The sequence below is a fragment of the Rhodoferax fermentans genome, assembly GCF_002017865.1.
Taxonomy (GTDB): Bacteria; Pseudomonadota; Gammaproteobacteria; order Burkholderiales; family Burkholderiaceae_C; genus Rhodoferax; species Rhodoferax fermentans.
Genome location: NZ_MTJN01000002.1, coordinates 230,686 through 343,523 on the forward strand (window position 1 = coordinate 230,686; position 112,838 = coordinate 343,523).

Annotated in this window: 107 protein-coding genes, 3 tRNA genes and 2 pseudogenes (2 of these 112 only partly in view); 53 read left to right on the forward strand and 59 right to left on the reverse strand. The window is 60.4% G+C overall.

Features of this window, described 5'->3' with window-relative positions; genetic code table 11:
• Positions 1–91, forward strand: the 3' end of a protein-coding gene (locus tag RF819_RS01115; protein WP_078363268.1) for a beta-ketoacyl-ACP synthase III. It extends 1,028 nt beyond the left edge of the window; only the last 91 of its 1,119 coding nucleotides appear in the window; its start codon lies off the left edge, out of view; its stop codon occupies positions 89–91.
• 3 nt (positions 92–94) lie between these two features.
• Here the strand turns inward: RF819_RS01115 and RF819_RS01120 are convergent, their stop codons facing one another.
• The 11 genes from RF819_RS01120 to RF819_RS01170 all read right to left on the reverse strand — a co-directional run bounded on the left by RF819_RS01120 (position 95) and on the right by RF819_RS01170 (position 8,405).
• Positions 95–625, reverse strand: coding sequence for a GNAT family N-acetyltransferase (locus tag RF819_RS01120; RefSeq protein ID WP_078363269.1), 531 nt, complete (start codon positions 623–625; stop codon positions 95–97).
• Between the two features lie 232 nt (positions 626–857).
• Complete coding sequence (locus RF819_RS01125) at positions 858–1,595, reverse strand: alpha/beta hydrolase (protein WP_078363270.1); 738 nt, start codon at positions 1,593–1,595, stop codon at positions 858–860.
• 165 nt (positions 1,596–1,760) lie between these two features.
• On the reverse strand, positions 1,761–2,375 hold the full coding sequence (locus RF819_RS01130; protein WP_078363271.1) for a LysE family translocator: 615 nt from the start codon (positions 2,373–2,375) through the stop codon (positions 1,761–1,763).
• Positions 2,376–2,444: 69 nt separating this feature from the next.
• A complete protein-coding gene (locus RF819_RS01135) occupies positions 2,445–3,032 on the reverse strand; it encodes a hypothetical protein (RefSeq protein ID WP_078363272.1) in 588 nt (195 codons plus the stop codon).
• 350 nt (positions 3,033–3,382) lie between these two features.
• Positions 3,383–3,817: a hypothetical protein gene (locus RF819_RS01140; RefSeq protein WP_143541543.1), complete on the reverse strand. Its 435-nt coding sequence runs from the start codon at positions 3,815–3,817 to the stop codon at positions 3,383–3,385.
• 29 nt (positions 3,818–3,846) lie between these two features.
• Positions 3,847–4,266 (reverse strand): arsenate reductase (glutaredoxin), encoded by a 420-nt coding sequence (gene arsC, locus RF819_RS01145; protein WP_078363274.1) that lies wholly within the window; start codon positions 4,264–4,266, stop codon positions 3,847–3,849.
• Between the two features lie 2 nt (positions 4,267–4,268).
• Entirely contained in the window at positions 4,269–5,354 is a 1,086-nt protein-coding gene (arsB, locus tag RF819_RS01150; protein WP_078363275.1) for an ACR3 family arsenite efflux transporter, read from the reverse strand.
• A gap of 1 nt (position 5,355) precedes the next feature.
• A complete protein-coding gene (locus tag RF819_RS01155) occupies positions 5,356–5,859 on the reverse strand; it encodes an arsenate reductase ArsC (protein WP_078363276.1) in 504 nt (167 codons plus the stop codon).
• A gap of 19 nt (positions 5,860–5,878) precedes the next feature.
• Positions 5,879–7,654 carry an arsenical pump-driving ATPase gene (gene arsA, locus RF819_RS01160; protein WP_078366710.1) on the reverse strand — a complete coding sequence of 592 codons (1,776 nt, stop codon included), beginning with the start codon at positions 7,652–7,654 and terminating at the stop codon, positions 5,879–5,881.
• Between the two features lie 6 nt (positions 7,655–7,660).
• Positions 7,661–8,044, reverse strand: a complete 384-nt coding sequence (gene arsD, locus RF819_RS01165) for an arsenite efflux transporter metallochaperone ArsD (protein ID WP_078363277.1) — start codon at positions 8,042–8,044, stop codon at positions 7,661–7,663.
• 13 nt (positions 8,045–8,057) lie between these two features.
• Positions 8,058–8,405, reverse strand: a complete 348-nt coding sequence (locus tag RF819_RS01170) for an ArsR/SmtB family transcription factor (RefSeq protein ID WP_078363278.1) — start codon at positions 8,403–8,405, stop codon at positions 8,058–8,060.
• Positions 8,406–8,623: 218 nt separating this feature from the next.
• On the opposite strand from RF819_RS01170, the gene RF819_RS01175 reads away from it, so the two are divergent.
• From RF819_RS01175 to RF819_RS01185, 3 genes are all read left to right on the forward strand, one after another.
• Positions 8,624–9,397, forward strand: coding sequence for a sulfite exporter TauE/SafE family protein (locus tag RF819_RS01175; protein WP_078363279.1), 774 nt, complete (start codon positions 8,624–8,626; stop codon positions 9,395–9,397).
• Between the two features lie 168 nt (positions 9,398–9,565).
• Positions 9,566–10,198 (forward strand): glutathione S-transferase family protein, encoded by a 633-nt coding sequence (locus tag RF819_RS01180; RefSeq protein WP_078363280.1) that lies wholly within the window; start codon positions 9,566–9,568, stop codon positions 10,196–10,198.
• Positions 10,199–10,293: 95 nt separating this feature from the next.
• Positions 10,294–12,156, forward strand: a complete 1,863-nt coding sequence (locus RF819_RS01185) for a response regulator (RefSeq protein WP_158081213.1) — start codon at positions 10,294–10,296, stop codon at positions 12,154–12,156.
• 43 nt (positions 12,157–12,199) lie between these two features.
• Here RF819_RS01185 and RF819_RS01190 read toward each other — a convergent pair whose 3' ends face one another.
• Positions 12,200–12,955 (reverse strand): SDR family oxidoreductase, encoded by a 756-nt coding sequence (locus RF819_RS01190; RefSeq protein WP_078363282.1) that lies wholly within the window; start codon positions 12,953–12,955, stop codon positions 12,200–12,202.
• A gap of 37 nt (positions 12,956–12,992) precedes the next feature.
• Positions 12,993–15,254 (reverse strand): ribonuclease R, encoded by a 2,262-nt coding sequence (gene rnr, locus RF819_RS01195; RefSeq protein WP_207160773.1) that lies wholly within the window; start codon positions 15,252–15,254, stop codon positions 12,993–12,995.
• A 49-nt stretch (positions 15,255–15,303) separates the two neighbouring features.
• On the opposite strand from rnr, the gene RF819_RS01200 reads away from it, so the two are divergent.
• Positions 15,304–15,388 (forward strand) — tRNA-Leu (locus tag RF819_RS01200).
• Between the two features lie 112 nt (positions 15,389–15,500).
• Here the strand turns inward: RF819_RS01200 and rimO are convergent.
• From rimO to RF819_RS01215, 3 genes are all read right to left on the reverse strand, one after another.
• Complete coding sequence (gene rimO, locus RF819_RS01205) at positions 15,501–16,895, reverse strand: 30S ribosomal protein S12 methylthiotransferase RimO (RefSeq protein ID WP_078366711.1); 1,395 nt, start codon at positions 16,893–16,895, stop codon at positions 15,501–15,503.
• A 24-nt stretch (positions 16,896–16,919) separates the two neighbouring features.
• Positions 16,920–17,453: a polyhydroxyalkanoate synthesis repressor PhaR gene (phaR, locus tag RF819_RS01210; protein ID WP_078363284.1), complete on the reverse strand. Its 534-nt coding sequence runs from the start codon at positions 17,451–17,453 to the stop codon at positions 16,920–16,922.
• A gap of 219 nt (positions 17,454–17,672) precedes the next feature.
• A tRNA-Val gene (locus RF819_RS01215) sits at positions 17,673–17,749 on the reverse strand.
• Positions 17,750–17,879: 130 nt separating this feature from the next.
• Between RF819_RS01215 and RF819_RS01220 the strand changes: the two genes are divergently transcribed.
• The 3 genes from RF819_RS01220 to rpoD all read left to right on the forward strand — a co-directional run bounded on the left by RF819_RS01220 (position 17,880) and on the right by rpoD (position 23,105).
• Positions 17,880–18,638 (forward strand): 3-hydroxyacyl-CoA dehydrogenase, encoded by a 759-nt coding sequence (locus RF819_RS01220; protein WP_078363285.1) that lies wholly within the window; start codon positions 17,880–17,882, stop codon positions 18,636–18,638.
• A gap of 29 nt (positions 18,639–18,667) precedes the next feature.
• Entirely contained in the window at positions 18,668–20,533 is a 1,866-nt protein-coding gene (gene dnaG / locus RF819_RS01225) for a DNA primase (RefSeq protein WP_078363286.1), read from the forward strand.
• A gap of 259 nt (positions 20,534–20,792) precedes the next feature.
• A complete protein-coding gene (gene rpoD, locus RF819_RS01230; protein ID WP_078363287.1) occupies positions 20,793–23,105 on the forward strand; it encodes an RNA polymerase sigma factor RpoD in 2,313 nt (770 codons plus the stop codon).
• A gap of 411 nt (positions 23,106–23,516) precedes the next feature.
• On the opposite strand, the pseudogene RF819_RS20810 reads toward rpoD, so the two are convergent.
• A pseudogene (locus RF819_RS20810) lies at positions 23,517–23,968 on the reverse strand (methyl-accepting chemotaxis protein); the annotation flags it as partial.
• Between RF819_RS20810 and RF819_RS20815 the strand changes: the two are divergent.
• Positions 23,925–24,125: pseudogene (locus tag RF819_RS20815) on the forward strand (IS256 family transposase); the annotation flags it as partial. The pseudogenes RF819_RS20810 and RF819_RS20815 sit on opposite strands and share 44 nt — an antisense overlap.
• An 80-nt stretch (positions 24,126–24,205) precedes the next feature.
• On the opposite strand, the gene RF819_RS01245 reads toward RF819_RS20815, so the two are convergent.
• Positions 24,206–25,963: an ABC transporter ATP-binding protein gene (locus RF819_RS01245; RefSeq protein WP_078363289.1), complete on the reverse strand. Its 1,758-nt coding sequence runs from the start codon at positions 25,961–25,963 to the stop codon at positions 24,206–24,208.
• Positions 25,953–27,704 (reverse strand): ABC transporter ATP-binding protein, encoded by a 1,752-nt coding sequence (locus RF819_RS01250; protein ID WP_078363290.1) that lies wholly within the window; start codon positions 27,702–27,704, stop codon positions 25,953–25,955. Before RF819_RS01250 ends, RF819_RS01245 begins: the two co-directional genes overlap by 11 nt.
• Before the next feature lie 495 nt (positions 27,705–28,199).
• Between RF819_RS01250 and RF819_RS01255 the strand changes: the two genes are divergently transcribed.
• The 3 genes from RF819_RS01255 to RF819_RS01265 all read left to right on the forward strand — a co-directional run bounded on the left by RF819_RS01255 (position 28,200) and on the right by RF819_RS01265 (position 30,045).
• Positions 28,200–28,601, forward strand: coding sequence for a GreA/GreB family elongation factor (locus RF819_RS01255; protein ID WP_078363291.1), 402 nt, complete (start codon positions 28,200–28,202; stop codon positions 28,599–28,601).
• A 145-nt stretch (positions 28,602–28,746) separates the two neighbouring features.
• Entirely contained in the window at positions 28,747–29,055 is a 309-nt protein-coding gene (locus RF819_RS01260; RefSeq protein ID WP_078363292.1) for a hypothetical protein, read from the forward strand.
• A gap of 105 nt (positions 29,056–29,160) precedes the next feature.
• Positions 29,161–30,045, forward strand: coding sequence for a universal stress protein (locus tag RF819_RS01265; RefSeq protein ID WP_078366712.1), 885 nt, complete (start codon positions 29,161–29,163; stop codon positions 30,043–30,045).
• 193 nt (positions 30,046–30,238) lie between these two features.
• On the opposite strand, the gene RF819_RS21225 is transcribed toward RF819_RS01265, so the two are convergent.
• Positions 30,239–30,415 (reverse strand): hypothetical protein, encoded by a 177-nt coding sequence (locus RF819_RS21225; protein ID WP_158081214.1) that lies wholly within the window; start codon positions 30,413–30,415, stop codon positions 30,239–30,241.
• A gap of 118 nt (positions 30,416–30,533) precedes the next feature.
• The gene (locus RF819_RS01270; protein ID WP_078363293.1) at positions 30,534–31,058 is read right to left on the reverse strand and encodes an Rrf2 family transcriptional regulator; all 525 of its coding nucleotides are present in this window, start codon (positions 31,056–31,058) and stop codon (positions 30,534–30,536) included.
• Positions 31,059–31,248: 190 nt separating this feature from the next.
• Between RF819_RS01270 and RF819_RS01275 the strand changes: the two genes are divergently transcribed.
• The 4 genes from RF819_RS01275 to RF819_RS01290 all read left to right on the forward strand — a co-directional run bounded on the left by RF819_RS01275 (position 31,249) and on the right by RF819_RS01290 (position 34,703).
• Positions 31,249–32,385 (forward strand): alpha/beta fold hydrolase, encoded by a 1,137-nt coding sequence (locus RF819_RS01275; RefSeq protein WP_242473128.1) that lies wholly within the window; start codon positions 31,249–31,251, stop codon positions 32,383–32,385.
• A 143-nt stretch (positions 32,386–32,528) separates the two neighbouring features.
• Entirely contained in the window at positions 32,529–33,098 is a 570-nt protein-coding gene (locus RF819_RS01280) for an isochorismatase family protein (RefSeq protein WP_078363294.1), read from the forward strand.
• Positions 33,095–33,718, forward strand: coding sequence for a DJ-1/PfpI family protein (locus tag RF819_RS01285; protein WP_078363295.1), 624 nt, complete (start codon positions 33,095–33,097; stop codon positions 33,716–33,718). Before RF819_RS01280 ends, RF819_RS01285 begins: the two co-directional genes overlap by 4 nt.
• Positions 33,705–34,703, forward strand: a complete 999-nt coding sequence (locus RF819_RS01290) for a GlxA family transcriptional regulator (protein ID WP_078363296.1) — start codon at positions 33,705–33,707, stop codon at positions 34,701–34,703. Before RF819_RS01285 ends, RF819_RS01290 begins: the two co-directional genes overlap by 14 nt.
• Before the next feature lie 51 nt (positions 34,704–34,754).
• On the opposite strand, the gene RF819_RS01295 is transcribed toward RF819_RS01290, so the two are convergent.
• Complete coding sequence (locus tag RF819_RS01295; protein WP_078363297.1) at positions 34,755–35,606, reverse strand: SirB1 family protein; 852 nt, start codon at positions 35,604–35,606, stop codon at positions 34,755–34,757.
• 12 nt (positions 35,607–35,618) lie between these two features.
• Positions 35,619–37,184: a murein biosynthesis integral membrane protein MurJ gene (gene murJ, locus RF819_RS01300; protein ID WP_078363298.1), complete on the reverse strand. Its 1,566-nt coding sequence runs from the start codon at positions 37,182–37,184 to the stop codon at positions 35,619–35,621.
• A 105-nt stretch (positions 37,185–37,289) separates the two neighbouring features.
• Between murJ and rpsT the strand changes: the two genes are divergently transcribed.
• The 3 genes from rpsT (at position 37,290) to RF819_RS01315 (ending at position 38,925) form a co-directional block, all read left to right on the forward strand.
• A complete protein-coding gene (gene rpsT, locus RF819_RS01305) occupies positions 37,290–37,589 on the forward strand; it encodes a 30S ribosomal protein S20 (protein ID WP_078363299.1) in 300 nt (99 codons plus the stop codon).
• 255 nt (positions 37,590–37,844) lie between these two features.
• Entirely contained in the window at positions 37,845–38,360 is a 516-nt protein-coding gene (locus RF819_RS01310) for a YgjV family protein (RefSeq protein ID WP_078363300.1), read from the forward strand.
• 13 nt (positions 38,361–38,373) lie between these two features.
• A complete protein-coding gene (locus tag RF819_RS01315; protein ID WP_158081215.1) occupies positions 38,374–38,925 on the forward strand; it encodes a YgjV family protein in 552 nt (183 codons plus the stop codon).
• 20 nt (positions 38,926–38,945) lie between these two features.
• Here the strand turns inward: RF819_RS01315 and RF819_RS01320 are convergent, their stop codons facing one another.
• Positions 38,946–39,281, reverse strand: a complete 336-nt coding sequence (locus RF819_RS01320; protein ID WP_078366714.1) for a DUF3579 domain-containing protein — start codon at positions 39,279–39,281, stop codon at positions 38,946–38,948.
• Between the two features lie 226 nt (positions 39,282–39,507).
• On the opposite strand from RF819_RS01320, the gene RF819_RS01325 reads away from it, so the two are divergent.
• The 5 genes from RF819_RS01325 to RF819_RS01345 are packed head-to-tail and all read left to right on the forward strand — an operon-like array spanning position 39,508 to position 43,165.
• On the forward strand, positions 39,508–40,728 hold the full coding sequence (locus RF819_RS01325; RefSeq protein ID WP_078363302.1) for an aspartate aminotransferase family protein: 1,221 nt from the start codon (positions 39,508–39,510) through the stop codon (positions 40,726–40,728).
• Entirely contained in the window at positions 40,725–41,699 is a 975-nt protein-coding gene (argF, locus tag RF819_RS01330; RefSeq protein ID WP_078363303.1) for an ornithine carbamoyltransferase, read from the forward strand. The genes RF819_RS01325 and argF overlap by 4 nt, the downstream gene beginning before the upstream one ends.
• Before the next feature lie 40 nt (positions 41,700–41,739).
• The gene (locus RF819_RS01335; RefSeq protein WP_078363304.1) at positions 41,740–42,066 is read left to right on the forward strand and encodes a hypothetical protein; all 327 of its coding nucleotides are present in this window, start codon (positions 41,740–41,742) and stop codon (positions 42,064–42,066) included.
• The gene (locus tag RF819_RS01340) at positions 42,063–42,932 is read left to right on the forward strand and encodes an HDOD domain-containing protein (RefSeq protein WP_078363305.1); all 870 of its coding nucleotides are present in this window, start codon (positions 42,063–42,065) and stop codon (positions 42,930–42,932) included. The genes RF819_RS01335 and RF819_RS01340 overlap by 4 nt, the downstream gene beginning before the upstream one ends.
• Positions 42,933–42,976: 44 nt before the next feature.
• Positions 42,977–43,165: a hypothetical protein gene (locus tag RF819_RS01345; protein WP_078363306.1), complete on the forward strand. Its 189-nt coding sequence runs from the start codon at positions 42,977–42,979 to the stop codon at positions 43,163–43,165.
• Positions 43,166–43,204: 39 nt separating this feature from the next.
• Here RF819_RS01345 and RF819_RS01350 read toward each other — a convergent pair whose 3' ends face one another.
• The 4 genes from RF819_RS01350 to RF819_RS01365 all read right to left on the reverse strand — a co-directional run bounded on the left by RF819_RS01350 (position 43,205) and on the right by RF819_RS01365 (position 46,919).
• Complete coding sequence (locus RF819_RS01350; protein WP_078363307.1) at positions 43,205–43,432, reverse strand: hypothetical protein; 228 nt, start codon at positions 43,430–43,432, stop codon at positions 43,205–43,207.
• Position 43,433: 1 nt separating this feature from the next.
• Positions 43,434–45,323: a ferrous iron transporter B gene (gene feoB / locus RF819_RS01355; protein ID WP_078363308.1), complete on the reverse strand. Its 1,890-nt coding sequence runs from the start codon at positions 45,321–45,323 to the stop codon at positions 43,434–43,436.
• A 15-nt stretch (positions 45,324–45,338) separates the two neighbouring features.
• A complete protein-coding gene (locus RF819_RS01360; protein WP_143541545.1) occupies positions 45,339–45,623 on the reverse strand; it encodes a FeoA family protein in 285 nt (94 codons plus the stop codon).
• A gap of 81 nt (positions 45,624–45,704) precedes the next feature.
• A complete protein-coding gene (locus RF819_RS01365) occupies positions 45,705–46,919 on the reverse strand; it encodes an FAD-dependent monooxygenase (protein ID WP_078363310.1) in 1,215 nt (404 codons plus the stop codon).
• 113 nt (positions 46,920–47,032) lie between these two features.
• Here RF819_RS01365 and RF819_RS01370 point away from each other — a divergent pair, with 113 nt between their 5' ends.
• Positions 47,033–47,479 (forward strand): BLUF domain-containing protein, encoded by a 447-nt coding sequence (locus RF819_RS01370; RefSeq protein ID WP_078363311.1) that lies wholly within the window; start codon positions 47,033–47,035, stop codon positions 47,477–47,479.
• 74 nt (positions 47,480–47,553) lie between these two features.
• Here RF819_RS01370 and hrpA read toward each other — a convergent pair whose 3' ends face one another.
• Together hrpA and RF819_RS01380 are read right to left on the reverse strand one after the other, a co-directional pair.
• On the reverse strand, positions 47,554–51,483 hold the full coding sequence (hrpA, locus tag RF819_RS01375; RefSeq protein ID WP_078363312.1) for an ATP-dependent RNA helicase HrpA: 3,930 nt from the start codon (positions 51,481–51,483) through the stop codon (positions 47,554–47,556).
• Between the two features lie 219 nt (positions 51,484–51,702).
• The gene (locus tag RF819_RS01380) at positions 51,703–52,689 is read right to left on the reverse strand and encodes a LysR family transcriptional regulator (protein WP_078363313.1); all 987 of its coding nucleotides are present in this window, start codon (positions 52,687–52,689) and stop codon (positions 51,703–51,705) included.
• Positions 52,690–52,814: 125 nt separating this feature from the next.
• Here RF819_RS01380 and RF819_RS01385 point away from each other — a divergent pair, with 125 nt between their 5' ends.
• The 7 genes from RF819_RS01385 (at position 52,815) to RF819_RS01415 (ending at position 60,623) form a co-directional block, all read left to right on the forward strand.
• Positions 52,815–53,666 (forward strand): aldo/keto reductase, encoded by an 852-nt coding sequence (locus RF819_RS01385; RefSeq protein ID WP_078363314.1) that lies wholly within the window; start codon positions 52,815–52,817, stop codon positions 53,664–53,666.
• A gap of 7 nt (positions 53,667–53,673) precedes the next feature.
• Positions 53,674–55,074 (forward strand): MFS transporter, encoded by a 1,401-nt coding sequence (locus RF819_RS01390; RefSeq protein ID WP_078363315.1) that lies wholly within the window; start codon positions 53,674–53,676, stop codon positions 55,072–55,074.
• A gap of 38 nt (positions 55,075–55,112) precedes the next feature.
• Positions 55,113–56,333, forward strand: a complete 1,221-nt coding sequence (locus RF819_RS01395) for an aldo/keto reductase (RefSeq protein WP_078363316.1) — start codon at positions 55,113–55,115, stop codon at positions 56,331–56,333.
• Between the two features lie 47 nt (positions 56,334–56,380).
• Positions 56,381–57,205, forward strand: coding sequence for a (R)-mandelonitrile lyase (locus RF819_RS01400; protein ID WP_078363317.1), 825 nt, complete (start codon positions 56,381–56,383; stop codon positions 57,203–57,205).
• 56 nt (positions 57,206–57,261) lie between these two features.
• Positions 57,262–58,293 (forward strand): alpha/beta hydrolase, encoded by a 1,032-nt coding sequence (locus tag RF819_RS01405; RefSeq protein ID WP_078363318.1) that lies wholly within the window; start codon positions 57,262–57,264, stop codon positions 58,291–58,293.
• Positions 58,294–58,479: 186 nt separating this feature from the next.
• A complete protein-coding gene (gene argA / locus RF819_RS01410) occupies positions 58,480–59,829 on the forward strand; it encodes an amino-acid N-acetyltransferase (protein WP_078363319.1) in 1,350 nt (449 codons plus the stop codon).
• A gap of 89 nt (positions 59,830–59,918) precedes the next feature.
• Positions 59,919–60,623, forward strand: a complete 705-nt coding sequence (locus RF819_RS01415; RefSeq protein WP_078363320.1) for a P-loop NTPase family protein — start codon at positions 59,919–59,921, stop codon at positions 60,621–60,623.
• 136 nt (positions 60,624–60,759) lie between these two features.
• Here RF819_RS01415 and RF819_RS01420 read toward each other — a convergent pair whose 3' ends face one another.
• On the reverse strand, positions 60,760–61,017 hold the full coding sequence (locus RF819_RS01420; RefSeq protein WP_078363321.1) for a hypothetical protein: 258 nt from the start codon (positions 61,015–61,017) through the stop codon (positions 60,760–60,762).
• Positions 61,018–61,101: 84 nt separating this feature from the next.
• On the opposite strand from RF819_RS01420, the gene RF819_RS01425 reads away from it, so the two are divergent.
• Both RF819_RS01425 and mnmC1 read left to right on the forward strand, forming a co-directional pair.
• Entirely contained in the window at positions 61,102–61,374 is a 273-nt protein-coding gene (locus RF819_RS01425; RefSeq protein ID WP_078363322.1) for an oxidative damage protection protein, read from the forward strand.
• 49 nt (positions 61,375–61,423) lie between these two features.
• Entirely contained in the window at positions 61,424–63,187 is a 1,764-nt protein-coding gene (gene mnmC1, locus RF819_RS01430; protein ID WP_078363323.1) for an FAD-dependent 5-carboxymethylaminomethyl-2-thiouridine(34) oxidoreductase MnmC1, read from the forward strand.
• A 17-nt stretch (positions 63,188–63,204) separates the two neighbouring features.
• Here mnmC1 and RF819_RS01435 read toward each other — a convergent pair whose 3' ends face one another.
• The 4 genes from RF819_RS01435 to RF819_RS01450 form a co-directional block, all read right to left on the reverse strand.
• Positions 63,205–64,173 carry an ABC transporter permease gene (locus RF819_RS01435; RefSeq protein ID WP_078363324.1) on the reverse strand — a complete coding sequence of 323 codons (969 nt, stop codon included), beginning with the start codon at positions 64,171–64,173 and terminating at the stop codon, positions 63,205–63,207.
• Positions 64,166–65,293: an ABC transporter permease gene (locus tag RF819_RS01440; protein ID WP_078363325.1), complete on the reverse strand. Its 1,128-nt coding sequence runs from the start codon at positions 65,291–65,293 to the stop codon at positions 64,166–64,168. The genes RF819_RS01435 and RF819_RS01440 overlap by 8 nt, the downstream gene beginning before the upstream one ends.
• On the reverse strand, positions 65,290–66,822 hold the full coding sequence (locus RF819_RS01445; protein ID WP_078363326.1) for an ABC transporter ATP-binding protein: 1,533 nt from the start codon (positions 66,820–66,822) through the stop codon (positions 65,290–65,292). The genes RF819_RS01440 and RF819_RS01445 overlap by 4 nt, the downstream gene beginning before the upstream one ends.
• A 214-nt stretch (positions 66,823–67,036) precedes the next feature.
• Positions 67,037–68,017: a BMP family lipoprotein gene (locus RF819_RS01450; protein ID WP_078363327.1), complete on the reverse strand. Its 981-nt coding sequence runs from the start codon at positions 68,015–68,017 to the stop codon at positions 67,037–67,039.
• A gap of 181 nt (positions 68,018–68,198) precedes the next feature.
• Between RF819_RS01450 and RF819_RS01455 the strand changes: the two genes are divergently transcribed.
• Positions 68,199–69,224, forward strand: a complete 1,026-nt coding sequence (locus RF819_RS01455) for a nucleoside hydrolase (protein WP_200224307.1) — start codon at positions 68,199–68,201, stop codon at positions 69,222–69,224.
• A gap of 27 nt (positions 69,225–69,251) precedes the next feature.
• Here the strand turns inward: RF819_RS01455 and rpiA are convergent, their stop codons facing one another.
• Positions 69,252–69,956, reverse strand: a complete 705-nt coding sequence (gene rpiA / locus RF819_RS01460; RefSeq protein ID WP_078363328.1) for a ribose-5-phosphate isomerase RpiA — start codon at positions 69,954–69,956, stop codon at positions 69,252–69,254.
• 47 nt (positions 69,957–70,003) lie between these two features.
• On the opposite strand from rpiA, the gene RF819_RS01465 reads away from it, so the two are divergent.
• From RF819_RS01465 to RF819_RS01475, 3 genes are all read left to right on the forward strand, one after another.
• The gene (locus RF819_RS01465; RefSeq protein ID WP_078363329.1) at positions 70,004–71,104 is read left to right on the forward strand and encodes a quinone-dependent dihydroorotate dehydrogenase; all 1,101 of its coding nucleotides are present in this window, start codon (positions 70,004–70,006) and stop codon (positions 71,102–71,104) included.
• 64 nt (positions 71,105–71,168) lie between these two features.
• Complete coding sequence (gene trhA / locus RF819_RS01470; protein WP_078363330.1) at positions 71,169–71,813, forward strand: PAQR family membrane homeostasis protein TrhA; 645 nt, start codon at positions 71,169–71,171, stop codon at positions 71,811–71,813.
• Between the two features lie 174 nt (positions 71,814–71,987).
• Positions 71,988–72,063 (forward strand) — tRNA-Lys (locus RF819_RS01475).
• A 79-nt stretch (positions 72,064–72,142) separates the two neighbouring features.
• On the opposite strand, the gene RF819_RS01480 is transcribed toward RF819_RS01475, so the two are convergent.
• From RF819_RS01480 to RF819_RS01525, 10 genes are all read right to left on the reverse strand, one after another.
• Positions 72,143–73,147 carry an aldo/keto reductase gene (locus tag RF819_RS01480; protein ID WP_078363331.1) on the reverse strand — a complete coding sequence of 335 codons (1,005 nt, stop codon included), beginning with the start codon at positions 73,145–73,147 and terminating at the stop codon, positions 72,143–72,145.
• Between the two features lie 41 nt (positions 73,148–73,188).
• Positions 73,189–74,142: a Gfo/Idh/MocA family oxidoreductase gene (locus RF819_RS01485; RefSeq protein WP_078363332.1), complete on the reverse strand. Its 954-nt coding sequence runs from the start codon at positions 74,140–74,142 to the stop codon at positions 73,189–73,191.
• 18 nt (positions 74,143–74,160) lie between these two features.
• A complete protein-coding gene (locus RF819_RS01490; RefSeq protein ID WP_078363333.1) occupies positions 74,161–75,018 on the reverse strand; it encodes a class III extradiol dioxygenase subunit beta in 858 nt (285 codons plus the stop codon).
• A gap of 3 nt (positions 75,019–75,021) precedes the next feature.
• The gene (gene ligA, locus RF819_RS01495) at positions 75,022–75,462 is read right to left on the reverse strand and encodes a protocatechuate 4,5-dioxygenase subunit alpha (protein ID WP_078363334.1); all 441 of its coding nucleotides are present in this window, start codon (positions 75,460–75,462) and stop codon (positions 75,022–75,024) included.
• A gap of 74 nt (positions 75,463–75,536) precedes the next feature.
• Complete coding sequence (locus RF819_RS01500; protein WP_078363335.1) at positions 75,537–76,460, reverse strand: amidohydrolase family protein; 924 nt, start codon at positions 76,458–76,460, stop codon at positions 75,537–75,539.
• A gap of 7 nt (positions 76,461–76,467) precedes the next feature.
• On the reverse strand, positions 76,468–77,412 hold the full coding sequence (locus tag RF819_RS01505) for an NAD(P)-dependent oxidoreductase (RefSeq protein ID WP_078363336.1): 945 nt from the start codon (positions 77,410–77,412) through the stop codon (positions 76,468–76,470).
• Between the two features lie 43 nt (positions 77,413–77,455).
• Positions 77,456–78,139, reverse strand: a complete 684-nt coding sequence (gene ligK / locus RF819_RS01510) for a 4-carboxy-4-hydroxy-2-oxoadipate aldolase/oxaloacetate decarboxylase (RefSeq protein WP_078363337.1) — start codon at positions 78,137–78,139, stop codon at positions 77,456–77,458.
• Between the two features lie 32 nt (positions 78,140–78,171).
• The gene (locus RF819_RS01515) at positions 78,172–79,200 is read right to left on the reverse strand and encodes an amidohydrolase family protein (RefSeq protein WP_078363338.1); all 1,029 of its coding nucleotides are present in this window, start codon (positions 79,198–79,200) and stop codon (positions 78,172–78,174) included.
• 74 nt (positions 79,201–79,274) lie between these two features.
• Positions 79,275–80,480 (reverse strand): 4-hydroxybenzoate 3-monooxygenase, encoded by a 1,206-nt coding sequence (gene pobA / locus RF819_RS01520; RefSeq protein ID WP_078363339.1) that lies wholly within the window; start codon positions 80,478–80,480, stop codon positions 79,275–79,277.
• Between the two features lie 74 nt (positions 80,481–80,554).
• On the reverse strand, positions 80,555–81,262 hold the full coding sequence (locus RF819_RS01525; RefSeq protein ID WP_242473130.1) for a substrate-binding domain-containing protein: 708 nt from the start codon (positions 81,260–81,262) through the stop codon (positions 80,555–80,557).
• Positions 81,263–81,366: 104 nt separating this feature from the next.
• Between RF819_RS01525 and RF819_RS01530 the strand changes: the two genes are divergently transcribed.
• The 8 genes from RF819_RS01530 (at position 81,367) to RF819_RS01565 (ending at position 88,832) form a co-directional block, all read left to right on the forward strand.
• Positions 81,367–82,278: a LysR substrate-binding domain-containing protein gene (locus RF819_RS01530; RefSeq protein WP_078363340.1), complete on the forward strand. Its 912-nt coding sequence runs from the start codon at positions 81,367–81,369 to the stop codon at positions 82,276–82,278.
• 37 nt (positions 82,279–82,315) lie between these two features.
• Positions 82,316–83,095, forward strand: a complete 780-nt coding sequence (locus tag RF819_RS01535) for a GntR family transcriptional regulator (RefSeq protein ID WP_078366717.1) — start codon at positions 82,316–82,318, stop codon at positions 83,093–83,095.
• 255 nt (positions 83,096–83,350) lie between these two features.
• Entirely contained in the window at positions 83,351–84,523 is a 1,173-nt protein-coding gene (locus tag RF819_RS01540; protein ID WP_078363341.1) for an ABC transporter substrate-binding protein, read from the forward strand.
• Between the two features lie 284 nt (positions 84,524–84,807).
• Positions 84,808–85,680 (forward strand): branched-chain amino acid ABC transporter permease, encoded by an 873-nt coding sequence (locus RF819_RS01545; RefSeq protein WP_078363342.1) that lies wholly within the window; start codon positions 84,808–84,810, stop codon positions 85,678–85,680.
• A 2-nt stretch (positions 85,681–85,682) separates the two neighbouring features.
• Entirely contained in the window at positions 85,683–86,657 is a 975-nt protein-coding gene (locus RF819_RS01550) for a branched-chain amino acid ABC transporter permease (RefSeq protein ID WP_078363343.1), read from the forward strand.
• Positions 86,654–87,439 (forward strand): ABC transporter ATP-binding protein, encoded by a 786-nt coding sequence (locus RF819_RS01555; RefSeq protein ID WP_078363344.1) that lies wholly within the window; start codon positions 86,654–86,656, stop codon positions 87,437–87,439. Before RF819_RS01550 ends, RF819_RS01555 begins: the two co-directional genes overlap by 4 nt.
• Positions 87,432–88,157 carry an ABC transporter ATP-binding protein gene (locus RF819_RS01560; RefSeq protein WP_078363345.1) on the forward strand — a complete coding sequence of 242 codons (726 nt, stop codon included), beginning with the start codon at positions 87,432–87,434 and terminating at the stop codon, positions 88,155–88,157. The genes RF819_RS01555 and RF819_RS01560 overlap by 8 nt, the downstream gene beginning before the upstream one ends.
• Before the next feature lie 90 nt (positions 88,158–88,247).
• Complete coding sequence (locus RF819_RS01565; protein WP_078363346.1) at positions 88,248–88,832, forward strand: hemerythrin domain-containing protein; 585 nt, start codon at positions 88,248–88,250, stop codon at positions 88,830–88,832.
• An 80-nt stretch (positions 88,833–88,912) separates the two neighbouring features.
• Here the strand turns inward: RF819_RS01565 and RF819_RS01570 are convergent, their stop codons facing one another.
• From RF819_RS01570 to RF819_RS01595, 5 genes are all read right to left on the reverse strand, one after another.
• Positions 88,913–89,878 (reverse strand): PDR/VanB family oxidoreductase, encoded by a 966-nt coding sequence (locus RF819_RS01570; protein ID WP_078363347.1) that lies wholly within the window; start codon positions 89,876–89,878, stop codon positions 88,913–88,915.
• Positions 89,879–89,897: 19 nt separating this feature from the next.
• Entirely contained in the window at positions 89,898–90,950 is a 1,053-nt protein-coding gene (locus RF819_RS01575; protein ID WP_078363348.1) for an aromatic ring-hydroxylating dioxygenase subunit alpha, read from the reverse strand.
• A 366-nt stretch (positions 90,951–91,316) separates the two neighbouring features.
• On the reverse strand, positions 91,317–92,027 hold the full coding sequence (locus RF819_RS01580; protein WP_078363349.1) for an alpha/beta fold hydrolase: 711 nt from the start codon (positions 92,025–92,027) through the stop codon (positions 91,317–91,319).
• 182 nt (positions 92,028–92,209) lie between these two features.
• Positions 92,210–94,603: a DNA topoisomerase IV subunit A gene (gene parC / locus RF819_RS01585; RefSeq protein ID WP_078363350.1), complete on the reverse strand. Its 2,394-nt coding sequence runs from the start codon at positions 94,601–94,603 to the stop codon at positions 92,210–92,212.
• Between the two features lie 486 nt (positions 94,604–95,089).
• Positions 95,090–97,060 carry a DNA topoisomerase IV subunit B gene (locus tag RF819_RS01595; RefSeq protein WP_078363352.1) on the reverse strand — a complete coding sequence of 657 codons (1,971 nt, stop codon included), beginning with the start codon at positions 97,058–97,060 and terminating at the stop codon, positions 95,090–95,092.
• 122 nt (positions 97,061–97,182) lie between these two features.
• Between RF819_RS01595 and RF819_RS01600 the strand changes: the two genes are divergently transcribed.
• The 4 genes from RF819_RS01600 to bamC all read left to right on the forward strand — a co-directional run bounded on the left by RF819_RS01600 (position 97,183) and on the right by bamC (position 100,676).
• A complete protein-coding gene (locus RF819_RS01600) occupies positions 97,183–98,403 on the forward strand; it encodes an MFS transporter (protein WP_078363353.1) in 1,221 nt (406 codons plus the stop codon).
• Positions 98,404–98,407: 4 nt separating this feature from the next.
• Entirely contained in the window at positions 98,408–98,533 is a 126-nt protein-coding gene (locus tag RF819_RS21855; RefSeq protein ID WP_274610615.1) for a hypothetical protein, read from the forward strand.
• 117 nt (positions 98,534–98,650) lie between these two features.
• Complete coding sequence (dapA, locus tag RF819_RS01605; RefSeq protein ID WP_078363354.1) at positions 98,651–99,544, forward strand: 4-hydroxy-tetrahydrodipicolinate synthase; 894 nt, start codon at positions 98,651–98,653, stop codon at positions 99,542–99,544.
• A 37-nt stretch (positions 99,545–99,581) separates the two neighbouring features.
• The gene (bamC, locus tag RF819_RS01610; RefSeq protein WP_078363355.1) at positions 99,582–100,676 is read left to right on the forward strand and encodes an outer membrane protein assembly factor BamC; all 1,095 of its coding nucleotides are present in this window, start codon (positions 99,582–99,584) and stop codon (positions 100,674–100,676) included.
• Positions 100,677–100,766: 90 nt separating this feature from the next.
• On the opposite strand, the gene RF819_RS01615 is transcribed toward bamC, so the two are convergent.
• The 3 genes from RF819_RS01615 to uvrC are packed head-to-tail and all read right to left on the reverse strand — an operon-like array spanning position 100,767 to position 104,608.
• Positions 100,767–101,861: a tartrate dehydrogenase gene (locus tag RF819_RS01615; RefSeq protein ID WP_078363356.1), complete on the reverse strand. Its 1,095-nt coding sequence runs from the start codon at positions 101,859–101,861 to the stop codon at positions 100,767–100,769.
• Positions 101,862–101,870: 9 nt separating this feature from the next.
• Positions 101,871–102,437: a CDP-diacylglycerol--glycerol-3-phosphate 3-phosphatidyltransferase gene (gene pgsA / locus RF819_RS01620; RefSeq protein WP_078363357.1), complete on the reverse strand. Its 567-nt coding sequence runs from the start codon at positions 102,435–102,437 to the stop codon at positions 101,871–101,873.
• 41 nt (positions 102,438–102,478) lie between these two features.
• Positions 102,479–104,608 (reverse strand): excinuclease ABC subunit UvrC, encoded by a 2,130-nt coding sequence (gene uvrC, locus RF819_RS01625; protein ID WP_078363358.1) that lies wholly within the window; start codon positions 104,606–104,608, stop codon positions 102,479–102,481.
• A gap of 27 nt (positions 104,609–104,635) precedes the next feature.
• Between uvrC and earP the strand changes: the two genes are divergently transcribed.
• From earP to RF819_RS01640, 3 genes are all read left to right on the forward strand, one after another.
• Positions 104,636–105,769 (forward strand): elongation factor P maturation arginine rhamnosyltransferase EarP, encoded by a 1,134-nt coding sequence (gene earP / locus RF819_RS01630; RefSeq protein ID WP_078363359.1) that lies wholly within the window; start codon positions 104,636–104,638, stop codon positions 105,767–105,769.
• 92 nt (positions 105,770–105,861) lie between these two features.
• Entirely contained in the window at positions 105,862–106,416 is a 555-nt protein-coding gene (efp, locus tag RF819_RS01635; RefSeq protein WP_078363360.1) for an elongation factor P, read from the forward strand.
• Positions 106,417–106,497: 81 nt separating this feature from the next.
• Positions 106,498–107,373, forward strand: a complete 876-nt coding sequence (locus tag RF819_RS01640; RefSeq protein WP_078363361.1) for an LOG family protein — start codon at positions 106,498–106,500, stop codon at positions 107,371–107,373.
• Positions 107,374–107,377: 4 nt separating this feature from the next.
• Here RF819_RS01640 and RF819_RS01645 read toward each other — a convergent pair whose 3' ends face one another.
• The 5 genes from RF819_RS01645 to RF819_RS01665 all read right to left on the reverse strand — a co-directional run.
• A complete protein-coding gene (locus RF819_RS01645; RefSeq protein ID WP_078363362.1) occupies positions 107,378–108,535 on the reverse strand; it encodes an MFS transporter in 1,158 nt (385 codons plus the stop codon).
• Between the two features lie 50 nt (positions 108,536–108,585).
• A complete protein-coding gene (locus RF819_RS01650) occupies positions 108,586–109,992 on the reverse strand; it encodes a DNA recombination protein RmuC (protein WP_078363363.1) in 1,407 nt (468 codons plus the stop codon).
• Between the two features lie 228 nt (positions 109,993–110,220).
• Positions 110,221–111,201, reverse strand: a complete 981-nt coding sequence (locus tag RF819_RS01655) for a 2-hydroxyacid dehydrogenase (RefSeq protein ID WP_078363364.1) — start codon at positions 111,199–111,201, stop codon at positions 110,221–110,223.
• 7 nt (positions 111,202–111,208) lie between these two features.
• Positions 111,209–112,495 carry a sodium:proton antiporter NhaD gene (gene nhaD, locus RF819_RS01660; protein ID WP_078363365.1) on the reverse strand — a complete coding sequence of 429 codons (1,287 nt, stop codon included), beginning with the start codon at positions 112,493–112,495 and terminating at the stop codon, positions 111,209–111,211.
• A gap of 163 nt (positions 112,496–112,658) precedes the next feature.
• Positions 112,659–112,838, reverse strand: partial view of a hypothetical protein gene (locus RF819_RS01665; protein WP_078363366.1) — the 3' portion only. The gene runs 42 nt beyond the window's last position; only the last 180 of its 222 coding nucleotides appear in the window; its start codon lies off the right edge, out of view; it ends in the stop codon at positions 112,659–112,661.

Consider the following 112,838-nt stretch of genomic DNA (forward strand, 5'->3'; position numbering starts at 1 on the left):
CCACAACGACATCGCCGCTGGTGAGGTGGGTGTGATCTGCTCGTTTGGCGCGGGGTACTCGATTGGCAGCGTAGTGCTACGCCGCCTCTGAGTTTTACTTCAGGTCGCGCTTGAAACGGATCTCTTCGATCCGCGTCAGACCCACCAGCACAGTTTTGATGCTGGTCATCTCGCGCTTGAAGCCGGCCATGTCGAAGAAGCGCAGTGCGCGCTCGTAACCCAGCGGCACCCAGGCGGTGACCTTGGTGCAGCCTTCGTCGATCAGGCCGTCGCGCGCGGCGTCCCAAAGCGCCAAGCCGACACCCTTGTCCCAGTGGCTGGGGCGGGCGTAGAGGGCCCAGATTTCTCCCATGGTGGCCGGGGTTTTGGGGTCGCGTGAGCGATCAAACCCCACAAAACCCACCACCTCACCGTCGGCCACCGCCACCAGCACCTGCGGGTCGGCAAACTCGATGGCTTCGCGCCAGTAGGCCTGGCTCTTTTTCAGGGAATCAAACTCCGGCATTGGCTCGCCGGGAAACTGCGCCTTGAACGCGGCCTGGGCGGCAGCAGCCTGGATTTCGGCAATCACTTTGGCGTCGCGCTCTTTGGCGGGACGGACTTCAACTTCAATAGGTTCAGACATGCAAAAAAAGGCCGGGCAACAACCCGGCAAAGTATCAAAAAGGAGCTGGATTGTCGCTGTTCGCGCAACCGGTGTCTGCCAACCCTCTGGCACGGGGCGCGATGGGCGTACCAGATGGCTGCGTCAGGCGAATAGCGAGCCGGTAAATGCTACATATTGAGTAGTGCTTAACCCTTTATTTCAAAGGGCTAAAAACAAAAAAGTGCCAAAACCCCAATCCACGAGTCGACGCTCACACGCGCAAGGTTTGGGCACCACCACACTGGCACAGCGCGGCGATGGCGGTGTAAGCGTCTTCCCGGGCCTGTGGCTCACGCGCATAGTGTTCACTGAGCTTGTGGCCAGCGCGGAGGATGATGTGATGCTGGCGGCTGGCGCTGCGTTTGGCGCAGGTCAGGTAGGTGTGCGGAATCTCCGACGGCACCACGCTGTCTTCTTCAGCCGACAAAACCAGCAGGTGCCCGGTGTAATCAGCCACCAGATCAAACGCATCAGAGTCCACCCAGCTGTCGGGCGTGCGCAGGATCTCGCTGAACTCCGGCCCAAACGGCACCTGGTAAGCCTGGGTGGCGTAAGCCGCCGGAATGGCCAGACACAGGCGCGGTACACCCAGTTGGGCAGCAGCCTTGACCGCCACATACGCCCCCATGCTGAACCCCACCAGCGCCAACGATTCTGGCGCCAGGTCTTGTGCTTGAACAACGGTGATCACCTGCTGGACACGTTCCTCCAGCGTGGTGCCCAGCTGCGCACCGCCCGTGCGGCCATGCCCCACCGCATCAAAAGCGATGGTCTCGATGTGGCGGGCATGTAAAAAGCGGCGCAGTTCGCCAAACCCTTCGGCGGCCGAGGTGCCACCACCATGCAGGATCAGCGCCGTCTGGCTGGCACCTGGCGGTGTGTAGCGGCTACCATGCAGCAACGCGCCCTGGAACGGCACCTGAAAGTCAAGAAAGTCCCCGCTCAGCATGACGGGTTTGGGATTGAATGGCGACGCAAACCACCGATGAAACAGGCAAACTCACTATCTAAAACATAGCTCATGGTGCTGATTGGATAAGGTCTACAGGCAAAAATGCCATCTTTTGGTCTTGCCCCGACTTTACACGGACAGGATGTCCCGGCGGCACAACCCTCACTGCTCGCTGGTCGCCAGCCTGGCGCCCAGGGCGGCAAACACCGCCGCAAAGCTGTAACGCATCCAGCGCTGCACACGCTGCGACTCAATCACAAGCTTTCGAAACACATGCGCGATCAAGCCGTAGAGCACAAACACGCCAAACGTCATGGCCATGAACACCGCGCTGAGCACGAGCATCTGCACCAGAGGTGCAGGCCCGGTGGCTTGCACAAACTGCGGCAAAAAGGCCAGAAAGAAAATCGTCAACTTCGGGTTCAATATGTTGAGCAAAAAGGCCTTGGTGACCAGCCCCGTGGCCGAGGTTTTGGCCATGCTGCCGTCCACCGCAAACGCCGCCTTGTCCCGCCAGGTGGCATAAGCCACATACAGCAAATAAGCCACCCCGGCGTACTTCAGCACCTGGAACGCCAGCGCACTGGTGTGCATCACAGCGGCCAAACCCAGGATGGTGGCCAACAGGTGCGGCACGATCCCGGCAGTGCACCCCAAAGCCGCATACACGCTGGCCTTGCGCCCCTGGACCAGGCCGGTGGATACTGTGTAAACCACACCGGTGCCGGGGATCAGCACAACGATCAGGGAGGTGATCAGAAACTCAATGGAGATCATGATGGGGCGCCTCAGGTTAAAAAGACAAGGTCACACTGAACTGCTCGGCTGCCGCCTGGATTGGGCATATCAGTTGATGGCGGTGGAGGAGTTGACCAGCGTCGCACTGAGGGCGGCCTGCACCTGGGCGATGCGTCGCTCGGCCTCTTCTGCGGTTAGGGCGCGCTGTTCTGCCAGCCAGCGGAACTTGCCCACCTCCCGGTCAAGGCCATTGTCCAGGTTGATATCGCCGTACAAAGCCAGCAGCTGGCTTTTTTTGCGTGACTGGATTTCGTCAATGATCTGATCATGGCTTTTGGCATCCTGGATGACCCAGACACTGCCACGTTCAGCGGAAAAAACGGTGTAGGTGACCTTGCTCAAGTGGGCCCACAACAGACAAGCCAAACCCAGCAGCAGCCAAAACCCGGTGCCGCTCAAAGACCTGGCGCTGACCAGTGCATAGCCCACCTGCACCAGACCCAGGACCGCCCATAAAAACCCAACATTTCTGAGCCACATATTCTGCTCAATACGCGTTGAGGATTTGAGGGGAAAGTCGGCGTAGACCATGTCGACATCACCGGATCCGGACTTGTCACGGTAGGCGAAATTGAAGCTGTCTGCACCAAAGGTGAAGGTATGCCGATTGGAGAGCTTCTTTTGTTCTATCTTCATGGCCGGTCACTCATGGGTAGGAAATGGAAGGGATGATGCCAGACGCCAGCTTGTACCACCACCCTCTGAGCACCCAACAAGAGAGTAACCTCAAAAAGTGACTCCAGCCCTTATTCCAAAAGGGCTAGGCGCTCCATAAACAGAAGCAGACCCTGACAATCTCAAGCATTGATTGGCGCACAGCCCGGCATATTCTCAGCGGTGCAGCCCGGTTTGTGTATCCCCCGTTTGGGGGAGATTGGCAAAAACTACTTTCGCGTCCACCAGACTTCTGCATCCAACCAGCGGCCTAAGGCACGAGGGGTTTCACAAGATCATGTCTGACAACAGCCTTAAAGAGGCATCGTCAATCAAGGCTGAACTTTCCTTAAGACTGCGTTGGATTGAGATGAACTATTGGGCCGCGTGTAGCTGGCTTTCAGGCTGCCGTCCGCTTGCAGTTCGTACCATGCTTTCTTCCCTTCTGACAGAGGAACCCGCAAGATATTGCCGTCTATGGTGGCGGTGAATCGAGCCCACCCGGCGTTCCACGCGTTCGCAGCAGGCGGTGCCTGCCATGCATACAACACCGTTGCTTCGGTAGCGGACTTGATTTCCTCGACAACCAGCACATGCGGCATCCGTTCGTCCCACTTGCCTTCCCAGCGGCCAGAAAAAGCCTTGACAGCAGCGGGAATCACCTCAGCAGGTTCGTGCACCGCCGTATCCGACGGCAACACAACACCTTGTGCATGGACTCCGAAAACAGCAAAAACCATGGCTACGCAAAAAACAAGTGATTTCACGATCCATCCTCCGTTTGAATAAGGGGTTGTCAGACGCGGTTGCCCTTGTCATCAATCACTTTCTCACCGTCTTCTTTGGCAAACGCGCCTTTCTGCGGATTGGGCAGAATGTCCAGCACCACTTCGCTGGGGCGGCACAGCCGGGTTCCCAAAGGTGTCACAACCACCGGGCGGTTGATCAAGATCGGATGTGCCAGCATGAAGTCCACCAGTTGGTCACCGGTCCACTTGGGATCGGCCAGGCCCAGCTCGTCGTAGGGCGTGCCTTTTTCTCGGAGCAATGCACGGGGGTTGATGCCCATGGATGACATCAAGGCCTGCAGGGTTGCCTTGTCAGGCGGGGTTTTCAGGTACTCGATGACTTCGGGCTCCACGCCAGAATTGCGGATCAAGGACAGGGTGTTGCGGGAGGTGCCGCAGGCAGGGTTGTGGTAGATGGTGATGGTCATATTCAGTTCCTTGGCACAGCGGTGCCGCGCTCGTACCACCCCTTTGATCGGTTGACCACATTCACCACCAGCAGCATCACCGGCACCTCAATCAACACGCCCACCACGGTGGCCAGGGCGGCGCCGGAGTTGAAGCCAAACAGGCTGATGGCGGCGGCCACGGCCAGTTCGAAGAAGTTGCTGGCGCCAATCAAGGCTGACGGACAAGCAATGGCGTGTTTTTCACCCACGGCGCGGTTCAGCCAGTACGCCAGGCCGGAGTTGAACACCACCTGGATCAGGATCGGCACCGCCAGCAGGGCAATGATGAGAGGTTGCTTCAGAATCGCCTCGCCCTGGAACGCAAACAGCAGCACCAGCGTGGCCAGCAGTGCGGTGATGGACCAGGGGCCGATCTTCTCCATGGCGGCATCAAAAGCGGCCTGACCTTGTTTGAGCAGGGTTTTGCGCAGCCCCTGCGCCAAGATCACCGGAATCACGATGTACAGCGCCACCGAGATCAGCAGCGTGTCCCAGGGCACGGTGATGCTCGACAAACCCAGCAAAAACGCCACCAGCGGAGCAAAGGCGATGACCATGATGCTGTCGTTGAGCGCCACCTGGCTCAGGGTGAACAACGGGTCGCCCCCGGTGAGGCGGCTCCAGACAAACACCATGGCGGTACAGGGCGCCGCGGCCAGCAGGATCAACCCGGCCACATAACTGTCGATCTGGTCGGGCGGCAGCCACGGCGCAAACAGCGTGCGGATGAACAACCAGGCCAGAAACGCCATGCTGAACGGTTTGACCAGCCAGTTGACAAAGAGCGTGACACCAATGCCTTTGAGGTGCTGGCGCACCTCGTGCAGCGCACCGAAATCAACTTTCACCAACATCGGGATGATCATCACCCAGATCAGAGCGCCCACCGGCAGGTTAACCTGAGCCACTTCCATCCGGCCAACGGCCTGAAACAGCGCCGGAAAGAGCTGACCCAGCGCAATGCCCACCACGATGCACAGCGCCACCCAGACCGAGAGAAAACGCTCAAACACACTCATGGGCGCACCCGCGGCGCGTTTGCCGGTGACTTCACACTGGGCACTCATCTCAGTCGGCTTTCGACAGCTCGCGCGCCGTGTTTTGCAGCATGGTTTTGGCCAGCTTGTCGGTCGGCAGGCTGATCAGCAACTCCAGCCGACGCTTGAGCAGGTGCAGGGTCTGGCGGAAGGCTTCGAGCTTTTGTGCGTCGGTGCCGTCCCCGGCGGACGGGTCGGGGTAGCCCCAATGCGCAGTGGCAGGCTGGCCGGGCCAGTAGGGGCAGACTTCACCGGCGGCGTTGTCGCACACGGTGATGACCAAATCCATGTGCGGCGCGTCGGGCTGGCCAAACTCGTCCCAACTTTTGCTGTGCAAACCCTCGATGCTGATGCCAGCCTGCTGCAAGACCTGCAGGCCCAGCGGGTTGGGTTGCTGGTTGGCACGCGGGCTGCTGCCGGCAGAGAAGCCTTTGAAACGACCCCGGCCAATGTGGTTCAGGATGGCTTCGGCCAAGATGCTGCGGGCAGAGTTGTGGGTGCACAAAAACAGGACGTTCAAGGGTTTATCGGACATATCAAGTTCCAGAGGTGGGTTAAACGAATTCAGTGAAGTTAGCAGCCATGTGTGACAGTCGTTCAACCCCCACCGGCTCTTCTGTGAGGAGCGGCACCAGCGCGTAACGGCGGGCGTGGTGGTGGGCAACGGCCTCGATCTCGCGCAACTCGTTGTGCGCGCGCTGCTTTAACAAGGGTGAACTGACCTGGGCCGCAGCCACGCTGTTGTTGATGACCCAGGCCCAAGGCTCGATCCCGGCGCGGCGCAGGTCGGCCTGCAAATTGGCGGCTTCCAGCACCGGTGTGGTCTCGGCCAGGGTGACGACCAGCACCTTGGTTTGTGTTGGGTCTTGCAGCTGCATCATCGGTGTGGTGAAGTGGCCTTGGCTACCCATCTGGCGCACCACATCGCGGTGGTAGGCGCCGGTGGCGTCCAGCAGCAGCAAGGTGTGGCCGGTGGGTGCGGTGTCCATCACCACAAACTTCTGGCCCGCCTCGCGGATCACGCGCGAAAAGGCCTGGAACACCGCAATTTCTTCGGTGCATGGGGAGCGCAGGTCTTCTTCGAGCACCGCGCGGCCAGCAGCATCTAACTTGGCGCCTTTGCTGGCCAGCACCTGGGCGCGGTAGGCTTCGGTGACTTCGTGTGGGTCGATGCGGCTGACCGTCAAATGTTCCAGCGTGCCGTGTAACGTGTCCATCAGGTGGGCTGCGGGGTCCGAGGTGGTCAGGTGCACCGGGTACCCCCGTTTAGCCAACTCCACCGCCACTGCGGCAGCCAGGGTGGTTTTGCCGACGCCGCCCTTGCCCATCAGCATCACCAGGCCATGGCCTTCGACCGCGATGTTGTCCACCAAAGACGACAGGCTGGGGGCTTGGACCACCGGGTCTTGGGTCGGTGCAACGGTTGCGCTGGGCGGATCATCACTGGAGACCTCCAACAACTGGCGCAAGGCAGGCAAACCCACCAGGTTGAAGGCTTTGAGGCCAATCTGGTCGGTTGGCAAGCTGGCCAAGGCGCCGGGCAGCTTGGCCAGAGCCGCCTGCTCACGGTCCACAATGGCCTGGGCCAGCGGATCGTGGGCGGCTTGTGCTGCCGGGAACACGCCGTTGATCACCAAATACTGTTTGGACAGGCCAATAGCCGCCAGTTCGTCATGGGTGCGTGCTGCTTCTTTTAGCGTAGCTAACTGTGCCCGTGCGACAAGGACCAGACGGGTTTTTGAGGCATCAGACAGGGCCTCCACCGCGGCCTTGTACTGGCTGCGCTGCTTTTCCAGCCCGGCCAAGGAGCCCAGGCATGAGGCGTCACCTTTGCCCGCTTCCAGAAAACCGCTCCAGGCGCCAGGCAGCTGCAACATGCGAATGGTGTGGCCGGTGGGCGCGGTGTCAAACACGATGTGGTCAAAAACCTGGGTGAGCACGCTGCTGACCAGCAAGCCGGTGAACTCGTCAAACGCGGCAATTTCGGTGGTGCAGGCGCCTGAGAGCTGTTCTTCAATACCTTTGACGATAGCCTCAGGCAACACACCACGCACCGGTCCCACAATGCGGTCGCGGTAGGCCTGGGCAGCAGCTTGCGGGTCGATTTCCAGGGCGCTGAGCCTGGGCACGTTGGCTACGGTGGTGATCTGGTTGCCAATGGTCATGCCAAACACCTGGCCCACGTTGGACGCCGGGTCGGTGCTGACCAGCAGCACATGCCTGCCTGCAGCCGCCAGTTGCATGGCAGTAGCACAGGCGATGGAGGTTTTGCCCACCCCGCCCTTGCCGGTGAAGAACAAGAAGCGAGGGGGGTGATCAAGGAAATGCATGACCATTCAGCAGCAAGCGCCGCCCGAGCAACAGCCGCCCGATTTGGCCGCTGCTGGTTCAGCAACAACAGCCACCTCGGTCGGGGCCGGATTGCCGAGCCAACGGACCAAGTCAGCCCGTGTCGGGTAACGCCCGGCAAAAGCCAGCTCACCGTCGACCAGGGTGATCGGCAAGGCAGCCTCACCCGAACGCTCCAGCAGGCCTTTGACGGCGGCATTTGCAACAAACACCATCGGCTGCTGGGCCAGGTTAAACCGCTCAATCAGCAGGCCCTGCTGTTTGGCCCAGTCCACATCAGCTGAAAAAGTGACCAGCGCCTGGTCGACATCGGTGCCACACACGCCGCTGCTGCAACACAGGGCGGGATCAAAAACTTGTACATTGGGCATGGTGGTGTGTCCTTCAGGGTTGGGGCAAAACATGGGGGGCGGTGATGGGGGCACAGAGTTCCTGGCACAACTCCGGGTGACCCGCGCAGCACTCGGCGGTCAGGTAAGCAATCAGCTCGTGCATCAAACCCATGTTGGCGCGGTAACGCTGAAAGCGCCCTTCTTGCACCACGTTCACCAGTTGCGCATGGGCCAGCGCCTTGAGGTGAAACGACAGGTTGGTGGGCGGGATGTCCAGCGCCGCACCGATCTCGCCAGCAACCAGGCCGGCTGGCCCGGCCTTGACCAGCAAACGGTAGGCATCCAGACGCACGGCTGATGACAGCGACTCAAAAACAGAGGTGGCGAGTGATGTATCCATGACTTCAATAATACAACAATAGTTGAACTATTGAAATCATAAGCCACACCCGACCACTTCAAGCTCAAAACTTGGCCACAGCCAAGTGAAGCCAGCAGCAAGTCATCAGGGACAATACGTCTTTGTAATTATTTTTTAACTCAGTTGGTGATGGTGTTCGTGTTGCTGTCCTGTGGGATCAGCCCGGTCATTGCTCTGGGCCTGAAGCAACACACAAGATGATCACCGAACTCTATTTCCTGCTGCCATTGACCTTTGTCGCTGCGATGCTCAACGCGGCGATTGGCGGCGGCGGCCTGGTGCTGATACCGGGCATGCTGACGCTGTTCCCTGCGGCGGCGCCCGCCACCTTGTTTGCCACAGAAAAATGTGCCTCGGTGGCTGGCATGGCCACAGCGGCTACGCAGTACGCCCGGCGCATCAAGCTACCCTGGGGACTGTTGCTGCTGACGGCATCGACCGCGTTTTGTGGCGCCCACTTTGGCGCCCGTGCCATTGCCACCCTGCCCAGCACCTGGATCAAACCCTTTGTGGTGGTGTTGCTGGTGGTGATGCTGCTCTACACCTGGTTTCGGCCAGACTTTGGCAAACAGGACGCGGACATCCCGGTCACGCGCAACGACAAGGTGCGTGGTGTGCTGATTGGCACTGCCATCGGTTTTTACGAAGGTTTTTTTGGCCCCGGCGCGGGCAGCTTCCTGATCTTCCTGTTTGTACGGGTGTTTCACTTTGACTTCATGCGCGCCACAGCCTGTGCCAAGGTGGTCAACATGGCGACCAATCTGGGGGCGCTGGCGTTTTTCATTCCGAACGGGTTTGTCAGCTTCCAACTCGCCATCCCGATGGCCGTGGCCATGATCGCGGGCTCTTTTGCTGGCAGTCACTTGGCCATGAAAGGCGGCAACCTCTGGCTGCGCCGGATTTTCCTGGTGCTGGTAATTGGTTTGCTCGCCAAACTGGTCACAGACCTGCTGCGTACCCAATTCCTGTAGCCGCACCTGCCTGCGTCGGGCGGCCTGGCAAAAGCCAGGCTCCACCACCGACTGGTGGTGGATTGGGGGTGCATGCACCCAACGGATTCGTCGGCACATGCCGAATGCCATAATTCTCGAAGCTGACCCAACACAAAGCTGTTTCAAATCTACCAATCAAGGGGTTTCATGAAGCTTTACCAATTTCCAGTCAGTCACTACAGCGCCAAGGTCCACATCACAATGCTTGAGAAAGGGCTGAAGTTTGAGGCGCCCGAACTGAGCTGGGCGTACTTGAAATCACCGGAATTTCTGGCCATCAACCCGATGGGCAAAGTGCCTTTTTTGCAGGACGGGGATTTTGGCATTGGCGAGTCAGAGGTGATTGTGGAGTACCTCGAAGAGCGTTACCCCCAACCCGCTTTGTTGCCAGCCGGAATTGAGGCTCGTGCACGCTGCCGCTGGTTGTCGCGCTTTCACGATATGTACCTGGGCCCGCAGCTGAGCACCTTGTACTTTGCACTGTCTGATGGTCGCGCCGCACAGCCCGCATTCCAGGTCGAGGTGGATCGTTTGCACCAGCTGATCGCCATTCTGGAGGGGCAGATTGCGCCCGCGCCGTTTTTTCTGGGTCAACAGTTCACGCTGGCCGATGCGTCTTACGCGGTGTCTTACCTCTACATTGGCAAACTCTCCAGCGCCCATGGCAAACCGGTGGCGCCTTCCGCCATGCCGCGCCTGGCCGCCTGGTTTGATGCGGTCAAGTCGCGCCCATCTGTCGCCCCGGTGCTGGCCGCCACCGAGGCCGCTTTGGCCCAGTGAGGCCACACTGGCACAGTCGCAGACTCTGACTCCAGACGATGGCCGCCCTCCTGCCCTACAGTGCACTTGAAAGCTTTCACTGGTCAGACACCCCCATGTGGGTGTTTGACATGCTGCACCAGCGCATGTTGTGGGCCAACCCGGCTGGTGTGGCGTTCTGGAAAGCCGATTCACTCGAAGAGTTTCTGGCCCGGGATTTTGCCGACCTGTCTGAGGCGACCGTCACACGCAACCAGGTGGTGATGGCCGAACATGCTGCGGGCCGCACCGCACGCGCGCAGTGGACGGTTTACCCCAAGGGCCACCCGGTGACCTTCAATGCCCACAGCATCGGCATTGAACTTGCCGACGGCAGCGTCGCCATCCTGTACGAAGCCCATTCGCCCTCCCTGAGTCTGGACCCGGCGGTGCTGCGTGGTGTGGAGGCCATGCAGCACACCTCGGTGCTGATTGCGCTGTTCAGCCGCAGCGGAAGCGCGGTGATGCGCAATCCGGCTGCGGTGCGCGCCTTCGGCGCGGTGGACCCCAGCGCCGAGCAGGACGATTTTCAGGCCATGTTCGCCGAACCGGAGACCGCACAGACCATTCACAAGCAGCTGAACCAGGGCAAGAGCTACAGCTGCGAAATCCAGCTGACCACCTTGAACGGCATCCGCTGGTATGGCATGGATACGCGTTTGGTGCCCGACCCGGTGACCGGCGCGCCCCTGGTCCTGATCAATGCCCGTGACATCAACGAACTCAAAACGATGCAGGTTGAGCTGCAACGTGCCACGCAGGCGGCCATGGCGGCCAACGTGGCCAAGTCCCAGTTCCTGGCCAACATGTCGCATGAGATACGCACACCCATGAACGGCGTCATGGGCATGACACGGCTGCTGATGGAGACCCCACTCAGCACCGAGCAGCAGGACTATGCACGTGACATTGCCCAGTCGGGTGAATCGCTGCTGGCCATCATCAACGACATCCTGGACTTGTCGAAGATCGAGGCAGGACACATGACCTTTGAACAGCATCCGTTCAAGGTCACTGAGATGGTGGATGCGGTGCTCTCGGTCCTCAAAGAACGGGCGCGCGAAAAAGGCATCGGGCTGGCGGTTGACATCACACCAGCGGCCCATGTCAGCTTTGTGGGTGACAGCCTGCGTATCCATCAGGTGCTGCTCAATCTGGCCGGCAACGCCGTCAAGTTCACCGAACAGGGGGAAGTCCGTCTGTGTGTCTCGCGGCTGGACCATGGCCTGCGTTTTGAGATCAGTGACACCGGCATTGGCATTGCGCCCTCTGAGCGTGGTCGGCTTTTCTCGAATTTCAGCCAGATTGACGCGTCCACCTCTCGCAAATATGGTGGTACCGGCCTGGGCCTGGTGATCTGCAAACGCCTGGTCGAGGGCATGCAGGGGCGTATTGGTTTGGCAGAGGACCGTCCCACAGGCAGCCTGTTCTGGTTTGAACTGCCTGTTCTGCCCCTGTCAACAGCACCCACAGAGGTCAGCATGACACCAGAAATAGCCGTATCGGTTCAGTCTGCAGCCAAACCCGTCACCGAACCCACGGGCGCTTCAAACCCAGTGCCAGAACCGACCCGCAGCGGGTGCATCTTGTTGGTTGAAGACAACAAAATCAACCAGAAGCTGGTGTTGACGCTGCTTCAGCGCATGGGTTACACGGTTGACCTGGCAGAAAACGGCCTTCAGGGGGTGGACGCCGCTGGCAAACAGCCTTACGCCCTGATCCTGATGGACATGCAGATGCCGGAAATGGATGGCCTGGAAGCGACCCGTCACATCCGCCGTGGCAAGGGTGTCAACAGCCACAGCCCCATCGTTGCACTGACCGCCAACGCCATGCTGGCCGACCAGAATGCTTGCCGCGAAGCGGGCATGAACGACTTCCTGAGCAAACCCTTCAACCGCGCAACACTGGTCGCCTGTCTGGAACGCTGGATCATTTAACTGGCCCAGCAGACCAGGCCAGCAGCAAGCGACTTACCCTGGCTCAGCCACGGCCCACAAAGGGCATGTTGGTGGCCATCACGGTGTGGAACAACACATTGGCCCCCACAGGCAGATTGGCCATGTACACCACCGACTGGCCAGCGATGGCCACATCCATGACCGGCTCCACCGCAGTCTGGCCATTGGCCTGCAAGATGCCTGCCTGCATGCGCTGGGCCATCTCGGTGGCGGCGTTGCCGATGTCGATCTGACCCACGGCAATGTTGTACTTGCGCCCATCGAGCGCGGCGGACTTGGTCAGCCCACTCACCGCATGTTTGGTGGCGCTGTAAGCCACCGAATTGGGCCGCGGTGTGGTCGCGGCGATTGAGCCGTTGTTGATGATGCGCCCACCCTGTGGGCTTTGTGACTTCATCACCCGAAAGGCCTGGCGCAGGCACAAAAACATGCCAGTCAGATTCACATCGACCACACCCTGCCACTGGTCCAGCGTGAGGTCTTCCAGCAACACCGCCGGGGCGCTGATCCCGGCGTTGTTGAACAACACATCCACCCGGCCAAACTGGCGCACCGTGGTGTCAAACAGGGCCAACACAGAGGCCTCATCCGTCACATCCGTCGGCACCACCAGGCAACGCTCTGGCGCGCCACCCTGCTGCGCCACTTCAGTCAACAACGACTCACGCCGCCCCGCCAGCACCACGCGGTAACCGTCTTGCAACAAAGCCAACGCTGCCGCCCGGCCAATGCCGGAGCCGGCCCCCGTGACCACAGCTACTCTAGAGTTCTCAGTCATAATATTTATATAGCAAACTATTCTTGATGGATAAGGGCTAGCGCCTATTTTTACGACTTTTATCCCGAGACTTGCTGGCCACCGGTGCACGCCGCGTCGTTTTGGCCGCTGCGGAAGGCTTGGGTGACCTAGCCAGAGGTTCCGAGATTTTGCGGCTGCGTCGACCCATCGGGGCGCTGTCCAGGTCCTGCTCAAACGGGGCACGTTCGTTGCTCTCACCTTTGTCCTTGAGTGCGCGCGCCACCAGCGCCTCACCTTCCTGCACCAGGCGGAAATCAATCCGCCGACCGTCCAGATCCACCCGGCTGACCTGCACACGAACACGGGTTCCGAGTGCATATCGCAAACCGGTGCGTTCACCGCGCAACTCCTGGCGTGCCTCGTCAAAGCGGTAGTACTCACCACCGAGTTCGGTGATGTGCACCAGGCCTTCGACATACATGGCGTCGAGCGTGATGAACAGGCCAAAACTCGTCACCGAGCTGACCACACCCGAGAACTCCTCACCCAGGTGTTCACGCATGTACTTGCACTTGAGCCAGGCTTCCACATCGCGGCTGGCCTCGTCGGCGCGGCGCTCGTTGGCGCTGCAATGCAGGCCGGCAGATTGCCAGGCCAGCATGTCGGCACTGAGTTTGCGCGGCTTCTGGCCGGGTTCGGCCACCTTGGAGGCCAGGTTTTTCTCCAAGCGCTTGGACAACTTGGCGTGCGCCTCACCCGGCGTTGGCAGGGTCGGCAACACGTACTTGGTTTTGGCCAGAATCGACTTGATGACACGATGCACCAGCAGATCGGGGTAACGCCGGATCGGGCTGGTGAAGTGGGTGTAGGCCTCAAACGCCAGACCGAAGTGGCCGCTGTTGATCGGGGTGTAGATCGCCTGCTGCATCGAGCGCAGCAGCATCGAATGGATCTGCGCCGCATCAGGCCGGTCTTTGGTGGCATTGGCAATCGCTTGGAACTCACCGGGCGATGGGTCGTCGCTGATGGTCAGGCCGACACCGGTCACCTTCAGGTAATTGCGTAACACCTCTTTTTTCTCGGGCGTGGGACCTTCGTGCACACGGAACAGGCCAGCCTGTTTGCCTTGGGCAATGAAGTCGGCACTGCAGACATTGGCAGCCAGCATGGCCTCTTCGATCAGCTTGTGGGCATCGTTGCGGGTGCGCGGCACGATCTTTTCGATGCGCCCCACTTCGTCACAAACGATCTGGGTTTCCACCGTCTCAAAGTCCACCGCACCGCGGCGCACGCGCGACTTGAGCAAGGCACGGTACACATCGTGCAGATGGATCAGGTCATCAATCCTGTCCTTGCGTTTGAGGGCTTCCGGGCCACGGGTGTTGGCCAGAATAGCCGCCACCTCGTTGTAGGTGAAACGTGCATGGCTCCACATCACGGCTGGGTAAAACTGGTAGGCGGTGACCTCGCCATCTTCGGAGACCACCATGTCGCAGACCATACACAGGCGTTCCACCTCGGGGTTGAGGGAACACAGGCCGTTGGAGAGCTTCTCGGGCAGCATCGGGATGACACGGCGCGGGAAATACACGCTGGTGGCACGGTCGTAGGCATCGATGTCGATGGCCGAGCCGTTTTCCACGTAGTGGCTCACGTCTGCAATCGCCACCAGCAAGCGCCAACCAGAGGTGGCCGCCCTGCCCTTGCCGATCTTGGTGGGTTCGCAGTAGACGGCATCGTCAAAGTCACGGGCGTCTTCACCGTCGATGGTGACCAGCGGCACATCGGTCAGGTCGACCCGCTTGAGCTTGTCCTGCGGTCGCACCTTGTCGGGCAAGGCACGGGCCAAGGCCATACAGGCCTCGGAAAACTCATGCGGCACGCTGTACTTGCGCACGGCGATCTCGATCTCCATGCCGGGGTCGTCAATTTCACCCAACACTTCTTTGACACGGCCAACCGGCTGCCCAAACAGCGCGGGCGGCTCGGTGAGCTCCACCACCACCACCTGCCCGGCACGCGCGGCACCGGTGGCGGCCTTGGGGATCATGATGTCCTGGCCGTAACGTTTGTCCTCGGGGGCGACGATCCAGATGCCGCTCTCATGCAACAAGCGGCCAATGATGACCTGGTTGCTGCGTTCGACAATCTCGACCACCCGACCCTCGGGGCGACCTTTGCGGTCACTGCGCACGATGCGGACCTTGACACGGTCCTTGTGCAGCACCGCACGCATCTCGTTGGGCGGCAGATAGATGTCTGCCTCTCCATCGTCGCGGGTCACAAAACCATGGCCATCACGATGACCTTGAACAATTCCTTCAACTTCTTCCAGCAATGTGCTGGTTTGCTTAATATTTTTGATATACTTCTCTCTTTCCTGAAATGCCCAGGTGGCGGAATTGGTAGACGCACTAGTTTCAGGTACTAGCGAGTAACTTCGTGGGGGTTCGAGTCCCTTCCTGGGCACCAAATGTAAATGAAATCTGGTTGGTTTCGATGACACCAACCAGATGTTTTAAACTGAAAGCCGCTGTTAAACCAGCGGCTTTTTTGTTGTTGGAATAAATGCCAGCAACTGGCATCAAATGGGCTGCGCCAGCAGATCGTGGCCTTGTGCACCCACAATACGTGCACGTGTGAATTCACCGACCTTGAGCGTCTTGCTGATTTTTTCGGGTGGCAACAATTTCACCAGACCGTCGATCTCGGGCGCATCGGCATAAGAGCGACCCAGACCACCCTTTTTACCCAGACCCGGCGCATGATCCACCAGCACCTGCATGGTGGCACCGATTCGGCGCTGCAATTTGGTGGCTGATACATCTTCAGCCACAGCCATGAACGCGGCGCGACGTTCCTCGCGCACAGACTCGGGCAACATACCCGGCAAATCATTGGCCGTTGCTCCTGCAACCGGGCTGTAGGCAAAACAACCGGCACGATCAATGTTGGCTTCACGCATGAAGTCCAGCAGATGGGCAAACTCTTCCTCGGTCTCACCAGGGAACCCCGCGATGAAGGTGCTGCGGATCACGATGTCGGGGCACACCTCACGCCAACGCTGGATACGCTCCAAATTTTTCTCACCACTGGCCGGGCGTTTCATGCGTTTGAGCACGTCAGGGTGGCTGTGTTGGAACGGCACATCCAGATACGGCAGCACCAGCCCGGACGCCATCAGCGGCAGGATGGTGTCCACACTCGGGTACGGGTACACATAGTGCAAACGCAACCAGGCACCGTAACGTTGCGCCATTTCACCGAGCGCCTGAACCAGTTCCAGTAAACGTGTCTTGATCGGTGTACCGTTCCAGAAGCCAGTCCGGTAACTCACATCGACACCATAAGCCGAGGTGTCCTGACTGATCACCAGCAGTTCTTTCACACCACCTTCAAACAAGGCTTGCGCTTCTTTGAGCACATCACCAATCGGGCGTGACACCAAGTCACCCCGCATAGACGGAATGATGCAGAAGCTGCAACGGTGGTTGCAGCCTTCACTGATCTTGATATAGGCATAGTGACGTGGCGTCAGCTTGATGCCCGCCACACCAAAACCATTGGGCACCAAATCCACAAACGGGTCATGCGGTCTGGGCAAGTGCGTATGCACCGCATCCATCACCTGCTGGGTCGCTTGGGGGCCGGTCACCGCCAGCACGCTGGGGTGCATCTGGCGCACCAGGTTGTTGCCTCCCTCACCCGCCTTGGCACCCAGGCAGCCGGTCACGATCACTTTGCCGTTTTCGGCCAGCGCCTCACCAATGGTGTCCAGGCTTTCCTTGACCGCGTCATCGATGAAACCACAGGTGTTGACGATCACCAGATCGGCACCCTGAAAGGTCTTGACGGTTTGGTAACCCTCGGCATTGAGTTGCGTCAGGATCAGTTCGGAGTCGGTCAGGGCCTTGGCACAGCCCAGGCTGACAAAACCAACTTTGGGCGCTTGGGCGGCTTGTGAGATAACACTATTCATGCTCAACTTTGTTGAAATTCAGGATTAACTTTTGAGACCAAAAACACCCAGCATCTGCTCTGTCTGCTTTTGCATCTGCTCCTGCATCTGAGCCAGGATATGTTTGGACTGCTCCAAACTGCCGCCCATCATGGCTTGTAATGCCGGAGGCTGCAATGTCACAAACTGCGACCACATCTCAGGCGTGAAACCCTTGGACTGCTCGGCAAAGCGCGTTTGCACATCAATGAGCGATTGGATGTTTTTTTCCAGATAACCACCCAACATGCCTTGCATCGCATGGCCATAAAAACGGATCAAACTCTCGAGCACCGGTGCGGTGAACATCGGTGAACCACTGGCTTCCTCTTCCAGAATGATCTGCAACAGGATACTGCGGGTGATGTTGTCACCTGTCTTGACATCAATCACCTCAAAAGCCTCACGCTTCATCACCAGGGCCTTCACCTCCATCAGGGTGATGTAACTGGAGGTGATGGTGTCGTAGAGCCGACGATTAGGGTACTTCTTGATGATGCGCTGCTGACTCGGCGCTGGTGTTTGGGTGGCGTTATTCATAGGTCATCCAGAGGTCCATCATGAGCGCGTTGTAATCAGGTTGCGGCCGATTGTAGAAACCGGCACAAGCTGCATTTGCCAGCAGAGGCCCTTGCGGGCGTGCCAAGATCCATCTTGCCATAGCAAAAGTGGACGAGGCAGAGAAACAAACAAGGAATAAAACAGGACTTGTGTCTACAAGGTTTTTGCGATCTGAATCTGGCAACATTCAGAAAACCTTGGTAGGCGCGATTGGACTCGAACCAACGACCCCCACCATGTCAAGGTGGTGCTCTAACCAGCTGAGCTACGCGCCTGGGTATTTAGTAAAAACGTAAGTATAGCGTGAATATTCAGCTGTTCCGACATACACCTGATCTTTTTGCGCAAAAACTTGTCTGATAATTGACGTTTACGTCAACGTCAATTTGTTATCTGGAGGTACTCATGGAAATCAAAGGCAAGGTGTTTATCGTGACCGGCGGCGCATCGGGCCTGGGGGAAGGCACGGCACGCCTGCTCAGTGCTGCCGGAGGCACCGTGGTCATTGCCGACCAACAGGTCGACAAGGGTCAAGCGGTTGCCAAAGAAATCGGTGGCGCTTTTGTGGCCTGCGACGTCAGCAGCGATTTCGATGGACAAGCCGTGGTCGCACAAGCCACGGCACTGGGCAAACTGATGGGGCTGATCAATTGCGCTGGCATCGCACCTGCCGAAAAAACCGTGGGCAAAAACGGCCCCCACGCGCTGGCACTCTTCACCAAATGCATCACCGTCAACCTGATTGGCAGCTTCAATATGATCCGGCTGTGCGCCGACGCCATGAGCCAAAACGCGCCGGAAGCCACCGGTGAGCGTGGTGTGTTGATCTCCACCGCCTCGGTGGCCGCCTATGACGGCCAGATCGGACAAGCCGCCTACAGCGCCTCCAAAGGCGGCATTGTGGGCATGACCCTGCCCATTGCACGCGACCTGGCACGCAACGGCATCCGCAACATGACGATTGCACCAGGCATCTTTGGCACACCGATGATGTTCAGCTTTCCGCAGGAAGTGCAGGATGCCCTGGCGGCTAGCGTGCCTTTCCCCTCCCGACTGGGCACACCGCAGGACTACGCCAAACTGGTGCAACACATTATTGAAAACGACATGCTCAACGGCGAAGTGATCCGCCTGGACGGCGCCATCCGCCTGGCACCGCGCTGACGCCATGGGGCGGTTTCTACAATCGCCCCATGTCCATCCCCCAAAGCTTCGTACAGGAACTGCTGGCCCGCGCCGACGTGGTCGAGATCGTCGGGCGTTATGTGCCACTCAAGAAGGGCGGCGCCAATTTCATGGGGCTATGCCCGTTTCACAGCGAAAAATCGCCGTCTTTCTCGGTCAGCCCGACCAAACAGTTCTACCACTGCTTTGGCTGCGGCAAAACCGGCAACGCCATCGGTTTTCTGATGGAGCACGCGGGCATGAGTTTTGTGGAAGCCGTGCAGGACCTGGCCCAGCAATTTGGCATGCAGGTGCCCGAAGACGACGCCAGCCCGCAGGACCGCGCCCGCGCTGCCGAACAACGGCAAAAACAGCACACCTTGAACGATGTGCTCGAGAAAGCCTGCAAGGCCTACCAAAAACACCTCAAGGCGTCACCGCGCGCGATCAGCTATTTCAAAGGTCGTGGTCTGTCAGGCACCGTGGCCAAACAGTTTGGCCTGGGGTATGCCCCTGAGGGCTGGCGCAGCCTGGCCAGCGTGTTCCCGAACTACGACGACCCGCTGCTGGTGGAAAGCGGCTTGGTGATCCTCAACGAAGAAGACGGTGGTGAAGCCAAACGTTACGACCGCTTTCGTGACCGGGTCATGTTCCCGATCCGCAACATCAAAGGAGAATGCATCGGTTTTGGCGGACGGGTGCTGGGTGACGACAAACCCAAGTACCTCAACTCGCCGGAAACCCCGGTGTTCAGCAAAGGCCGCGAACTCTACGGCCTGTTTGAAGCCCGCGCCGCCTTGCGGGAACACGGCTACGCGCTGGTCACCGAAGGTTACATGGACGTGGTGGCGCTGGCGCAGCTCGGTTTTCCCAATGCGGTGGCGACACTGGGCACCGCCTGCACCCCCGAGCATGTGCACAAACTGTTTCGTTTCACCGAGTCGGTGGTGTTCAGCTTTGATGGCGACAGCGCCGGCCGCCGCGCGGCACGCAAGGCGCTGGACGCCGCTCTGCCGCTGGCGACCGATGTGCGCAGTGTCAAGTTTCTCTTTTTGCCGCCCGAGCACGATCCCGACAGCTTTATCCGCGCCCACGGCAAAGAAGCCTTTGCGCGTTATGTCAGCGAAGCGGTGCCACTGAGCCGTTTTTTGCTCGACGCTGCCCGTGACGGCTGCGACCTGCACACCGCCGAAGGCCGCTCACACCTGTCGAGCAACGCCAAACCGCTGTGGGAACTATTGCCCGCTGGCGCCCTGAAACAACAACTGCTGTCAGAGATCGCCGATCTGGTGCAACTCTCCAGCCGGGAGTTAACCGAGGTCTGGTATCCGACGCAGGCCAAGCCCAAACGGGTGCGCAAGGAAAACTATCAAAGTGATAGTGATTACCGCAGCAAGGACGGGGGCTACAGCCCAAAATCTTATAAATCCAAGAACAACCCTCGCCCGATGCCCAGCAACAGCCGCCTGCCGGCCAGCCGGGCCGACCATGCCGCACGTATCCTGCTCGACAACATGGCCGCACTCGAGGCTCTGTCGGTCGAAGACCATGGCTTGCTGTGTGGCCTGGAGCCACCCTACGGGCCGCTGTTTGCCTGGCTGGAAGCGCAGTTCCATGAACATGGCCCACAGCCATGGATCGCTCTGCGCGAGGGCCTACAAGGCCACGAGAGTGAAGCCTTTGCCACCAAACTGATGAGCAGCCACGAGCTGGGTGTGGATGAGGATGCGGCCGAAGCCGCCAGCGAGCTGCGCCGCCTACTCAATCTGATGCTGATCGACCAGCTCATGGCAGCGGAAACCCAGGCGCTCGAAGAGGCCAAAACCGACCCCTCAGCACTGCAACGCTACCGTGAACTGCAGGACCGTCGCAAGGCCTTGAAACCCGCCATCTAGGCACCATCTGGGACGCTCAAGCTCGCAAAAAAGGTATAATCCGCTGTTTTTCGCCCAGGCAAGCGCGACAGCAGCACCTCCGGACCCGGCCAACACGATGCATTTGAGCGCATCCGGCCACCTTGCCGCAAGGACTGCACACCAAATGTTCGCCCACCCGTCTTGCCGGACCCTGCCCGTTTTTGCGATGTTTTTCCAAAACGCTGGTCTGCCCGCAGCGCTCCACATGCTTCGTTTGTCGTCGTTTTGAGGTTCATACATGCCTGCTTCCAAGTCAAAGACTTCCGCCGCCCCCGCAGCCAAGACCAGCGCTGTAAAAAAAACAGCCAGCAAACCCACTGAACCGAAAGTACCCGTCGTGCCCGCATCCAAATCCAAAGTCAAAGCTGCTGTAGAAGAAACCCAGGTCGATGCCGTAGCAGAACCTGTTGCCAAGAAAAAGGCTGCAAAAACCGTCAAGAAATCTGGCGATACCGCCACTGGCGCCAAACGCGGTCGCAAACCAAAGGCCGGCAAGGCGGATTCGGATGTGGATGATCTGGACCTGTCCGACATCGAGGACGATCTGGCGGGTGAACCGGTTGCAGAAACCAGCGAAACCACCGAGACCACCGAAAAGGTCAAACCGCTTCGCATGAAGATCAGCAAGGCCAAAGAACGTGCCTTGATGAAAGAGTTTGGTCTGGATGAAACGGTTCTGTCCGAAGAAGACCTGGCCAAGCGCCGCCTGCGCCTGAAAGCGCTGATCAAGCTCGGCAAAACCCGTGGTTATTTGACCCACGGCGAAATCTCCGACCACTTGCCCGACAAACTGGTCGATGCCGAAACGCTCGAGGTGGTGATTTCGATGCTCAACGACATGGGTGTTGCCGTCTACGAGCACACCCCTGATGCCGAAACCCTGCTCTTGAACCAGAACGGCCCCACCGCCGCCACCGAAGAAGAAGCCGAGGAAGAAGCCGAAGCCGCCTTGAGCACGGTGGACAGCGAATTTGGCCGCACCACCGACCCGGTGCGCATGTACATGCGCGAAATGGGTACGGTCGAGCTGCTCACCCGCGAAGGCGAAATCGAAATCGCCAAGCGCATCGAAGGTGGGCTGATGGCCATGATGGAGGCGATTTCCGCCTCCCCCGCCACCATCGACGTGATCCTGCAACTGGGAGAAGACATCCGCAACGACAAGGTGGTCATTACCACCATCGTCGACGGTTTCACCAACCCGAACGAGGCCGACGACTATGTGGCCGAAGAAGACTTTGACGAATTCGACGCAGATGATGACGATGACGGCAAGGGAGGCTCCAAGGCGCTGACCAAAAAGCTCGAAGAGCTCAAAAAAGAAGCGATGAGCCGCTTTGACCGGATGCGTGCCCACTTCGAGCAGATCCATGTGATCTACGACAAGGAAGGTTACGGCAGCGCCAACTACCAGAAGACACAGCGCGCTCTGTCCGACGAGCTGATGTCGATCCGCTTCACCGCCAAAACCATCGAAAAACTCTGCGACATGGTGCGTGCCCAAGTCGACGACGTGCGCAAGAAAGAACGTGAGTTGCGCCGCATCATCGTTGACAAGTGCGGCTACCCACAGCCCCAGTTCATTGCCGAGTTCAGCGGCCGTGACAAACACCACAACAAGGTAGCCAGCCATCTGCTCGACCTGAAATGGATCGAAAAACAGGCCGCCGCCGGCAAGCCCTGGAGCGCGACCATGGGCCGCAACATCCCGCCGGTGCAGGAGTTGCAACAACGACTGATCGACCTGCAGGCCAAGGTTGTGGTGCCGCTGGACCAGCTCAAGGACATCAACAAACGCATGAACGAGGGTGAATACGCCTCGCGTGCGGCCAAGAAAGAGATGATCGAGGCCAACTTGCGCCTGGTGATCTCGATTGCCAAGAAGTACACCAACCGTGGCCTGCAGTTCCTCGACCTGATCCAGGAAGGCAACATCGGCCTGATGAAGGCGGTCGACAAGTTCGAATACCGCCGTGGTTACAAGTTCTCAACCTACGCCACTTGGTGGATTCGCCAGGCCATCACCCGCTCCATTGCAGACCAAGCGCGCACCATCCGGATTCCGGTGCACATGATCGAAACCATCAACAAGATGAACCGCATCAGCCGCCAGCATCTGCAAGAGTTTGGTTACGAGCCCGATGCATCGGTGTTGGCTGAGCGCATGGAAATCCCGGAAGACAAGATCCGCAAAATCATGAAGATCGCCAAAGAGCCGATCTCCATGGAAACGCCGATCGGTGACGATGACGATAGCCACCTGGGTGATTTCATCGAAGACGGCGCCAACACCGCCCCGATGGAAGCCGCGATGCAAGCCGGTCTGCGCGACGTGGTCAAGGACATTCTGGACAGCCTGACGCCACGCGAAGCCAAGGTGCTGCGCATGCGTTTTGGTATCGAGATGACCAACGACCACACCCTCGAAGAAGTCGGCAAGCAGTTTGACGTGACCCGTGAACGCATCCGCCAGATCGAAGCCAAGGCGCTGCGCAAGCTCAAGCACCCCAGCCGCTCGGACAAGCTGCGCAGTTTCACCGACAACCTGTAGACACCGACCCAGCGTTTACATAAGAAAAGCGCCTCAGGCCCTGATAAAACGGGCGTGAGGCGCTATTTTTTTGATATCTAACAAGCCGAGGGACGCTGGAACTTCGCCCGGGCCAAATCGACCTGCGCCCGGGTAACACACGCCTGTGCATGGTCGTTGATCAGCCCCCTGCCCACAAGGAGGCGTGTTCGCCATGATGGGCCTGCACCAAGCGTATGGCGTTCGCGCACCTTCGGAGAAAAATGGTTTGATTTCTTGCTTGTGGCTGCATCTTCTCAAAGTAGGGAGCATCCTCAAAACCGGTGCAAATCAGTCATGACCACACCTTTCTTGCTGAAGGCCAGCGGCCTTGTGGGTGCTGTGACTGCCCGGTTTGGTCAAACGTGCTGCGGGAGTTGAAAGCTCAACTCATTACCCGGCGGCCAGCTTAAACACGGCCACCGTGCTCACCAACTCCTGCGATTGTGACTTGAGGCTACTGGCAGCAGCAGCCATCTCTTCCACCAGGGCTGCGTTTTGCTGGTGACCTGGTCCATCTGCTGGATAGCTTCCCCTATCTGGCCCACACCCTGGCTTTGTTCGACGCTGGCCGCACTGATCTCGCCCATGATGTCGTTGACCCGGCGAATGGAGGCCACCACCTCGGTCATGGTGGTACCGGCCTGGTCGACCAGGGCTGTACCTTGTTCGACCCGCTCGACACTGTTGCTGATCAGGGTCTTGATTTCTTTGGCGGCTTCAGCACTGCGGCCTGCCAAGCTGCGCACTTCACTGGCCACCACCGCAAAACCACGACCCTGTTCACCCGCACCGGCGGCTTCCTCCGCTGCGTTGAGTGCCAGGATACTGGTCTGGAAACTGACCAAGAACCGGGGTTCCTTCCCCAGTGATGAGGCGCTGACCAAACTGTTCTATCTGGCCCTGCGCAACATCAGCCCCAAATGGACGATGCCAATCAGAGACTGGAAGGCTGCCCTGACCCGTTTTGCCATTCAGTTTGCCGATCACTTCTCCTCAACTGATCTCCGCCCCGTTTACACAAAAATTCGGACACCCGTCTTGTTCAGCGTTGCCGTAACCCGTAAGACTGTGCTCTCGCCCTAGCTTTCCAGTTGTTGCAACAGGTATAGCCGCTGGTAGACACCTTGAGGGATCGCCATCAACGCCTCATGGTTGCCCTGCTCTTGAATGTGGCCATGGTTAAGCACCACGATGCAGTCAGCGGCGCGGATCGTCGACAAGCGGTGGGCAATGGCGATCACGGTCACACGACCGCGCAGTTCGGTCAGGGCCAGTTGCACAATTTGCTCGGTTTCTGAGTCAATATGGGCGGTCGCTTCATCCAGAAACAAGATGCGTGGTTGGCCTGCCAAGGCTCGCGCGATGGCAATGAGCTGTTTTTGCCCGACCGACAAGCGTGCCCCGCCTTCACCCAGCAGGGTGTCATAGCCCTGCTCTAGCTGCATGATGAAGTCGTGGCAATGTGCTGCCCGTGCTGCCGATTGCAGGTCGTGCTCGGCAATATCGCGGCCCATCGCAATGTTCTCACGCACACTCGCGGCCAGCAAAAAAGGATCCTGCGGCACCAGGCCCACATCGGCACGAAAATGCGCGTCGCTGAACTGAGCCAGAGGTATGCCATCAATGCTGATGTCACCTGATTGCGCTTGGTAAAAGCGCAATAACAGGCTGAGCAAGGTGGACTTGCCACTGCCGGTGTGCCCGACCAATCCGTAAAAAGCACCCGCAGGAATCTGTAGGCTCAGATCGTGCAGGATCACCGTATCAGGGTTGTACCCAAACCGAAGTCGCTGGATGCTCACCGCGCCTTGGGAAATCCGCTCTGGGCCTGTCACCGCCATCGGGCGGTGTTCTTGTAGCAATGTGTCCACCCGCGCGGCAGCAACGATGGCTTGTTGCAGCTGCCCAAACTGCAGCGTGATCTGAATCAGTGGGTCCACCACGCGGCCAAGGTAGCTCACAAAGGCATACAACACGCCGATTTGCAGCCCGCTGAAGGCACTCAGGCCAAAACTGTAAATTACAGCGACAAGCAGCAACACATTGATCAAGTCCAGCATCGGACGCAGCAGCCAGGCATTCACACGCATCTCAGCAATGCGGGCACCCAGATGCTGCTGGTTGATGCGGTCAAACCTTTGACGAAAACGCACTTGTGCGTTGCTGGCCTGTAGTACCGGCATACCGGCAATGGACTCGGACATCAGGGCATTGATGTCGCTGCGTTTCTGCCGTGCACGTGACACAGCGGGTGCACTCCAGCGCTGGTAGAACCAGACAATCACCACCACCGTTGGCACCAGCGTGAGCACAATCAGCATCAAGCGCCAATCCAGCCAGGCCATTGCAGCAAAAGCACCGAGCACAACAATGCTGTTGTCAAGAATCACAAACAGCACTTGGACATAGAGGTTCTTGACCTGCTCGGTGTCATTGGTCACCCGGCTGACCAACTGCCCGGTGATTGCCTTGTCAAAAAAAGCCATGGGCAGACGCAACACGTGGCCATAGACCTCTTCGCGCAATCGCCGAACCGAACGCATGGCCACCCCGGCCAGACGCGCCAATTGGGTGTAGCGAATGGCGCAAGCGATGGCACCTGCAAGCAAAATGCCACCCAGCAGCAAACCCACCTCCATCGGGTCAAAACGCCGCGGTATCAGCGTGTGGTCAATGAAATACTTACCCAGCAAGGGGCCAGCGGCTTCGAGCAGCGCCGCCACAATCAGCCAAAAACCGCCCTTCCAGACGTGGTGTTTCTCGGATCGGGCCGCATGCAGCAACAGGGCAATGGCTTGGCGCGTGTTGCGTGGCTGGGGAGTGGCTTCAGTCTGCATCCAGACTCGCTTGTAACTGTTGGTAGCGCCATTGGGATGTGTACCAGGCATCAAGCGCCAGCAGACTGGCATGGTCGCCCTGCTCAACAATGCACCCATCCTTGAGCACCAGTATGTGTTCAGCATCCATCACGGCGCTCAAGCGGTGGCTGACGATGATGGTTGTCCTACCTGGGCTGGATTTGCGCAGCTCTTGCAGGTGCTGCAGGATGCTGGTTTCGGTTTGCGTGTCAACGGCAGACAAGGCATCGTCCAGCAGCAACAGCGTTGCATCAGCCAGCATCGCGCGTGCAATGGCCACCCGCTGACGCTGCCCGCCCGAGAGCGAAATGCCTTTTTCCCCCACTGGGGTGTCATAACCCTGTGGCATCCGCGCAATGTCTTCGTCGATGCAGGCCAGGCGAGCCGCGTTTTCGATCTCAGCCCTAGTGGCATCTGGCTTGACCAGCCCAATGTTCTCGGCAATCGTTGCAGAAAACAGAAACGGCTCCTGAGGCACCCAGCTCATTGACTGGTGCAAGGTCTCCAGGGTGTAGTCAGCCAGTCCGTGGGCTCCCCAACTGATGTTGCCCTGGTTGGCTGCGTACTGGCGCAAGATCAAACGAACCAGACTGGATTTCCCCGCACCGGTGGCACCGACAATGCCCAACGTGTGCCCGGCCAACACAGAAAAACTGATTCCCGACAGGGCCAGTGCCTGGTGCCCTGGATATGAAAACGAGACGTCTTTGAACGCCAACGCGCCCACAGGTGTTTGTGTCCTTGTGCCACTGTCATCGATGGACAGTGGCGCCGCCAAGGTCGGCTGCAATCGCTCCCAGGCAGCACGTCCGCGCTGGATCAAAGACAACACCCAGCCAGCAGCAAACATGGGCCAGATCAATTGGCCCAGGTACATGCTGAACGCCGTCAACGCACCAAGGGTCAGCACCCCGTGCCAGACCAGCGTACCGCCCAGCCCCAGGGTCAGTACCGTGGCACAGATCAAGGTGATCCCTACCGTGGGTTCGAGCGCGGCCTCCCATCTCTGGGCTTGCAGGCTGGCACTGGCTGCGTTTTCAGCCAGTTCGGAAAAGCGTGCGGCACTGCGCTCCTCCAGACCCAGCGCACGCAATGTGCGCACACCGGTGAGCGTCTCCTGCACGTGGTCATTGAGTTTGCCAAATCGCTCAAGTGAATCTTTGGAGGCCAGGTGAATGTGCGTTGAGATGCGCCAAAACGCGAATGCCATGAAGGGAAACGGCAGCAGAGCGACCAGTGCCAGTCGCCAGTCAATGCCAAGCGTCATCATGGCAACGACCAGGATCAACGTCAATGTGCCATCAAAGCCTGCCAGCATGGCTTCCCCTGAGGCCATTTCTACAGCGTCAATGTCGTTGGTGGCCTGCGCCATCAGGTCACCCGTGCCACGCTGGTGAAAGAAGTGAGGCCCTTGTAAACACAAGCGAGCGTAGAGGCGTGTGCGCAGCTCGGCCCCAAGACGGTAGCTGGCCGCAAACAGCTGCAAACGCCACGCCACCCGCAGGAAATAAATCAACACGCCCGCCAACACCAGCCAACCCAACTGCGCCAACAGCGCCGTGTTGTCCAGTTGCCCAGCAGCCAGACCGTCCACGATGCGACCAACATGTCGTGGAATGAAGACTGTGAGAGCGCTTACCGCCGCCAGCATCAGTGCCGCAAGCAAATAGGGGCGCCAGTTCTGGCGCACGTAAAGTGCGATCAGGCTGGTCAGGGTCATGGGAGTGCGCCGCAATGGCGTGAATGACGGTTGGGGGGAGACGAATTCTAGGGTTGATTCGGTTAAGCCAACAAAGTCAATGATCCTCATCACTTTGATCATCAGTGGTCTTAAAGATATCGAAAACTGCGGCGCGGGTTGCCACCCCGTTACCCGCAGACGTTGAAAGCCGTGCCCTGACTGCACCGCTATCCTCATGGTTGTTGGGTGGATAACTCAGCTTGCTATCATCCAGCCATGCAGCAACAGTTATGGCATCGTCTGATGGCCACGCTCCAACTACCCATGACCACCGGCCTATTCGATAGCCGGTGTGTTCGGGAGTACGTGGGTGTGCGCGATATCTGGCCATACAAGCCGGTCGCACATTCCCCCGCCCGGCGATAAACCTTTTTCCCTATCTTGCGCAAGCACCTATCGCCGGGCACCAGCTCAGCGCGATAGCGGCCATTCTTCTGCATAACGATGTCTGGCCGCGCTTGATGGAGAAACCTCATGCACAAGACCCTTTCCGGTCAGCGCTTGCTGACCGAGCTCGATTTCACCCGGCTTTCCAAACTGAATCGAGGCCAACTTCCAGAAGACCTGGCCGAGGATTTGAACTCGGCAGACCTGGTGGTCTCACAGGACATTGCCCCCGATATTGTCACGATGAACTCGCAGGTCGAGATCGTCCATGACGGCTCGGCACTGCGCCAGAAGTTCACCCTGTGTTACCCCGCCAACGCTGACGCAGGCCGGGGGCTGATCTCGGTTCTGTCGCCGGTCGGGGCCGCCTTGCTGGGCCGACGCGTTGGCGACACCGCGTGTTGGACCATGCCTCAGGGTGAGGCCCGTTCCGCCAAGGTGGCGGCCATTTTGTTTCAGCCAGAAGCCTCTGGTGACTACACCACCTGAGCAAGGTGCAGGCAAGAGTGAGCGCCCCAGCACCAGTTGGGCCAAAAAGACCATTTCCTGCCTTTTTGAATGCTTCACTTCGACCTCGAACCCCGCTTGAGGGCAGGGATTCGAGCGTCAGATTTTCAAAAGTCTTCAAACCATCATGAGTATTCGTTTCAACACGCAAGTCAGCGCCATTTTGGAAGAGGCCGCCATGAAGTTGGGTGAGCTGGGTTACTACGCCCGCATCGAGCCAGGCCTGGTGCCAGCCAGCGGGGAAGGTGTGATCACCCTGAATGTCGCCAGCAGTCTGATCGGCTTGGCACGGGTGGAGGAGCTGTTTCTGTCTGGGCAGGCGAACATCCAATCCCAGACCTCCAAGCTGGGCCTGCTGAAGTTCATCGCCCGCAGCCAAGACCGAAGCCAGGACCCCGACTTTGTCGCCGGTGTGGTGGGCCCCCGGGACACATGAACGTGCGCGGCCACCCCGGACGACCAGACGCCCGCGCCGATGCGAAGTCTCAGCCATGGCCTGAAGACCCACTGTGTCAACAACGTCAAATTGGAGGTGGACACCATGTATCAACTCAATCACATTCTGGCGGCGACCGATCTGTCAGCACCGGCTCGCCATGCTGCTGAACGTGCGGCACTGGTCAGCAAGGAGACCGCGGCGACGCTTGATCTGTTGCACGTGACCAACCTGGCTCCGCTGGAGCGGCTTGGCCAACTGATGGGCACCACAGCGGGCGACTTGGAACACAAGGTCCTGCAAGCGGAACAGACCAGGCTGATGGCGCTCGCCACTGAACTGCAGCACCGCGTTGGCATCACACCTGACACACAGGTCGTTGCCGGCGACTTGCTCACCGAACTGGCCAAGTCAGCCGATGCCTTGGCAACAGACCTGCTGGTTTGTGGTGCCAAGGGCGACAGTGTTTTTCGCCGCTTCGCGCTGGGAACAACGGCCTTGCGTGTGCTGGGCAAAACAAAGTGCCCCGTTCTGGTGGTGAAACAGCCACCCCGTGGCGCCTACAAGCGGCTGTTGGTACCGGTCGATTTTTCAAGCGCGTCACTTCGGGCCCTGCACCACGCACGCTGCCTGGCGCCCCAGGCCGACATGGTGTTGATGCATGCGTTTGAAGTGCCTTTCGAGGGGCTCTTGCGTTATGCCAGAGTGAACGAAGACACGATCCAGCAGCATCGGGTGACTGCCCGGAAGGAAGCGCTGCACAAGCTCCAGACCTTGCGGGACAAAGCCGGGCTCAACAACATGAACACCAGCCTGCTGGTCCTGCACGGCAACCCAGCCCTGCGCATCCTTGAGCAGGAACAAGCGCTTGATTGCGACTTGACCGTGATGGGCAGACACGGCGACAGCCTGCTGGAAGAGATGCTTCTCGGCAGTGTCACCAAACACGTGCTGGCCGAGTTGCAGGGCGACCTGCTGGTATCGGTGTGAGCCACATACGGGCCAGATCAAACCGCCAGAGATCGCCAGAACACCACGGCGCCACACAGACGCCAGGTCCGCAAGGCGGCCATTGCAGTGCCCGGAGGTTGCATGCAGATGATGCACAAAATATGCTTCAAGCCCTTTTCCTTAAAGGGCTGACAGCTACAAATTAGATACTACATCTGCAAGATCAGCGCATTCACAGCTTCATCGGCTGCGGCGTGGGCATGGGACCAGGCACTTCGGACGGCAGCGGTGCTGGCGACGGAGGTGTCGGCATGGGGGGCGTTGGCATAGGTGGCATGGGTGTCGGTGTGGTTGGCATCGGTTCTGGCGCCGGTATGTCGACGGTCATGGTGAAGTTGGGTTGTTTCATGCGTCTATTTTTGGTGTGGGCAAGGCAGCCGTCTGTGCGTTGCCCCACCACAGAAACACAGGGTGGCTGGTCTGCAAACCTGGCTTGGCCTGCGATCACTCGGGTGCCTTGACCAGGTTCAAACCTGCGCCCGAAAAGTCTGGCCCAGCGCAAACACGGAGTTGGGGCCTTGGGGATGGAAGGCGGCTGGCAAGGGCTGTTTAAACACCCCGCGGTTGGGCGGTGATTTGTGTGCCAGTTCCACACCCTGGGCCAGTTGGTCGAGCACCAGACTCTTCAAGGTGACCGACTGGGTGAACTTCAGCACCTTGGCGTTCATGGCGTCCCACAGGTCTTGTGTCATGTGTTGCACGGGTGAAGCGTCTGCCTGTTTGGTCGAGGGCGGGTCGTCCTCCACCGCGCAAATGATGTCAGCCACGGTGATGACGTCTGTCTGACTGCCCAGCGAGTAGCCGCCGCCCGGCCCACGGATGCTGGTAACCAGCCCTTGCATGCGCAGCTTGCTGAACAACTGCTCGAGGTAAGACAGTGAGATGTGTTGGCGCTGCGCGATCTCGTTGAGCGGAACGGGCCCAAATTTTTCACGCAAAGCCACATCAATCATGGCGGTCAGGGCAAAACGGCCTTTGGTACTTAAACGCATGGTGATTCCTCCAGTTCAGGCGTCCCATTGCACAACGGCCAATCGGTGTTGTCGGTCTGCCAACGAACACAAGCACAGGCCCAGCAAGCGTGCGCTGTCGCACTGACGGGCTCGTTGTCGGGGTCTAAGGTGGGCCTAGCGCACTTTTTAACGGCGCTTTCCCCCCATGCCACTGAACCAGGAGTAACCCATGAACCCATTGCCTCCCGTGCCACCTGCAAGCGACACCACCGACAGCGACATGGCCGAACAAGCCAATCCAGGCCACGGTGTGCCCTCGCAGGACCCCAATGCTGGGGCGCAGACGCCACTGAACCCCAAAGACGCTGAACGCGAAGCCAACTCGGTGCTGGTCGGTGGCGGCGTGATGGCGGGTGCAACCACGGGTGCAGTCATTGGTGTGGCAGTGGCCGGACCGGTGGGGGTGCTGGTGGGAGCCTCGCTCGGTGCGATGGCGGGTGCGCTGGGTGGTGCTGCCGCAGGCGCCGCAGCAAGTGCACAAGATGTGGCCACCCTGCCCGCAGGCTCGGTGCGCTTGCACATCGAAGACAGCGGTGGTGACGGCCGACCCGTGGTGCTGATCCATGGCTGGCCGCTGTCAGCCATGGCCTGGGAGCAGCAGGTGCTGGTGTTACAAGGCGCCGGTTACCGGGTGGTCACGTACGACCGGCGCGGCTTCGGGCGCTCAGACAAACCAGAATCAGGTTACAGCTACGACGATCTGGCCGACGACCTGCAACGTGTTCTGGACCACTGCCAACTGCAGGACGTGACGCTGGTGGGGTTCTCCATGGGGGGTGGCGAAGTGGCACGGTATGTGGCGCGGTACGGCGAATCACTGTTGCACAGCGTGGTGTTTGCGGCGGCCGTGCCGCCGTTCCTGATGAAGTCGGTCGACAACCCCGACGGACCACTCACCCCCGAAGCAGCGCAAAAATCTCGGCGTGCGCTGGAACTGGACCGCAATGCGTTTTTTGAGCAGTTCACCGAAGACTTCTATTCGGCCAATGGGGTATTCCTGGTGACCGAGTCGCAGCGCCGTGAGGCTGTCGCGCTGTGCCAGCAGTCGGCACAAGCTGCGGCACTGGCGTGTATGGACGCGTTTGGCACCACCGACTTCCGTGAAGACCTGAAGCGGCTGACCGTGCCCACCCTGGTGATCCACGGTGACGCCGATGCCATCGTACCGATCGAAGGCTCGGGCCTACGCACCCACCACGCGGTGCGCCACAGCCAGCTGGTGACGGTGAGCGGTGCACCACACGGCCTGAATGTGTCGCACGCGCAGGCCTTCAACGATGCGCTGCTGACCTTCTTGCGCACTTGAGCGCGCTGTCTGCCCAGGGCCACGGTGTGGGCGGATCAGGCACAGACATGAATGTCCGAATATGATTGGTATCTGTCTCTTTCAAAGTGGCTAGGCCCTCATAGATAATGGATCATCAGGGTTTTAATACCGGAGAAATCTTGATGAAAACATGTCTGATAGTGATTGATGCACAAGAGTCCTTCCGCCACCGCCCATTTTTTACCACCACCGACCTGCCCGCCTACGCCCAGGCGCAAAACGCGCTGATCGACGGCTGCCAAGCGGCCGGGGTGCCCATCGTGCGGGTGTTCCATGTGGATGGCCCGGCATCCAGCGACAACCCGTTTGCCCAGGCATCGGGCCACATCAAGCCGCTGGGCGAGTTGCGTGAATTTGAGCCCGCCGCCACCTTTGTCAAAAGCCGCCACAGCGCGCTGGTGGGCACCGGGCTTGATGTGTGGCTCACCGAGAGCGGCATCGGGCGGCTGATCATCAGCGGCATCCGCACCGAACAGTGTTGCGAGACCACCACCCGCCACGCGTCTGACCTGGGCTGGCAGGTGGACTTCTGCCTGGACGCCACGCTGACCTGGGACATGCAACAGCCCGATGGCCAGACCTTGAGCGCGACTGACATCAAAACCCGCACCGCCACCGTGCTGGCTGGCCGTTTTGCCACCCTGTGTGACCCGGCTCAGTCCCTACAACGTGCGCTGGAGCAAGCGGCATGAGCGCGCCCTTACCGATACAGGTGGCCATCCTGGTGTTTGACGCGGTCGAGGTGCTGGACTTTGCCGGGCCGTACGAGGTGTTCACCACCGCCAGCCGGGTGTTTAGCAGGCGCAATCCCGGTACGGGTGCCTTGTTTGAGGTGACCTGTGTCTCGCGGGATGGCGGCCAAATCCAGGCGCGGGCCGGTTTGCGCGTACAAGCCGATCGCAGCTTTGCTGACGAGGCCGCGTGTGACCTGCTGCTGGTGCCCGGTGGTGTGGTGACTGCGCCTCAAGCCTGCCCGGCCACGCTGGATTGGATAAGCCGAACTGCTGCTGGGGCACAGATCAGCGCCTCGGTCTGCACCGGTGCCTTTTTGCTGGCGGCCAGTGGGGTGTTAAACCAGGGCCGTGTCACCACCCATTGGGAGGATGTGGCTGACCTGCGCCAGGCCTTCCCCAAGCTGGAGGTGTGTGAGGGTCCGCGCTGGATCGACAACGGCGCGCTGGTCACCTCGGCGGGCATCAGCGCGGGCATCGACATGTGCCTGCATCTGGTGGCGCGGCTGGCCGGGCCGGAGCTGGCGCGCCTGACCGCCCGCCAGATGGACTACCCCTGGAGTGACGATGCCACTGGCTGACACACCCGCCAATCCGATTGAGCTGTTTTTTGTGCTGCTGCCAGACACCCTGGCGCTGGACTGGGCCGGCCCGGCTGAGGCGATGCGCATCGCCAACCAGGTGCTGGTGGCCAAAGGCTTGGCGCCACGTTTTGTGCTGCGTTTTGTCGGACCCTGTGCGGATCAAGTCAGCTCGGTCGGCCTGCGTTTGAGCGGCATTGAGGCCTTGCCAACGGTCTTGCCACAGCCAAGCTGGGTGGTGCTGCTGGGTTTACCCGGGCAAACCATCGCGGTGGATTCGGAACCGGCCCGCGCCCTGCTGCACTGGCTGCGTGGCCTGCGGCTGGCCAGGCATCAGCTGGAGCTGGTGACCGTGTGTGCCGGGGCCGTGTTGGCGGCCCATGCCGGGCTGCTGGCGCGCCACCATGTCACCACGCACCACCAGCATCTGGCGGAGTTGCAAAAGGTGGCGCCAAGCTGCCAGGTGGTGGCCAACCGGGTGTTTGTGGAAGACGCGCCGGTGTACAGCAGCGCTGGCGTGACCACCGGCATCGACCTGATGCTGCACCGCATTGCCAACCTGTGTGGCGAAGCCGTGGCCGCCCAGGTGGCACAAACCATGGTGGTGGCATTGCGCCGGGGCCCACAAGACCCCGAGTTGTCACCGTTTCTGAGCTACCGCAACCACTTGCACCCAGCCCTGCACCGGGTACAGGACGCGATCAGCAGCGCACCCGCCGACAGCTGGAGTCTGAACCACATGGCCGAGCTGGCCTGCACCTCACCCCGACACTTGACCCGACTGTTTGTAGAGCACGCAGGTATTGCGCCGCTGGCCTATTTGCGCCGCATCCGCCTGGCGCTGGCGCAGACCGCGCTGCAGTCGGGCCGCAATGTGACCCAGGCGGCAGAGTTGGCGGGCTTCAGCTCAGACACCCAGCTGCGCCGCGCCTGGCACCAGTTTGCCGACGGTGGCACCCCATCCAGCTCCAAAATGCCAAATTAATAGCTGAAGGCGCTTTATGGGTAAGGGCTAGCGCCCCATTTGACGTCTAAATCAATGTGTTGCCCGGCGCAGCTCGGCGGCGCGGGCGGTGATGGCCGGGCGGTCGCTGGCGGCACCGGCATTGGCCAGGTAGGTTTCCAAGTCTTCCAGCGCATGGCCGGGATGGCGGGCTTGGGCATGGGCCAGGCCTCGATCACGGTACTCGGACCAGGCCTGAGGCAGCAGCACAATCAACCGGTCCAGCACAGCAATCAGGCGGTGCCAGTCTTCCTGCGCGGCGTGGATCTCTTTGAGGTTGCGCAGCATGCGGGCAATGATCTCGCGCGGGCTGGCAGCCTGCAGGTACAGGCCCAGTGGCAGCTCTTGTTCGTCGACCAGGCTGGAGTGGTTACGGTAGGGCTCCAGCCGCTCGGCCAGTTCTTCGCGGCTGAGTGACTGGCCATTCAAGGGATCAATCACCACCTGCCCTTCACTGAGGTTGACCTTGACCAGGAAATGCCCCGGAAACGCCACACCCCGTGCCTTCAGGCCAATGCCCTGGGCCAGCTCCAACCAGATCACCGCCATCGAGATCGGGATCGCCAGCCGGGTGCGCAGCACCACATGCACAAAGCTGTTGTCGGGGTCGGTGAAGTTGTTGAAGTTGCCGGCAAAGTTCAGGTCGCGAAAGACAAACTGGTTGAGCGTGCGTAACTTTTGCAGCGGCCCGGCGTCGGTCGGCAGGCGCCGTTGCAGGCGCGCCAGCAGCTGGTCCACCTCACCGAGCACCTGCTGCACGCTGATGTCGGGGTACTCGTCCTGGGCCAGGCTGACAGCAGCCTCCAGCAGGGCAAAGTCGGCGTCGGTGTGCACCAGAGAGGCAAAGTACTCCAGCGGCGTCGGGACATTCAGGGAAAAATTCATAGGGGCCATTGTCTACCGGCGCAGGAGTTGGCGCAATTGCAGGCCTGCCACACGGACAGTTCCCAAATATATAGCAGCAGACCCAATCAATACAAGGGCTAGAAGCCAAATTCTCTTGAAACTCTCGGCACGCAAAGCGGTCCAGTCCCAGTGGCCATTGGCCCACACCAGGAAAACCCCTAGCAAGACACAACCCGCCAGCACCTGCAGCAAAAACGCCCCCCAGCCCGGCTCGGGCTTGTAGCTACCCCGTTTGATCAACCCCATCAGCAGCCACAGTGCATTGACCAAGGCGCCAATACCAATCGACAAAGTCAGCGCCGCATGCGCAAACAACGGCACCAATACCAGGTTGAGCAACTGGGTGAACACCAGCACACCCACCGCAATACGCACCGGGGTTTTGGTGTCCTGGTTGGCGTAATAACCGGGTGCCAGCACCTTGATCGCCACAATACCAATCAAGCCGGTGCCCCAACCCATCAGCGCGTAGGTGACCTGCTGCACATCAAAGGCGGTCATGGCGCCGTAGTGGTAGAGCACCGCCACCAGCGGCTTCGGAAACACCAACAGCGCGACCGCACACGGCACCGCCAGCAAGGCCACCAGGCGCAGGCCCCAGTCCAGCATGCTGGAATACCGGGCGGTGTCACCGCTGGCGCGTGCACCGGCCAACTGCGGCATCAACACCACGCCCATGGCCACGCCGAGCAAGGCGGTCGGAAACTCCATCAAGCGGTCGGCATAGGTGATCCAGCTCACGCTGCCCGGTCGCAGATGCGAGGCAATCTGGGTGTTGATCAGCATCGAGATGTGGGCCACACTCACCCCCAGCAGCGCCGGGCCCATCAGGCGCAGCACACTCTGGGTCTCGGTGCAGGCCCAGGCCTCACGCAGGGCAGACAGGCGCCAGCGCAGTCGCGGCTGCAAGGCCAAGCGCTTCAAGGCCCACCACTGAACACCCAACTGCGAGGCACCGCCCAGCAACACCCCCCCTGCCAGCGCATAAATCGGCTCAATACCCAGGCTTTTGAACCAGGGCGCGCCCAGCGCGGTGGCGGCAATCATGCAGACATTGAGCAGCACCGGTGTGGCCGCAGGCACCGCAAAGTGTTTCCAGGTGTTGAGCACGCCAGCGCCCAAGGCCACCAGCGACATGAAGGCGATGTAGGGAAACATCCAGCGCGTCATCACCACCGCCACATCAAAACCGCGCGGGTTTTGTTGCAAACCACTGGCCATGATCCAGACCAGCCCGCCGGCACTGAGCACACCAACAACGCTCAGAACCAACAGCGCCCAGACCAGCACCGTGGCCACCCGGTCAATCACCAGGCGCGTGGCCTCATCCCCCTGCTGCGCTTTGGAGGCCGCCAGCACCGGCACAAAAGCCTGGCTGAACGCGCCTTCACCAAAAAAACGCCGGAACAAGTTGGGAATACGAAATGCCACATTGAAGGCATCGGTCATGGCGGACGCGCCAAAGGTGGACGCCATGAGCAACTCACGCATCAGGCCTGTGATACGTGAAACCAGGGTCAGCAGAGAAACGATAGAGGCGGATTTGAAGAGGCTCACGCGCCAAAGTGTAGCCGGGCAAACAGGACGGATTCCCTGTCGGCAAGTAACTGTTAGAATCGCAGGCTTTGCTGACAACATCCACAGACTCAAGGAACATCAATCATGGCATCTGGAAAACCCAAGAAAAAGAACCCGCGCCTGGCGTCGGGCCGTAAACGCGTCCGTCAGGACATCAAGATCAACGCCGCGAACACCTCGCTGCGTTCCCAATACCGCACCGCTGTCAAGAACGTTGAAAAAGCCGTTCTCGCTGGCGACAAGGCCAAAGCAACCGAGTTGTTTGGCAAGATGCAAGCCGTGGTGGACACCGTGGCTGACAAGGGCATCTTCCACAAGAACAAGGCTGCACGCGACAAGAGCCGCCTGTCTACCAAGGTGAAAGCCTTGGCCCTCGCCGCCTGATTTTCAGGCAAATCGCACGTTGTCCTGAGGGATCAAGACAACGCCGTTTGTAACGGGTGCGCTGTCAGCAAAAGCAAAAAAGCCGTCTTTGGACGGCTTTTTTGCGTCTGACGCCTGTGACTTGTCTGGCACCGCTTGGGCAACAAACGCCAACGCGCACATGCTGGCAAACAGAAACTAGGGTTAACCCTTACAATAGCTTACACATAACTTTCAACACGACCCAGCGCCGCATCCTGGCCAAGCGCACCACCCATGACCCCAACTCTTGTCGATATCACTGGCCTGGCAGCTTTGTCCCTGAATATCGCCGGTCTGGTGCGCACCTCGGACCGATCACTGCGCCATTCCACCGGCTGGGCTTCGGCCTTGTGGGCCGCGAACAACCTGCTGATGGGCGCCCAAAGTGCCGCCGCCTTGAGTGCCCTGAGTGTGGGTCGCCAGGTGTCTGCCTCCAATGCGCAGGGGCGTAGCGCACGCACCAAGCTGTGGTCTTGTCTGGCATTTTTGCTGGTCACTCTGTTGCTTGGGGCACTCACCTGGAACGGCGTGACCACCGTGTTCTCGATGGCCGGGTCAATGCTGGCCACCTATGCCATGTTCTACATGCGTGGTGTGGCCTTGCGCTTGGCAATGATTGGTGTGGCCAGTCTGTGGATGTACAACGCCTGGGCCTACGACTCGTGGTGGCAGATGCTGGGCAACACCCTTAACGGCGTGGCCGCCGCCTACGGTGCCTGGCGCGCAGCCAAAACACAAACCACCGTCTGAGAAAGATTTATTTGTGTTTGACCACTGGCTCGATACCGCACAACTGTTTGGCTACGCTGCATTTTTTCTGGGCGTGGCCTCGTTCCTGCAAAAAAACGACATCCGTTTCAAGCTCTACATGGCCGCAGAATGTGTGGCCTATGTGGTGCACTTCACACTCCTGGGCAACCCGGCAGCGGGCGCCAGCTCCCTGGTGTCAATGACCCGCTCGCTGGTGTCGATCTATTCCAAGTCACTGTGGATTGCCTTGATTTTTGTGGCCATCAACATCGGGCTGGGGTTCAAGTTGGCCACCGTGTGGTGGAACTGGATCCCGCTGATTGCCTCCTGTGTGGGCACACTGGCGCTGTTTCTTCTGGAAGGCATCCAGATGCGCATGGTGATGCTGCTTGGCACCGCGCTGTGGATTGTCAACAACGTGCTCTCGGGCTCCATTGGTGGCACAGCACTCGAAGTGGTGATTGCGATCACCAACAGCTACACCATCTACAAAATGCGGGTCAAAGCACGTGAAGCCGCCCCTCTACCATCCAGCAACCCGGCCCTACCCGCCCAAGAAAGCTGAGCCGCCAGCGGCCAAATCCTTCAACTGCGTGGCGCTGTGGGCTTGAGACCGTGCCCCACCGGTGGCGGGCCCTGAAAGGTCTGCAACTCGTTGTCCTTGGCAAAGTTCATGCAGAAGTCCCAAGCCATCACATCGTGGGTGCGCAAGGCTTCGTCCAGGATCACACAGCGGGTGCCTTCCACACTGGTGGGTACACACCACGGTGAATACGTGTAATGGCGCCCCGGCAGGGCCTGGCCCGGACGAAACTGGCTCATGACACCGGCCAACCGTTCTGCCCAGTCACTGGGGCGAAAAGCGCGACCGCTGTGGGTCACACCCAGGATGTAGAATTTTGGTGGAACAGGTGAAACCATCTTGTGGCGGCCAATCTTGGGGGTGTTGACGAGATGTTGCAACGCAGCGGGCATTGTAGTGCGCTTCCCAAGTCTTATACAAGACCTAGGGTTTTCAGCCCCACCTCACTGACACCAGCCAGAACACGTCACCCGCTGACCAGACCATCGATTTGATCGGTCTAAAATCGTGCTTCAACGGCCCAACCTGCGTTGGGCCGCTTTGTTTTCCCACGGAGATCAACGCATGAACGCACCCCATCCCTTCATTGAAGCCGCCTCGCCCCACGTGATGAACACCTACGGGCGCTTGCCTATCGCTATGTCACATGGCCAGGGCTGCCGAGTCTGGGATGTCAACGGCAAGGTCTACCTGGATGCGCTCGGCGGTATTGCGGTCAACACCCTGGGCCACAACCACCCGAAACTGGTGCCCGCGCTGCAGGACCAGATCAGCAAGATCATCCACAGCTGCAATTACTACCATGTGCCCAACCAGGAAGCGCTGGCCAAAAAGCTGGTCGAACTCTCGGGCATGAGCAATGTGTTTTTCTGCTCGACCGGTTTGGAGGCCAACGAGGCCGCGCTGAAACTGGCGCGCAAGTATGGCCATGACAAGGGCATCGAGCGCCCGGAGATTGTGGTGTATGAAAAAGCCTTCCACGGCCGCTCGATCGCCACCTTGAGTGCCACCGGCAACCCCAAGGTCCAGGCCGGATTTGGCCCGCTGGTAGAAGGTTTCATCCGTGTGCCGATCAACAACATCGAGGCTCTCAAGGCCGCCACCGAAGGCAACCCGAATGTCGTGGCAGTGTTTTTTGAGGCCATCCAGGGTGAAGGTGGCATCAACCCGATGCACCTGGACTACCTGCGTGATTTGCGCAAACTCTGTGATGAACGTGACTGGTTGATGATGATTGATGAGGTGCAATGTGGCATGGGCCGCACTGGCAAATGGTTCGCCCACCAGTGGGCGGGCATCGTGCCCGACGTGATGCCGCTGGCCAAGGGCCTGGGTTCCGGCGTGCCGGTGGGTGCGGTGGTGGCGGGTCCCAAAGCCGCCCAGATTTTCCAGCCCGGCAACCACGGCACCACCTTTGGTGGCAACCCGCTGGCCATGCGGGCCGGGGTGGAGACCATCCGCATCATGGAAGAAGACGGTCTGCTGGCCCATGCCGCAGCGGTTGGCGCCCACCTGAAAGCGGGTCTGGAAACCGCGTTGGCCGCCGAACTGGCAGCCGGCACGGTGAAAGAGATTCGTGGCCAAGGCCTGATGCTGGGCATTGACCTGGCCAAACCCTGCGGTGTGCTGACCCAACGTGCCGCTGATGCGGGCCTGCTGATCAGCGTGACCGCCGACAGTGTGGTGCGCCTGGTGCCGCCACTGATTCTGAGCCGGGCCGAGGCTGACGAGATCGTTGCCCGCTTGTGCCCCCTGATTTCCGCTCTGTTGAAAGAAGCCCCATGAACCCGGTCAACTTCGGTATTCCCAGCACCATCCCCAAAGGCGCACCACCGGTGCGGCATTACCTGCAGTTCTCGGATCTGCGGGCCGACGAATACGCCTACCTGCTCGAGCGCGCAGCCTTCATCAAGGCCAAGTTCAAGACCTTCACCCGGCACCAGCCGCTGGTGGACCGCACGCTGGCGATGATTTTCGAAAAAGCCTCGACCCGTACCCGTGTCAGCTTTGAAGCCGGTATGTACCAGCTGGGTGGCAGTGTGGTGCACCTGACCACCGGCGACAGCCAGTTGGGCCGCTCCGAGCCGATCGAAGACAGCGCGCGTGTCATCAGCCGCATGGCCGACCTGGTGATGATTCGCACCTACGAGCAAACCAAGATCGAACGTTTTGCCGAGTACTCCCGCGTGCCAGTGATCAACGGTCTGACCAACGAGTTCCACCCCTGCCAGATCCTGGCCGACATCTTCACTTTCATTGAACACCGTGGCCCGATCCAGGGCAAGACGGTGGCCTGGGTCGGTGACGGCAACAACATGGCCAACACCTGGCTGCAGGCTGCCACGCTGCTGGACTTCAAGGTCAACGTGAGCACCCCGAGCGGTTACGAGGTCAATGAAAAAATAGCCTCTGGCCCTGATGGCATAAGGGCAGGCAGCTATGAAAACTTTAGCAACCCGCTGGATGCCTGCCGCGGCGCTGACCTGGTCACCACCGACGTCTGGACCAGCATGGGCTATGAGGCCGAGAACGAGGTACGTAAACAGGCCTTTGCTACCTGGCGTGTCAGCAGCGAGATGATGGCTGTGGCCCAGCCGGGCGCCCTGTTCATGCACTGCCTGCCCGCCCACCGCGGTGAAGAGGTCGATGCCGAGGTGATCGACGGGCCACAAAGTGTGGTCTGGGACGAGGCCGAAAACCGCATGCATGTGCAAAAGGCGCTGATGGAATACCTGCTGCTGGGTCGCCAAGCGTGATGGCGCTGCGCTGCCAGACAGAGGTTTTTCGAGAAACCGCATGAAAACGCGTCGCCAGTACATACCGGTCACGGACATCGAACCCGGCATGGTGCTGGGTGAAACCGTCCAGGTGGTGGAACGTGGTTTGCTGAGCATGGTGTTGCCACCCGGGCACCTGCTCACCGCCGACAACCTCAACCAGCTCCACGCCCACCACGCCGAGTACATCTGTATCGACCAGCCCGATGAACGCAGCGATGAACAGATCGCTCTGGACACCGAGCGGGCAGCGCGCCGGGTGCAGGAGATTTTCAGGGACTGCAAGCTGGACGACCCCACCCTGCTGTCGCTGTTTGACCAGGTGATGGCTTACCGTACCGCATGATGGGCCACCCACCGATCACCCGCGACACGGTCATCCAGCTCAGTCGGCGGATGCCGAGTTTCCCCATCGTGGTGCAAGAGATTCTGGCCACGCTGGACAATCCCGACACCAACCTCAACACCCTGGCACGCTACATCAACCTGGACCCGGTGATCACAGCCCGCGTGCTGTCGGTGGCCAATGCCGCCGCCTCAGGCAGGCAACGGGATGCCGACGTCAACAACATCTTTGCTGCCACCTCGCTGATTGGTCTGGCCAAGGTGCGCAGCATCACCCTGATCAGCAGCCTGGGTGGTTTCATTCACAAGGCGGCCGCACACACCCTGCCCACCCCATTCTGGGAACACAGCGTGGCCATCAGCATCTGTGCCCAGGAACTCACCCGCCATGTGGCCCAGCCAGTGAGTCCAGACGCCGCGCTGATCGCGGGCATGCTGCACGACATCGGCCAACTCTGGCTCTTTGCGCTGGATGCCGATACCGCACGTGCTTGCTGGCAACAGGCCATCCATTCCCATTTGGGCATTGAGGCGCTGGAGCGCGAGGCCTTTGGCCTGGACCACGCCACCATCGGTGCCTGGCTGGCTGAGCACTGGAAGCTGCCCCCCACCATCGTGCAGGCCATCCAGCACCACCACAACCCGGACAGCGCGCTGGACAACCCGCTGGCACCCCTGCTCCATGTGGCCGAGGTGCTGGGCAATGCGCTGGACTTGGGGCATCGCGACCAGAACCGCGTCACCCATATCTCCAGCGCCGCCTGTCAGACGCTGGAGCTGGTATGGGATGAGAATATCCGCCCGCTGTTTGGCCAGATCGAGGCCCGCAGCCGACATGCCAACCAATTTTTTAACCAGGCCCGTTGACCTGTGCGCCAACAATCTGCTCTCGTTGTTTCAGAAACCACGCCATGAATGACAAAGACAAAAAATTCTGGTTACTGGTGCTCAAGCTGGCACTGGGTGCCATTGCTTTGATCGGTTTTTTTGGTGTGGGTCTGTACTACACCGCCAAATACAACACCTATGCGCCACCGGACAGCCCACCGGCGACCGACTGGGGCATTGCCAAAGATTCCCCGATTCGCAACAAACGCTGACAAGCCGCCGCCCGAGCCGCTGGCACCAGAAGGTGATGCTCAGCGCTTGGGGTGAAAATGCACCGGCTGCTCCGGCTGGGTGTGCGTTGGCGTGGCCGAGCCTGGGCATTGGCCACAGCGGCCACAGTCGGAACGGCAGCTGGGGGCACGCCCCAAAACGCGGTGCATACGCCCCAGCCGCTGGCGCAGTGGGTTGGGCAGCACATACCACAGGCAGTACAGCGCCGCCAAGCCCACCAGCACGACCACGCCCCAGGTCTGGTCCATCTCAGCCCGCCCCCCACATCAGGGCCAGCCGGTAGGTGCCCCAGCTGGCAAGGTAGGCCAGCGCAAACAGGTACAGCGTCACCAGCAAGGGGTAACGCCAGGAGTTGGTTTCACGGCGTACCGCCACCAGGGTCGAGATACATTGCGGCGCAAAAATGAACCACACCAACAGCGACAAGGCGGTGGCCAGCGACCAGCTGTGTGCAATCAGCGGGCTCAGCTGGGCCGCCACATCCTCACCGGTGGCCGACAACGCGTAGACCGTGCCCAGGGCACCCACCACCACCTCACGCGCCGCCATGCCAGGCACCAGGGCCACCGCAATCTGCCAGTTGAAACCAATCGGTGCCACCAGCACCTCCAGCCAGTGCCCCAACATGCCGGCAAAGCTGTGGTTGATGGCCGCATCGGTTGCCCCTGCAGGCGCTGCCGGAAAAGTCGCCAAAAACCAGAGCAGGATGGTCAGCGCCAGGATGATGCCGCCCACCCGTTTGACAAAAATCGCCGCTCGCTCGTACAGGCCATGTGCCAGGTTACGCACATTGGGCAGGCGGTAGGCCGGCAACTCCATCACCAGCGGCGTCGGCCGTACCTGGGACCGCCACACCATCGCCACCGCCGCCACCGCCATGGCCGAGACAATGCCCCCCACATACAGGCCAAACATCACCAGCCCCTGCAGGTTAAACACCCCCCAGACCGAGCGACTTGGGATAAAGGCACCAATCAGCAAAGCGTAGACCGGCAAGCGGGCCGAGCAGGTCATCAGTGGCGCAATCATGATGGTGACGAGCCGATCACGCCAATGGGTGATGCTGCGCGTGGCCATGATGCCCGGCACCGCACAGGCAAAACTCGACAACAGTGGAATGAAGGAGCGCCCAGACAAGCCCACCGTGCCCATCACCCGGTCCAGCAAAAACGCGGCCCGTGGCAAATAACCAGAGTCCTCCAGCACCAGGATGAAAAAAAACAGGATCAGGATCTGCGGCAAAAACACCAACACGCCCCCCGCCCCGGCCAGCACACCGTCCACCAGCAGGCTGCTCAGCGGCCCGTCAGACATCAGGCCACGCACCCCATCAGACAAGCCCTCGACCAGTGCCTTGATTTGATCCATGGGCCACACGGCCCAGCTGAACACCGCCTGGAACATCAGAAACAGCGTGGCGGCCAGCACCAACATGCCCCACAGCGGGTGCAACACCACCGCGTCAATCGCATCGTCGGTATGCAGGCTGCCTTCAGGCTCCTGCACCGCCAGCTTGATCACACGGCGCACCTCCTGCTGGGTAGCCATCACCTCATCCACCTGTGGTGCATGCCAGGTCATCTGCTGTTTGAGGCGTTTTTTCGACTTGGCCAGATCCACCTTGGCCAGGTAGGTCAGCAGCTCCTGGGCGCCGTCATGGCGGATACCGACCGTCTCAATCACCGGCATGGCCAGCTCACGCGCCAGCAGCGCACGGTCTACCGTGATGCCACTGTGGCGCGCGGCGTCGCTCATGTTCAACGCCAGCACCAGCGGCAAATTCAGCGCGCGTGCTTCGAGCACCAGGCGCAAGTTCAGACGCAGGTTGGTGGCATCGACCACACACACCACCAGGTCCGGCAGCGGCTCGTTGGGGCGCTGCCCGGTGACGATGTCGCAGGTGATCTGTTCGTCAGCGCTCAGCGCGTTGAGACTGTAGGCACCGGGCAAGTCCAGCACCACTACTTGGCGGCCCGAGGCGGTCTCCAGGTGCCCCTCCTTGCGCTCCACGGTGACACCCGCGTAGTTGGCCACCTTCTGGCGGCTGCCGGTGAGCAGGTTGAACAAGGCGGTTTTGCCACAGTTGGGGTTGCCCAGCAGCGCCACGCGCAGCGGAGGAAGGTGGGTGTGATCCGTCATGCAGGGCGATCTGGGTCAAAGCGGACGAACCTGAACCAGCGCTGCCTCGTGGCTGCGCAAGGCAAAGGTGGTGTGCCCCACACGCACTGCCAGCGGATCGTGCCCCGGATAACCGTGGGCGATCACCCGCACCACCTCACCAGGCAAAAAGCCGATTTCGAGCAAACGCAGCGCAATGCCGCGTTCTTCCTCATCGTGGGTGCTGGCCATGCCCACCACCACGGCGCTCGCCTGTTTGGCCAGTTGGTCCAGACCGATGCTTGGTTGCTCGGGTGGTGTGGGTGGGTGCGGGGAGGTCATGAGAACATGTGAAGCGAGAACTGTGCCGAGTTTAGTCATCTTCAAAACGGCGCCATCGCGCGCCCGGCACACAAGTGGCCGTTAAGCCGGCCCACCCCCATACAACCAGGGCTGATCCAGCAAGCGCTGGCCCAGCACACGCATGGCTAGGTCACGGCCCAGGCGCATCGGCCCGGTCAGGTGGTAAATCTGGCCATTCTGCAGGGCCCGTGACTGCACCTTGGCATTGCGCTGCCAACGCTGGTTGGCGTAATCCTGGATCAATGCCGGTACCCGGCCCAGCACAGCCTGGTTGCCCGGCTCTGCGCTGAACACGCCTGCGGCCCCCAACAGCTTGGCCAGTGTGCCAGCGTCTTCAATCGCCATCGCCGCGCCCTGAGCCAGGTACGGCACCATCGGGTGGGCGGCATCCCCCAGCAGAGCCACCCGACCCAGCGCATGTTCGTGTGCACCGCGCATCGGCAGGCGGATGCTCAGTGGCCACAGCCGCCAGGCCTCGATGGCATGGATCAGGTCACGCAAGGGGGCGCAACTGCCCGCCACCACCCGCTGCAAATCGGCCGCATTGGCGCTGTGATCCCAGCTGGAGATGTCCCCCTGGACCTGACCGTGCACGATACCGACCACGTTCATCCAGCCCCCCCCACGCACCGGGTACTGCACCACATGCATACGCGGCCCGAACCAGGCGGTGACCTGCTGGGTTTGCAGATGTTTGGGCAAGTCACTTTGCTTGACCATGGTGCGGTAGGCCAGATGCCCGGTGGGCTGGGGCTTGCCGTCGTGCAACAGTTGCTGGCGCAGGTTGCTCCAGGCGCCATCGGCGGCCACCAACACATCAGCCTGCGGCTGCTGGCCGTCTTGCAATTGCGCGGTGACATGGGCCTTGGTCTGCGCCACGCTGGTGACCGCGTTGGCCAGATGCAGCGCCACATCACCCCGCTGCTGGAGCACCCGCACCAACAAAGCATGCAAATCTGCCCGGTGGATGGTGATATACGGTGCGCCATAACGCCGAACCATGTCCGCGCCCAACGTCAGTTCACCCAGTACTGTGCCCGAAGTGGCGCTGCGAAATTGCAAGCGGTGTGGAAACGCGGCCAAACCGGTCAGGTCATCTTTCAAACCCCAGCCGTGCAACACCCGCACCGCATTGGGTCCGAGCTGGATGCCCGCGCCAAACTCGGAAAACTCGGCAGCACGCTCGTACAAAGACACTTTGGCGCCGGCCTGGGCACAGGCCAGCGCCGCAGACAAACCACCAATCCCCCCACCCGCAACAAGAACCTCAGCCATGACAACTCTTTCGTCGACCAACCATTGATCGTGGCGATTGTCGGCAAAGTCAGACCTCACTTATCAACCCGAGCACTTATTTTTTTATAGCTTGGCGGGCGTACACTTTGACCATGGACGAAACACGACAACGCATTCAGCTGGTTCGACTTTTGTATGTGAGTCGGGCTGTGGGACCACAAACAACGGCGGTAACGGACTCGATCCTGTCGGTCGCACAAAGTGCCAACCGACAGCGCGGCATCACCGGCGTGTTGTGCCAGGGCCAGGGCCTGTACTTGCAGGTGCTCGAAGGTGAGCGGGGTGTCATCAACGCCCTCTACAACCGCATCACGCAGGACCGGCGCCATCAGGATGTGCAGTTGTTATTGCTCGAAGAAATCAGCCAGCGCCGTTATGCCGACTGGGCCATGGCCCATGTGCTGCTGGCCGACGATGACCCGATGGTCCAGCTCCACCACCCTGAATTCGACCCCTACTCGGCACCTGGCGCATCGGTGCTGAAGATGGTGGCGGACCTGGTGGCCAAAGGCGAACGCATTCGCAAGACCTCGGTGTAAACCAAACAGGCTCACGGTTGCTATGAATACAAAAGCAACCAGCCCTTATAGCTGGGCCAGTCAGGCGAGCAAGCTCAGCCCAACTGCGCCCAAGCCTTCTCCAGCCGCTTGACACTCACCGGCTGCGGGGTGCGCAACTCCTGGGCGAAGAAGCTCACGCGAAGTTCTTCGAGCAGCCAGCGGAACTCTTGCAGGCGCTCGTCGACCACGCCTTTGCGCTCGGCCACCAGGCGCCAGTAACGCTGCTCTAGCGGCAACAACTCTTTGAGGCGGGCGCTGTCGCGGGCCGGGTCGGCGCGGTATTTTTCCAGGCGGGCGGTGATGGCTTTGAGGTAACGGGCAAAGTGCTGCAGGCTGCCCCAAGGGGTGACACTCAAGAACTTCTTGGGCATCAATTTTGATAGCTGTTGGGCCGCATCCGTCGAGGCCTCGGGCGCATTTTTGCTGTCCTTGATCTTGCGCGCGGCCACGGCGTATTCAACCAGGATGACGGCGCTCAGGCGGGCGACTTCGGTGCAGATCAGGGTCAAGCGCCCTCGCCCCTCGTCCACCCGTTTTTTGAAGGCAAATTCGTCGGTGGGCAGCGGGTCGAGCAAAAAGGCGCGGTCCAGCGCGACCTGGATGATCTGTTCACGTAATTCTTCCAGCGTGCCACCGGTGCCGCTGCCGTCAGCGTTTTTGCCAACCTGCATGTAGGTCACCGCCATTTTTTGCAGTTCCGGCACGTTCTTCTCCAAGTACTTGAGCGCGTCTTTGATCTGCAGCGCAAACAGACGACGCAGACCAGCGCGGTGTTTGGCGGCGGCCACCTCGGGTTCATCAAACACCTCGATGGTGACCGCATCACCGCCGTCGAGCAGCGCCGGGTAACCAATCAGGGTCTGGCCGCCTTTCTGGATTTCGAGCAGCTCAGGTAGCTCACCAAAGGTCCAGGCCGTGTGTTTGACACCGGCTGGTGTGGCCTTGGCGGTGGGTTCACTCACTGCTTTTTTTGTAGCCGCTTGCCCTTGATTCATAAGGGCTTGAGGCTGATTTGGCTTAGAGGCTTCTGGCGAGGTCGTTTTGGCCAGCTTGAGCCCGGCCAGCGCCTGAAACGCACCACGTGCCTGGGCGCCGAGTTCGGACTTCAGCGCGCCCAGGTTACGACCCTGACCGAGTTGGCGGCCATGCTCGTCCACCACGCGGAAGTTCATGAAGAAGTGCGGCGGCAACATGTCGACCTTGATGTCGGCGCGCACCACGTCCACCGTGGTGGCCAGGCGCACCAGTTTGAGCACCGCCTCGATCAGCGAGCCGTGGCCAAACAGCGCAGGCTCGTTGAGCTGTGTCGCCATCTTGCTGGCCGACTCGGGCAGCGGCACCAGGCGCGAGCGCGGGCGCTGGTGCAGGGTTTTGATCAGTGCCTGGATCTTGTCCTTGAGCATGCCGGGCACCAGCCATTCGCAGCGCTCTTCGTTGACCTGGTTCAACACAAAAATCGGCACGGTCACCGTCAGCCCGTCTTTGGGGTCGCCGGGCTCGTGCAGGTAAGTGGCGGCGCAATCGACGCCGCCCAGGCGCACGGTTTTCGGGAAGGCTTGGGTGGTGATGCCCGCCGCCTCGTGGCGCATCAGCTCCTCGCGCGTGAGCAGCAAGAGCTTGGGGTTGATCTTCACCGCATCGCGGTACCAGGCCTCAAAGGTGAAACCACTGCACACTTCGGCAGGCAACTGCTGGTCGTAAAAAGCGTAGATCAGCTCGTCGTCCACCAGCACGTCCTGGCGGCGAGCCTTGTGTTCCAGGTCTTCCACCTGTTTGATCAGCTTCTGGTTGGCGGCCAGGAACGGCAGCTTGGTCTCCCACTGGCCACCGACCAGTGCCTCACGGATGAAGATCTCACGCGCACCGGGCAAATCGACCCGGCTGTAGTTCACGCGTCGGCCGCTGTAGATGACGATGCCGTAGAGCGTGGCACGCTCCAGCGCGTTGACCTCGGCCACCTTTTTTTCCCAATGCGGGTCGAGCAGCTGTTTTTTGAGCAAATGCGCGCCGACCTGCTCCAGCCACTGCGGCTCAATCGCCGCGATGCCCCGGCCAAACAGGCGCGTGGTTTCGACCAGCTCAGCCGCCACAATCCAGCGCCCCGGCTTTTTGACCAGATGCGCGCCGGGGTGCGGGTAAAACTTGATGCTGCGTGCACCCAGGTATTCGCCGCCCGAGCCTTCGGTCTCCAGCTTGCAGCCGATGTTGCCGAGCAAACCCGACAGCATCGACAAATGCAGCTGCTCGTAACTGGCAGGTGTGGTGTTGATGCGCCATTTGTGCTCGGCCACCACGGTGTGCAGCTGGCTGTAGATGTCGCGCCACTCACGCACGCGGCGCATGCTGACAAAGTTCTGCCGCAGCAGTTGCTCGTACTGGCGGTTGCTCAGTTTGTGCTCCGCGCCCTGCCCGCCACGCGCGGTGTCCAGCCATTTCCACAGCTTGAGGTAACCAGAAAACTCGCTTTTTTCATCGTCAAACTTGGTATGGGCCTGATCGGCCTGCTGCTGCGCCTCCATCGGTCGGTCACGCACATCCTGCACGCTCAGCGCCGAAGCAATCACCAACACCTCGTCGAGCGCCTGGCGGCTGCGTGCCTCCAGAATCATGCGGCCCACACGCGGGTCCAGCGGCAATTTGGCCAGCTCACCACCCATGGCGGTGAGTTCGTTGGCGTCGTCCACCGCACCGAGTTCGTTGAGCAACTGGTAACCATCGGCAATCGCGCGGCCCGAGGGCTTTTCGATGAAAGGGAAGTCTTCGACGATGCCCAGATGCAGCGACTTCATGCGCAGAATCACCCCGGCCAGAGAGCTGCGCAAGATTTCGGGGTCGGTGAACTTGGGGCGGCCTACAAAATCTTTCTCGTCATAGAGCCGGATACAAATGCCATTGGCCACCCGGCCGCAACGACCGGCACGCTGGTTGGCCGAGCTCTGGCTGATCGGCTCCACCAGCAGCTGCTCCACCTTGCTTCTGAAACTGTAGCGCTTCATGCGCGCCGTGCCTGCGTCAATGACGTATCGGATGCCCGGCACGGTGAGCGAGGTCTCAGCCACATTGGTAGCCAGCACAATGCGCCGCCCGTTGTGACCGTCAAAAATACGGTCCTGCTCGGCCTGGCTCAGCCGGGCAAACAGCGGCAGCACCTCGGCCCCGCGAAACACCGGCTGGTGGCTCAGGTGGCCACGCAGGTGGTCGGCCGCTTCGCGGATTTCGCGCTCGCCGGGCAAAAACACCAGGATGTCGCCACTGTTGTGCACATCGCGCCAAAGCTCGTCCACCGCGTCGGCAATCGCGTTGTTCAGATCGTAGTCACGCGCTTCCTCAAACGGGCGGTAACGCTGTTCCACCGGGAACATGCGCCCGCTGACCATGATGATTGGGGCTGGACCGTTTCTGCTGGCAAAGTGATCCGCAAAACGCTGTGCATCAATCGTGGCCGAGGTCACCACCACCTTCAGGTCCGGGCGGCGCGGCAGGATCTGCTTCAAATAACCTAGCAAGAAGTCGATGTTCAGACTACGCTCGTGCGCCTCGTCGATGATGATCGTGTCGTAGGCTTTGAGCAGCGGGTCGGTTTGTGTCTCGGCCAGCAAAATGCCGTCGGTCATCAGCTTGACCGAGGCGTCGCGCCCCAGCCGGTCCTGAAAACGCACTTTAAAACCGACCACCTCACCGGGCGTGGTGTTGAGTTCCTCGGCAATGCGCTTGGCCACGCTGCTGGCAGCAATCCGCCGCGGCTGGGTGTGGCCAATCAGCTTGCCGCGCGGCGCCGGTCGGCCATCAGCCAGGGTTTTGGGGTAATTACACAGCCCACGCCCCATCGCCAGGGCGATTTTGGGAAGTTGGGTGGTTTTGCCCGAGCCGGTTTCACCACAGACGATGATGACCTGGTGCGCAGCCATCGCCGCCATGATTTCTTCGCGGCGCGCCGAGACCGGCAGGGATTCGGGGAATTCGATGTTCAGAGGTACAGACATTGGGGCGCCATTATCGATGGCTGTGTCAGGCGGCGGTTGGTGGGTAGCTGCTCACACCAGCAAAATTGGCATCTAGCCCTTTTAAAATAAGGACAAGCCGCTACTGAATATGCAGCAATTCACAGGTGTTGGGTGGCGTGAGTTGGATGTGGCTGGTTGGGGCAGGATTGGCGTTGTATGGAAGGTGGAACGGTGCTCAGGCCGGACAGCTGTTGGCCGCTAGCTGGTCTGGTTCTTGTGTGGATAAATCAAGATTGAAAGCTGACTCTTGGCATCAGCAAGCTCTTGGCTGGTCAGCACGTACTGTGGACAGTCCGTAAGACGCTTCACCGCCAGATCAATGAACGCCCGGGCACGCGCTGGCTGCGAGGTGCGGCTGCCGAAGTACACAAAGTAGCTGGCAATGTCCGGCATCTGCTCCAGCAGAATCGGCACCAGCTGACCAGAGCGGATATAGGGCGCCGCTGTGGCACCGGCCAACTGTCCCAGCACTTTGCCAGATAGCACCGCGTTCAACTCCAGATCCACATCGTTGCTGATGATGGCCGGTACCACGGGTTGCTCGACCAGTTGCCCGTCCAGCACCACGTGCCAGGGGGCGAGTCGCCCGGTGGCCGGATGGCGAAACACACTGCAGCGATGTGACGACAGGGCCGCCAGCGAGTCCGGCAGACCGTAGCGCTCAAAATAAATCGGCGCACCACAGATCACCAACTGAAGCGAAAACAATCGGCGTGCAATCACACCCTCGTCCGGCGAAGGCCCCAGGCGAAAACCCACATCAATCCGGTCTTCGACCCAATTGCCGACGCGATCCTCCAGCAACACATCTGGCTGGATGCCCGGATAGAGGTCACAGAACTCCTCGATCAACGGCCAAAGGATGGGCTGGAACGTGGTGCGCGGGCCGGCAATACGCAGTGGGCCGACGAACTCATCCTTGGTGACCCTGGCCTTGGTCAGAGCGCGCTGCACCCCGAGCAAGGCAGGTTGAACCTCTTCAAGCAGCCGCTGCCCCGCGTCCGTCAACGACATGACGCGTGTGGTGCGGTGAAACAGCCGCACGGCCAGATGCTTCTCCAGTTGCGCCAGCGCCTTGCTCGCGGCCTGGGGGCTTATCCCTAAGTCGAGTGCGGCCTTGCGCAAGCTGCCCAACTCGGCGGCCTTGATGAAGGTGGACACAGACCGTAGCTCATTGATGGCCATGACAGTAAATCTCCTGACCAACATTATCCCTTTTTGGATGTCAATCTAACAAAGGTTTTGCAGCTATTCAGATGTGAATTGTCTGTCTACAGTCCGACCCCATACACACACAACAGAGGACGATCATGGAAACAGTGACTTTGAACAACGGCACCAAGATGCCTATCCTGGGATTTGGTGTCTTTCAGATTCCGGACGCCCAGGAATGCGAACGCAGCGTGGTTGATGCCATCCAGACCGGCTACCGGTTGATCGACACCGCTGCCTCGTACATGAACGAAGAGGCGGTCGGCAAAGGCATCCGCCAAAGCGGTGTGGCACGTGAAGAGCTGTTTGTCACAACCAAACTGTGGGTGCAGGATGCTGGTTTTGAACGCACCCAGCAGGCCATAGACAAGTCGCTGCGCCGCCTGCAACTCGACTACCTGGATCTGTACCTGATCCACCAGCCCTTTGGTGATGTACACGGCTCCTGGCGTGCCATGGAAGAGGCCTACCGTCAGGGCAAGCTGCGCGCCATTGGTGTCAGCAACTTCCACCCGGACCGACTGATGGACATCAAAGTCTTCAACGAGATTGCCCCGGCGGTCAACCAGGTGGAGGTGAACCCATTCCAGCAGCAACTGGAGAGCGCGCCTTTCATGAAAACCATCGATGTGCAAGCGCAGGCCTGGGCACCGTTTGCCGAAGGTCGCAACAACCTGTTTCAGAACGATGTGCTGGTGGCTATAGGCGCGCGCCATGGCAAGTCGGTCGGTCAGGTGGTGCTGCGCTGGCTGATCCAGCGTGGTATTGCCACACTGGCCAAGACGGTGCGCAAGGAACGCATGGCAGAGAACCTGGCCGTGTTTGACTTTGCACTCGACGACGCCGAAATGGCACACATCGCCACACTGGACACCGCCACCAGCAGCTTCTTCTCGCACCGCGACCCAGCCATGGTGAAGTGGATGAGCGAGCGACGCATCGCCACCTGAGTTGTGCATGAAGACAACACACGCATCACATCAGGCCGCTGTGCTGGCCATCATCGTGACAAGCTACCTCATGCTGGTGGTGGACATCTCGATCGTGTTGACGGGCTTGCCCAACATCCAGGCCGAGCTGGGTTTCTCCCACGCGGCCCTGTCCTGGGTTCAGAACGCCTACACCCTGACCTTCGGCGGGTTCCTGTTGCTGGGCGCGCGCGCCGGTGACATCCTGGAGCGCAGGCGCATGTTCATCGTTGGTTTGGCGCTTTTTACCGCCGCGTCGATGGCCATCGGTCTGGCGCCGTCACCAACCTGGCTGCTGCTGGGGCGCGCCATCCAGGGCATCGGTGCGGCGATTCTTGCGCCATCCACCCTGGCACTAATTTCCATCCATTTTGCGGAAGGCCATGCGCGCACCCGTGCGCTGGCGCTGTACGCCGCAGCGGCAGGCGTGGGTGCAAGTCTGGGGCTGGTGCTGGGTGGTCTGGTCGCCGAACTGATCTCCTGGCGGGTAGGCTTCTTCATCAATCTGCCCATTGGCATCGCGCTGATCGTGGGCGCCAAGCGCTACCTGGTCGAAACGCCGTTGAAGTCGGGGCGACTCGATTTGGCAGGTGCGGTGAGTTCGACGCTGGGGATGGGCGCACTGGTGTTTGGCATTGTTCGTTCGGCAGAATCCGGTTGGGCCGACACCACCACGGGGCTGTCTGTTGTGTCCGGGTTGGTGCTGCTGGTGTTCTTTGTGGCCCATGAATCGCGGGCGTTGCAACCCATTCTGCCGCTGCATCTGTTCACCAACCGCGAACGCAATGCAGCGTATGCGGCCCGTATGCTGTTTCTGGGCGGCATGGTGGGTTTCTGGTTTTTCACCACGCAATTTCTGCAGGGGGTCTTGTTATACAAGCCCTTGCACGCTGGCCTGGCGTTTCTGCCAACAACGATTCCCCACTTCATTGCCGCCATGTCGGTGCCCCGCCTGACGCGCAGGTTTGGCAACGCCAGGCTGTTGGCCTTCGGCCTGAGCTTTTGTATTGCGGGCCTGGTCTGGATGGCCGGACTGTCTGAGCTTTCTTCTTACGTCACGGGGATTGCATTGCCCATGGTCCTGATTGGTATCGGTCAGGGATTTGCATTGGGACCTTTGACAGTTTCAGCTGTTCAGGGTGTTGCCAGTGAAGACGCTGGTGCAGTCTCCGGAATCGTCAATGTTGCGCACCAGGTGGGTGGGTCACTGGGGCTCAGCATTCTGGTTGTGGTGTTTGCTGCGGGTGGCGCCGCCGATCTGGGTGCTGCGGCATCCTTGGCGCATCACATTGCCAGCACCTTCACGGCGAGCGCTCTCATGCTGGCCATCGCATTGGCGCTGGTACTTTTCTTCATCGTCCGTCCGCGAGCGCGCTACCTCCCCGCCTAACGCGGGGCCATCCACTTCCCAAACCAGGAGTTTTTACCATGTCCATCTTCCACAGCCCCACCTCTTCTGACCAAGAACCGCGCGGCCTGCAGCGCCGTCAGTTGCTGGCAACAGCCGCCACTCTGGGTATTGCGCCGTGGCTGCTGTCCGCCTGTGCCAGTCAAACTGCATCCATCGCCAATGGAGCTGACGATGCAGCGATGCGTCGACTAACCGCAGGACAACGGCGCAAACTGGGCACGCTTGAGGTTTTCCCTGTCGGCCTGGGTTGCCAGTGGCGCCCAGGCGCCACACCCGGTGTGGTCGCTGATTCCTACAGCAGCACATTTGACCGCCCGGCGGCTGTCCGGCTCATCCAACGCGCCGTAGACCTGGGTGTCAATTTCATCGACACCGCCGAGGTGTACGGACCGTTTCTCTCGGAGGAGATCGTTGGCGAGGCGCTGCAAGGCATACGTAACAAGATCGTCCTGGAAACCAAATTCGGCATGGATCTCGATCAGAAGACGGGCAAGCGTTTGGGTGGCCTGAACAGTCGACCCGAACACATCAAGCAGGTAGTCGAAGCGCAATTGCGCCGCCTCAGAACTGACCGCATCGACGTGCTGGTGCAGCATCGGGTCGATCCGGCTGTGCCGATTGAAGACGTGGCTGGTGCCGTGAAAGATCTGATCGCCGAGGGCAAGGTGCTGCACTTCGGTCTCTCAGAACCTGGCGTGCAGACGATTCGCCGTGCGCATGCGGTCCAGCCGCTGACCGTGATCCAGAACGAGTACTCGATGCTGTGGCGAGGGCCGGAGGCACAAGTGCTCCCCGTCTGCGAGGAGCTGGGCATTGGTTTTGTTTGCTGGAGCCCGCTGGCCATGGGCTTTCTCACCGGCTCGGTCAAGGCCGATTCGCGCTTTGCGTCGGCACCTGTGATGGACTTCCGTGCCGTAGTGCCGCGCTTTGCACCCGAGGCTCTGCCTGCCAACATGGCCTTGGTCCAAGTGGTTCGGGACTGGGCAGAGCGCAAGAACGCCACACCCGCGCAGCTGGCCCTGGCCTGGTTGCTGGCACAAAAGCCGTGGATTGTGCCGATACCCGGCACCACCAAGGTGGCGCACATGGAAGAAAACCTGGGTGCGGCAGCGATCTCGTTCACGGTCGATGAACTCCGGCAAGTCAATGCCGATGTGGTGGCCGTCAACATCCAGGGCGCGCGCCTGCCACCGGCGGTGATGTTGATGTCGGGGGTGGAGGCGCCTGTCAAGCGCTGACCCGTTTCACCATCACCTGCAAACAGCCAACCCCACCCGGAGATCTCATGAAGAAATTTGCCCTGCCTTTGATACTGACTGCCATGGCCACTTCGTTGTGGGCAACCCCTCCTCAGGCCACCGGCGCAGTCCCTTTGGCGAGCATTTCACGGGAAGCCTCCCGCTCCGCCAGCAAAGGGCCTGAGGACAGGTTCACCGGCAATGTTCGTATCGTGTACTTGTTCCCGGCTAACGCCCCATCAAAAGCGACCGGTGGACAAGTGACATTTGATGCTGGTGCGCGCACCGCCTGGCACACCCATCCGGTGGGGCAAACGTTGATCGTCACAGCTGGGACGGGTCGTGTCCAGTTCTGGGGTGGTCCCATTCAGGAGATCACGCCCGGTGATGTGGTGTGGATTCCGCCAGGGCAGAAGCATTGGCATGGGGCTTCCCCGTCAAGCCCCATGACCCATATCTCGGTCCAGGAACAGCTTGATGGCCAGTCAGCCGAGTGGTTTGAAAAAGTCACTGACGAACAGTACGGTGTTTCCGCTGCCGCTGCGCCAATGGCGGCCAACAAGAACTCGCGTGCGCAACAGCTGTTTGGCGACTTCGCTCAGAAATTTGCCGAACTCACCGACAAGGTCTTGTACGCTGACATCTGGGAACGCCCGGGCCTGTCCAAGCGGGACCGGAGCCTGGTGACGGTCAGTGCCCTGATCGCGATGAACCGACCTGATCAACTTCGCTCGCACTTGACACTGGCACGTCAGAACGGCCTGACGACTGAAGAACTGTCCGAGACCATCACCCACCTGGCTTTTTATTCAGGTTGGCCGAGCAGCGTTTCAGCAGCAACGGTCGCCAAAGACGTGCTCCTGCCGAAGTGATTGGCCTGAGGTAACAGCTTGACAGGCGCCTGGACCAGCCAGCATGGGAGATCTGAATGAATGCGCTTCAATTGGCCGGGATATCGATTTGTCTGGCCTCGACGACCTCTTTTGCAGAGGCTGGCGAAAGTGATTCACAACCGCGCGTCCGCATAACAGCAGGTTCAGCAACCCACCTGGGGCCTGTCGCCCAAGACTATCCGCTCCATACGAGCAGCAGTATCGCGGACATCCTGAACCATCCAGCCTTTGCTGGTTTTGCTCGCCATATCCTGCCTTGGGATGGCCGTCCCTACGATGATCAGATGCGCTTGTGCAACATCAGCACATTGTTGCCCTATCACAGCCATGTTGTGCCAGAGGCGGTGGTGGGCGCATTGAACCGGATGATTGACGATGTCAGCCAAGGCAAAACCGTGTTTTACGAGATTTACACCGAGGCTGAAAAACGACTGGACCCCTCGAAAAGGCATACCGGCTTGTTCTTTTTGCGAGGAAAACCGGGGGCGCCGTTTGCCATCATTGCCCCAGGTGGCGGTTTTGCCTATGTCGGTTCAATTCACGAAGGATTTCCCCACGCAGTTGACATCAACAAGCAGGGCTACAACGCGTTTGTTCTGAAATATCGAACTGGCTTTGGCGGCGCGGTGGCCACACAGGATCTCGCCACCGCCATCTCTTACATCTTCGACCACGCCGAGGCACTGGGTGTTGGCACGCAGGATTATTCGGTGTGGGGCAGTTCTGCTGGCGCCAGGATGGTCGCGGCCATCGGTTCGTACGGAACAGCCGCTTTTGGGTCCAAGAAACTCCCCAAACCCTCCACCGTGGTAATGGCCTACACCGGCCACGCCGACTATTCGTCGCATGAACCGCCCACTTTTGTAGTTGTTGGTGAACATGATGGCATTGCCCCACCGGTCATCATGGAACAGCGCGTTGCCGCCCTGCGCAAGGCGGGTGCGCCAGTTGAATATCACATCTATCCCGACCTGGGTCATGGTTTTGGGACTGGCTTCGGCACCTCAGCCGAAGGATGGGTTTTGGAGGCCACCCGATTTTGGAAAGGTTTCATCATGAAGCGATGAGGTGATGGGTGGTTGGCAAACACTTGCACTTGCGAAACCTCAACTTGAAACAAAAGGGTGAGAGATCGTCGTATTTGTCGACCAACCCGGCAATGTATCGATAGCCGCCAAAACCTTCACGCACGTGCTGCAAAATAGGGTGGTGTTGCCCCCTATTGACTGCCGCCCTCCTTGCCCACCTACCCCATGAGTCTGCCCTTTAACTTCACCTTTGTCCCCTGGTTCCGGTCCGTCGCGCCCTACATCCACAAGTTCCGCAACCAGACGTTCGTGGTCGGTGTTTGTGGTGAAGCCATTGCTGCGGGCAAGCTGCCGAATCTGGCGCAGGATCTGGCACTGATCCAGAGCATGGGCGTCAAGATCGTGCTGGTGCACGGCTTCCGCCCGCAGGTGAACGAGCAGCTCAAGGCCAAAAACCATTCGCCCAAATACTTCAAGGGCATCCGCATCACCGACGAGGTGTCGCTGGACTGCGCGCAGGAGGCCGCGGGTCAGCTGCGTTACGAGATTGAGGCCGCGTTCAGCCAGGGCCTGCCCAACACACCCATGGCGGGGGCCACGGTGCGGGTCATTTCCGGCAACTTTTTGACGGCACGCCCCGTCGGCATTGTGGATGGCGTGGACTTCCAGCATTCGGGCGTGGTGCGCAAGATCGACACCGCGGGCATCATGCGTTCGCTCGACATGGGTGCGCTGGTGCTGATGTCGCCGTTCGGCTTTTCGCCCACCGGCGAGGCGTTCAACCTGGCCATGGAAGAGGTGGCCACCTCGGTCGCCACCGCACTGCAAGCCGACAAGCTGATTTTTGTCACCGAGGTGCCCGGCATTGCCACCGACATCACGCTGCCGGTGAGTGAAGACAACCCGATCGACACCGAACTGCCGCTGGACTCCGCCGAAAAAATGCTGCTGGAACTGCCGGAAGCCAACCAACCCGGCGACACCGCGTTTTACCTGCAGCATTGCGTCAAGGCCTGCAAGGGCGGCGTGGAGCGCAGCCACATCATTCCGTATGCGGTCGATGGCTCGATCCTGCTCGAAGTCTATGTGCACGACGGCATCGGCACCATGGTGGTGGACGAAAAGCTGGAAAGCCTACGTGAAGCCAGCGTGGACGATGTAGGCGGCATCCTGCAACTGATTGAGCCGTTCGAGAAAGATGGCACCCTGGTCAAACGCAGCCGCACCGAAATCGAGCGTGATGTCGGCCTGTACACAGTGATCGAACACGACGGCGTGATCTTTGCCTGTGCCGCCCTGTACACCTACCCAGAGGCGCGCACCGCTGAGCTGGCGGCGCTCACCGTGTCACCCGATGTGCAGGGCCAGGGTGATGGTGACCGGGTGCTCAAGCGCATCGAACAACGCGCCAAACTGGCAGGGCTGGACAGCATTTTTGTGCTGACCACCCGCACCATGCATTGGTTCATCAAACGCGGCTTTGTGCAGGTCGACCCCGACTGGCTGCCCGATGCCCGCAAACGCAAGTACAACTGGGACCGCAAAAGCCAGGTGCTGGTGAAAAACATCCTTTAAAGCACGACCTGCCGCCACCCAGCACAGATTTTGCTTCTGCCACCCTAGCCGCCTGCGGGCACCCGTTTCCAACACAACAGAAAGCAAACATGAGTTCTCTCAATTTCATCGGCGGCGAAAAAGGTGGCGTCGGCAAGTCGGTGCTAGCGCGTCTGCTGGCGCAGTATTTCATCGACAAGGAGCAGGCTTTTGTCGGCTTCGACACCGACCGTTCCCACACCTCGTTCACACGTTTTTACGCCGACTACGCCAGCCCGGTGGTGGTTGACAGTTATGAAGGGCTGGACGCGATTGCCAGCGCGTTTGAAAGTGCTGACCCCACAGGTGCGCCACCCCGTGTGGTGGTGGATCTGGCTGCGCAGACCGCTGCGCCCCTGGCACGCTGGATCAAGGACTCGGACGTGTTTGCGGTGCTGGCCGACATGGGCATCACCGTCAATTTCTGGCATGTGTCCGATGCGGGCAAGGATTCGGTGGACTTGCTGGGCCGCCTGCTCAGCACATATGAGACGGGGCCCAACTACATCGTGGTGAAAAACCACGGGCGCGGCAGCGACTTCTCGCAGCTGGATGCGTCACCCGCACTGGAAACCGCGCTGTCGCGTGGCGCCAAAGTCATCAGCCTGCCCGCGCTGCATGAAGCCAGCATGCGCAAGATTGACCGCCAGAACGCCAGTTTTTGGGCTGCCATCCACAGCAAGCCTGAGGCAGATGCACTGGGCCTGCTGGAGCGCCAGCGCGTCAAATCCTGGCTCAAAAAAACTTACGAAGGTTTTGACAGCCTGAGTTTGTGAGACAGCTGCTGCCAAGTGGCCGCGCAGCTTTAGAGGCATTTAGACCTCTAGCCCTTGTCAATAAACGGGGAGTAGCTACAAATCAGGTAGCAAACCATTCACCGAAACACACGGGCTGCTGGGCAGCCCGGCGGTTTCACTCGGCAGATGGCTTTTTGTTGGCTTCTTCCAGAGCCTGGTCAAGCGCCTTGCAAGACGGTGAACACACCGCCTGAGACTTGCCGAGGATCTTCTTGGAAACCATCTGGGAACGGGCGCGGTGTTTGCCACATAAAAAACACGACATCGTGGCAGCGCCAAAGGAAGTGGCCGCCGTGAACGGGGAGCCCGACACTTTGGATTTGTAACGCAGGCCATCGGCCACGATTTTGGTTTTGGTATCTGCTTTTGCCATAGGGCTGGATTTTACTTCAGTGTGCGGCCCAAGCCAAAACCTTGCTAAAGTTGACACTTTTGACAGTACACACAAAGGTAAACCATGGCGCGCACGGTGAAATGCATCAAATTGGGGATCGAGGCCGAAGGGCTTGACTTTGCACCTTATCCCGGTGAACTGGGCAAACGGCTTTGGGAAAACGTCAGCAAACAAGCCTGGGCCGACTGGCTCAAACACCAGACCATGCTGGTCAACGAAAACCGCCTGAACCTGGCCGACGCCCGCGCCCGCCAATACCTGGCGCGACAAATGGAGAACCACTTTTTTGGTGAAGGCGCCGACGCCGCACAAGGTTTCGTTCCCCCCAAGGCGTGACCCCACGCCACACACAGCGGCCTGAAGACGCTGCTGTGTCCCCCAGCCCATGACACCTGATTGGTTGGGTTTGCCACGCTGGCAAATCCTGGACACCTGCTTCAAGGATGGGCTGGGTTTTCTGAGAACCTGGCACACCTGGCAACACACCACAGACCGGCCCCGGGTGCTGCATGTGGTGGCCCTGTGCCCTCGTGCCCCCACCCCCGAAACACTGGTACAGGCCTGCGGCGACGATGTCGCCCTGCTGCCGCTGGCCAACGAGTTGGTGGCGCACTGGTTTGGCCTTTTGCCGGGTTTTCACCGTTTTTTGCTGGTGAAGGGGCAAGTGACTTTGACACTGTGTGTCGGTGATGCCTTGCAGGCCCTGCGCCAGCACACGTTTTTGGCGGATGAGGTGTGTGTCGCGCTGGATGCGCCTGAGCAGCCCGGTGCGTTCGACGCCCACAATCCCTGGGCCATCAAGGCCCTGGCACGCTGCTGCCGACGCGGAACCCTGCTGCGTGGCCATCTGCCCGCAGATGTCGATTCATCTGCACTGAACCAACTGCTGCGCTCCAGCGGCTTCGCCATCAGCGACACAAGCGCAGATACAGAGGGGCAACTTCTGGCACGTTTTGACCCACCCTGGACCCTCAAAACCAGTCGACAAAACCACCTCACCGCCCTGCCCGTTCAGCGCTGCGCGGTGGTGGGTGCTGGCCTGGCTGGCGCCAGTGTGGCGGCGGCGTTGGCCCGACGCGGCTGGCAGGTGTTGGTGCTGGATGCCGCGCCAGCCCCGGCAGCAGGCGCGTCGGGTTTGCCAGTAGGCCTGGTGGTGCCACACACCTCCAGCGACGACTGCCCACTGTCGCGTCTGTCGCGCGCCGGTGTGCGCCTCACCCTGCAACAAGCCCGGCAGCATTTGCAGCCAGGCACACCGTGGGCAGCAACCGGTGTGCTGGAGCGGCAGGTGGGTGGCACACCGCAGTTGCCTGCCCACTGGCCACCCGAGGGGCAGGACTGGTCGGTGTCTGCCCCCGACAAGCTGGCCGATGGCCCGGGCTTGTGGCACCCACGGGCGGCCTGGATCCAACCCGCCGCGCTGGTGTCGGCTTGGCTCAAGCAGCCGGGTGTGAGGTTTCAGGGTGGCGCCAAGGTATGCCATGTGCAACACAACAACGGTGTCTGGCAGTTGCTGGATGAGTCGCAGCGTGTGTTGTGTTGTGCCGAACGTGTGGTGTTTGCCAATGCCGGTGCGGCGCGCCCGCTGCTGGACAACTTGGCCCAAAGCCACCCCGCTCTGTCATCACAACTGCAGCACCTGCCGACCACCCAGGGCATGCGGGGTCTGCTGAGCTGGGCGCTGCACAGCGATTCGACTGCACACCCGGCGGTTTTTCCGCCGTTTCCGGTCAATGGCTTCAGCGGCCTGGTGCCACACGTGCCCACAGATGCCGGTCCAGCCTGGTTCATGGGGTCGAGCTACCAGCCAGAGCAGCAGGTGGAACGCCCGGATGACAACAACCATGTGCGCAATTGGGAGCATCTGAATGAACTGTTGCCAAGTCTGGCAGGGCCCCTGGCCGCCAGCTTTGCCTCGGACAAGCTGCAAACCTGGAAAGGCACACGGTGTATCAGCGCCGACCGCCTGCCGCTGGTCGGTCCACTGGAGGCAAGGGAGCAACCCAGCCTGTGGCTCTGCGCCGCGCTGGGGTCACGCGGCCTGAGTTTTTCGGTGCTCTGCGCCGAGCTGCTGGCCGCCCAGATGGGCGCCGAGCCGCTACCGATAGAGGCCAAGCTGGCCAAAGCGCTTCACGCTTTGCGCGCCTAAGCGCCGCTGTCAACGGCTCAACGTTCCTTGCTGTAGGGAATGCCCAGCGCCTTGGGCGGAATGGACTTGCCAATGAAGCCCGCCAGCAACACCACCGTCATCAGATAAGGCAAGGCCTGAATCGCCTGCACCGGCACCTCACCCATGCCCGGCAGATGCACGCCCTGCAAGCGGATGGCGGCCGCGTCCAGAAAACCAAACAACAGGCAGGCCCAGAGCGCCTTCACCGGATGCCAGCGCCCGAAAATCAGCGCGGCCAGCGCCATAAAACCACGCCCGGCGCTCATGTTTTGTGAAAAGCTGGCACTTTGCGCCAGCACCAGGTAACTGCCGGCCAGGCCACACAGGATGCCGTTCAACGTGAGTGCGGTGTAACGCAGGCGCATCACAGAAACTCCGGCGGCGTCCACCATCTGCGGGTTTTCACCCACGGCACGCAGGCGCAAACCAAACCGGGTGCGAAACAGCCCCCACCACAACACCGGCACCAGCAACAAGGCCAGGTACACCAGCGCGTTGTGACCCAGCAAGCCATCACCGAGCACCTGGCCCACCAGCGGCAGTCCACGCGCAGCCTCGGCCAGACCCGGCCACAACGCCTGGATACGCACCGCGTCACTCACCGGCGGCGTCTGTCCACCCTGATGAAACCAGGCTGTACCCAGCACAGCGCTGAGGCCTGCAGCAATGATGTTGATAGCAACACCGGACACCACCTGGTCCCCCTTGTGGCTGACACAGGCCAAGCCGTGCACCCAGGACAAGGCCACCGCCACACCCATGGCGGCCAAAATAGCCAAGGGCATCGAGCCATAGGCTGCACCACAAGCCCCCGCCGCAAAAGCAGAGAGCAGCATCTTGCCTTCCAGGCCGATGTCCACCACGCCCGAGCGTTCCGACAACAGGCCCGCCAGCGCGCAAAAAATCAGCGGGGTCGAGACCCGCAATGTGGACGCCAGCATGGCGCTGATCAGAGCTTCATCCATGGCTGGCTCCAGTGTTGGTTTTGCTGGCTCCGGCTTGGCCGAACCAGCCCAGCAATCGCGCCAGGATCGGCGCAATCACATAGGTCATGGCGCCCGAAAACAGCACGATGAAACCCTGCAACATCACCACCATGTCACGGCTGAAGTCCTGCACCTCAAACGCCACCTCGGCACCACCTTGGAACAAGGCACCAAACAGCAGGCTGGCCAACACAATGCCCAGCGGGTGGTTGCGCCCCATCAGCGCCACCGCAATGCCGGTGAAACCCGCACCACTGACAAATTCAAGAATCAGCTTGCCGCTGACACCGGCCACCTCGTTCATCCCCACCAGCCCAGCCAGCGCACCCGAGATCGCCATGGCCATCACCACCTGGTGGCGGGATTTGATACCCGCATACTCCGCCGCACCCGGGCTCGACCCAACCGCACGCAGCCGGTAGCCAGCGCGGGTGCGCCACAAAAACAGGTAGACGGCCACAGCCGCGAGTGCCGCCAGCAGCACACTCAGGTTCAGCGGAGAGGACGGCCAGTCGATGCCGATATGGCGCAGCACCTCGTGCATCGCCGGCAACTTGGCCGAGGGTGAAAACGCCACACTCTCGGGCGACATCTCACCCTTGGGCCGCAAATGGTTCACCAACACATACACCAGCACCGTGCTGGCGATGAAGTTGAACATGATGGTGGTGATCACCACATGGCTGCCCCGGTAGGCCTGCAAGTACCCCGGCACCGCCGCCCAGGCCATACCGAACAAGGCGCCTGAGAGCATCATGATCGGCAGCATCAGCCAGGCTGGCAAAAATGCCGACCACCACAGCGCCACCAGACCGGTGCCCAGCCCGCCCATGATGGCCTGGCCTTCGCCACCGATGTTGAACAGCCCGCCATGGAAAGCCACCGCCACAGCCAGCCCGGTGAAGACAAAGGTGGTGGCGTAGTAGAAGGTGTAACTGATGCCGCGTGCGGTGCCAAAAGCACCGTACACCAGCACCTGGATCACCTCCCACGGGTCCTGGCCCACCAGCGCCACCACGGCACCGGCAGCCAACAGCGCCACCAGCAAACTCACCAGCGGCAACAGCACCAAATCTGCCCAACGCGGCAACGTATTCATACCTGGCACCCCGTCATCAACAAGCCCAACGCAGCTTCGGTGCAGTCCGCAATCGGCAGCTCACCAGCGATCCGTCCTTGGTTCATCACCAGCACCCGGTCCGACAGCGCCAAAATTTCATCGAGTTCACTCGACACCACCAGCACCGCACAACCGGCTTGGCGCAGCGCGCGCAGCTGGGTGTAGATGAACTCAATGGCGCCAATGTCCACACCACGGGTGGGTTGCCCCACCAGCAGCACCTTGGGCGCACGGCCCAGCTCACGCGCGAGCACCAGCTTTTGCTGGTTGCCGCCCGAGAACTTGCTGCTAGGCAGCAGCGGGTCGCGCGGGCGCACATCAAAACGTTCCATCATGTCCACGGTAGCGTGTTGCATGTGGGCATGGTTCATCCAACCACCATGTGAATACTCGGGCAGATCGTCGTAACCCAACACCGCCGACTCCCAGGCGGCAAAAGCCATCACCAGCGCACGGGCGTGCCGGTCTTCGGGCACATGGGCCAGGCCCAGGGCACGTGCTTGGCTCGGGTTGAGCCAGTTTGGGGCCTCAAAAGCGCTGCCCAGCACCTGCAGTTGGCCTTGGTCAGGCGTCAGCAGGCCGGTCAACACATCCATCAGTTCACTCTGGCCGTTGCCTGAAACACCGGCTACCCCCACCATTTCACCGGCACGCAGGCTCAAGGAAACATCTTTGAGGCGGAACACACCCAGGCTGTCGGTGACAGACAGGTGCTCGGCCTGCAACAACACCTCACCGGCCTGGTGGGCGCCGTCAGCGGAGCGGCCCATGTGCACCTTGCGCCCGACCATGGCCTGCGCCAGGCCCTCGACCGAGGCCTCGGCGATTGGCAGCTCAGCCACCACCTGGCCAGCGCGCATCACGGTGACCACATCACACAACGCCATCACTTCCTTGAGTTTGTGGGTGATCAGGATCAGCGTGGTGCCCTGCTCACGCAGGCGCTTGAGCACACCAAACAACTGCGTGGTTTCCTGTGGCGTGAGCACCGCTGTGGGCTCGTCCAAAATCAGAATCTTGGCGCCACGGTACAGGGTTTTGAGGATCTCCAAACGCTGGCGGTCACCCACTGGCAAGTCCGCCACCAGGCTGTCGAGCGGGATTTGTAAACCGGTGGAAACCATCAAGTCGTTGAGCTTGCTGCGCACCTGGGCGTCAGAGCGCTGCAGCAGCCAGTGCGGCTCAGCGCCAAGCATCACGTTCTCCAACGCGGTCAGGGTATCGACCAGCATGAAGTGCTGGTGCACCATGCCAATGCCTCGCGCGATAGCGTCATCGGCGTTGCGGATATCGGCGCTCTGGCCAAACACCTCGATCTGTCCGCTGTCGGCCTGGTAAAAGCCGTACAGGATCGACATCAGCGTGCTTTTGCCGGCACCGTTTTCACCCACGATGCCATGCACCGTGCCAGTGCGCACCGTCAAATCGACGTTGGCATTGGCCGCCACGGCGCCAAAATGTTTGTGGATGGCGGTCATACGGACCGCCACTGGGGTTGGTTCAAGCATCTTGCAAAGCCCGGTGGTTGGCCGGGTGGCCTGAAGAGGTGTGTGTCCAGACTTTATACATCTTTTGGGGCTCTAGCCCTTATTCTGCTTGGGTGATTAGCTATATCTATGAGAGTCATTCAGGGCTGTTGACACACGCACGCCACCTGGACGGGGCGCAGCGGCATCAACAGCCGCATGGACCTGGCTCGGCACGCGCCGAGCCGCCACAACATCAATATTTACAAGCGTTGTCCGCCATGTAATCAGCCACCTTGATCTTGCCGCTGATGATGTCGGCCTTGGCGGCCTCTACCTTTTTCTTCATCTCAGGGGTCACCAGTTTGGCGTTGTACTGGTCCATGGCATAACTCACGCCATTGCCTTTGAGACCGAGCACCAAAACGCCGGGTTTGAACGACTTGGCCACGTCGTACACCGCCACATCAATGCCCTTGACCATCGAGGTCAGCATGGTGCCGGGTTGCACATGGTTCTGGTTGCTGTCCACACCAATGGCGAGTTTGCCGCTGTCCTTGGCGGCTTGGTAAACACCCATGCCGGTGCCGCCCGCTGCGGCAAACACCACATCGGCGCCCTTGGCGAACTGGGCCTTGGCCAACTCACCACCACGTGCCGGGTCGGCCCAGGCTGCACCGGTGGTGCCGGTCATGTTGGAAAACACCTCAGCCTTGGGGTTGATGTATTTGGCGCCCTGTTCATAGCCGCACTGGAACTTGCGGATCAACGGGATGTCCATGCCACCAATAAAACCGACCTTGCCGGTCTTGCTGGCAATCGCCGCCATGGCGCCCACCAGGAAGCTGCCTTCATGCTCTTTGAACACCACCGACTGCACATTGGGCAGATCCACCACGCTGTCAATGATGGCGAACTGCAACTTGGGGAACTCTTTGGCCAACTTTTCGATGGCAGAAGCCTGGCTGAAACCAACACCAATGATCGGTGTGGCGCCACGTTCGGCCATACGGCGCAGGGCCTGTTCACGCTGGGACTCGTTGGAGATTTCAAACTCCAGGTATTTTTTGCCCGTTTCCTTCTTCCACATCTCCATGCCGTTGTAAGCCGCCTCGTTGAACGACTTGTCAAACTTGCCACCCATGTCGTACACCACCGAAGGTTCGGCCCACACAGCCGTTGCCACCAGGGCAGCAGCGGCGACAACACTCAGACGCAAAACAGATTTCAGAGCCATGACAAATCACTTTCAAAAGTTGAACAAACCCCGGCCAAAACCGGGTCGACAAAGACAAGCAGGCACTATGCCACGATTTGGGCGCTGCCAGCCCGCGCGACATAATGGCGGCCCCCTACTGACTCAAAAAATAGGCTCCTGATGCGGCTTGGCGGCGCTGCCAACTGCTTGCCCCACCCCCATGACCCACACCGCGATGTCCCACCTACCCAGAAAAGTCATTTACGACACCGACCCCGGCGTGGACGACGCCATGGCGTTGTATTACGCGCTGGCCCACCCCGACATCGAGGTGGTCGGCATCACCACCACTTTTGGCAATGTGTATGTGGAACAGGCCGCCACCAATGCGCTGTACCTCAGCGCGCTGGCGGGCCGCTTGATCCCGGTGACACAGGGCGTGGCGCAACCCCTGGTGAAAACCGCAGAGCCGCCCCCCGACTACATCCATGGTGCCGATGGTCTGGGCAACCTGCCCCATCGCCTGGCCACCCAGGGCAAGCTGGACCCACGTTCATCGGCCGAGTTCATTGTTGACATGGCACGCCAATACCCGGGTGAGATCACACTGGTGGCGGTCGGCCCGCTGGGCAACCTGGCCACCGCGCTGCAACTGGCGCCCGAGTTGCCCACCCTGGTGCGCGAGGTGATTCTGATGGGCGGTGCGGTGCTGGAGTCTGGCAATGTGTCACCGGTGGCCGAGGCCAACATCTGGAACGACCCGCATGCTGCCGACGCGGTGTTCACCGCGGGCTGGCCGCTGACCATGGTTGGGCTGGATGTGACGCACCAGGTGATCCTGCCTTTGAGCCTGTTCCAGCAGATAGCAGAACACCATCAACACATCGCCACCGACACCCTGCACCACGCGGTGGCGTTTTACAGCGCGTTTTACAGTGAGCGCGACCCGGTGGTGGGCCAGGTCACCGGTTGTTACGGCCACGATGTGCTGGCCTTTGTGGTGCTGACCAACCCCGAACTCTTCACCCTGCAGGCTGGCAGGGTGCGGGTGGCGGTGGACGGCCTGGCGCAGGGCCAGACCATGATGCAGCGCAAGGCGGTGACTTACCCGCAGCATGGCTGGCACGAGGAGATTCCGCACACCCAGGTGTGTATGCAGGTGCAGGCCGAAGCCTGCCGGGCTGTGGTGCAAACCACCTTGCAACGGGATTGGTTGAAAAATCCGCTTCTAACCCTTTCGAAATAAGGGCAGATAGCTACTCTTTGAGGAGCATCAGAACGTCAGCGTCTTCACCCCGCTGGCCGTGCCCACCAGGCACACCTGGGCTTTCTGGAAAGCAAACACCCCCACGGTGACCACACCGGGCCACTGGTTGACCTGCGACTCAAAAGCCAGCGGGTCGCTGATCTGCAGGCCGGTGACGTCCAGAATGTGCTGGCCGTTGTCGGTGACCAGCGGCGCACCGTCCTTGAGCCGCAGCACCACGGTGCCGCCCATCGCCTGAAACTGGCGCGTGATGCGATTGACCGCCATCGGAATCACCTCGACGGGCAGCGGAAACTTGCCCAAGTTCTGCACCAGCTTGGACTCGTCGGCAATACAGACAAAACGGCGCGACTCTGCGGCCACAATCTTCTCGCGCGTCAAGGCCGCGCCACCGCCTTTGATCAGGTAACCGTTCGGGTCAACTTCATCGGCACCGTCGATGTAGACCGACAGCTCGGTCACCTCGTTGCAGTCAAACACGGTGATGCCGAGCGCCTGCAGCCGCTCGGTGCTGGCCACCGAACTCGACACCGCACCGGTGATCTGGTCTTTCATGCTTGCCAGCGCATCGATGAACTTGTTGACCGTGGAGCCGGTGCCCACACCCACAATCTCACCCGGCACCACATACTTCAAGGCGGCCTGACCCACCAGGGTTTTCAGGTCATCCTGGGACAAAACAGCGGCGGTCGGGTTGGGGGTGGACGTCATCGGGGAAAATCCTTGTGATTGATCGGTTTATCTTGAGGAATTATCCAATGGCTCTTCTCCCTTACGCGCTGGCGCGCCCCTTTTTGTTTGGTTTGGACCCCGAGGCCGCGCACGAGCTGACCATTGCGTCGCTGACACACACCCAAGGCTCGGCGCTGCGGTGGGCTTACGCCAGCAGACCCGTGAGTGACCCGATCACCCTGGCGGGCCTGAGGTTTCCGAACCGCGTTGGCCTAGCCGCCGGGCTGGACAAAAACGCCCGCTGCATCGACGGCCTGGGTGCCATGGGTTTCGGCTTTGTCGAAGTCGGCACGGTGACACCGTTGGCGCAACCCGGCAACCCCAAGCCGCGCCTGTTTCGCCTGCCCGAGGCCAAGGCTTTGATCAACCGATTGGGTTTCAACAACGACGGCTTGCAAAGCTTCATCACCAACGTCAAACAGTCAGCGCTGTACCAAGGCCGTGGCACCGGGTGTTGTGGCCCGAACCCGATGTTGCTGGGCCTGAACATCGGCAAAAACGCCGTCACCCCGATCGAGCGCGCCACCGACGACTACCTGACCTGCTTGGACGGTGTCTACCCTTATGCCGACTACGTCACCGTCAATATCTCCAGCCCTAACACCAAAAACCTGCGCAGCCTGCAGAGTGACGAGGCGCTGGATGCCCTGCTGGGCGCGATCTCCGAACGACGCGAACAGCTGGCGCAGCAACACGGCAAACACATCCCCATCTTCCTGAAAATTGCCCCCGATCTGGATGCGGATCAGGTCAGCGTGATCGCCCAGACGCTCAAACGCTATGGCACCAACGGCAGCGGCCAGGTCAACAACGCCTGGGGCGTGATCGCCACCAACACCACGCTGAGCCGCGACGCGGTCAAAGGTCTGGCCCACGCCGAGGAGACCGGCGGCCTCTCAGGCGCGCCGGTGCTGGCCAAAAGCAACCAGGTGGTGAGCCAATTGCGCGCCGCGCTGGGCAAAAGCTTTCCCATCATCGGTGCAGGCGGCATCATGAGCGCCGAGGACGCGGTGAGCAAAATCAAGGCTGGCGCCGACGCCGTGCAAATCTACACCGGCTTGATCTACAGCGGCCCGGGGCTGGTCAAGGAAGCGGCGGCCCTGATCAAAACCCGCTGCGCGTCCTGATCAGGCCGCAGGTTCACAGGGCTTTCACCCTGTTGACATCGGTATGACTTGTCGGCCATGCACAATGGCAGGCATGACAAAACGTCCACAAACTTTGGGCGAGGAAATCGCCAACAGTGTGAGCCATGGCGTGGCGCTTTTGGCCGCGTTGCTCAGCATGCCCTTTTTGCTGGCCTCAGCGGGTCAACAAAGCGCAGCCAGTTTTGTCGGCACCCTTGTTTTTGCGATCACCATGGTGCTGCTGTATTTAGCGTCAACGCTGTACCACGCCATGCCGGAGGGGCGTGCCAAACAGGTTTTCTGCAAACTCGACCACGGTGCCATTTATCTCTTTATCGCGGGCACCTACACACCGTTTGCGCTGGGCGCCCTCAACGGCGCCTGGGGCTGGAGCCTGTTCACGGTGGTCTGGGTGCTGGCGGCCATCGGCATCACGCTCAAGGCGTTGAACTGCCTGACCCACCCCTGGTGGTCAACCGGCCTGTATCTGGCAATGGGTTGGCTGGTGGTGGTTGCGGCGGTGCCTTTATTGGAACGTGTGCCGATGCCGGGCATCTTGTGGTTAGTGGCTGGCGGCCTGGCCTACACCGTGGGGGTCATCTTTTTTGTGCTGGACTCGCGGATTCGTTACTCACACGCGGTCTGGCACGGCTTTGTGGTCACCGGCACGGCCTGCCACTTTGTGGCGGTGCAAAACTTCTCGACCTAAAGCGGTGTTGGCTAGCAAGCGGCCAAGCGGCGACACCCATCGAACCACATCACACGCTGTTTTTGAGGCCATTTTTTGAATTTGTATCTTCCAAAGCTAAAGATCTGCGTATAGCCATAAAATTATGGCTATAATTTAGGGCTTGTCTGATCTTGAGTCATTCAAGAAGAATCAGGGATGTTAGCTCAGTTGGTAGAGCAGCGGACTTTTAATCCGTTTGTCGTGGGTTCGACCCCCGCACATCCCACCAAATTCAGAATAAACCGCACTATCACCTTGGTAGTGCGGTTTTTTTCTTTGTGGCGCTGGCTGGCAGCGCCAAGCCTGGCTCAGAACTGCTCTGTCTGCGCGTCCAGATTGCCCTGCGCGTTGTAGCGGCTGCCTGCCACGGTGTGCTGGTTGATCAAGGCATCCAATTTCACCAAAACATCGGCACTCAGAGTCACATCCAGGGCGCCCAGGTTGTCCTGCAGGTGATCCACACGGGTGGTGCCGGGGATCGGGATGATGTGCTCGGCACGCTGCAACAGCCAGGCCAGCGCCAGTTGCGCCGGGCTGCAACCGACCTCGTTCGCTAGTCTCCGGTAGGCCGGCAACAAACGGGCGTTGGCCTCCCAGTTGGATCCCTCAAAACGCGGCATGCTGCGGCGCAGGTCATTGGCCTCAAAGCTCTCCGGTTGCAGCGGCTCACCAGCCAGAAAACCGCGCCCCACCGGACTGAAAGCGACAAACGCCACGCCCAATTCTTTGCAGGCCTGCAACACCGCAATCTCGGGGTTGCGCGTCCACAGCGAATACTCGGTCTGCATCGCGGCAATCGGGTGCACCGCATGGGCGCGACGCAGGGTGGTGGCAGACATTTCAGACAGGCCGATGGTTCGGATATACCCCTTGCGCACCAAATCGCTCAAGGCACCCACACTGTCTTCAATCGGCACAGTCTTGTCGAGCCGGTGGATGTAATAGAGGTCGATCACATCGGTCTGCAGGCGGCGCAGGCTGGCCTCACAGGTGCGGCGCAAGGTGTCGGGGCGACCGTCGATCACCCGCACGAGCTTGCCGTCGCCCTTGACATCCACCCCGGTCATGCCACATTTGCTGGCCAAGGTGAAACGCTGACGGTGTGTCTTCAACACCCGGCCAATCAAGGTTTCGTTGGCGCCAAAGCCGTAGAGCGAGGCGGTGTCAAACAAGGTGACGCCAGCGTCCAGCGCAGTCAACAAAACAGACTCACCCTGTTTGTCAGTGATCGGGGGGCCATACCCCTGGCTGAGGTTCATGCAGCCCAGGCCGATGGCAGAGACGGAGAAAGGGCCGAGTTGTCGTGTTTGCATGTCAAAAAAAGATCGGTTGGTTGGCAACCGATTGTGCCGCCTCAACTGGACAGTTGCCGCTCCAACCCATGCAGCACCTGGTAACAAGGCAACACGCTGGCCACCGAGCTGTTGGGTGCCCTGCCCTCGCGGATCGCGGAGAAAAATTCGCGGTCTTGTAACTCGATGCCGTTCATGCTCACGGCCACCTGTGAGACGTCGATCTTTTCTTCCTTGCCAGTGAACAGATCGTCATAACGTGCGATGTAGGTTGCGCTGTCGCCGATGTAGCGGAAGAAGGTGCCCAGCGGGCCGTCGTTGTTGAAGCTCAAGCTCAGCGTACAGATCGCGCCGTTGGCGGCCTTGAGCTGGATGCTCATGTCCATGGCGATGCCCAAGGTGGGGTGGATCGGGCCCTGGATGGCGTTGGCCTGCACGATGGGGCTGCCACACTGGTAGGCAAACAGATCCACCGTATGCGCGGCGTGGTGCCACAGCAGGTGGTCGGTCCAGCTGCGCGGTTGGCCCAGCGCGTTCATGTTGGAGCGGCGGAAAAAGTAGGTTTGCACATCCATCTGCTGGATGTTGAATTGACCCGCCGTGATTTTGTTGTGCACGTACTGGTGGCTGGGGTTGAAGCGCCTGGTGTGGCCACACATGGCGACCAGGCCGGACTTGGCGGCGAGCTGGGCCACTTCCTCCCCATCGGTCAACACATCACACAGCGGGATTTCCACCTGCACATGTTTGCCTGCCTTCAAACAAGCCAGGGTTTGTGAGGCGTGCATCTGGGTCGGTGTGCACAGGATGACCGCGTCCACCTCTTTGAGCGCCAGGCTGTCTGCCAGCTCGGTGCTCACGTGGGGGATGCCGTATTTGGCAGCAACTTCCTTGGTTTTGTCCAACTCGCGGCTGATCAGGGAGACGACTTCCACGCCGTCGATGTTCTGGATACCGTCCAGATGTTTGATGCCAAAAGCTCCGGCGCCAGCCAGCGCCACTTTGATGGGTTTCATGGGTGTTTCCTTATCAACTCACACATCCTGCAAAATCAAATGCCCCACCGCCGTGTTGCTGGCGGGAACATGGTAAAAGCGGTTCTTGACCCTTATGCTACCTGGGTCACCAGCTATATCTTGCATAGCACCTCGGGCGATCAGCCACATCACCAGTTCCACCCCTTCACTGCCCGCCTCGCGCACATAGTCGATGTGCGGCGTCTTGGCGCACGTGGCCGGGTCGGCGATCAGCTGGTCCAGCCAGGCGTTGTCCCAGGCGCGGTTGATCAGCCCGGCGCGGGCGCCTTGTAACTGGTGGCTCATGCCGCCGGTGCCCCAGATGTGCACATTGAGGTCTTCGTCATAGCTCTCGACGGCCTTGCGGATCGCTTGGCCCAGGTTAAAACAACGCTGGCCGCTGGGCACCGGGTACTGCACCACATTCACCGCAAACGGAATCACCGGGCATGGCCAGGCATCCGGCTGGCCACACATCAGGCTCAGCGGCACGGTCAGGCCGTGGTCCACCTCCATCTTGTTGACGATGGTCAGATCGAAATCCTGCTGGATCACCGAGTGTGCGATGTGGCTGGCCAGGTCCGGGTGGCCAATCACCTTGGGCACCGGGCGTGGGCCAAAACCTTCGTCGGCGGGGATAAATTCCGCTGCGGTACCGATGGCAAAGGTGGGGATCATGTCCAGGCTGAACGCGGTGGCGTGGTCGTTGTAGACCAGAAAGATCACGTCCGGCTTGTTGTCCTTCATCCATTGTTTGGAGTAGTCATACCCCTGAAACATCGGCTGCCAATACGGTTCGGTGGTTTTGCCCAGATCGATGGCCGCGCCAATGGCGGGCACGTGGCTGGTGTAAACAGAAGCGGTGATACGTGCCATGGCTCAAATTCCTTTGCGGCCAGCCTGGCCTTGGGGTTGGTGCTGCGGTTGGGCGGTGCCGTCTTCGCCCAGGTAACGGTTGCCATCGATGCTGCGGCCACCGGCCATCATCATGGCGCGGTATTCCTCTTCACTCATGCCGGTCATGCTGCCCGCCATCTGCTGAAAACTCAGGCCATGGGTGGCGCCGATCTTGGCCAGAAAGTAGATGTTGCCACCGAGGGCCATGGCGCGGTTCAGGTCCATGTCGAGCACCGCCTGTTTTTGCGCCTCCGTCATCGGCCACTCGTCCAGGTAGGCACGCTGGTCGCGTTTGAAGCGCTCGCGGTTGCTCGCTTTCATCAGCGACATACAAAACTGGTTGAGCCAGTAGCCTTTGCGGCTCTGGTCGGCATCAAAAATGATGGTGCCGGGGATGTCCTTGTACGGTTTTTCAAGTGCCACAGTGTCTCCTTTGTGGTTTGTTATTGATATATAAAAATGGCTTCTGGCCCTTATGCCATCAGGGTACTACGCTATCAACTCCAGTACAAACGGTTTGGGTTGTCCACCAGCAGCTTGTGCTGCAACTCCGCCGTGGGGGCGATGTGCGGGATGAAGTCCACCAGCAGGCCATCGTCGGGCATGTGGTCCTTCAGGTTCGGGTGTGGCCAGTCGGTGCCCCACAACACGCGGTCCGGAAATTCTTCGACGATAGCTCTGGCAAACGGGACCACGTCGCGGTAGGCGTTCTGTTCACCGTGGAGCGCTTTGGGGCCACTCACACTCAGGCGCTCGGGGCAACTCACCTTGCTCCACACGTTGGGGTGTAAACGCATGAACTTCCTGAACAGCTCAAACTGCGGCCCATCCACCGGCAGCGACACATCGGGTCGGCCCATGTGGTCCACCACCACGGTGGTCGGCAGCGCCGTGAAAAAGTCCCACAGCTCGGGCAAGTCAACCGCCTCAAAATAGATCACCACATGCCAGCCCAGTTTGGCGATGCGGCCTGCAATCTCCATCAGCTCGTCCTTGGGCGTGAAATCGACCAGGCGTTTGACAAAGTTGAAGCGCACACCACGCACCCCGGCGTTGTGCATGGCCTGCAGCTCCTGATCCGTGACCGAGCGTTTGACGGTGGCCACACCACGTGCCCGGCCCTGGCTGGCGATCAGCGCGTCCACCAGCGCACGGTTGTCGGCGCCATGGCAAGTGGCCTGCACGATCACGTTTTTCTCGAACCCCAGGTGGTCACGCAGCGCAAACAGCTGGGCCTTGGAGGCATCACACGGTGTGTATTTGCGCTCGGGTGCATAGGGAAACTCGGCGCCCGGGCCAAAGACATGGCAATGCGCGTCAACCGCACCAGCAGGCAGTTGAAAACGCGGTTGGCTCGGACCGGTGTACCAGTCCAGCCAGCCGGGGGTTTTGGTGAAATCACCTGTGGTGGGTTTGTCCATGGGGGGCTCAGTGTTTGGGTTCACGGGTTTCATCCTTGCTCTGGACATGGGCCAGCATCCGGTCCGCCTCGACCCGCCAGTTGGCGCTGCGGGCAAATTCAGGCGTGCCACGCTCACCAAACAGGCCCGCATCAGCCAGGTCGGCGACCCAGGCCTGGCGTTCGGCGGTGCCGCTGGTGCTCCATGGGGCCAGGCCGGCGTCACACACGGTCTCGGCGACTTCGCGCACTTCTTCGCTGCGGCGACGGCCGTGTTCGATGACCCGCTGGAAGAAGTAGGCTGCCTGTTTTTCCCAGTCGATGCCGGGGAAGGTCTCGTAGAGGCTGGCCACCACCGCGTCTTCCACACCATAGAAACGGGCGGTGGTGAAACTCTCGATCACCATCGCCTCCAGGCCCTTGATCATCACGCTGCGACACATCTTGGTGGCGCTGGCCACACCCAGTTTGTCGCTGGCCACCTTGGGCGAGAAGCCCAGCGTGCTGAGGTGCGGTGCGAGTTCCGCCGCAAAAGAGCCACCCAGCAACAGCGGCACCTTGATGCGGTGCGGCGGCACACTGGTCATCACCGCGCCTTCGACATACTTGCCGCCTGCTGCATCAATCAGGTTCGCGGCTTGTTGTTTGGCACCGGGTGAAGCTGAGTTGAAGTCCAGAAAATACGCACCCGGCACCATGCCCGGGGCCACCGCCTGCGCCACCAGCACGGTCTGGCTGGCGGTCACCGCGCTGATCACCAGATCGCTGTTTTTGGCCACTTCCGCGTGGTCACCCAGCAAAGCCACACCCAACTCGGTCGCGTGAATGGAGAGGTCCATCGCGCTGTCGGCTTTGTTGAGCTTGATGTCATAAGCGCAGACGGCCAGACCCTGCGCGCGCAGGTCTTCGGCCAGAATACGGCCAACCTCTCCGTAGCCGATCAGACCGATGGTCCAGTGTGTTGCCGCTTTCATGTTTTTTTGGCCTCCAGCCCTTATGAAATAAGGGATTTGTGCTTCAGTCTATGTAGCGCAGGCCGGCCTTTTCCAGGCCTTCGCGCATCTTGTAATAGTCCAGCCCGAGCACACCGCTGGCAAAGATGGCGCGTTTGGCGCCTTCGTTGGCCTCGCGTGCCTCGGCCGCATCGGCCACTTTTTGGGCGATGGCAGCGGGCACCACCACCACACCGTCGATGTCGGCCACCACCACGTCACCCGGCTCCACCTGGGCACCGGCGCAGACCACGGGGATGTTGACGGAGCCGAGTGTGGCCTTGATCGTGCCTTTGGCGTGGATGACTTTGGAGAACACCGGGAACCCCATCTCGGTGAGGTCTTTCACGTCGCGCACACCACCGTCAATGACCAGGCCGACAGCGCCACGCGCTTTGAACGAGGTGGCCAGCAGGTCACCAAAAAAGCCATCAAAGTTGTCGGTGGTGCAGGCGGCCACCACCACGTCACCAGGCTGCAACTGCTCGGCAGCCACATGCATCATCCAGTTGTCGCCGGGTTGCAGCAGCACGGTCACCGCCGTGCCGCAAATCTTGGCCTCGTTGTAGATCGGGCGCAGATAGGGTTTCATGAGGCCGACGCGGCCCATGGCTTCGTGGATGGTGGCCACGCCAAAGCGCGAGAGTTTGTCAACTGCCGCTTTGTCGGCGCGGGAGATGTTGCGTTTAACGATGCCGAGGTTGTTCATGGTCTTGCTCCGCAGGGGGTACGGGTTATTGGTTATTGGTTTTTGGCTTTGAGCATCGCATCCAGCCGTGGGAACACACGCCGGGCGTTGCCTTCATAAATCTGCTGACGGTCTGCGTCACTCAAAATTTTTGACGCCTCGATGTAACGTTTGGTGTCGTCGTAGTAGTGGCCGGTTTCGGGGTCGATGCCACGCACCGCGCCAATCATTTCGCTGGCAAACAACACGTTTTTGACCGGGATCACGGTGTTGAGCAAGTCAATACCGGGCTGGTGGTAAACGCAGGTGTCAAAGAAGATGTTGTTGAGCAAATGGTCTTGCAGCAGCGGTTTTTTGAGCTCCTGCGCCAGGCCACGGAAACGGCCCCAGTGGTAAGGCACCGCGCCGCCGCCGTGCGGAATCAGGAACTTGAGCGTCGGGAATTCCTTGAACAAATCGCTGGTCAGGCACTGCATGAAGGCGGTGGTGTCTGCATTCAGGTAATGCGCGCCGGTGGTGTGGAAGCACGCGTTGCAACTGGTGCTCACGTGGATCATGGCGGGCAGGTCGTACTCGACCATCTTCTCGTAGATCGGGTACCAGTGTTTGTCGCTCAAGGGCGGTGAGGTCCAGTGGCCGCCGGATGGATCGGGATTCAGGTTGATGCCCACCGCGCCGTACTCCTTGACACACTTTTCCAGCTCGGGAATGCAGGTGGCGGGGTCGACGCCAGGGCTTTGCGGCAGCATCGCCACCGGCACAAAGTGCTCGGGAAACAGTTGGCTGACGCGGTAACACAGCTCGTTGCAAATCGCTGCCCAGGTGCTGGAGACGGCCAAGTCGCCAATGTGGTGCGCCATGAAACTGGCGCGTGGGCTGAACAGGGTCAGGTCTGAGCCGCGCTCTTTCATCAGGCGCAGCTGGTTGCTCTCAATGGACTCGCGCAACTCGTCGTCGCTGATTTTGAGGTCAGACACTTTGGGCATCACAGACGGGTCTTTGATACCGGCAATTTGCTGGTTGCGCCAGGTTTCCAGCGCTTTGGGGGCCGTGGTGTAGTGGCCGTGGCAGTCGATGATCATGTATCTCTCCTCTTATGTTTTTTGGCCTCTAGCCCTCTATTTATAAGGGCAGACAGCTATCAAATTTGTGTAACTCAGCGAGATGGCTCGGCAAAATCCAGCGGCAGGCCAACGTAGTTCTCAGCCATCACCCGCGACCCGGCCTCCGAGTGGACCAGGTAGTCCAACTCGGCCTCCTGAAACTTGGCGGTGATCGGGCCGTCGTCCGGAAAACGGTGCATGAGTGAGGTGAACCACCACGAAAACCGCTCGGCCTTCCAGATGCGGCGCAGGCAGCGCTCGGAATAGGTGTTGATGCCCTGCTCGCTGTGGTTTTGGTAAAAGTCGACCAGCGCGTTGCACAGGTACTTCACATCGGTGGCGGCCAGGTTCAGGCCCTTGGCGCCGGTGGGTGGCACGATGTGGGCCGCGTCACCGGCCAGGAACAGGCGGCCAAAACGCATCGGTTCAGTCACAAAACTGCGCAGCGGGGCAATGCTTTTCTCAATCGACGGCCCGGTGACCAAATGGGCGCGGGCATCGTCATCGAGCCGCAGGCGCAGCTCTTGCCAGAAAGCATCGTCGGTCCAGTCCTGGATGCGGTCGGTCAGCGGCACCTGCAGGTAATAACGGCTGCGGGTTTTGCTGCGTTGCGAACACAGCGCAAAGCCGCGAGGGCTGTTCACGTAGATCAGCTCGTCATGCACTGGCGGTGTGTCGGACAACAGGCCGAGCCAACCAAAGGGGTAGACCTTCTCAAACTCCTGGATCGACTGACGCGGCACGCTGGCACGGCAAACGCCGTGAAAGCCGTCACAACCTGCGATGAAATCACAGGCCAGCTCAATGGCCTGGCCCTGGTGGGTGAAGGTCACACGCGGGTGGGTGGAATCAAAGTCATGGACCTGCACCTCAGACGCTTCGTAATAGGTGGGCAAGCCCGCAGCGGTGCGGGCGTCCATCAAATCATGGGTGACTTCGGTCTGGCCATAAACCACCACGTTTTTGCCGCCGGTCAGGGCGTTCATGTTGATGCGGTGGCGTTGCCCGGCGTAGAGCAAATCGAACCCGCCATGCACCAGACCTTCGTGGTGCATGCGTGTGCCCACACCGGCTTCATCGAGCAGGTCCACGGCGACCTGCTCCAGCACACCGGCGCGGATACGGCCCAACACATAGTCGCCCGAGACGCGCTCCACAATCACCGCGTCAATACCGGCCTTGTGCAACAACTGGCCCAGCAGCAGACCCGAAGGCCCGGCGCCAATGATGGCGACCTGGGTGCGAATGGACAAACTCATGTGTGTACTCCTCTTATCCGTGTTTTAGGCCTCTGGCCCTTGTTTCATCAGCGCAAGCAGCTATCAAATACATGTCAGGCAGGCGTCATCCCCTGTCTTTGTTTGAGTACAGCCACCTCGCTGGAAGCCATGAAACTCAACAAGGCTTGCACCTCAGTCGGCCGTGTGCAGACGCTGGTCATCGCGGCAGAAAAGGTGGTGGTGATCTGGATCGCGGCGGGCAAGGGGCCAAGCACCATGATGCCCGGCACATGGATCAGTTCGCTGAGTTGCTGGAAGCCCAGCGCCACCTCACCTTTGGCCACCAGACTGCCCACCGGCACGCCGGGTGGTGCGGTAACCAGGCGGTGTTTGATGTGTTCGGTGATGCCCCAGTGTTCAAACAGTTGGGCCAACGCCACGCCGCTGGGGCCGGTGGAATAGGCCAGCGTCGGTGCGGCCAGCACCGCCTCGCGCACGGCCTCTTCGCTGCTGATGTCCAGGCTCGCGCTGCCCACGGGCACGGCAACCGCCACACCAGAGTGCACCAACGGGGTCAAACTCACGGCCGACACATACCCGGCAGCAATCAGCTTGGCCATCGCGTCCGAGGCCAGCACCACCAGGTCAAACACCTCACCGGCCTGCACCCGCTTGGCGGCGTCCACCCCGCCGACCGATTCAATCTGAACCACCTGACCACTGCGCTGGGCATAGGCCTGGGTAAGTTCGACCAGCAACTGGCGCGTGGCCATCGACGAGATGCCGGTGAGTGGTGCAGAAGAGGTGTGGGTGACTTGCATGGCCGAGATTCTGTGGGCTGGCACAGGTCATGCAAAGCGCAAGTCCACACTAGCAGTTATTTCAGATTGGCATAATGTCTGTTTAGTTATTCCCAATCAACGCCATGGACCTGAAACAATTGGAGTACTTTGTGCGGGTGGCCGAGATGGGCAGTTTCACCCGCGCCGCCATCGCGCTGGATGTGGCGCAACCCGCCCTGAGCCGCCAGGTGCGGCTGCTGGAAGTGGAGCTGCACCAGAACCTGCTGATCCGTAATGGCCGCGGCGCCCTGCCCACCGAGGCGGGCAAACTGCTGCTGGCGCACAGCCGCGGCATCCTGCACCAGGTGTCACGCGCCAAGGAAGAACTCGGCCGGGTGCGCGGCTCGCTGGCCGGGCGCGTGGCGGTGGGGCTGGCCACCAGCTTGGCGCGGGTGTTGACGGTGCCTCTGATCACCGCTTTTCGCGAGGCCCTGCCCGACGCAACGATCTCGATCAGTGAAGGCCTGTCGGTGGCTTTGCAGGAGTCGCTGATCAATGGCCGGCTCGACATTGCGGTCTTGTACAACGTCCAGCCCGGCAGCGAGATCGAGGTCTTGCCGCTGCAGGAAGAAGAGTTGTGCCTAGTACAGGCGCGCCCCAAAGGCCTGGCCGAAGACCCACCGCCTGGCCCGATTGCGCTGCGCGAGCTGGCCGACTTGCCACTGATCATCCCGAGCCGCCCCAACGCCATCCGCAGCCAGGTGGAGTCGGAACTGGTCAACCTGGGTTGTCGCCCACGTATTGCGCTCGAGGTGGACGGGGTGCCCGCGATCCTGGATCTGGTGGAAGACGGCATTGGCAGTGCGGTGTTGTCGCGCAATGCGGTGGCCAACTCGGTGCGGCCCTCGGCCTTCACCGTGCGGGGCATCCATGCGCCGGCGCTGCGCACCCGCATCTCGGCGGCCACCAGTTCCTTGCGCCCCACCACCCTGACCCAGCAAACCACGCTGAACCTGATCCGCGACACCCTGGCGCGTGTGGTCACCGCCGCCTGAACTCAGCACAGCGCCCGCCATGAACCCTTCCGACCCCATGAACAGCAACCCTGACAACCCGGACGGCACAGCACCCACCCAGCCTGCTGCCACCACCACCCCGGTACAGGTGCAGGCCCTGCTGCGTATGCGCGCCATGATCCTGGACGGTGAATGGCCGGGCGGCAGCCGCATCGCCGAACTGGCTGTGGTCGAGAAGCTGGGCTTTTCACGCACCCCGATCCGCGCCGCGCTGCTGCGCCTGGAGCAGGAAGGCCTGCTGGATGCCCTGCCCAACGGGGGTTATGCGGTCAAGACCTTCTCGGAGCGGGATGTGTCCGAGGCGATTGAGTTGCGTGGCACGCTCGAAGGGCTGTGCGCCCGCCTGTGTGCCGAACGCGGCGCCCCACCCAAGCTGCTGGCTGAAGCACGCGTTTGCCTGCAAGCCATCGACGCTTTGCTGGACCAAGCCGCGCTGGACGCTGCCGCGTTCTCGCGTTATGTGGATTTGAACGCACGTTTTCATGCGCTGCTCAGCGAGATGGCGGGCAGCAGCCTGATGAGCAAGGAGCTGGAGCGGGTCTACGGCCTGCCCTTTGCATCGCCGTCGGGTTTTGTTGTCGCGCAGGCCCACTCCCCCAAGGCGCGCGACCGGCTCGTCGTGGCGCAAGACCAGCACTGGCAGGTGCTCGATGCGATTGAGCTGCGCGAGGGCAGCCGCGCCGAGTCCCTGATGCGGGAACACTCGCGTATTGCCCAGCGCAACCTGCGCGATGCCATCCTGAACCAGGCCAAGCACCCCGTGCCCGGTGTGCAGCTGATCCAACAGCGCAGCTGAGCACACGCCCGCCTGGCGGCGGGTATCGGGCCAACACCTTGGCCCCCATTTGCGGGTCAATCCGGGGGCACAAACCTCCTCCTATCGATGCCCCCTACACTTTGTCGCGCTGACCCGGCGGCGGCTTCTGGTGGTGGCTGGGTTATTGCAAAGCGTTATAACAAAGAGTCAGGAATCGCTATTGCATGTGGTGGTGTTTCACGGCACAGTCACTGCAAAGAAAAGCAGATCCACACCACATATTGGAGACAAACCATGCACAAGAGATTGTTCCTTCACGCCACAGCCCTTGCCATTTGTGGCTTGGCAGCTACCAATGCCATAGCACAGAGCAACACCTTCAAGATCGGGCTGATCCTGCCGATGACAGGCCAGCAAGCGAGCACCGGCCGCCAGATCGAGGCCGCGGCCAAGCTCTATATGGCGCAAAACGGCGACACCGTGGCGGGCAAAAAGGTGGAGCTGATCGTCAAGGACGACACCAGCGTGCCCGATGTCACCAAACGCTTGGCGCAGGAGTTGATCGTCAACAACAAGGTCAATGTGCTGGCGGGGTTTGGCATCACCCCCTCGGCCCTGGCCACCGCACCGCTGGCCACCCAATCCAAAACACCGCTGGTGGTGATGGCCGCCGCCACCTCCAGCATCACCGAAGCCTCGCCCTATGTGGTGCGCACCAGCTTCACCCTGCCACAGGCCTCGGTCGCGTTGGGTGACTGGGCCCCCAAAAACGGCATCAAGAAGGTGGTGACCCTGGTCAGCGACTACGGCCCGGGCATCGACGCTGAAAAGTACTTCAAGGAACGCTTTATCTTCAACGGCGGCCAGGTCCCCGAGTCTTTGCGGGTGCCGCTGCGTGGCCCCGACTTTGCCCCGTTCCTGCAAAAAGTCCGCGATCTGAAGCCTGATGCCTTGTTTGTGTTTGTGCCCTCGGGCGCTGGCGCAGCGGTGATGAAGCAGTTTCTGGAACGCGGCATGGACAAGGCCGGCATCAAGCTGATAGGCACCGGCGACCTCACCGACGACGACCAGCTCAACGACATGGGTGATGGCGCGCTGGGTGTGGTCACCTCCCACCATTACTCGGCCGCCCATCCTTCGCCGCTGAACCAAAAGTTTGTGGATGCGTTCAAAAAAGCCAACCCCGGCCTGCGCCCCAACTTCATGGCCGTGGGTGGTTATGACGGTATGCGGGTGATTTACGAAGCGCTCAAAACGTCCAAGGGCCAAGGTGGTGGTGACGGCCTGCTGGCGGCGATGAAGGGCCAGATTTTCGAGAGCCCACGCGGCCCGATGTTCATTGACGCCCAGACACGTGATGTGGTGCAAAACATCTACCTGCGCAAGGTCGAGAAAAAAGACGGTCAGCTCTACAACATCGAGTTTGACGTGATCAAGGACGTGAAAGACCCGGGCAAGGCGAAATAAGCGACAGAACGCCTGATCAGTTTTACCACGAGTCCTCCCTTGGGTGGGGTGATTGGGCCATGTGACCGGGCTTCGGGGTGAAAGGCGTGGAGGCAATGCTTCGGACTGCGCCACCGGTTCTCGCGTGATGTCACCCCGAAACCGCATGCGCATGGCCCAGTCGCCACGCCCAAGCAGTGCCACTAACCATGGCCCTACCCCATCGAGACGTTGTTGCAACCAGTGACCGAAAACATCCCTGATTTTTCCTGTTTGTTCCTTACCCTGATGAACACCCACTTCTCATGCTAACCATCCTCTTCGACGGCATTGCCTACGGCATGCTGCTGTTCATCCTGTCGGTCGGCCTGGCCGTGACCATGGGCTTGATGAATTTCATCAACCTGGCCCACGGCGCGTTTGCCATGGTCGGCGGCTACATCACCGTGTTGCTGATGCAAAAAATGGGCGTGCCCTTTTTGCTGTGCCTGCCGCTGGCCTTCATCGGCTCAGCCTTGTTGGGCGGGGTGCTGGAGCGCACCTTGTACCGCCCGCTGTACCACAAGCCGCACCTGGACCAGGTACTGTTTTCAATCGGCCTGACCTTCATGGCGGTGGCTTGTGCCGACTACTTCATTGGGTCGAGCCAGCAGATCGTCCAGTTGCCCGAATGGCTCAAGGGCCGCACCGAAATTGGCGAAGGTGCGTTGATGCTGGGCATGGGGCATTACCGGGTGTTCATCATTGTGGTCTGCGCCGCACTCACCGTGGGGCTGCAGTATGTGCTGACGAAAACCCGTTTTGGCAGCCAGTTACGCGCCTCGGTGGACGACCAGCGGGTGGCGGCGGGCATGGGCATCAATGTGAACATGATTTTTCTGGGCACCTTTGCCGTGGGCTCGGGCCTGGCCGGGCTGGGTGGCGCTTTGGGGGCCGAGGTGCTGGGCTTGGAGCCTACCTTTGCCCTGAAGTACATGACCTACTTCTTGATTGTGGTGGCGGTGGGTGGCACCTCCAGCATTACCGGGCCGCTGCTGGCCGCGCTGCTGCTGGGCATTGCAGATGTGGCGGGAAAGTACTACATCCCCAAACTGGGTGGCTTCATTGTGTACAGCCTGATGATTCTGATTCTGATCTGGCGCCCGCAAGGCCTGTTTGTGCGCAAAGGAGGCAAGTGACCATGGGCACACAGAAACTATTGCAAAACCAAGGCCGCTGGAAGCTCTGGGAAATCCCGCTGTGGCTCCTTGCCCTGGCTTCACCCCTGCTACTGGGCAGCCACGCGCTGATCATCAACGAGATTGCCATCGTGGCGCTGTTTGCCTTGTCGCTGGACCTGATATTGGGCTTTACCGGCATCGTCTCGCTCGGCCATGCCGCTTTTTTTGGCATGGGCGCGTATTCGGCCGCGCTGTTTGCCAAACTGGTGATGCCCGACCCGTTGCTGGGCCTGGCTTTTGGTATCTTGACCGCCACCCTGCTCGGCGCCCTGTGCAGCGCCACCATCTTGCGTGGCACCGACCTGACCCGCCTGATGGTGACCATGGGGGTTGGCCTGATCCTGATGGAGCTAGCCAACAAACTCGACTGGTTGACCGGCGGTGCCGATGGCCTGCAGGGTGTGGTCATGGGACCACTGCTGGGGCAGTTTGAGTTTGACCTGTATGGCCGCACCTCGGCCTGGTACTCCCTGACCGTCTTGCTGCTGGTGTTTGCGCTGGCCCGCCGTCTGGTCAACTCGCCGTTTGGCGCCACCTTAAAAGCGATTCGTGACAACCGCTTACGTACCATGGCGATTGGCATCCCGGTGAACAGCCGTTTGGCTTTGATCTACACCGTGGCTGCTGCGGTGGCAGGCACCGCCGGTGCCTTGATGGCGCAGACCACTGGCTTTGCCTCGCTCGACTTGTTCGAGTTTCACCGCTCGGCCGATGTGATGCTGATCCTGGTGGTCGGCGGTGTCGGCTGGCTGTATGGCGGCATCACCGGTGCGATTGTGTTCAAGCTGATGCAGGACGCTTTATCCAGCATCACGCCGCAGTATTGGACCTTCTGGATCGGCCTGTTCCTGGTGGTGCTGGTGTTGGTCGGGCGAGACCGGTTGATACGTCCCTGGCGCTGGTTCAAACCCGGCCACAGCGGGAGCCAATCATGAGCACGACGGTTCTTTCTGCCAAAGACCTGGTGATGAAGTTTGGCGGCATCACCGCCACCAACCATGTCACCCTTGATTTAAAACAGGGTGCACGCCACGCGCTGATCGGCCCCAATGGCGCGGGCAAAACCACGCTGATCAACCTGCTGACCGGTGTGCTGCAACCCACCTCGGGCAGCATCACGCTGGAGGGGCAAGACATCACCCAGCTGGCACCCTACCAGCGGGTGCGCCGTGGCATGGTGCGTACCTTTCAGATCAACCAGTTGTTTGACTCACTCACCCCACTCGAAACCCTGGCCATGACGGTGTCGCAACACCAGGGCCTGGGCAACAAGTGGTGGCAAGCGTTGGGCGCCAAAAAAGGTGTGACCGAGCGCTGCGAGCAACTGTTGGAGCAGTTTCACCTGACCTCCGTGATGGATCAGCAGACAAAGGTGCTGGCCTACGGCAAACGCCGCCTGCTGGAGATTGCGATTGCCCTGGCCTGCAAGCCACGAGTGCTGCTGCTCGACGAACCGGTGGCCGGTGTGCCCGCCGGTGAGCGTGAGGAGCTGCTGCAAACCGTGGCCGCCCTGCCCACCGATGTGTCGGTGCTGCTGATCGAACACGACATGGACCTGGTGTTCAGCTTTGCCAAACGCATGACGGTGCTGGTCAACGGCACCGTGCTCACCGAAGGTGACCCCGACACCATCGCCAATGACCCGCAGGTCAAAGCGGTGTACCTGGGCCACGGTGACGAACTCAATGACACGCTGGGAGCCGCAACCCATGGCTGAACTGTTAAATGTGCAAGGCTTGAGCGCTGGTTATGGCGAAGCCGTGGTGTTGCACGAGGTGTCACTCTCGATCGACCCCGGTCAGACGCTGGCCCTGCTCGGGCGCAACGGCACCGGCAAAACCACCTTGATCAACACCCTGGCTGGCGCCACCCAGCAACACGCGGGCAGCATCCTGCTGGGCGGCCAAGTGCTGCACAAGCTACCGTCCCACGAACGGGCGGCGGCGGGTATTGGCTGGGTGCCCCAAGAGCGCAACATCTTCAAGTCGCTCACGGTGCATGAAAACCTCACCGCTGTGGCCCGCCCGGCGCGTGCTGGCCGGGCGTCGAGCCCCTGGACACCGGCACGGGTCTATGAGTTGTTTCCCCGGCTGGCCGAGCGCAAAAGCAACCTGGGCACCCAACTCTCGGGCGGTGAACAACAGATGCTGGCCCTGGGCCGTGCGCTGGTGCTCAACCCCACGCTGCTGCTGCTGGACGAACCCTGTGAAGGCCTGGCGCCGATCATTGTGCAAGAGCTGCTGCGGGCCATCCGGCGCATCACCCGCGAGGAAGGCCTCTCAGCCATCATCGTGGAACAACACCCGCAGGCGATCCTGGCGATCTCGGACACCGCCGCGGTGCTGGACCATGGCACCGTGGTGTATGCGGGCAGCGCACGCAGCCTGCAGGAGCAGCCCGCGCTGCTCGACAAGTTGCTGGGGGTGGCGCGTTGACACCTTGCTCACTCTGATTTGTAGAGCTACAAGCCCTTTCAAAATAAGGGCTACAGCCTGTTTTGATACTCAAACCCAAGGGGAATCCAGTTGATCCACTCCAGCATTCAAATCATCCACGACGAACACACCGCCCTGGCCTCGATGCTGCGCTCCATCGGCATGATGCTCGACCGTGGCCCCGGTGCCAACCCACAAACTTTTTTTGAGGTGATGCGTGCGATGTTGTTCTACATCGACGAGTTTCCCGAACAACGCCACCACCCCAAAGAGACCGAGCTGCTGTTCCCGCCGGTGGCCCGGCTGGCGCCCGAAACGCGCGAGGCGATCGAGCAGCTGGGCCAGGACCACGCCCATGGCGAAGTCGCGGTGCGTGAGTTACAACACCAACTGCTGGCCTGGGAGCTGCTGGGTGAGACCCGCCGCGCCGTGTTTGAGAACGCCGCCCGGCGTTACCTGAGTTTTTACATGACCCACATGCGCCTGGAAGAAACCGTGGTGCTGCCTGCGGCCCTGCGGGTGCTCAGTGCCGAGGACTGGTCTGTGATTGATGCCGCTTTTGAGACCAACTGCGACCCCCTCACCGGCAAGTACCCACGCGACCCCATCTACGACCGCCTGTTCACCCAGATCGTGACCCAGGCACCCGCGCCGATTGGCTTGGGTGAGGCTTAAGCGTAATTTTGAAAGAATCGCGCCCTGGTCCTTTTTTTATCTGGCCAGGGCGCTATAACTAACGCAGCAGACAGCGCGGCTCACAGATCCAGCACCAGCCGCGCCGTCTTGGCGCGGGAGCAGCAGGGCAAAAACTGGTCGTTGGCGGCCTGTTCTTCGGGGGTCAGGTAGTTGTCTTTGTGCTCGGGCACACCCTGCAAAACCCGGGTCAGGCAGGTGCCGCAGACGCCCTGCTCGCAGGCAAACTCGATCTCCACCCCCGCAGCAGATAAGGCCTGCAGCACCGTCTGACCACCTGCCACGGGGATCACTTTGCCGCTGCTGGCCAGTTGCACTTCAAAGCTGGCCTCATCCAAGCTGTGTTGCACCTCGGCGGCAAAAAACTCGTAGTGCAGCTGTGCCTCGGGCCAGCCGTTGGCGCGGGCCTTGCCCAGCACCGCGTCCATGAAGCCTTTGGGGCCACAAACATACAGGTGCAAGCCCGGTGTGGGGGCTGACAGCAGCACCGTCAGGTCCAGCTGCTGTGCGGGTACGGCGTCGTCAAAATGGAACTGGACACGCTGGGCAAAGGCCGACGCTGCGATGTGCTGGACAAAGGCGGTACGTTCCCGTGAACGGCTGCAGTAATGCAGCTCAAAGTCAGCCCCGCTTTTGGCCAGTTGCTCAGCCATGCACAGAATGGGCGTGATGCCAATGCCACCGGCCAGCAGCAGATGGCGTTGGGCATCGTGCTGCAAGGCAAAGTGGTTTTTGGGTGGACTGATCTGCAAGGTTTGCCCAGCGTTCACCAGGTTGTGCACGGCCACCGAGCCACCGCGTGATGCCGGGTCGCGCAGCACACCAATCACATAACGATGCTGCTCCTGCGGGTCGTTGCACAACGAATACGAGCGGGTCAAGCCGCCGGGCAAATGCACATCGATGTGGGCGCCGGCCGAAAACGCGGGCAGGCTCTGCCCCGGCAAGGCGTGCAACTCCAGCGCACAGATGTCCTGCGCCTCGGTCCATTTGCGTGCCACCTGCACAGAAAGTGTCGAACTTGTCATGTTGCTATGAGAAAAATAGTCAAGCAGCCAACACCGACGAGGGCTGTGCGGCTTCCTGGGCGATCAAGCGGTCCAGCACACGGCGCGACTGCACACCACCGGCGTCGATGTTGAGCATCAACAGGGCGCGCTCAGGGTGCGCCAGCAGGTTCTTTTGCTGGCGCTCCAGCATCTCCAGGTCTTCGGCAAAAATTTTGCCTTGGCCGTCGCGGATGGTGGCGGTGAGCGCCCGGTCTTCGGGTTTGAACTTGCGCGCCATGCCCCAGAAATAATGGATCGAGGTCTCGGTCTCGGGCGTGATGAAGTCCACCACCACGCTGTAGGCCTTTTTGTCGTTGGGCGCGTCGTAACCACCATGGCCCTGGTGCGCCACACCCACTTCAATCATCACATGGCTCGGCGGGGTGAAGCGGCAAATCTGCCAACGGTCCACCGGCACATCGTCGGCCAGGTTGTTGGCGCGCAGCCCCATTTTCCAGAACGGCGGCGGCTGGATGCCGCTCATGAAACGGCTGGTGACCACCATGTCGCCCTCGGTGGTGGTTTTACAGGGGGTTTCATCGATTTCTTTCTGGCCGATGCTGGTGGCGTGCACATAGGTCTCGTGCGTCAGGTCCATCAGGTTGTCGATCATCAGGCGGTAGTCGCAGGCGATGTGGTAGAGACCACCGCCGTAGGCCCACTCGGGGTTGTCATACCAGTCCATGTGCGGGATCTTGGCCTCATCAGCTTGCGCCGGGTCACCCGGCCAGACCCAGATGAAGCCGTAACGCTCCACCACCGGGTAACTTTTGATCGCCGGAAAACCGCGCACACGCTGGCCCGGCATGGCAATGGTTTTGCCCTGACAGCCCATTTCCAGGCCGTGGTAACCACAGACCAATTTGCCCTCAGACACATAACCGAGCGACAGCGGCGCCCCCCTGTGGGGGCAGAAGTCTTCCACCGCGGCCACCTTGTTGGCCTCGCCACGGTAGAAGGCGATGGCTTCGCCGCAGATGGTGCGGCCCAAGGGTTTGTCGTCGATCTCGTTGGGGGTGGCAGCAACATACCAGGTATTTTTCAAAAACATAGTGACCTCTTCAGGGTTGACAAGTGGGGTGCTAAACAGATTGACGCGCCAATTCTGTATACAAGAACCCACTAAAACAAGCCTATTTACCCTTGTTAAAGGGTAAATCCTAGGTTTATGTATCCAATAGTAGATATAACAGGATGTTGAATCTGCCCCTCATCAGCCTGACACCGGTCGACAAAAAACCGCCGTGTGGGATGTGCGCGCCCCGGGTCAACGGCACGCTCAGCAAGATGTTTTGAGGCGTGTTGCTGGGCCAACGATCACACATGGGTGTTATACCAGTCTGGCCAGGGGTTTTAAGGAAAATTGGCCTCTAGCCCTTATTCAACAAGGGCAAGTAGCTCTTATTATTGAAGCAATTTACCGCTGTAACCAGCGCACCATCGCCGCCGTGACGGCCTCGGGTTGTTCCACCGTGCTCATATGGCCGCTGTGGTTTACCAGCGCCAGCTCAGCGCCGCGGATGGCGCGGGCGATGCTGGCGTGTTGGTCTGGCGGGCTCCACAGGTCTTGTTCACCAGTCAGCACCAGGGTTGGGCCGCTGATGGTGGGTAACACCACGGCGGCATCCGGGCGGGCCAGCAGCGCGTGGATCTGTGCGGCAAAACGCTCCGGGTTGCTGCGCTCCAACATGTCCAGAATCGACTCAAACAGCGGCGTGCCGTGCACGTCCGGGTGCACCATGTTGGGTAACCATTGGCGCCCCATGACCCGCATGCCCTGCTCTTTGGCCAGTGCCACCAGGGCCAGTCGGCCAGCTTTTTCCTTGATACCGGGCTCCCCCTCGGCCAGAGGGTGGGTGCCGGTATCGAGCAAGGCCAGATGTGACACACGCTGCGGCGCCAGGCGCAGCACCTCCAGCGCCACGCGCCCGCCCATCGAATGGCCAGCCAGCGCAAACACCCCGGGGGGTGCGGTCTCAAGCACCTGGCGGGCCATGTCGGCCAAGGTGTTGCGCAGGCCGTAGTCCATCACGATGCAGTCATGGGTGGCCGACAAGGCGGGCAGTTGTGGCGCCCAGACGGCGTCATCACACATCAGCCCAGGGCACAGGATCAAAACGGGTTTCATCTCAGGTCACTCCAGTCAATCGCAGGGGCCAACACAGCAGGCACAAGCACCAGGACACTGCAATAAGCTTGCCAATATCCCGTCCCGAATCAGGTCGGATCTGGTGCACAGTGTGGTCTGACCGACATCCCGGCGCTTGCACCTCAGATCATCGCAGCCTGGTATGACAACTGGCTGTCAGATCACTCGACCCGTGTCACCGACGCCGGTTTGAAGCCCAGGTCCGCCAGCTTGCCCTTGCGCGCCCGAGCGGCCCGGGCATTGTTGAGGCTGCGGATTTCCAGGGTTTCATCACGCACCTTGCCACCGCGACCGATGCCGTCGATGCGCACACTGCGGTTGTAGGCACAGGCACCAGCCAGCGTGTCCTTGTCTTCCAGGTCGATCAACATCAGGCCGCGTCCACCGTTGGCCAAGGTTTTGAGTTCGCTGATCTCAAAAGTCAGAATCCGCCCGCCCACCGAGGCGCAGGCCACATGGGTGGCCGCTGGCCACGGCGCTGAACCCGCCTCACAGGCCACCACCGAAGGCGCGCACAGCACCTCTCCATCGTTGACCGTGACAAAGGCCTTGCCCGCCTTGAACTTGCTGACCATGTTCTCCACCGAGGCCAGGAACCCATACGCTGCAGAACTGGAGAGCAGCAGCGTGGCACCCATCGGCCCGGCAAAGTAATACAGCAGCTGGGTGCCCGCCTCCAGTTCAATCAGGCTGGTGATTGGCTGGCCGTCACCCCGACCACCCGGCAGCAGCGACACCGGCACCGAATACACGCGGCCATTGCTGCCAAAGGCCAGCAAGGTGTCCACCGTGCGGCATTCAAAGGTGCCGTACAAGGCGTCACCGGCCTTGAAGGTGTATTCCGGCTGCGCGGCACCGGCCGTTGCCGCGCCAGCGGTACGTTCCTTGGCCCAGCCTTTTTGCGCACGCACCCAACCTTTTTGGCTGACCACCACCGTCACCGGCTCATCCACCACCTTGACTTCGAGCACGACTTTTTTCTCGGCCTGGATCAGGGTGCGGCGCGGGTCGGCAAAGGTTTTGGCATCTGCCTCGATTTCCTTGACCATCAGACGGCGCAACACGGTCGGGCTGCCCAGCAACTCTTCAAGCTTTTGCTGCTCACCGCGCAGACCTGCCAATTCCTGCTCGATCTTGATCGCTTCCAGCCGGGCCAATTGGCGCAAGCGGATCTCCAAGATGTCTTCGGCTTGGGCGGAGGACAGTCGGAAGCGCTCGATCAGCGCGGCTTTCGGCTCGTCACTCTGACGGATGATCGCAATCACCTCGTCGATGTTGAGCAGCACCAGCGCCCTGCCCTCCAGGATGTGGATGCGCTCCAGCACCTTGTTCAAGCGGTGTTGTGAACGCCGCTCAATGGTGGTCTGGCGGAACGCGATCCACTCGGTGAACATCTGGCGCAGCGACTTCTGTGTGGGTCGGCCATCCAGACCAATCATGGTCAAGTTGATCGGGCTGGTGGTCTCCAGGCTGGTGTGCGCCAGCAAGGTGTTGATCAACTCTTGCTGACCGATGCGGCTGGTTTTGGGTTCACATACCAGGCGCACGGCGGCGTCTTTGCTGGACTCGTCGCGCACACCGTCGAGCACCGAGAGCAGCGTGGCCTTGAGCTGGTTTTGCTCCAGCGTGAGCGCTTTTTTGCCAGCCTTGACCTTGGGGTTGCTCAGGTCCTCAATCTCTTCCAACACACGCTGGGTGCTGACACCGGGCGGCAACTCGGTCACCACCAGTTGCCACTGCCCCCGCGCCAGGTCCTCGATCTTCCAGCGTGCGCGGCATTTGAGCGAACCGCGACCGGTGCGGTAGGCCTCGGCAATTTCACCGGCGCTACTGATGATCTGGCCTCCACCGGGGTAATCCGGGCCGGGCAGCAGGGTGAACAACTCGTCGTCAGTCAGCTCGGGGGTCTTGACCAGCGCCACACAGGCCTGCGCCACTTCACCTAAGTTGTGGCTCGGGATTTCGGTGGCCAGGCCGACCGCAATACCGCTGGCGCCATTGAGCAGTGCAAACGGCAGGCGTGCGGGTAGCTGGCGTGGCTCTTCGGTGGAACCGTCGTAATTGGGTGTGAAGTCGACCGTGCCTTCGTCGATTTCGTCGAGCAGCAGGCTGGTGATTTTGGCCAGGCGCGCTTCGGTGTACCGCATGGCGGCAGCGCCGTCGCCGTCTCTGGAGCCAAAGTTGCCCTGGCCGTCGATCAGCGGGTAACGCTGTGAAAAGTCTTGCGCCATACGCACCAGTGCGTCATAGGCCGCACTGTCGCCGTGCGGGTGGTAACGGCCCAGCACATCACCGACCACACGCGCACACTTGACCGGCTTGGCGCCGGTGTTGCCATTGGCGCCGCCAAAACCCAGTCCCATGCGCGACATCGCGTACAAGATGCGACGCTGCACCGGCTTTTGGCCATCACACACATCGGGCAAGGCACGGCCCTTCACCACACTGAGCGCGTACTCCAGGTAAGCGCGCTGGGCATAACTGGCCAGGCTGGGGGTGTCGTCCGGCTCGGGCTGGATCGGCTGCGGTGGGTTGATCTGAAGGATGTCGGTCATGGGAAACTCTTGTGATCTGCTCTGACTGTTGTAGCTTCTAGCCCTTTATTTATAAGGGCTGGCTGTATGTTATTTCGCGCTTTCATAGCTCTGGCTGCTGATTTTCAGAAGCGGCTGTTGGTCTTCCACGTTTGTGTCTTGTATCCGCGTAGCGGAGGCATTGGGCGACTTCCTCATACTGGAGTACCAGAAATCGTCAGCCGCCCAATGCCCCCACTTCGCTGGCACTGGTGGTGTGAAAGCCGGGATACCGCTAACACCGTCATTGGCTTGAAAGTTGTAAGGCATCGGTCTTCAAATCTCAATCTCCGTTATCGAAAGGTCCGCGTGGTGGCCGTTTGGGGCGGTTGACGATTTCTGGTACCCCAGTATGAGGAGACCGCCCCAAGCGGCCAACGCGCAGCGCGTATCACAGGTGCCAATGAATTTATACGAAATTGGCCTACAGCCCTTATATATAAAGCGCAAATAGCTATCAAAAAATGACTAAATATCCAGGTCCACCGAATCACCGTGCAACTCCATCAGGTCGCGCCGGGCACCGGCTTCACCTTTGCCCATGAGTTTGGTCATCAGCTCGGCGGTCTGTGTGGTGTCTAAACCGCCCAGCCCCACCTGCAGCAGGCGACGGGTGTCGGGGTTGAGCGTGGTGTCCCACAACTGTTCGGCATTCATCTCGCCCAGGCCTTTGAAGCGGCTGATGGTCCAGGCGCCTTCACGCACACCTTCCTTGCGCAACTTGTCCAGGATCACCGTCAACTCACCGTCGTCCAGCGCATAGGCTTTGGACGCGGGTTTTTTGCCACGCGCTGGTGCATCAACCCGGAACAAGGGCGGGCGCGCCACATAAATATGACCGGCATCCACCAGCTTAGGGAAGTGTTTAAAAAACAGCGTGAGCAGCAGCACCTGGATGTGTGAGCCGTCCACGTCCGCATCACTCAGGATACAAATCTTGCCGTAACGCAGGCCGCTCAGGTCGGGCGAGTCGTCCGGGCCGTGGGGGTCCACGCCAATCGCCACCGCGATGTCGTGGATTTCGTTGTTGGCAAACAGGCGGTCACGTTCGACCTCCCAGGTGTTGAGCACCTTGCCACGCAGCGGCAACACCGCCTGGCTTTCCTTGTTGCGGCCCATCTTGGCGCTGCCGCCGGCCGAATCACCTTCGACCAGGAACATTTCGTTCTCAAGGATGTCACGGCTTTCGCAGTCGGTCAGTTTGCCGGGCAACACCGCCACGCCGGAACCCTTGCGTTTTTCGACTTTCTGGCTGGCCTTCTGGCGGCTTTGCGCGGCCTTGATCGCCAGTTCGGCCAGCTTCTTGCCGTGTTCCACGTTCTGGTTGAGCCAAAGCTCAAGCGCTGGCCGCACAAAACTTGACACCAGCCGCACCGCATCGCGCGAGTTCAGGCGCTCCTTGATCTGGCCCTGGAACTGCGGGTCCAGCACCTTGGTCGAGAGCACATAACTGGCGCGTGCAAACACGTCGTCGGGCAGCAGCTTGACGCCCTTGGGCAGCAGCGAATGCAATTCGACAAAACTCTTGACCGCTGTGAACAGGCCGTCACGCAGGCCGGACTCGTGGGTGCCACCGGCCGTGGTCGGGATCAGGTTGACATAACTCTCACGCACCGGCTGGCCGTCTTCGGTGAAAGCCACACACCAGGCCGCACCTTCACCGTCGGCAAAACTGTCGTTCTGCGCGTCGGCAAAACCGGCGCCTTCAAACAGCGGGATCACCGGCTCGGCCGTCAGAGTCTGGGTCACATAGTCACGCAGACCGCCTTTGAACAGCCAGGTCTGGGTTTCCTTGGTTTTTTCTTGCGTCAGGCTCACCGTGACACCGGGCATCAACACCGCCTTGCTGCGCAACAGATGTTCCAGATGCGCCATTGGCAAGCTCATCGATTCAAAATACTTGGCATCGGGCCAGACCCGCACCGAGGTGCCGCTGCGGCGTTCGCCGTCACCAGCTGGTCGCACGCTCAAAGGTTCCACCACATCACCGCCCGAGAACACCAACCGTGCCACCTGGCTCTCGCGGTAGGTGGTGGCCTCCAGTCGGCTGCTCAAGGCATTGGTCACGCTGACACCCACGCCGTGTAGCCCGCCCGAGAAGCTGTAGGCGCCGCCGCTGCCTTTGTCGAACTTGCCGCCAGCGTGCAACTGGGTGAACACGAGTTCAATCACCGGCGCGTTTTCGGTCGGATGCAAGCCAAACGGGATGCCGCGGCCGTCGTCCTCGATGCTGACCGAGCCGTCACTGTGCACCGTGACCTTGATTTTTTTGCCATGCCCGGCCAGCGCCTCGTCGGCCGCGTTGTCCAGCACCTCCTGGATGATGTGCAAGGGGTTGTCGGTGCGGGTGTACATGCCCGGGCGCTGTTTGACGGGCTCGAGCCCCTTCAAAACGCGGATCGAACCTTCAGAGTATTCAGAGTTGGGTTTGGTTGCCATAAGCCGTGATTGTAGTCATGGACCAATAATCCACTGGATACAAAAACAGGTGTTTGAACCGTGCTGACCATGCCGTTGACCCGAAAGCGGCGAAATACATGCCGATTGGCTATATTCCAGCGATGTCTGAACACCCGCCCAAACTCTCCCTCACCCAGATTCTGATCTGTGGTGCCGCCATCGTGACCGTCTCGATGGGTATCCGCCACGGTTTTGGCCTGTGGTTACAGCCGATTACACAAGCGCAGAGCTGGAGCCGTGAAACCTTCGCATTTGCGCTGGCGATCCAAAATCTGGTGTGGGGGGTGGCCGGTATTTTTGCTGGCATGCTGGCCGACCGCTTTGGCGCTCTTCGGGTGATTGTCACGGGGGCCATCCTGTACGCATTGGGCCTGCTGGGCATGGCTTATGCCACGTCGCCGCTGGTCTTTTCCCTGACCACCGGGGTGCTGATCGGCATGGCGCAGGCTGGTACCACCTATGCCGTGGTGTACGGCGTGATTGGCCGCAACGTGCCTGCAGACAAACGCTCCTGGGCCATGGGCATTGCGGCCGCGGCCGGGTCATTTGGCCAGTTTCTGATGGTGCCAACCGAAGGTTTCCTGATTAACAGCCTGGGCTGGCAAAACGCCCTGGTGACCTTGGCGTTGGCCGCGCTGGTGCTGTTGCCGCTAGCCTGGGGCCTGCGCGAGCCTGGGGTGAGGGGTGGCGCTGGGCATTTCCGTGAACAGTCGATCCTGCAGGCGCTGCGCGAGGCTTTGCACTACCGCAGCTTCCAGTTGCTCATGGCTGGTTATTTTGTCTGCGGGTTTCAGGTGGTGTTTATCGGGGTGCACATGCCAAGCTACCTCAAGGACCATGGCCTGCCGCCCCAGGTGGCCAGTTATGCGCTGGCGCTGATCGGCCTGTTCAATGTGTTTGGCACCTACGCCGCCGGTGTGCTGGGCCAACGCCTGCAGAAAAAACACATCCTGGCCTTCATTTACCTGGCGCGTGCGCTGGTGATTAGCGTGTTTTTGCTGGCACCGCTGACACCGCTGAGCGTCTACGTCTTTTCAGCGGTGATGGGCCTGCTGTGGTTGTCCACGGTGCCGCCAACCAATGCGGCGGTGGCCCAGATTTTTGGGGTGGCGCATCTGTCGATGCTGGGTGGTTTTGTGTTTTTCAGCCACCAGATCGGATCGTTTCTGGGTGTCTGGCTCGGTGGCTGGTTATACGACCGCACCGGCAGTTATGACATCGTCTGGTATATCGCCATCGCACTGGGGGTGCTGGCCGCCCTCGTGAACCTGCCGGTCAAGGAGACGGCGATTGTGCGCAGCCCCGCACCACAAGCCGCCTGAGCGCATGAAACCCGCCGCCAAGCTCCTGGGATATGCCCTGATGCTCGGGTTGCTGGCGCTGGTGTTTGCAATGTATGGCCAGCCCGACTTCATGTTGACGCTGGCCAACCAGGTCTGGGGCTGTTTCTGAGCGTCTGCGTGCCAGACACTGGCGCGGCATCACCCGCCCAACTTTGCCTGGAAACCCGTCTGGCGCAGCATCCACTCTCGCTAGAATAAAGGGCTAACCCTGGAGCCAGCTCGCAAGATGACCTCTCTATCCCGACCCATCACCGGCAGCATCGTTGCCTTGATCACCCCCATGCTGCCAGACGGCGCGGTAGATTACCCAGCCTTGCGCAAACTCATCGACTGGCACATTGCCGAGGGCACCGACTGTATTGGTGTGGTCGGCACCACCGGTGAGTCGCCCACGGTGAGCATCCAGGAAAATTGCGAGGTCATCCGTGTGTCGGTTGAACAAGCCGCAGGCCGGGTGCCGATCATGGCCGGCTGTGGCTCCAACTGCACCGCCGAGGCGATTGAACTGGCCGGTTTTGCCAAGAAAGTCGGCGCCGACTGCCAACTGCAAGTGGTGCCCTACTACAACAAACCCACCCAGGAGGGGCTGTACCAGCACTTCAAGGCAATTGCCGAGGCAGTCGACCTGCCGATGGTGCTGTACAACGTGCCAGGCCGCTCGGTGGCAGACATGTCGGTCGAAACAAGCCTGCGTCTGGCACAACTGCCGGGCATCATCGGTATCAAGGAAGCCACCGGCAATCTGGACCGTGCCCAGTGGCTGATCCGCGAAGCACCCGAAGGTTTTTCCGTCTACTCGGGTGACGACGCCACAGCGGTTGCCCTGATGTTGTGTGGTGGCCAAGGCAACATCAGTGTCACCGCCAACCTGGCACCCCGCCTGATGCATGAGTTGTGCATGGCGGCAACAGCTGGTGACGTGAAACGCGCCATGGCCATTCAGTTCAAACTGATGCCCTTGCACAAAAACCTGTTTCTCGAAGCCAATCCGATCCCGGTGAAATGGGCTGCGGCCCGCATGAACCTGTGTGGCCCGACCCTGCGCCTGCCCTTGACCGAGCTCAGCGCCAGTTACCAACCTGCCGTTGAAGCTGCCCTGCGCACCGTGGGCCTGCTCTGAGCTGACCCTGCCAACCTCTCTTCCTGAAGGATATTTTGTGAACCATTCCCCAAAATTTGTGTTGCTCGGTCTGACCCTGGCGCTGGGCGCCTGCTCGGTTCTGCAGAGCGACAAGGTTGACTACAAAAGCGCGGCCACCAACAAAACCCCGTCACTGGAAATCCCACCTGACCTGACCCAGATTTCCAAGGACACCCGCTACAAGGTGCCTGGTTCGGCGGTGACCGCATCGAGCTACCAACTCGCTCAAAACACGGTGGTGGCCACCCCCACTGCAACCGCCTCACTGGGTGACGTGCGCATCGAGCGCTCAGGCAACACCCGCTGGCTGGTGATCAAGCGCCCGGCCGACAAGCTGTGGGAGCCGGTCAAGGAATTCTGGCAAGACAACGGTTTCCTGCTCGCAATGGACCAGGCTAACCTGGGCATCATGGAAACCGACTGGGCCGAAAACCGCGCCAAGATTCCTCAGGACTTTGTCCGCGCCACCTTGGGCAAGGTGTTTGATTCGCTCTACTCCACCGGTGAGCGTGACAAGTTCCGCACCCGTCTGGAACGCGGTGCCGACGGCAGCACCGAGATTTTCATCAGCCACCGCGGCATGATTGAGGTCTATGACAGCAAGGAAAAAGAACGCACCGTGTGGCAGCCCCGTGCCGCCGATCCCGAGCTGGAGGCCGAGTTCCTGCGCCGCCTGATGGTCAAGCTGGGTGTGGGTGAGGAACAGTCCAAAGCCCTGCTGGCTGCGGGTGTGGTCAAGGAAAACACCCAGGTCGCCACCGTGGGTGGACAACCCGTGGTGCAACTGGCGGACGGCTTTGATCGCGCCTGGCGCCGGGTGGGTCTGTCACTGGACCGCACCAACTTCACCGTGGAAGACCGTGACCGCAGCAAGGGCCTGTACTTTGTGCGTTATGTGGCCCCCAACGCCGACATGGAAAAAGACGAACCGGGCTTCTTTGGCAAACTGTTTGGCAAGTCCAAACCAGATGCCCAGCCATCGAAGTTCCGCGTGGCCGTGCTGAGTCAAGGCAATGCCACCACGGTGTCGGTACAAAACGCCGATGGCAGCGCCGCCGCCGTGGCCGATGCACAACGCATCATCAAGGTGCTGGCCGAAGACCTGAAATAAACCCGCTTGAGACGAGCCACCTGCCGGTAACGGCAGGTGGCTTTTTTATGGCCAAATCGGCTCTAGCCCTTATGTAATAAGGACTAATAGCTACAAAGATTGCAGCGCTTGAGTGATTGCCCGGCCCAGATCCTGGGTCTTGGCGCAACCACCCAGATCGGGCGTGCGAGGTGCGCCGCTGCCAGGGGCCAACACCTGCTCAATGGCTTGCAAGACCGCGTCATGGGCTGCGCGGTGGCCCAAAAAGTCCAGCATCAGCGCCCCACTCCAGATCTGGCCAATCGGGTTGGCCTTGGCTTGGCCAGCGATGTCTGGAGCTGAGCCATGCACCGGCTCAAACAGCGAGGGGTGGGTGCGCCCAGGGTTGAGGTTGGCACTCGGTGCAATCGCAATCGTGCCGGTGCAGGCCGGACCCAGGTCACTGAGGATGTCGCCAAACAGGTTGCTGCCCACCACCACGTCAAAAAAATCCGGCCGCTGCACAAAATGTGCGGTCAGGATGTCGATGTGGAACTTGTCCACCGTGACATCTGGGTAGGCTTTGGCCATCTCGGCCACCCGCTCGTCCCAATATGGCATGGTGATCGCGATGCCGTTGGATTTGGTGGCGCTGGTCAGGTGTTTTTTGGGGCGCGACTGGGCCAGATCAAACGCAAATTTGAGCACCCGGTCCACACCGACGCGTGACATCACCGTCTCTTGCATCACGATTTCGCGCTCGGTGCCGGCAAACATGCGCCCACCGATGCTGGAGTATTCACCCTCGGTGTTTTCACGCACGATCACCATGTCGATCTCACCGGGCGCACGCGCACTGCCGTCACGGCGGACCACCGGGCAGGTGATGCCGGGCATCAGGCGCGCCGGGCGCAGGTTCACATACTGGTCAAACTCGCGTCGAAACAACAGCAGAGAACCCCACAACGACACGTGGTCCGGGATTTTTTCCGGCCAGCCCACCGCACCGAAGTAAATCGCGTCGTGGCCGCCGATTTGATCTTTCCAGTTGTCAGGCAACATCTGGCCGTGCCGCTCGAAGTATTGCCAGCTGGAAAAATCAAAGTGATCGATCTGCAGGTCGATGCCAAATTTGTCGGCCGCAGCTTCAAGCACCCGCAGGCCTTCTGGCATCACCTCCTGGCCAATGCCGTCACCGGCAATGACAGCAATCTTGTGTGTGGCCACGTGCTCTCCTTACTTGACCTTGGCGCGGATTTCCGGAAGGGCTTTTTGCAGGTAATACACCATCGACCAGACGGTCATGATCGCGGCCAGCCAGATCAGCCAGACACCCCAGAGATGGGTGTCGATCAAGCCGAACAGCAGCCCGTCATACAGCAGAAACGGGATCGCCACCATTTGGGCGGTGGTTTTGAGTTTGCCAATCATGTGCACCGCGACACTGCGCGAAGCACCAATCTGCGCCATCCACTCGCGCAGCGCTGATATGGCGATCTCGCGGCCAATGATGATCAGCCCGACAAACACGTCAGCGCGCCCAAGGTGCACCAGCACCAACACACAGGCACAGACCAGAAACTTGTCAGCGACCGGGTCCAGAAAGGCACCAAAGGCCGAGACCTGGTTGAGCCGGCGTGCCAGAAAACCGTCAAGCCAATCCGTAGCAGCAAACACCACAAACATCACGGTGGCAATCTCATTGCGGTGGGCTGGCTCAATCGGCAGGTAAAACACACCAACGATCAAGGGAATGGCCGCAATACGCGCCCAGGTCATGAGGGTAGGAATGGTCCAGAACATGTCTCGATTGTGGCATGCAGCCACCGGCCTACAGCCTGCGTTCAGTGCAACGCCCGATAGATTTCTTCCGCCAGTTCATGCGAGATGCCTTCGACACTGGCCATGTCATCCACAGACGCCATCGCCACCCCCCGCACACCGCCAAAACGCTGCAACAGCCGGGCACGCCGTTTGGGGCCGATGCCGGGGATGTCTTCGAGCTTGCCACCGTCCATACGCACCTTGGCACGTGCGGCGCGCATGCCGGTGATGGCAAAACGGTGGGCCTCGTCGCGGATCTGCGCCACCAGCATCAGCGCCGCCGAATCCTTGCCCAGGTAGACCTTCTCGCGCCCATCGGCAAACACCAGCTCTTCCAGGCCGATACGCCTGCCCTCACCTTTTTCAACCCCCACGATCAGCGACAGATCGAGCCCCAGCTGCACAAACACCTCACGCGCCATGCTGACCTGGCCCTTGCCACCATCGACCAGCACCAGGTCCGGCAGACGACCGGTGCCCGGAGGGGTTTCACCCGTGCGTTTGGCTTCCTGCAAGACCTCGGCCAACTTGCCGTAACGGCGCAACAGCACTTGGCGCATCGCGGCGTAGTCGTCGCCAGGTGTGATGTCAGTGATTTTGTAGCGCCGGTACTCGGCGTTTTGCATCTTGTGGTGGTGAAACACCACACACGAGGCCTGGGTTGACTCACCCGCAGTGTGCGAAATGTCAAAACACTCGATGCGCAGTTCGTCCAGGTCGTCCAAGCCCAGATCCAGCGCCTCATACAGCGCTCGGGTGCGCGCCTGTTGGGAGCCTTCTTCAGACAACAGCCGGGCCAGTTGTAAGTTGGCATTGGTTTGCGCCATCTCCAGCCAGACCCGGCGCTGTTCACGCGGCGCATGCACTGCCGAGACCTTGATGCCGGTTTGTGCGGTCAGCGCTTTGAGCAGCGCCTTGTCCACCGGGCTGCTGACCACCAGCGAGGGTGGCACCGGCACATTCAGGTAATGCTGGGCGATGAAGGCGTCCAGGATCTGTGATTCGACTGATCGGACCTCAGCGCCCTCGTCCTCCAGCTCCAGCGCGGCGCCGTCTTGCACCTGCACTGGGAAATAAGGACGGTCTCCCAGATGGCGCCCGCCCCGCACCATGGCCAGGTTGACACAGGCGCGCCCGCCCTGCACCTTGACCGCGAGGATGTCGACATCGCGGTCGCTGACGTTGTCCACACTTTGCTGGTGCAACACGCTGGATAGCGCCGAAGTCTGGTTGCGCAGCTCGGCCGCCTGTTCGAACTCGAGTTTGTCGGCGTGCGCCATCATGCGTGCCTGCAGGCTGCTCATCACCTCCTGTGCGTCGCCATTCAAAAACCGTTCGGCGTCCGCCACATCCTGGGCGTAGTCGGCGGGTGAAATGTGACCCACACAGGGGCCGGAGCAGCGTTTGATCTGGTACAACAAACAAGGCCGGGTGCGGTTGGCAAACACCGACTCCTCGCAGGTGCGTAACTTGAACACCTTTTGCATCAGCAAAATTGCCTCCTTGACCGCCCAGGCACTGGGGTAGGGGCCAAAGTAATGGTGTTTTTTCTCGACCGCACCCCGGTAGTAGGACACCCGTGGAAACCAGTCGCCGTTGATGCGGGTCACCGAGGATGCTGTGTCTTTTGGGCCTGCAGCCCTTGCTGATAAAGGGCCAGGCGCTCCTTTTTTTGCAAGAAGGCTGCTGTCTTTGGGCAACGGTGCCGGGGCGCTGATCTTGAGGTAGGGGTAACTTTTGTCGTCCCGAAACAGGATGTTGTACTTGGGGTTGAGCGTCTTGATCAGGTTGTTTTCAAGCAGCAGCGCCTCGGCCTCGGAGCGCACCACCGTGGTCTCCAGCCGCACAATCTTGCCCACCATGTGGCCAATGCGGGTGCCGCCGTGGTTCTTCTGGAAATAACTCGATACCCGTTTTTTGAGGTTGATCGCCTTGCCAACATACAAGACTTGTCCCTGCGCATCAAAGTAACGGTAGACCCCCGGTAGCGCGGGCAGGCTCGCCACATCGCTGAGCAGTTGCTCGGGATGGGCGCCCGCTGGCGCCTCTGGCTCCCCACCATCGGGGCTGAGGGTCACAACGGGCGGCAGTTCGGCAGGCAGCTTGACGGGGTCAACGGATGGCACGGGTTTTTCAGGCAAATCAGACATAGGGCGCTATTGTGGACAATCCCGGTCATGAAATTGCCACCTGCTCAGCCCAAATTGCACTGGGACATTTTTTGCCGCGTGATCGACAACTTTGGTGACATCGGCGTCTGCTGGCGCCTGTGTGTGGATCTGGCACAACGCGGCCAGACCGTGCGGCTCTGGGTCGACGATGCCTCTGCCCTGGCCTGGATGGCGCCCGATGGCACGCCCGGTGTGACGGTGCTGCCCTGGACCAGCCCTTTCACACAACACGGTCAGACGCCCGGCGATGTGCTGGTGGAAGCCTTTGGCTGCGAGATTGATCCTGAATTCATAGCGGCATACGCCCACAAAATAAGGGCTACAGACCAGAAAAGCCAGTGGATCAACCTCGAATACCTGAGTGCCGAGGCCTATGTGGCGCGCTGCCACACCCTGCCCTCACCCGTGATGTTTGGGCCGGGCCAAGGGCTTGCCAAACATTTTTTCTACCCTGGCTTCACCTCCGACACCGGCGGCCTGTTGCGCGAAGCCGATCTGCTGCAGCGCCAGGCCAGTTTCGAGCGCAGCGCCTGGTTAACAACTCAAGGCATAACCTGGCAAGGCCAGCGCCTGGTCTCGCTGTTTTGTTACGAACCTGCAGGCCTGCCCGATTTGCTACACACCTTGGCTGCGGACGACAGACCCACACAGCTGTTGGTGACCGCAGGGCGGGCCAGTGCTGCGGTGCGCCGCTTGGTTGAGCATGAAATTAGCCTCCAGCCCTTTATCAACAAGGGCCAGCAGCTCTCAATTTCATACCTTCCGTTACTGTCACAAACCGACTACGACCACCTGCTGTGGGCCTGTGACATCAATTTTGTGCGCGGCGAAGACTCGTTGGTGCGCGCCCTGTGGGCTGGCAAACCCTTGGTCTGGCAGATCTACCCGCAAGACGATGATGCCCACCACCACAAGCTCCACGCTTTCCTGGACTGGCTGCACGCACCACCCACATTGCGCCACGCACACCAGCGCTGGAACGGTTTGCCGGGTAGGGGCACCGATGACGGCACCGCGCCACTGTTCACGACCGAAGACGAGCGAACTTGGCAAGCTGCCTGCCAGCGCGCCAGGCAAACGCTGCTGCAGCAAAACGATCTGGCAAGCCAATTGCTCGATTTCATGACAAAAACCCACTAAAATAGCGGGCTTTGCGGCATGTGGTCGATTTTTCATCGAGTGCTCCAGCCGCCCTCGCCGCCAGATGCGCGGCCTAACTTCACTCTCTGACTATGAAAATCGCTCAAGAAATTCGCGCCGGCAACGTCATCATGCAAGGCAAAGACCCGATGGTCGTCCTGAAAACCGAATACGCCCGCGGTGGCCGCGGTGCCGCCACGGTGCGCATGAAGCTCAAGAGCCTGATCGCCAACTTCGGCACCGAAGTTGTGTTCCGGGCCGATGACAAGATGGACCAAGTCATTCTGGACAAAAAAGATTGCACCTACTCCTACTTTGCCGACCCGATGTACGTGTGTATGGACGCTGAGTACAACCAGTACGAAGTGGAAGCAGAGAACATGGGCGACGCGCTGAACTACCTCGAAGACGGCATGGAAGTCGAAGTGGTGTTCTACGACGGCAAGGCCATCTCGGTTGAACTGCCCACCACCGTGGTGCGTGAAATCACCTGGACCGAACCCGCCGTCAAGGGTGACACCTCTGGCAAGGTTCTGAAACCCGCAAAAATCGCAACTGGCTTTGAAGTCGGTGTGCCAATTTTTGTGGCTCAAGGCGACAAGGTCGAAATCGACACCCGTACTGGCGAATACCGCAAACGGGTCTAAGGACCAGCGAGCGGCTTCACTGCCAAAAACAAGCAGGGCTTCACAACGTGAGGCCCTTTTTTTTACCTGACAATTCGGACCATGGAACACACCCAACCTCTGACCCAACACGTCACCGAACACAAGCTGGCTGACGCCCTGGCTGATCTGTTGCACCACCCCGTCGAAGAGACGGTGCTGCACCCGAATGCCTACCGACTGGCCTTTGCCGACCCCGAATTCCTGCTGCGCCGCGACACCCGTGGCATCCGCATCCAGCTGGAAATGCTCAAACCCGAGATCGACCAGAGTGAACAAGGCATCGACAACACCATCGTGGTGTTTGGCAGCGCCCGTTTTCCTTCACCCGAAACCGCCGACGCCGCCATGCGGGCCGCCCTGGCCTGCGCCGACCCGGCCGACATCCAGCTGGCCCAGCGCCACCTGCGTAACGCCCGCTACTACGACCAGGCACGCCTGTTTGCCCGGCTGGTGGCCACCTACAGCAACGACCAGACCCACAGCGCCAAACTCTACATCTGCACAGGTGGTGGCCCCGGCATCATGGAAGCGGCCAACCGGGGTGCCCACGAGCTGGGCGCACCCACCGTGGGGCTCAACATTGCACTGCCGCATGAGCAGTCGGCCAACCCCTATGTCACGCCCTCGCTGAGCTTCAAGTTCCACTATTTTGCGATCCGCAAGATGCATTTCATGATGCGCGCCAAGGCGCTGGTGGCCTTCCCTGGCGGTTTTGGCACGCTCGATGAGCTGTTTGAAGTGATCACCCTGGTGCAGACACGCAAAGCCCAACCGGTGCCCATCGTGCTGTTTGGCAGTGACTACTGGAAACGCCTGCTCAACATCGATGTGATGGTGGAAGAAGGGGTGATCTCACCCGAAGACCTCAAGCTGTTCCACTACGTCGACACGCCCGAAGCCGCCTGGGACGTGATCAAACACTTTTACGCGCTGTAAAGCCTCAGGGCTGCGCCGCGCCCGCTTTGGGTGGCGGGCGCAAAAACCAGGCTGAGCGTGCGCCCAGGCCCACCGCGGTGCCCACGGTCCAGAACACCAGCGACACGCCCAGGGCGGCACCAGCGGTGCCAAACAACATCGGCATGAACACACTGGAGGCATTGATGGCCATCAGCCGAAAGCCCAGCGCCTCGCCGTGGCGCGCCTCCGGGGTGATCTGGTGCAAGGTGCTCATGATCATTGGCTGTACCGAACCCAGGGACAGCCCCAGCAGCGCCGAACACACGGCCATGGCCCAGGCCGAGTGGGTCAGCGGGTAGATGGCAAACAAGAGCGCGGTGCTGAGCATGGCGCCGGTCACCACCACCCATTCACGCAGGTGGGCCACCAAAAACGGCAACACCACCCGCACGGCCGTGGCCGCCAGCGCAAACCCACCCAGAATCGCACCGATGGCCGAGGCGCTGACGCCGCGCTCATGCCCGAGCACCGGCACCACAAAGGTGTGCACATCCCAGCAGGACGACAGCAGCCAGTTCACCAGCATCAGGCGGCGCATCATGGGCTCGCGCATCAGGTCCCAGGCGCGACCTTTTTTGCCACCCGGCTGGGCCACCACCGGCGGCAACTCCAGGGTGTGACGCACCCACAGCCAGGTCATCAGCGGAAAACACGCCAGGCAGGCAAAGCTCAGCCTGAAACCACCCTGGTCAATCAGGATACCCGCCACCAACGGCCCGACAAAATTGGCCAGTGCCGGGCCAATCGACAGCCAACTGAACATGGACTTAAGCTGCGTCGTGTCTTGCGCCGAGCGCCCGACATGGCGCTGCACACAGATCGATGCCACCCCGGTGGCGCCACCGGTCATCAAGGCGCTCAGGCACAAGACCGGAAACACCGGGAACACAAAGGCCAACGCCGCACCTGCACTGGCCATGCCGACAGCCAGCCTCATCGGCCTTTTGAAACCATGGCGGTCGGTGTAACGCCCGGCAGGCATGGCCAGGAACACCTGTGTCAGCGCAAACAAGGCCAGCAGCGTGCCCACGGCCAGGGCGCTGTAGCCCTCACGCAGGGCCAGCAGAGGTGACGCGAGGCGCATACCGGCCATACAGGCGTGCAGACAGATATGGCCACCGATCAGCCGTGCCAGACCCATTTGGGTCAATACCGGGTTTGGCGCGCTGGGCTCACTCAGAGGGGCAGAACTCACGCGCCGGGTGCCCCTTCGCTGCTGTCAAAGTCGCGGTCCAGCGTGATCAGCGACTGGGCCTGGGTCTCGGGCAAAGCCTCTACCGTTTTAAGAGCACGCCCCATCGCACGGCTGCGGGTTTGGGCGCTGTCCAGCGTCTTGAGCACGGTTTCGGTCTGGGCCTTGACCTTGGCCAGCACATCACCAAACTTGCCGAACTCGGTTTTCACCGCACCGAGCACCTGCCAGACTTCGCTGGAGCGTTTCTCGAGCGCCAGGGTTCGGAAACCCATTTGTAAGGAACTCAGCATCGCCAACAGTGTGGTCGGCCCGGCCAGCGTCACACGGCAGTCGCGTTGCAAAGCCTCCATCAGGCCGGGGCGGCGCAGCACCTCGGCGTACAGGCCTTCGGTCGGCAGGAACAGGATTGCAAAGTCGGTGGTGTAAGGTGGTTCCAGGTATTTGTCGGCAATCGACTTGGCTTCCAGGCGGATGCGTTGCTCCAGCGCACGTGCGGCCAGCTCTGCGGCCACCACGTCGGCACGGCCCTGGGCGTCAAGCAGGCGTTCGTAATCTTCGTTGGGGAATTTGGCGTCAATCGGCAGCCACAGCGGCTCGCCCGAGTCAGAACGTCCAGGCAGCTTGATGGCGAAGTCGACCACGTTTTTGCTGCCCGGACGCGTTGCCACCTGGGCCGCATATTGGTCGGGCACAAACACCTGCTCGAGCAGGCTGGCGAGTTGGGCCTCGCCAAAAATGCCGCGGGTTTTGACGTTGGTCAGCAGGTGTTTGAGGTCACCCACGCCCTGCGCCAGGGTCTGCATTTCACCGAGGCCCTTGTGCACCTGCTCCAGCCGATCCGCCACCTGTTTGAAACTTTCACCCAGGCGGGCCTGCAAGGTGGTCTGCAATTTTTCATCAACGGTGGCACGCATTTCGTCGAGTTTGGCCGAGTTGCTGGTTTGGAGCTGCGCCAGCTGTTTCTCGAGCGTCTCGCGGATTTCGCTCATGCGCCGCACATTGGATTCACTCAAGCCCGAGAGCTGGGTCGAGAGTGTGTCAGACAAGGTTTTCTGCAGCAGCGCCAGCTGCTGGCCAAAGGCGTCAATCTGGGTGTTTTGGGTGCGCGTGGCTTCGGCGCCCTGCTGCACCAGTGTCTGCTGGAAGGTGGCCAGGTTTTGAGCCAATTCCTGGCGCGCGTTGCGTGAGGAGTCGCTGATGTCGCGCTGCAAATCACGTGCGAGTTTGTCGCTGTTTTGGGTGATGAGTGTCAGCAGCGCCTGATGGCGGGTCAGCTGGGCTTGTTGTTCTTGCTGTTGCTTGGCCAGTTCGATGGCGTCGGGCTGCCTGGCCTGACTCTGGCGCTGCAACAGTACCAGCAACAACAACCCATTGATCACGCCCAGCGCCAGCGCGCCCCACATTGCCAAATCAGTCACGGTAAAAAATCTCCTGGGTGTCGATTGTGGTTCAAAACCGAATACCCCTGGCCAGCGGTTTTAACATTTTTATATACGAAATTGGCTTCCAGCCCTTGTATCAAAAGGGAGGACAGCTATCACATTCATAACATTTGACAAGCGCCAGCGTGACCGCCAAGCTCCCCCAAAGCGTGGCATATAACCAGCGCCGGGGCACAACAAAACGCCAACTCAGGCAGCCAGCACCTGCGGATTCAAAGGTGTCAGCGGCTTGCCATGCAGCAGAAAACCGATCAGGTTGTCTGCCGCGAGCTGCGCCATCGCCAGCCGGGTGGCTTGGGTGGCGCTGGCAATGTGCGGGGTCAGTACCACGTTGTGGCAGGCCAGCAGGTCCGGGTGCACCGCTGGCTCCCCCTCAAACACATCGAGTCCGGCAGCCGCCAGCTGGCCGGCACGCAGAGCTGCAGCCAGGGCCGCGTCATCGACAATGCCGCCGCGAGCGATATTGACCAAGGTCGCCGTCGGCTTCATCAGCGCCAACTCTGCGGCCCCAATGCTGTGGTGGGACGCAGCACTGTAGGGCAGCACCAACATCAGGTGATCACAGGTGCGCAACAACTCGTCCTTGCTGACCCAACGCGCCTGACAGGCCGCTTCGGTGGCCTCGTCCAGCCGCGAGCGGTTGTGGTAGATCACCTTCATGCCAAAACCCAAGGCAGCGCGTTTGGCGATGCCTTGCCCGATGCGGCCCATACCCAGAATACCCAGGGTGCTGCCAAACACCTCGGCACCGGCAAACAGGTCGTAGCGCCAGCGGCTCCACAAACCCGCACGCAAAAAATGCTCGGACTCGGTGATGCGCCGCGCCGTGGCCAGCAGCAGTGCAAAACCAAAGTCGGCGGTGGTCTCGGTCAAGACATCGGGCGTGTTGGTGGCCAGTACACCGGCCGCCGTCATCGCGTCCAGATCAAAATTGTTGTAACCCACCGCCATGTTGGCGCAGATCTTGAGGTCCGGGCAAGCCGCCAGCAGCGCTGCATCAATCCGCTGGCTGCCGGTGGTGAAAACACCTTGTTTGCCCTGGAGCTGTTGCGCCAGCTCGGTGGGTGTCCACAACACGTCTTCCTGGTTGGCGGTGAGCTCAAAATGCTGCGCCAGCTTGTCCAGAACTTCGGGAAAAACGGCACTCCCAACCAAAACAGCAGGTTTCATAACGGGATCAGTGTCCGAACAGGCGCATCTCAACGATGTACCACAAGGCGCCCCCAAAATACCCCAGCAAAGCCAGACCGCTGATTTTCTTCATGTACCAGAAGAAATCAATTTTCTCCAAGCCCATCGCGGCCACACCCGCAGCAGAGCCAATGATCAGGATGGAACCGCCAGTGCCCGCGCAATAGGCCATGAACTCCCACAGGAAACTGTCCGCAGGGAACTGGGCCAGGTCATACATGCCCATCGATGCAGCCACCAGCGGCACGTTGTCCACGACGGCACTGACCAGACCGATGATCAACACAATGATGTCCTGGCGGCCCACCGTGGCATCGAGCCACTGCGCCAGCGAGGTCAGGATATGGGTGTGTTCCAGCGAGGCCACAGCCAGCAGGATGCCGATGAAAAACACGATCGAGCCCATGTCGATCTTGGACAAAGCATGCACCAGGGTGAAGTGGTCCTTGTCTTCGTCAGACTTGTCGCGGTGCAACAGGTCGCCTACCAGCCACAAAATGCCCAGGCCAAACAAAATGCCCATAAAAGGAGGCAAATGGGTCACTGTCTTGAACACCGGCACCGCCACCAGAATCCCCAAGCCCAGGAAAAACATGATGTTGCGTTCTGCGTTGGTGGAGGCCACCCGGTTTGAATCGGACTGGCGCTCTGGTGACACCACGGGTTTGCCCTTCAAGAGAAAAGCGGTCACAGCCAGGGGCACCAACAAATTGATCATGGACGGCACGAACAGTTCTTTCATGATGTTCAGTGCGGTGATCTGGCCACCAATCCACAACATGGTGGTGGTCACGTCACCAATCGGCGTCCAGGCGCCGCCCGCATTGGCGGCAATCACGATGATGCCGGCAAAAAACAGCCGGTCATCGCGCTTGTCGAGCAGCTTTTTCATCAGCGACACCATCACGATGGTGGTGGTCAGGTTGTCCAGAATGGAACTCAGAAAAAAGGACACAAAACCGACCATCCACATCAGGGTGGAGAGTTTGGTGGTTTTGATACGCGAAGTGATCACCTCGAACCCGTTGTGGGCGTCGATCACTTCAACGATGGTCATGGCACCCATCAAAAAGAACACGATTTGTGCGGTGCCCATGAGCGATTCGGACAGGTTCTCACCCACCAGATGGGCGTCTGCACTGGACACGGCGTAGATGGTCCATAACAAACCTGCGCCAATCAGGGCCGAGGCTGACTTATTGATTTTGAGAGGGTGTTCAAGTGCAATGGCGGCGTAAGCCAGCACAAAAACAATGACCAGAGCTGTCAACATGAAACTACCTTTTGTTTTTAATGAAACGACGGGGCGATTATCACTGGTGGTTTTGTCAACAAACCGACCTTCTGGCACTTATCTTCCGACACAAACCACGGTGACCTGAGTCAATAAGCAAAAAAAAAGCCACCCGAGGGTGGCTCTTTTTGGCTGTATCCAATTACTTGGAAGCAGCAGCCTTGGCGGCTTCAGCAGCTGCAGCGGCGGCGGCATCAGCGGGAGCAGCAGCAGCGTCAGAAGCGGGAGCAGCAGGTGCTTCAGCAGCGGGAGCGGCAGCAGCGGCAGGTGCTTCAACAGCGGGTGCAGGAGCTTCTTCCTTCTTGCCACAAGCAGCCAAAGC

What these genes read in the sequence shown, in the direction of transcription:
- RF819_RS01120 (WP_078363269.1), bottom strand. Translation starts at nt 625, where the DNA reads ATGTCTGAACCTATTGAAGTTGAAGTCCGTCCCGCCAAAGAGCGCGAC.
- RF819_RS01125 (WP_078363270.1), bottom strand. Translation starts at nt 1,595, where the DNA reads ATGCTGAGCGGGGACTTTCTTGACTTTCAGGTGCCGTTCCAGGGCGCG.
- RF819_RS01130 (WP_078363271.1), bottom strand. Translation starts at nt 2,375, where the DNA reads ATGATCTCCATTGAGTTTCTGATCACCTCCCTGATCGTTGTGCTGATC.
- RF819_RS01135 (WP_078363272.1), bottom strand. Translation starts at nt 3,032, where the DNA reads ATGAAGATAGAACAAAAGAAGCTCTCCAATCGGCATACCTTCACCTTT.
- arsC (WP_078363274.1), bottom strand. Translation starts at nt 4,266, where the DNA reads ATGACCATCACCATCTACCACAACCCTGCCTGCGGCACCTCCCGCAAC.
- arsB (WP_078363275.1), bottom strand. Translation starts at nt 5,354, where the DNA reads ATGAGTGCCCAGTGTGAAGTCACCGGCAAACGCGCCGCGGGTGCGCCC.
- RF819_RS01155 (WP_078363276.1), bottom strand. Translation starts at nt 5,859, where the DNA reads ATGTCCGATAAACCCTTGAACGTCCTGTTTTTGTGCACCCACAACTCT.
- arsA (WP_078366710.1), bottom strand. Translation starts at nt 7,654, where the DNA reads ATGCATTTCCTTGATCACCCCCCTCGCTTCTTGTTCTTCACCGGCAAG.
- arsD (WP_078363277.1), bottom strand. Translation starts at nt 8,044, where the DNA reads ATGCCCAATGTACAAGTTTTTGATCCCGCCCTGTGTTGCAGCAGCGGC.
- RF819_RS01170 (WP_078363278.1), bottom strand. Translation starts at nt 8,405, where the DNA reads ATGGATACATCACTCGCCACCTCTGTTTTTGAGTCGCTGTCATCAGCC.
- RF819_RS01175 (WP_078363279.1), top strand. Translation starts at nt 8,624, where the DNA reads ATGATCACCGAACTCTATTTCCTGCTGCCATTGACCTTTGTCGCTGCG.
- RF819_RS01180 (WP_078363280.1), top strand. Translation starts at nt 9,566, where the DNA reads ATGAAGCTTTACCAATTTCCAGTCAGTCACTACAGCGCCAAGGTCCAC.
- RF819_RS01185 (WP_158081213.1), top strand. Translation starts at nt 10,294, where the DNA reads ATGTGGGTGTTTGACATGCTGCACCAGCGCATGTTGTGGGCCAACCCG.
- RF819_RS01190 (WP_078363282.1), bottom strand. Translation starts at nt 12,955, where the DNA reads ATGACTGAGAACTCTAGAGTAGCTGTGGTCACGGGGGCCGGCTCCGGC.
- rimO (WP_078366711.1), bottom strand. Translation starts at nt 16,895, where the DNA reads ATGAATAGTGTTATCTCACAAGCCGCCCAAGCGCCCAAAGTTGGTTTT.
- phaR (WP_078363284.1), bottom strand. Translation starts at nt 17,453, where the DNA reads ATGAATAACGCCACCCAAACACCAGCGCCGAGTCAGCAGCGCATCATC.
- RF819_RS01220 (WP_078363285.1), top strand. Translation starts at nt 17,880, where the DNA reads ATGGAAATCAAAGGCAAGGTGTTTATCGTGACCGGCGGCGCATCGGGC.
- dnaG (WP_078363286.1), top strand. Translation starts at nt 18,668, where the DNA reads ATGTCCATCCCCCAAAGCTTCGTACAGGAACTGCTGGCCCGCGCCGAC.
- rpoD (WP_078363287.1), top strand. Translation starts at nt 20,793, where the DNA reads ATGCCTGCTTCCAAGTCAAAGACTTCCGCCGCCCCCGCAGCCAAGACC.
- RF819_RS01245 (WP_078363289.1), bottom strand. Translation starts at nt 25,963, where the DNA reads ATGCAGACTGAAGCCACTCCCCAGCCACGCAACACGCGCCAAGCCATT.
- RF819_RS01250 (WP_078363290.1), bottom strand. Translation starts at nt 27,704, where the DNA reads ATGACCCTGACCAGCCTGATCGCACTTTACGTGCGCCAGAACTGGCGC.
- RF819_RS01255 (WP_078363291.1), top strand. Translation starts at nt 28,200, where the DNA reads ATGCACAAGACCCTTTCCGGTCAGCGCTTGCTGACCGAGCTCGATTTC.
- RF819_RS01260 (WP_078363292.1), top strand. Translation starts at nt 28,747, where the DNA reads ATGAGTATTCGTTTCAACACGCAAGTCAGCGCCATTTTGGAAGAGGCC.
- RF819_RS01265 (WP_078366712.1), top strand. Translation starts at nt 29,161, where the DNA reads ATGTATCAACTCAATCACATTCTGGCGGCGACCGATCTGTCAGCACCG.
- RF819_RS21225 (WP_158081214.1), bottom strand. Translation starts at nt 30,415, where the DNA reads ATGAAACAACCCAACTTCACCATGACCGTCGACATACCGGCGCCAGAA.
- RF819_RS01270 (WP_078363293.1), bottom strand. Translation starts at nt 31,058, where the DNA reads ATGCGTTTAAGTACCAAAGGCCGTTTTGCCCTGACCGCCATGATTGAT.
- RF819_RS01275 (WP_242473128.1), top strand. Translation starts at nt 31,249, where the DNA reads ATGAACCCATTGCCTCCCGTGCCACCTGCAAGCGACACCACCGACAGC.
- RF819_RS01280 (WP_078363294.1), top strand. Translation starts at nt 32,529, where the DNA reads ATGAAAACATGTCTGATAGTGATTGATGCACAAGAGTCCTTCCGCCAC.
- RF819_RS01285 (WP_078363295.1), top strand. Translation starts at nt 33,095, where the DNA reads ATGAGCGCGCCCTTACCGATACAGGTGGCCATCCTGGTGTTTGACGCG.
- RF819_RS01290 (WP_078363296.1), top strand. Translation starts at nt 33,705, where the DNA reads ATGCCACTGGCTGACACACCCGCCAATCCGATTGAGCTGTTTTTTGTG.
- RF819_RS01295 (WP_078363297.1), bottom strand. Translation starts at nt 35,606, where the DNA reads ATGAATTTTTCCCTGAATGTCCCGACGCCGCTGGAGTACTTTGCCTCT.
- rpsT (WP_078363299.1), top strand. Translation starts at nt 37,290, where the DNA reads ATGGCATCTGGAAAACCCAAGAAAAAGAACCCGCGCCTGGCGTCGGGC.
- RF819_RS01310 (WP_078363300.1), top strand. Translation starts at nt 37,845, where the DNA reads ATGACCCCAACTCTTGTCGATATCACTGGCCTGGCAGCTTTGTCCCTG.
- RF819_RS01320 (WP_078366714.1), bottom strand. Translation starts at nt 39,281, where the DNA reads ATGGTTTCACCTGTTCCACCAAAATTCTACATCCTGGGTGTGACCCAC.
- RF819_RS01325 (WP_078363302.1), top strand. Translation starts at nt 39,508, where the DNA reads ATGAACGCACCCCATCCCTTCATTGAAGCCGCCTCGCCCCACGTGATG.
- argF (WP_078363303.1), top strand. Translation starts at nt 40,725, where the DNA reads ATGAACCCGGTCAACTTCGGTATTCCCAGCACCATCCCCAAAGGCGCA.
- RF819_RS01335 (WP_078363304.1), top strand. Translation starts at nt 41,740, where the DNA reads ATGAAAACGCGTCGCCAGTACATACCGGTCACGGACATCGAACCCGGC.
- RF819_RS01340 (WP_078363305.1), top strand. Translation starts at nt 42,063, where the DNA reads ATGATGGGCCACCCACCGATCACCCGCGACACGGTCATCCAGCTCAGT.
- RF819_RS01345 (WP_078363306.1), top strand. Translation starts at nt 42,977, where the DNA reads ATGAATGACAAAGACAAAAAATTCTGGTTACTGGTGCTCAAGCTGGCA.
- RF819_RS01350 (WP_078363307.1), bottom strand. Translation starts at nt 43,432, where the DNA reads ATGGACCAGACCTGGGGCGTGGTCGTGCTGGTGGGCTTGGCGGCGCTG.
- feoB (WP_078363308.1), bottom strand. Translation starts at nt 45,323, where the DNA reads ATGACGGATCACACCCACCTTCCTCCGCTGCGCGTGGCGCTGCTGGGC.
- RF819_RS01360 (WP_143541545.1), bottom strand. Translation starts at nt 45,623, where the DNA reads ATGACCTCCCCGCACCCACCCACACCACCCGAGCAACCAAGCATCGGT.
- RF819_RS01365 (WP_078363310.1), bottom strand. Translation starts at nt 46,919, where the DNA reads ATGGCTGAGGTTCTTGTTGCGGGTGGGGGGATTGGTGGTTTGTCTGCG.
- RF819_RS01370 (WP_078363311.1), top strand. Translation starts at nt 47,033, where the DNA reads ATGGACGAAACACGACAACGCATTCAGCTGGTTCGACTTTTGTATGTG.
- hrpA (WP_078363312.1), bottom strand. Translation starts at nt 51,483, where the DNA reads ATGTCTGTACCTCTGAACATCGAATTCCCCGAATCCCTGCCGGTCTCG.
- RF819_RS01380 (WP_078363313.1), bottom strand. Translation starts at nt 52,689, where the DNA reads ATGGCCATCAATGAGCTACGGTCTGTGTCCACCTTCATCAAGGCCGCC.
- RF819_RS01385 (WP_078363314.1), top strand. Translation starts at nt 52,815, where the DNA reads ATGGAAACAGTGACTTTGAACAACGGCACCAAGATGCCTATCCTGGGA.
- RF819_RS01390 (WP_078363315.1), top strand. Translation starts at nt 53,674, where the DNA reads ATGAAGACAACACACGCATCACATCAGGCCGCTGTGCTGGCCATCATC.
- RF819_RS01395 (WP_078363316.1), top strand. Translation starts at nt 55,113, where the DNA reads ATGTCCATCTTCCACAGCCCCACCTCTTCTGACCAAGAACCGCGCGGC.
- RF819_RS01400 (WP_078363317.1), top strand. Translation starts at nt 56,381, where the DNA reads ATGAAGAAATTTGCCCTGCCTTTGATACTGACTGCCATGGCCACTTCG.
- RF819_RS01405 (WP_078363318.1), top strand. Translation starts at nt 57,262, where the DNA reads ATGAATGCGCTTCAATTGGCCGGGATATCGATTTGTCTGGCCTCGACG.
- argA (WP_078363319.1), top strand. Translation starts at nt 58,480, where the DNA reads ATGAGTCTGCCCTTTAACTTCACCTTTGTCCCCTGGTTCCGGTCCGTC.
- RF819_RS01415 (WP_078363320.1), top strand. Translation starts at nt 59,919, where the DNA reads ATGAGTTCTCTCAATTTCATCGGCGGCGAAAAAGGTGGCGTCGGCAAG.
- RF819_RS01420 (WP_078363321.1), bottom strand. Translation starts at nt 61,017, where the DNA reads ATGGCAAAAGCAGATACCAAAACCAAAATCGTGGCCGATGGCCTGCGT.
- RF819_RS01425 (WP_078363322.1), top strand. Translation starts at nt 61,102, where the DNA reads ATGGCGCGCACGGTGAAATGCATCAAATTGGGGATCGAGGCCGAAGGG.
- mnmC1 (WP_078363323.1), top strand. Translation starts at nt 61,424, where the DNA reads ATGACACCTGATTGGTTGGGTTTGCCACGCTGGCAAATCCTGGACACC.
- RF819_RS01435 (WP_078363324.1), bottom strand. Translation starts at nt 64,173, where the DNA reads ATGGATGAAGCTCTGATCAGCGCCATGCTGGCGTCCACATTGCGGGTC.
- RF819_RS01440 (WP_078363325.1), bottom strand. Translation starts at nt 65,293, where the DNA reads ATGAATACGTTGCCGCGTTGGGCAGATTTGGTGCTGTTGCCGCTGGTG.
- RF819_RS01445 (WP_078363326.1), bottom strand. Translation starts at nt 66,822, where the DNA reads ATGCTTGAACCAACCCCAGTGGCGGTCCGTATGACCGCCATCCACAAA.
- RF819_RS01450 (WP_078363327.1), bottom strand. Translation starts at nt 68,017, where the DNA reads ATGGCTCTGAAATCTGTTTTGCGTCTGAGTGTTGTCGCCGCTGCTGCC.
- RF819_RS01455 (WP_200224307.1), top strand. Translation starts at nt 68,199, where the DNA reads ATGACCCACACCGCGATGTCCCACCTACCCAGAAAAGTCATTTACGAC.
- rpiA (WP_078363328.1), bottom strand. Translation starts at nt 69,956, where the DNA reads ATGACGTCCACCCCCAACCCGACCGCCGCTGTTTTGTCCCAGGATGAC.
- RF819_RS01465 (WP_078363329.1), top strand. Translation starts at nt 70,004, where the DNA reads ATGGCTCTTCTCCCTTACGCGCTGGCGCGCCCCTTTTTGTTTGGTTTG.
- trhA (WP_078363330.1), top strand. Translation starts at nt 71,169, where the DNA reads ATGGCAGGCATGACAAAACGTCCACAAACTTTGGGCGAGGAAATCGCC.
- RF819_RS01480 (WP_078363331.1), bottom strand. Translation starts at nt 73,147, where the DNA reads ATGCAAACACGACAACTCGGCCCTTTCTCCGTCTCTGCCATCGGCCTG.
- RF819_RS01485 (WP_078363332.1), bottom strand. Translation starts at nt 74,142, where the DNA reads ATGAAACCCATCAAAGTGGCGCTGGCTGGCGCCGGAGCTTTTGGCATC.
- RF819_RS01490 (WP_078363333.1), bottom strand. Translation starts at nt 75,018, where the DNA reads ATGGCACGTATCACCGCTTCTGTTTACACCAGCCACGTGCCCGCCATT.
- RF819_RS01500 (WP_078363335.1), bottom strand. Translation starts at nt 76,460, where the DNA reads ATGGACAAACCCACCACAGGTGATTTCACCAAAACCCCCGGCTGGCTG.
- RF819_RS01505 (WP_078363336.1), bottom strand. Translation starts at nt 77,412, where the DNA reads ATGAAAGCGGCAACACACTGGACCATCGGTCTGATCGGCTACGGAGAG.
- ligK (WP_078363337.1), bottom strand. Translation starts at nt 78,139, where the DNA reads ATGAACAACCTCGGCATCGTTAAACGCAACATCTCCCGCGCCGACAAA.
- RF819_RS01515 (WP_078363338.1), bottom strand. Translation starts at nt 79,200, where the DNA reads ATGATCATCGACTGCCACGGCCACTACACCACGGCCCCCAAAGCGCTG.
- pobA (WP_078363339.1), bottom strand. Translation starts at nt 80,480, where the DNA reads ATGAGTTTGTCCATTCGCACCCAGGTCGCCATCATTGGCGCCGGGCCT.
- RF819_RS01525 (WP_242473130.1), bottom strand. Translation starts at nt 81,262, where the DNA reads ATGCAAGTCACCCACACCTCTTCTGCACCACTCACCGGCATCTCGTCG.
- RF819_RS01530 (WP_078363340.1), top strand. Translation starts at nt 81,367, where the DNA reads ATGGACCTGAAACAATTGGAGTACTTTGTGCGGGTGGCCGAGATGGGC.
- RF819_RS01535 (WP_078366717.1), top strand. Translation starts at nt 82,316, where the DNA reads ATGAACAGCAACCCTGACAACCCGGACGGCACAGCACCCACCCAGCCT.
- RF819_RS01540 (WP_078363341.1), top strand. Translation starts at nt 83,351, where the DNA reads ATGCACAAGAGATTGTTCCTTCACGCCACAGCCCTTGCCATTTGTGGC.
- RF819_RS01545 (WP_078363342.1), top strand. Translation starts at nt 84,808, where the DNA reads ATGCTAACCATCCTCTTCGACGGCATTGCCTACGGCATGCTGCTGTTC.
- RF819_RS01550 (WP_078363343.1), top strand. Translation starts at nt 85,683, where the DNA reads ATGGGCACACAGAAACTATTGCAAAACCAAGGCCGCTGGAAGCTCTGG.
- RF819_RS01555 (WP_078363344.1), top strand. Translation starts at nt 86,654, where the DNA reads ATGAGCACGACGGTTCTTTCTGCCAAAGACCTGGTGATGAAGTTTGGC.
- RF819_RS01560 (WP_078363345.1), top strand. Translation starts at nt 87,432, where the DNA reads ATGGCTGAACTGTTAAATGTGCAAGGCTTGAGCGCTGGTTATGGCGAA.
- RF819_RS01570 (WP_078363347.1), bottom strand. Translation starts at nt 89,878, where the DNA reads ATGACAAGTTCGACACTTTCTGTGCAGGTGGCACGCAAATGGACCGAG.
- RF819_RS01575 (WP_078363348.1), bottom strand. Translation starts at nt 90,950, where the DNA reads ATGTTTTTGAAAAATACCTGGTATGTTGCTGCCACCCCCAACGAGATC.
- RF819_RS01580 (WP_078363349.1), bottom strand. Translation starts at nt 92,027, where the DNA reads ATGAAACCCGTTTTGATCCTGTGCCCTGGGCTGATGTGTGATGACGCC.
- parC (WP_078363350.1), bottom strand. Translation starts at nt 94,603, where the DNA reads ATGACCGACATCCTTCAGATCAACCCACCGCAGCCGATCCAGCCCGAG.
- RF819_RS01595 (WP_078363352.1), bottom strand. Translation starts at nt 97,060, where the DNA reads ATGGCAACCAAACCCAACTCTGAATACTCTGAAGGTTCGATCCGCGTT.
- RF819_RS01600 (WP_078363353.1), top strand. Translation starts at nt 97,183, where the DNA reads ATGTCTGAACACCCGCCCAAACTCTCCCTCACCCAGATTCTGATCTGT.
- RF819_RS21855 (WP_274610615.1), top strand. Translation starts at nt 98,408, where the DNA reads ATGAAACCCGCCGCCAAGCTCCTGGGATATGCCCTGATGCTCGGGTTG.
- dapA (WP_078363354.1), top strand. Translation starts at nt 98,651, where the DNA reads ATGACCTCTCTATCCCGACCCATCACCGGCAGCATCGTTGCCTTGATC.
- pgsA (WP_078363357.1), bottom strand. Translation starts at nt 102,437, where the DNA reads ATGTTCTGGACCATTCCTACCCTCATGACCTGGGCGCGTATTGCGGCC.
- uvrC (WP_078363358.1), bottom strand. Translation starts at nt 104,608, where the DNA reads ATGTCTGATTTGCCTGAAAAACCCGTGCCATCCGTTGACCCCGTCAAG.
- earP (WP_078363359.1), top strand. Translation starts at nt 104,636, where the DNA reads ATGAAATTGCCACCTGCTCAGCCCAAATTGCACTGGGACATTTTTTGC.
- efp (WP_078363360.1), top strand. Translation starts at nt 105,862, where the DNA reads ATGAAAATCGCTCAAGAAATTCGCGCCGGCAACGTCATCATGCAAGGC.
- RF819_RS01640 (WP_078363361.1), top strand. Translation starts at nt 106,498, where the DNA reads ATGGAACACACCCAACCTCTGACCCAACACGTCACCGAACACAAGCTG.
- RF819_RS01645 (WP_078363362.1), bottom strand. Translation starts at nt 108,535, where the DNA reads ATGGGTCTGGCACGGCTGATCGGTGGCCATATCTGTCTGCACGCCTGT.
- RF819_RS01650 (WP_078363363.1), bottom strand. Translation starts at nt 109,992, where the DNA reads ATGTGGGGCGCGCTGGCGCTGGGCGTGATCAATGGGTTGTTGTTGCTG.
- RF819_RS01655 (WP_078363364.1), bottom strand. Translation starts at nt 111,201, where the DNA reads ATGAAACCTGCTGTTTTGGTTGGGAGTGCCGTTTTTCCCGAAGTTCTG.
- nhaD (WP_078363365.1), bottom strand. Translation starts at nt 112,495, where the DNA reads ATGTTGACAGCTCTGGTCATTGTTTTTGTGCTGGCTTACGCCGCCATT.